We start from the raw sequence: 111,669 nt of genomic DNA on the forward strand, positions 1-111,669 counted from the left end.
ATTCGAAATCATCGCTCGAATAGGTGCCCATGAAGGGCATTTCCAGATGCGTATGCGGGTCGATCCCACCCGGCATGACGTAACATCCGGTGGCGTCGAGCGTTTCATCGCCCGTAAGGTTCTCGCCGATCTCGACGATCTTGCCGCCGTCGATCAGCACATCGGCCTTGTAGGTCAGATCGGCGGTGACGATGGTGCCGTTCTTGATGACTGTGGTCATGGTCGGTCTCCCTGTAGGACCCGAACCGGGCCCCCATCTTCTTCTTGGTGGAAATACCCCGGGGGGTCCGGGGGGCTGGCCCCCCGGCGTCTCAACTCACTCCACGATCCCCGCCGTCTCCACCACCGCGTGGAACAGCACATTCGCCCCGGCGGCGGCCCAGTCGGGGCTGATCTCCTCGGCCTCGTTATGGCTCAGCCCGTCGACGCAGGGGCACATCACCATCGCGGTGGGCGCCACGTCGTTGATCCAGCAGGCATCGTGGCCCGCGCCCGAGACGATATCCATGTGGGAATAGCCCAGCCGTTCGGCCGCATCGCGGATGGCTTTCACGCAGCCCTCGTCAAAGGCGGGCGGGTCGAACTGGCCGACGATCTCGGCCTCGAAGCTCACGCCGATGTCCTCGCACAGCTTCGGCGCCTTCTCCATCAACTCGTCGACCATGCCGTTCAGCTTGTCGAGGATATGGGTGCGCATATCGATGGTGAAGACGACCTTGCCGGGGATGATGTTGCGCGAATTGGGGTAGACGTCGATATGGCCGATGGCGCCCACGGCGTTCGGCTGGTTCTTCATCGCGATCTCATGCACCAGTTCGGTGATCAGCGCCAATCCGCGGCCGGCATTCTTGCGCATGTGCATCGGCGTGGAGCCGGTATGGCTTTCCTTGCCGGTCACCGTGCACTGGATCCAGCGCAAGCCCTGCCCGTGGGTGACGACGCCGATTTCCTTGCCCTCGGCCTCAAGGATCGGGCCCTGTTCGATGTGCAACTCGAAGAACGCGTGCATCTTGCGGGCGCCGACCTTTTCGTCGCCCTTCCAGCCGATGCGCTCCAGCTCGTCGCCAAATGTCTTGCCCTGGGCGTCCACCCGGTCATAGGCCCAGTCGAGGTCATGCCGCCCCGCAAACACGCCCGATGCCAGCATGGCCGGGGCAAAGCGCGTGCCTTCCTCATTCGTCCAGTTGGTGACGACGATGGGGTGTTTCGTCTTGATGCCAAGGTCGTTGAGGCTGCGAATGACCTCCAGCCCGCCCAGCACACCCAGGACGCCATCATATTTCCCGCCCGTCGGCTGGGTATCCAGATGGCTGCCGACATAGACCGGCAATGCGTCGGGGTCGGTGCCTTCGCGCCGGGCGAACATGGTGCCCATTTCGTCCACGCCCATGGTGCAGCCCGCATCCTCACACCATTTCTGGAACAGCGCGCGGCCCTCGGCATCGGCGTCGGTCAGGGTCTGGCGGTTGTTGCCGCCCGCGATGCCCGGGCCGATCTTCGCCATTTCCATCAGGCTGTCCCACAGCCGTTCGCCGTTGATCTTCAGGTTTTCTCCGGGGGCGGACATGGCGTTCTCCCTGTTGGTCTTGCTTGTCAGTTGCGTGCCGTTGCAAAAGTAGACGGCCTGCCGCGGAATGCGTCAATCCTCATGGCGCATGGCGTTCGACGTCGTCCGCGCGCGGGACGCTTTTCGAACCTGCCCTTGAGATTGCCCATCCCGACGCTACCGCTTTGCCTGGAGCCGACACAAAAGTTTGACCAAAAGGTCAGGAACACGCTAGCAGAGGCGAGAAAGGCGTCAACGATGTCGTCCCCCCGCGCGGCAAGGCGGCCGGAAACACCGCACCCCAACCGCCGCACGCGCGACCGAATGATGAATTCTTACGCAACTGCCGCGGGCCCTGCCCCGCCCAAAGCCCGGATCCGCCCCGCGATGACCGAAAAGCGCCCTCTGACCCGAATCCAGCGCCGCAATACCCAGACGATCCTGAACGCCGCGCTGGAGGTGTTTTCGCAATACGGATTCCGCGGTGCGACGCTGGACCAGATCGCCCGGGCGGCGGGGCTGTCCAAGCCAAACCTGCTGTATTACTTCCCATCGAAGGATGCGATCCATGTCGCGCTGCTGTCGGGGCTGATGGACACGTGGCTGGACCCGTTGCGCGCGCTGAACGCACAGGGCGACCCGCAAGGGGAAATCCTCGCCTATGTCCGCCGCAAGTTGGCGATGAGCCGGGACTTCCCCCGGGAAAGCCGCCTGTTTGCCAACGAGATCCTGCAAGGCGCCCCCCGGATCGGGCCGGCGCTGGAGGGCGAGTTGAAGGCCCTGGTCGACGAAAAGGCGGCGCTGATCGCGCACTGGGCGGCGGAGGGCCGAATTGCTCCGGTCGATCCGCATCACCTGATCTTTTCGATCTGGGCGCTGACCCAGCACTATGCAGATTTCGACGTGCAGGTACGCGCCGTGCTGGGCGACGGTCACGGCGATCCGTTCGCAGGGGCAGAGCGGTATCTGACGACGCTCTTCACCCGTTTGCTGACACCGGGGTCAGATGGACAGGATCAGCAGCAGGTTGGCGAAAGACCAGAAATACCATCGGCGGGATAGAATACCGTTCCTCGTGCGCAACGATGGATCAAGGTAAGTAGGGCCGCGCCCGACCCTGGGAGTGCGCATAGGAACGCTTGTGCCGATCGGTTTATCTCAAAAGCACGAACGACTTGCGGCATGTGGTGGGCATCTCCAATGCGCCCTCCCCGGGGTACGGTCGGGCGCGGCCCGTGCTGGTTGCCCGGGCCAGCTTCGGGGCCTCCGCGTTCGACCGTTAAGAGGCCCCGGATCATGTCCGGCGCGGGGTCTCACCCCTCCGACGCACAACTCGCCCCCGTATTGTTGGGATGGGTGGACCAGTTGCCATATTCGGCCGGCACCGTCTGGCCGGTGCGGGGGTCGACCTCTCCGGGCGCCAGGCGGCGCATGGTGATGCAGCCTTCGACCGGGCAGACATTGACGCACAGGTTGCAGGCCACGCATTCCGCATCGTCCACGTCGAAACGGCGGTCGGGGCCCATCATGATGGCCTGGTGGCTGGTATCCTCGCAGGCGGCATAGCAGCGACCGCATTTGATGCAGGTCTCCTGATCGATCTGCGCCTTGGTGATGTAGTTGAGGTTCAGGCGCTGCCAGTCGGTCACCTTGGGCACCGCGGCGCCGACGAAATCCGACAGGCTCCCGTGGCCCTTGCTGTCCATCCACTCCGACAGGCCGGAGATCATCTCCTGCACGATGTGGAAGCCATAGGTCATGACCGCGGTGCAGACCTGCACATTGCCCGCCCCCAGCGCCATGAACTCCGCGGCATCCTTCCATGTCGTCACGCCGCCGATGCCGGAAATCGGCAGGCCGGGGGTTTCGGGGTCCCGCGCGATCTCTGCAACCATGTTCAGGGCAATGGGTTTCACCGCCGGGCCGCAATAGCCGCCATGGGTCCCCTGCCCGTCGATCATCGGTTCCGGCGACATCGCGTCCAGATCGACCGAGGTGATGGAATTGATCGTGTTGATCAGGCTGACCGCATCGGCGCCCCCCTTGAACGCGGCACGGGCGGGGGGCCGGATATCGGCCACGTTCGGCGTCAGCTTCACGATCACCGGCATGCGCGTATGCGCCTTGCACCAGCGGGTGACCATCTCGACGTAGTCGGGCACCTGCCCCACGGCAGAGCCCATGCCCCGTTCGCTCATCCCGTGGGGGCAGCCGAAGTTCAGTTCAACCCCGTCGGCACCGGTCTCCTCCACCCGTTTCAGGATGCGCCGCCACGCCTCCTCCTCGCACGGCACCATGAGGGAGACGACAAGCGCCCGGTCGGGATAGTCGCGCTTGACCGTCGTGATCTCTTGCAGGTTCACCTCCAATGGGCGGTCGGTGATCAGTTCGATGTTGTTGAGGCCAAGGAGTTGCCGATCCGCCCCCCAGATCGCGCCGTAACGGGGGCCGTTGACGTTGACGATGGGCGGGCCGTCCTCGCCCAGTGTCTTCCATACGACACCGCCCCAGCCTGCCTCGAACGCGCGGCGGACATTGTATTCCTTGTCGGTCGGCGGCGCAGAGGCCAGCCAGAACGGGTTGGGCGATTTGATGCCCACGAAATCGCAGCTCAGATCCGCCATCGGTTCAGCCCTCCCCGGCCATCAGCGTTGCATGGATATCCTCGGCGGCGTCGCGCCCCTCGGCCACGGCGGTGACCGTCAGATCGTCGCCCCCGGCGGCACAGTCGCCCCCGGCCCAGACCCCGGACAGGCTGGTCCGTCCCGGCCCGGTGACGGCGATCTTGCGGCCCGAAAGCTCGATCTCGTCCGGCGTGCCGTCCAGCTTCTGCCCGATGGCCTTGAACACCTGATCGGCCTTCAGCCGGAAGGTAGTATCACTCACCTCCAGCCCCTCCGGCGTCGCGTGGGTATAGGCGAACTCCACCGCCTCCAGCGGATCGCCCAGGATACGCACGGGCGCCGCGCCGGTGATGATCCGCACGCCCTTTGACGCGGCATAATCCTGTTCCTTGTCGGAGGCCGACATCGCCTCTCTCCCGCGGCGATAGACCATGGTCACATGTTCCGCACCCAACAGCTTTGACTGCACCGCCGCATCCACGGCCGTCATGCCGCCGCCGATGACCACCACATCGCGCCCGACAGGGATCTTGGACAGGTCGTCGGCCTGCCGCAATCCGGCGATGAAATCGACCGCGTCATGGACATGGGCCTTTTCCTCGCCCTCGGCGCGCAGCGCGTTCACCCCGCCCAGCCCGATGGCAAGGAATACGGCGTCGAAGTCCTTGCGCAAGGCCGCAAGCGTCAGGTCCCGGCCCAGCGTCCTGCCGTGGCTGAAGGTCATTCCGCCGATCCCGGCCAGCCATGCGACCTCTGCCTGCGCGAAATCATCCACCGTCTTGTAGGCGGCAATACCGTATTCGTTCAGCCCCCCGGCCTTGGGGCGGGCATCGAACACCTCCACCTCATGCCCCTTCATCGCCAGCCGGTGCGCACAGGCCAGCCCCGCGGGTCCCGCGCCCACCACGGCGATCTTGCGGCCCGTGGGCGCGGCGCGGGGAAACGGATGCCCGTCCCGCGCCATCAGCGTGTCGGTCGCGTAGCGCTGCAGCCGCCCGATCTGCACCGGGGCGCCTTCGGCCGTTTCGCGCACGCAGGCGGCCTCGCACAACTGTTCGGTCGGGCAGACCCGGGCGCACATACCGCCAAGGATGTTCTGGGCGAAGATCGTCCGCGCGGCGGCGGCGGGGGTTCCGGTCGCGATCTGCCGGATGAACAGGGGGATGTCGATATCGGTCGGGCAGGCCGTGATGCAGGGCGCCTCGTGACAGAAATAGCACCGTGCGGCGGCAACCCGGGCCGCATGGGCCTCCAGCGGCGGCGCCTTGTCGGCAAAGTTGTCGCGATAATCCTCGGCCGAAAGACGCCCGGCCACGACCCCCGGCGTTGTGCGCGTATTGGCCATTCGGGGCCCTCCCTGTTGACGTGTGTTTCCGGGAAGACTGCCACAGGCACAAATTTTATCAATCGGTAAATTTTTGACAGCCCCGCGACATCGCATGGGGCGGCGCTTTCGATGCTGTCAAAGCCACCGGTTGCCCAGTTCTTGGGCGTCCTGTCGCAAGAATTGGCCGGCGGACTGCGTGTCTCCCCTGCCCCTGCGTCCCGATATTGCGGCGGCCCGCCAATCCATTTCGTCGCAGGAGGGTACGCGCAGGGCCTAGCCGCGGGGGCTGGCCCTCCCTGCCCGCGGCCTGATAGAAGACCCCGGCACTCGCTAGACCTGAACACAAAGGACGGACCAAGGCACGTTCGGCGTTCCCCCGAACAGCCGCCGCATTGCATCGGCCCCCGGACAACCGCGATGGACCGCCCCACAGGAGATAACGACATGAACCTGATCAGACGAACCTTGCTTGCCGCGGGCGCCGCGATGGCGCTTATGCCCGCAGCCGCGCTGGCGCAGGACACGATCAAGATCGGCGACATCAACCATTACAAGCGCCTCGCAGCCTTTGCCGACCCCTACCGGAAAGGCATCGAACTGGCGGTGGCGGAAATCAACGGCGCCGGTGGCGTCTTGGGCAAACCGCTGGAGTTCATCTTCCGCGACGATCAGGGCGACCCGGCCGAGGCCGTGAAGATCGCCGATGAACTGATGGCCCGCGAAGGGACGGTCATGCTGACCGGTTCGATCCTGTCCCATGTGGGGCTCGCGATTTCCTCCTTCGCCGGCGAAAAGGGCTATGTCTACCTGGCCGCTGAACCGCTGGCCGACACGCTGGTCTGGCAGTCGGGCAATCCCTACACCTTCCGGCTGCGCACCTCGACCTGGGTGCAGGCGGCGATGCTGGCCGAAAAGGCGGCCCAGACCGATGCCGTACGGTTCGCCACCATCGCGCCCAACTATGCCTACGGCAAGGATGCGGTCGCGGCCTTCAAGGCGAACCTCAAGGCACTGAAACCCGAGGTCGAGTTCGTGGCCGAGCAATGGCCCGCGCTGTTCAAGATCGACGCGGGCGCCGAGGTGCAGGCCCTGGAACGCGCCAAGCCCGACGCGATCTACAACGTCACCTTCGGCACGGATCTTGCGAAACTCGTGCGCCAGGGCACCGACCGCGGGCTGTTCGACGGGCGCGATGTCTATGGCCTGCTGACCGGGGAGCCGGAATACCTGGAGCCGCTGGGCGACGAAGCGCCGGAGGGCTGGGTCGTCACCGGTTATCCGTGGTACGCCTTCGCCGATGGCACGCCGGGCAAGGCCTTCGTCGATGCCTATACCGCCGCGACCGGGGAAACGCCCAAGAACGGCAGCCTGGTGGGATACATGACCGCGAAATCCGCCGCGGCGGCCATCGCACGCGCCGGTTCGACCGACAGCGACGCGATCCGCGCCGCCTTCGAAGGTCTGGTGGTCGAGGACACGCCCGACGGGCCGATCAGCTATCGCGCGATCGACAACCAGTCGACCATGGGCGCGTTCATCGGCACCCTGGCGGTGCAGGACGGCAAGGGCGTGATGGTGGACTGGGCCTATGCCGACCCGACCCCCTACATGCCCTCCGATGACGAGATCCGGGCCATGCGCCCGGCCGACTGAGCCAACCGGCCCGGCCCGATCCGGCCGGGCCCCTTCTTGTCATTCAGGACAGGCGGCGACGCGGGGTCTGACCCATGGCCTTTCTTCTTGCACAGGTCCTGACGGGGCTTGCCAATGCCGCGGCGCTGTTTCTGGTCGCCTCGGGCCTGTCGCTGATCTTCGGCGTCACGCGGATCGTGAATTTCGCCCATGGCTCGTTCTACATGCTGGGCGCGTTCATCGGCGTATCGCTGATGCAGGTGCTGCCGGGGGCGGTCGGCTTCTGGGGGGCGATCCTGTTGACCGGGCTGGCCGTTGGGCTGATCGGCGCCCTGGTCGAGATGATCGTGCTGCGCCCGATCTACCGCGCGCCCGAACTGTTCCAGCTTGTCGCCACCTTCGGCGTCATCCTCGTGATACAGGACCTCGCCCTGATGATCTGGGGGGCGGAGGATCGCCTTGGCCCCCGCGCGCCGGGGCTGAAAGGCGTGGTGCGGATCTTCGGCGAACCCGTACCGAAATACGACCTTGTCCTGATCGCCATCACCCCGGTGATCCTGTTTGCCCTGTGGTATCTGATCCGCCGTACCCGGTTCGGCGTCCTCGTGCGTGCCGCCACCCAAGACAGGGAGATGGTCGGCGCGCTGGGCGTCAATCAGGCGTGGCTGTTCACCGGGGTCTTCGCGCTGGGCTCCGCCCTTGCGGGCTGGGGCGGCGCGCTGCAACTGCCCATGGGCGGCGCCGATCTGCTGATGGATTTCAACATCATCGGGCCGGTCTTCATCGTCGTGGTGATCGGCGGCATGGGCAGCCTGCCGGGGGCGTTCCTTGCCGCGGTGCTGATCTCGGTCCTGAACGTCTTCGGCGTGACCTACCTGCCGCAATCGACGCTGGTGCTGATGTTCGCGGTCATGGCGGCGGTGCTGATCGCACGGCCCTATGGCATTTTGGGACGGGCAGAGGCGATGGGAGAGCACGGCCAGGTCGGGGAGCCTGAGGCCCCGATCCGACCCTATGGTCCGACGGGCCGGGTACTGGTCGCCGTGCTGGTTCTGGCCCTTGCGGCACTTCCGCTCTTCGCCGGGTCCTTCGCGCTGGTGCTGACGATCGACATCGTGGTCTTTGCGCTTTTCGCGGCATCCCTGCATTTCCTGCTGGGCACCGGGGGGCTGATCAGCTTTGGCCATGCGGCGTTTTTCGGGGGCGGTGCCTATGCCGCGGCGCTTTTGGTGCATCACCTGAACGCCCCGATGGAAATCGCCTTTCTCTTCGCGCCCCTAGCTGCGGGGCTGCTGGCGCTGGGCATCGGCTGGTTCTGCATCCGCCTGACCGGGGTCTATTTCGCGATGCTGACACTGGCCTTCAGCCAGTTCGTGTGGTCGATGGCGGTTCAGTGGCGCGGGCTGACCCGCGGCGATGACGGGCTGATCGACATCTGGCCCGCGGCGTGGTTGTCGGGCACGGTGCCGTTCTACTATTTCACCCTGATCCTCGGGACCGGCGGTATCCTGTTCCTGCGCCATGTCATCCACGCCCCCTTCGGCTATGCCCTGCGCGCGGGCCGCGACAGCCCCCGGCAGGCAGAGGCCACGGGGATCGACGTCAAGCGCGTGCAGTTCGCGGCCTTCGCCCTTGCCGGGGCCATGGCCGGGCTGGCCGGGGGGATCTTCGTTTTCTCCAAGGGCTCGGTCTTTCCAAGCGAGCTGGAAATCGCGGCCAGTTTCGACGCGCTGATCGCCGTCTTCCTCGGCGGGGTGAAAACGCTGGCCGGGGGCGTGGTCGGCGCGGCCTTCCTGACAACGGCAGAGGATTGGCTGACCCGGTTCGAGTACTGGCGGCTGGCGCTGGGTCTTCTGATCATCGCGGTAGTGATCGCGGCACCGCAAGGCATTGTCGGAACGCTTCGGCAGGCGACGCTCCGGCTGCGCGGCGCAGGGCGGGAGGATGGCTGAGGTGACCGACATCATGCGCGTCGAGAACCTGCGCAAAAGCTACGATGGCTTCGTGGCCGTCAACGGCATCGGCTTCTCGGTCCGGCCGGGGGAGTTGAAGGCGTTGATCGGCCCCAACGGCGCGGGCAAGTCGACCTGTTTCAACATGCTGACCGGGCAGGTGAAACCCAGCGGGGGCGAGGTCTGGCTTGACGGGCAGCGCATCACCGGCCGGCCGCCGCGCGCCATCTGGCGGCTGGGTGTGGGGCGCACTTTCCAGATCACCGCGGCCTATCCATCGATGACGGTGATCGAGAATGTGCAGATGGCGCTGATCAGCCATCACCGGCGCCTCTTTGCGCTGCGCCCCCGGGCGCGGACGCTTTACCGGGACGAGGCGTTCGGCCTGCTTGAAACCGTGTCGATGGCCGATCAGGCCGACCGGCCCTGTTCGGTGCTGGCCTATGGCGATCTGAAACGGCTGGATCTGGCCATCGCGCTGTGCCACCGCCCGCGGCTGTTGTTGATGGACGAACCGACCGCCGGCATGGCCCCGGCTGCGCGGATCGACCTGATGCAACTGGTCGCCGATATCGTGCGCGACCGGGGCCTGTCGGTCCTGTTCACCGAGCATGACATGGACGTGGTCTTTGCCCATGCCCACAGCATCATGGTTCTCAGCCGCGGCGACCTGATCGCAGAGGGCGACGCCGACACCGTGCGCAACGATGCCCGCGTGCAAGAGGTTTATCTGGGCGGCGGCCGCCCCGTGGGAGGGGCCGATGCTTAGCGTCGCGCATATCCACAGCTATTACGGCAAGGCCCATATCCTGAGCGATCTGAGCTTCGATGTGCCGCGCGGCGAGGTCGTGGCGCTCTTGGGCCGCAACGGGGCGGGCAAGTCGACCACGCTGAAATCGGTGATGCAGCTTGTGCCGCCGCGCCGGGGCACCGTGACGTATCAGGGCGACAATCTGGTGGGGCGCCCTGCCTTTCGTGTGGCGACGCTCGGTCTTGGCTACGTGCCCGAAGACCGGCGCATCTTCTCGGACCTGACGGTTCTTGAAAACCTTGAGGTCGGGCGCCAGCCGCCCCGCGCCGATGCACCGGAATGGACGACGGACAAGCTGTTCGTGCTGTTTCCGAACCTTGCGGAAAGACGCGGCAATCGCGGCCGGCATCTGTCGGGCGGGGAACAGCAGATGCTGACGATTGCCCGCACGCTGATGGGCAACCCCGCACTCTTGTTGCTGGACGAACCGTCGGAAGGCATCGCGCCCGTGATCGTCGAGCAGATGGCCAGAACCATTCGGACGCTGAAATCCGAAGGGCTGACCGTGCTGCTGTCGGAACAGAACCTGCATTTCGCCCGGGCCGTCTCGGACCGCGCGATCATCCTTGAGGGTGGGCAGAAGCGGTTCGAGGGCAGCTTTGCAGAGCTTGAGGCGACCCCGGCGATCCGCGACGCCTATCTTGCGGTCTGACCCCGCCGTCAAAGCGCTTCGCGTTCGTTCGCAGTCACGCGAAGCGCCCTAGCCTTTTGATTTCGCGTGTTCGCGACGCAGAAAACCGGCTCCCACTTTTCTGCAACACGCTCTAGCCAAAGACCCGGCCAAGGGCCGCATCGATGGCCCCGGTGATCTGATCGATATGGTCAGGCGTCGCGATCAGCGCAGGGCTCAGGCACAGGGTGTTGTTGAACCCCGGCACCGCGCGGTTGGTGGCCCCGATGATAACGCCCTGCGCCATGCAGTCGGCCACGACGGCCTGCACCTGCGCCTCCGCCGCCGGGTCCTTCGTTTCCCGGTCGGCCACCAGTTCCGCCCCGCAGAACAGCCCCTTGCCGCGGACATCGCCGATCACGGCATGCTTGTCCTGAAGCGCGCGCAGGTTGTCCATCAGCCGGTCGCCCATCGCGACGGTGTTGGCCAGCAGCCCCTCTTCCTCGATTATGCCCATATTCTCGATCGCCGCGGCGGGGCCCGCCGTGCAGCCCCCGAAGGTGGAGATATCCCGGAAATGATCCAAGGGGTCTGACGCGTCGGACTTGAACATCTCGAACACCGCTTCGGTCGTGACCGCGCAAGCGATGGCGGCATAGCCCGAGGCCACGCCCTTGGCCATCGTCACGAAATCGGGCTGCACGCCGTAATGCTGATAGCCGAACCATTTGCCGGTGCGCCCCACCCCGCAGACGACCTCATCCACATGCAGCAGGATCTCGTATCTCCGGCAGATTTCCTGCACCCGCTCCCAGTAGCCTTCGGGCGGGGTGATGACGCCTCCGCCCGCCGTGACCGGTTCCAGGCATAGCGCGCCGACCGTGTCGGGCCCTTCGCGCAGGATGACCTCTTCGATGGCATTGGCGGCGCGTTCGCCATAGTCCGACACCTCGCCCCACTGGCTGCGATATTCCAGGCAATGGGGCACCGCGACGAAGCCCGGGGTAAAGGGGCCGTATTGGGCGTTGCGCTCCTGCTGACCACCCGCCGACATCGTGCCGATGGTTGACCCGTGATAGTCGCGTTCGCGATAGAGGATTTTGTGCTTCTTGCCGCCATACCGCTTGTGCGCGATCTGGCGGACCATCTTGAACACCTTCTCGTTCGCCTCGGACCCGGAATTGGTGAAATAGACCCGCGCCATGCCCGGCATCTTGTCGATCAGCATCTGGGCGAACCGCGCGCCGGGCACCGAGCCCGCGGAATTCGCGAAGTAGGGCAGTTGCACGAGCTGGTCGCGCACGGCGTTGGCGATACGCTCCCGCCCGTAACCGACATTGACCGTCCACACCCCGCCAGAGACCGCATCCAGATGCTTGCGCCCCGCGGCATCCCAGACATGGATGCCCTTGCCCTCGACGATGATCTTCGGATCCGCGGTCTCGAACGGTTTGTGCTGGATCAGGTGGTGCCAAAGATGCGCCCGGTCCGCCTCGATCACCTCTGACAGGTCGTTCTGCGTGAATGTGGTGTTCATGGTACCCTCCTGACCCCTACAAGGCGCCTGCCGCACAAGACGCCGAAATAACTGGCAACCCTGCCCAAATCCCGGGCGGCCCCGGCGGACGGACCGGCAGCCGCATCGCGGGCACCGATCTGCCTTGCCCCTGTCTGCGGGCGCGTCTGAACTCCGACCGACAAATTCGACAAAGCCGGTTCTCAACGAGATAGGGCAGGCTATAGTCGGCGAACACAAGAACAATCGCCCGAAGCGGCGGCAAGCGAAAGACCAGCAGAGGAGCCCTCCATGACACTGAAACCGGCACTTATCGGCGCGCTGACGGGCGCTGCGCTTATCGGTTCGGCACACCTGGCCTCGGCCGCCGACGAGATCACGGTTGCCTACTTCCTCGAATGGCCGATGCCGTTCCAGTACGGCAAGGCGATGGGCATCTACGAACAAGAGATGGGCGTCGACATCAACTGGGTGTCCTTCGACACCGGCACCGCGATGTCGGCGGCCATGGCGTCGGGCGATGTGCAGATCGCGGTCAGCCAGGGCGTGCCGCCCTTTGTCGTCGCGGCCTCCGCCGGGCAGGATTTGCAGGTGGCCGACATTGCCGTCAGCTATTCCGACAACGACAACTGCGTCGTGGCCGAGGCGCTGGAGATCGACAAGGACAGCGCAGGGGAGCTTGAGGGCAAGAAGGTCGGCGTGCCGATCGGCACCGCGGCGCATTTCGGCTTCCTGCGCCAGATGGATCATTTCGGGGTGGACATCACCACGATGGAAATCGTCGACATGGCCCCCGCCGACGGCGCCGCGGCCTTTGCCCAGGGCAATCTGGATATGGTCTGCGGCTGGGGCGGCGCGCTGCGCCGGATGAAGGAACATGGCAACGTCCTGCTGACCGGGGCGGAGAAGGAAGAACTGGGCATTCTCGTCTTCGACGTGACCAGCGCCCCGGCAGACTTCTTTGCCGAAGAGGGCGAGTTGCTGGCCAAGTTCCTGAAGGTCACCGGCGACATGAACGCGATGTGGAATTCGGGTGAGCATACGGACGAGATGCTGCCGGTGATCGCCAAGGATGCCGGCATGGACCTTGAGGCCACGCGCGAGACCATCTCCACCTTCGTCTTCCCGTCGGTGGAGGATCAGCTTTCGGCGAAATGGCTGGGCGGCGGCGTGCAGGACTTCATGTCCGGCGTGGCGCAGGTGTTCCTCGATGCAGGCTCCATCGAATCCGCGCGCGACAGCTATGCCAGCGCGGTCGATACCGGCCCGCTGGAAGCGGCAATGGGCATGTGATGTCAGCCGGGGTGGCCCACGGGCCGCCCCACCCACAGGCCGCAGCGGGGGCGCCCTTGTCCGATCTCGTCATCAGTAACCTGTCGATGCGTTTCGATCTGCCGAACGGCACCTCGATCCAGGCCCTGAAGGATGTCTCTCTGTCGCTGAAGCAAGGCGAGTTGATGTCCGTCCTCGGGCCCTCGGGCTGCGGCAAGACCACGCTTCTGAATATCGTGGCCGGCTTTCTCGCCCCGACCGAAGGCTCCATCGAGATGAACGGCCACCGGGTCACCGGGCCCAATGCCGAACGCGGCATGGTGTTTCAGAAAGGCGCGCTCTTCGAATGGATGAACGTCCGCGAGAATGTCGATTTCGGCCCCCGCATGAAGGGCATGCCCAAGGCCGAGCGCGACAAGATCGCCGATCATCTGCTCGACACGGTGGGCCTGCGCGATTTCAAGGAAAAGGCGGTCTACGAACTCTCGGGCGGGATGCAGCAGCGCGTGGCGCTGGCCCGGTGCCTGGCCAACGATCCCGACGTCATCCTGATGGACGAACCCTTGGGGGCGCTCGACGCGCTGACGCGCGAAAAGATGCAAGGTCTGGTACTCCAGCTCTGGAAGGAGACCGGCAAGACCATCATCCTGATCACCCATTCGGTGGAAGAGGCGCTGCTCTTGGGCGAACGGCTGGTCGTCATGGCCCCGCGCCCGGGCCGCATCTACCGCGAATATGACCTGCCCTTTGCCGAGCGCGGCGTGAATGCCGATCTGCGTGAGGTCAAGAAATCCGAGGGCTTCGCCGAGACCCGCGACGAGATCCTGTCAATGATCTGGGAGATGGAGGAAGAGATCATGGGCCGGGTGGAGAGCCACGCATGAGCGTCCTTGCCTTCTACATCCTCGTCTTCGTGCTCGCCTGGCTGCTTGTCCGTACGATCCGCCGCGGCATGGCCAAGCGCCATGACTTCGTCAGCCTCAAGACCGTGACCTTCGGCGACGAAAGCGCCGTGCGCCCCGACCGCGCGGCGTCCCTCATCTCGATTCTCGCGATCTTCCTGATCTGGGGGGCCTTCACCGGATCGAAGCTGATACCGGTCCACGTCCCCGGCCCCTTCTCGGGACTGACCGAGTTCACCTATACCGCGCAGAACGCGGCCGGTGAGACGGACACCGCCACGGTGCGCGTTCTCGTCCACAAGCTGGGCGAAAAACAGGACGCCCCCGAAATCGAGCCAGGCGACGGCTTTGCCAAGAACGACAGCGACGTGATGCCCGAATGGCGCAGCGAGCTGATCCGGGCGATCCGCAATGACGAGGGCGGCAGCGACGATGGCTATGCTGTCATCGAGGTCGACGGACAGCCCATCGCACCCGGCAAGACGGTCAAGGTTGCCGACGGCAAGGTGACGATGACGCCCAAGGGCTCGCTCAACTTCACGCCCAAGAAGGGCATGCAGATGGAGCCCATCTGGCTCCCCTCGCCCGAGGCCGTGGCCGCGCGCTTTGTCGAGATCGCGAATGAGGGCTACCAGAATTTCACGCTCTGGGAACATCTGGGCTGGTCGCTCTTCCGCGTTCTCCTTGGCTTCCTGCTGGGGGCGCTGGTCGGCATTCCGCTGGGCTATGCGATGGGGCTGAGCAGTTGGTTCCGCGGCTGGTTCGACCCGATCGTGGAATTCATGCGGCCGGTGCCGCCGCTGGCGCTGATCCCGCTTGTCATCATCTGGTTCGGCATCTGGGAGACGGGCAAGATCGTGCTGCTCTTCCTCGCCGCGCTCTGGATCATGACAATTGCGGCGCGCGCGGGCGTCTCGGGCGTGAACATCACCAAGATCCACGCGGCCTATTCTCTGGGCGCCTCGAAATGGCAGATCATGCGCCATGTGATCGTGCCCAATTCGCTGCCCGAGATCTTCACCGGCGCCCGCGTGGCAATGGGGGTGTGCTGGGGCACGGTGGTCGCCGCCGAACTGGTCGCCGCGCAAAAGGGCGCGGGCATGATGATCATTGCAGCCTCGAAATTCCAGCTGACGGATATCGTGATCCTCGGGATCGTGCTGATCGGGATCATCGGCTACGGCATCGATATCCTGATGCGCCGGGCAGAGACCCTGCTGGTGCCGTGGAAGGGCCAGTCCTGAGAGGGGCGCCTTGGGCGATTTCCCCTAGCGCATGCCGCCGGGTCCGGTAACAAGGACCCAAAGCGCACCAGCGCAGGTTCAGTGACCGGGAGGACGACCGATGAAGATGACCACCGAAGAAGCCTTCGTGAAGGTGCTGCAACGCCACGGCATTTCCGACGCTTTCGGCATCATCGGGTCGGCCTTCATGCCGATCTCGGACCTGTTCCCCAAGGCCGGCATCCGGTTCTGGGACTGCGGGCATGAAGGTTCGGGCGGGATGATGGCGGACGGCTATACCCGCGCCTCGGGCAAGGTCAGCATGATGATCGCCCAGAACGGCCCCGGCATCACCAATTTCGTCACCGCCGTGAAGACCGCCTATTGGAACCACACGCCGCTGTTGCTGGTCACGCCGCAGGCGGCCAACAAGACCATGGGACAAGGCGGGTTTCAGGAAGTCGAGCAGATGAAACTGTTCGAGGACATGGTCGCCTATCAGGAAGAGCTGCGCGACCCGTCCCGCGTGGCCGAGGTGCTGAACCGGGTGATCCTGAAGGCCAAGCGCGCCTCGGCCCCTGCCCAGATCAACATGCCGCGGGATTTCTGGACGCAGGTGATCGATATCGACCTGCCCGCCATCGTGGAATTCGAACGCCCCGCGGGCGGCGCCGAGGCGATTGCAGAGGCCGCGAAACTGCTGAGCGAGGCGCGCTTCCCGGTGATCCTGAACGGCGCGGGCGTGGTGATCGGCGGCGCCATCGAGGCGTCGAAGGCGCTGGCCGAACGGCTGGACGCCCCCGTGTGCTGTGGCTACCAGCACAACGACGCCTTCCCGGGGTCGCATCCGCTGTTCGCGGGGCCGCTGGGCTATAACGGATCCAAGGCCGCGATGGAACTGATCGCGCAGGCGGACGTGGTGCTGGCGCTTGGCACCCGGTTGAACCCGTTCTCCACCCTGCCGGGCTATGGCATGGATTACTGGCCGCGGGAGGCCAGGATCATTCAGGTCGACATCAACCCCGACCGGATCGGCCTGACCAAGCCTGTCACCGTGGGGATCGTGGGCGATGCCAAGCAGGTGGCCGGGGCGTTGCTGGCGCAACTGTCCGACAGTGCTGGCGACGCCGGACGGGAAGAACGCCGCGCGACCATCGCCCAGACAAAATCAGCCTGGGCACAGCAGCTGTCCAGCATGGACCATGAAGAGGACGACCCCGGCACAACATGGAACGAACGCGCCCGTGCGGCCAAGCCCGACTGGATGAGCCCCCGCATGGCGTGGCGCGCGATCCAGTCCGCCCTGCCGCCAGAGGCGATCATCTCCTCCGACATCGGCAACAACTGCGCCATCGGCAACGCCTATCCCAGTTTCGAGGACGGGCGGAAATACCTTGCCCCGGGTCTCTTCGGCCCCTGCGGCTATGGCCTGCCCGCCATCGTCGGCGCCAAGATCGCCTGCCCCGACACGCCGGTCGTGGGCTTTGCGGGTGACGGCGCGTTCGGGATCGCGGTGACGGAACTGACGGCCATCGGGCGCCCGGAATGGCCCGCGATCACGATGGTCGTCTTCCGAAACTACCAGTGGGGGGCGGAGAAGCGGAACTCCACACTCTGGTACGACGACAACTTCGTCGGAACGGAACTGGGCGAGAATGTCAGCTATGCCGGCATCGCACAGGCCTGCGGGCTGCACGGCATCCAGGCCTTCACGATGGAGGGGCTGACCGCGGCGCTGAAAAAGGCGCTGAACGATCAGACCGAGGGGCAGACCACCCTGATCGAGGCGATGATCAATCAGGAACTGGGGGATCCGTTCCGCCGCGACGCGATGAAGAAACCCGTCGTGGTGGCCGGGATCGACCCCGCCGACATGCGCCCGCAAGAGCCCGCCTGACACCATGCCGTCAAGGGCCCGCGCCTGACGCGGGCCACCACCGGCCCGCGGTTCAGGTTTCGGCCCGGTCGGACGCGCCCGACGCCGTCGTCTTCATGTCCAGCTTCCACAGGCTTAGCGCCTTGAGCATCCGGTCGGCCCGGTCGGTGAATTCTCCCGACAACAGCGCCTTGGCATCCTCTCTGCGGCCCCCCAGGGCCAGGGTCAGAACCTCAGCCGCGCCGTGGTGAAAGGAGGTGTGGATATCCCGGATCCCCCGCCACGCCTCGGATTCCTTCAACGCCGGGTCGACGCTGGGGCCGTTGAACCACTGCGCGAAATCGCAACTCTTGTCGCACCGCGCCTTGTCTGGTGTTGTTTGACACGGATATCTGCAGGATGTCGGAAGACCTCGGGGGATGACGGACTAAGCCGGATGGGCCTTAGATATCAGGGGCATAACGGGTTGCGGCCGGGCTGGACGGGGGCGGGTGCGTTGTCCGCAGTGACAGGCGAAACGGGGCAGTCCGGGGCCTAAGGGCGACGCGGGCGCAGATGTGCGCAGGCGGGCCGCAACGTCAATGAAACAAGGGCTTTCAGCCCATTTCAGGGGCTCTTGAAGGGGCCGTGAAACCCGCGGAACATGCAAATGCGTTTGCATGGTGGCTTGGCGGGTTGCATGTTCCATGCAAAGCATTGAAACATATAGACAAAGCGTAGCGCGCAGCCCGTCTGAGACTAGCACGAACATGCAAACGATTTCGGGCAGATCGAGGCGCCGATCACTCCTGGCCGGTCAGCTCGCGTGTCGTCCATGGCTCTGTGTGGTATAGGACTTCGAGCAGGTCCAGCACCTGGTCGGTCACCTTTTCGCAGGTGCCGGTGTGCAGACGCCCGCGACGGATTTCCACGTACTGACGCTCGGAAATGACCAACATCGAGTCGCCGCCCGTCAGTTGTGCAACGCCCTTGCCGAACCAGCCGGTTTCCCCTTCCCAGGGCGCAATGTTGCCGAGGGTGCCATCCTCATGCCGGGCGAAGACGTAAGGGAATAAATAATCGTCACCCTCGATGCGGCAGAGAAACATTTCGGAAGCCGCGACGCGCGCCTGAACCGCGGCGAGCTCGGCCTGCAATTCGGGTGGCGCGGCCAGAACCGGAGGCGTGGCCATTGCGGTGGCGAGTGCGAGAACAAGGGGTCTGTACGGCATGAGGGGCCTCCCTATCTGAGCGCGCGGCCGAACCAGGCGACCTGGCCAATGATGTGCATCTCCTGCAAACAGGCGCCGGTCTTGTATTCCGGCGCGTGCGCTGCGTTGTCCGACAGGACAGCGTACAAATCTCGATCGATCCGGTCGATCCGCTTTACCCGAGCCTCGCCCTCCTCAAGGAACGCGTAGATATGCGGCTGGCGGCGTATTTCGCCACGGCCCCGGTTTCGGATTTCCGTGCGACTGGTGTCAATCAGAACCATGTCGCCGGGCTGCAACGTGGGCTGCATGCTGTCGCCCGCGACACGGGCAAGCCGCGCGGCCGTCGGCGTTACGCCGAGATCGCGCAGGAAGGTGCGCTGAAAGGCGATATGGCAAGAGACGGGTTCGCCCCCGTTTTCCGACCCTGCACCGGCTGCAACGCATGCGTCGTGCAATGGAACGAGCGCATAGTCCGGGAGGCCGGCCGGGTCTGCGGGTGCTGCCTCGGCTGGGATCAGATCGCGCGGAGGGCCGAAGTAGAATTCGAGATCGAGGACGTCCGCCAAGTCCACAAGGTTCTCAAGGATGTGACGGCGTTCCCGGTCGGGTTTTCTGTTTCGTAGGTTCTTGATGAGTGACGGATTTCCGGCCGCCATTTTTGAAGCCGCGGCAGCAGACAAGTTCTTCCGCGCAAGGGCGGCGTCTATGGCATCCAGAATATCTTTCACAGGCTCACCGTAGCCCAATAAGGCCAACTCTGGAAGTGGGGCAAACCATAGCCAGTTAAGGCTTGACTATAATGGCCAGACAAGGCCATTATCCGGCTATGAGCAGGCAAATCGAAAACATTCTGACGCTGAGCGCGCGTCTGGCCGAACATGAAGGCATCACGCATTGGGGCGTTTCCCGCCGGCTGTCGGGCAAGGGTGACCTGCTCGACCGCCTGGAAAAAGGGGGCGACCTGCGGACGCGCACCGCCGAACACATGCTGGAGCGCCTGTCGGCGCTTTGGCCTGACGATCTTGAATGGCCGGCCTCGATCCCGCGGCCGGCCCCCCGTTCCCCCAAGACATCGAAGGTGGCGTGATGACTGGATATTCCGGATTTTACGATAACGAGGCGGCGCGGGCTTTCGCGCGAGAGCGTGCGGCCGAGGTGCCAGCGGATGTGCGTCTTGAACTGGGCGGTGGGGCGCTCCTGACCATTTCCGCGCCGCCCGCCTTCGTTGAAGGCATGGTTGACAGCATCAGGGTCAACAAAGACGCCGACACGGGCACCTCCAGCGCGTCCGTGTTCTTTCGCAGGCCGAGCAAGGCGCCCGAAGCACCTGCGCCCGAAGCGCCGGCGCAGGACGCCGCCGCCGCGGAGGTTTTGGAAGGCTTCGTGCTTTTCGATGGCCGCTGGCGCCCGGTCCGGGTGGTCGATGGCGCGCTCAAATGGGTGCCCTCGCCCTTCACGGCCGAAGTGCGGGCCCGCCTTGTGGCGCTTGCGCTGGCCGATGCTATTCCGGCCGCGCGGGGCGTTTCTGCGGCGCCGGCATCGCCGTCAGATCGGTCGCCCGAACCCAGACCATGGGAAGATCTGCGCAGCCCAGAACAAGTGACAGCCTGGCTTTCGCATGCATCGGAAGAAGAACTGCGAGAGATGGCAGAATGCCTGCTGGGGGATGGGCCGCTGTGCCCGGCTCTGGCAGAGGCCCAAGCGCAAATAGTGCCTGTCTTATCCGCCAGCGAAGCGCTCTCGCGCCGAGTGCAGGCGGCACAGGCGGCAGGTCGCCGGGAATGCCGGTGGCGTCATCGGGGATGTCCTCAAGGAACAGCTCGATGACGTCCTCCCATTCCTCCTCTTCGATGTCGGGCTCGGCGCGCGGCATCGGGATGCCGGGGAAGGCCCGGTCTTCCAGCGCGGCCAGCTCGTCGAAGAGTTCGCTGCGCCAAAACAGCCGGAGCGGCGGCTCCATGCTGTCAGGGGTCCGGTTTTCGAGCTTCGTCTGCATCATGACGCCGTCCTTCCGTCAGGTGAGTCGCGCGCCCCATGATAGCGCGCGTGCCGGTTTCTGGCGGAAAGTTGTATCCGGTTTCGTCGCCTGGGCGGACCGGATGCAGGACGGCTGGGTCGGCGATGTGATCGGGGGGGTGGCGCTGGCGGTGTTTGTTGCGGGGCTGGTCTTCTGCGTCTGGGGGTTCCAGTCATGAGCAAGCTGCGCATCGAACTGGTTGGCGGGTGCTATGTCGTGTTCGACGGCGGCAAGCGCGTCGGCGGGCAGTATAGCACCCATGCCCTCGCCGCCGCGCGGATGGAGAACATCCAGCGCGCGAGAGAGAGGGCCGCGCGGGTCAGGAAACGCCCCTGCCTGTGCTGCGGGCACGTCTTCGACAGCGAGGGCGCGCATAACCGGCTGTGCCCGGAATGTCGGCGCAAAAGCGCGGGGCCAGATGTGCTGACCGTGCACGCCCCGGAGTAGCGCCATGAACGCCGCCCCGCTTTCCTCCCCCCGTTTGCAGCGCGTGCTGGCGCTGCTCAGGGACGGGCGGCCGCACACGACGCGCGACATCGTGCGGCGCGCGCGGGTGATGGCGGTGAATGCCTGCGTGGCCGAGCTGCGCGTGCACGGCGCGGTGATCCATTGCCGCGCGCGCCGGGTGAACGGTGCGCGGCGGTATTACTACACGATGCTGAAGGAGCCGAAGGATGGCTGACACGCCCGGTGTGCCGGAACTGGCGAAGATTGTTCGTGAAAAGGCCGAGGAGGCCCATGTGCGGGCCTGTGTCCTGGCCGGTTCCGCGTCGGCCCCCGGCCAGGACGGGGTTCTGCCCTTCAACCTTGCCTTGGTCGCGAGCAGCGCGAAGGCGCTTTCCTACTGGCTGGAAGAACTGAAAACGGCGCTGGCCGCGCAGGATGGGGGTGCGAAATGACCGCCCGTCTGGTGGAGCCCTATACGCTGCTTGACCCTGCCGGGATCGAGGACGGACCGCGCCTGCGCACCGTTTCTGACGCAGGGGTGGAGGCGATCCGCGCGTCTTATGCCGAACTTGGTCACATCAAGGACCCGATCGACGTGCGCCGCAAGCGGGGCGGCAAGCTGGTGTTGATGGCGGGCGGTCACCGGCTGGCCTTCGCCCGCGCCGAAGGGCTGCAGGTTCCGGCGAAGATCTGGGTCTGCAACGACGATTTCGCCCGCGTGATGGAGATTGACGACAATCTGGCCGGGTCGGAACTGACGCCGCTGCACACCGCTGTGTTCCTGGCCGAGCGCAAGCGGATCTACGAGAAGATGCACCCGGAGACCCGCGCCCAGGTGGCCGGTGGGCTCGGGCGGCAAGGGCTAGCCGCGGAACTCGGTTCCTTCGCTGACGTCACAGCGGAGAAGCTGGGGATCACGCCGCGGCAGGTGCGCAAGATCGTGGCCGCCGGGGCGGCGTTGAACCGCGACGAGGTGCGCTGGCTGGAGGCCGCGCCCAACCCGGTGCGGCTGAAAGACCTGACCGAGATTGGGAAGATCGGTGAGGATCACGAACGCGCGCAGGTCTGTATCGCGCTGTCGAATGGCGAAGCGAAGAGCGCAAGCGCCGCGCGCAAGGCGTATCGCGGCGTCGAGGTGGCCCCGAAAGACCCCGTTGAAACCCATTTTCAGAAGCTGTTGACGGACTGGGCGCGGGCGCCCAAGGCCGCGCGGCGGCGGTTCGTGCGCGAGCGGGCGGACGATCTGGCCGCGCTCATGGCCGATCTGCCGGACGCATCGGAAGGCGGTGCGGCATGAGCCGGGAGCCTGCCCAACTGTGGTGGACGGCTGCGGAGATCGCCGCGGCAGGGTTGCCCGATCTGCCGGCTTCGCGCCAGGGGGTCGAGGCATTGGCCCGTCGGGCCAACTGGCGTGCAGATCCCAAGCATTCCAGGCAGCGGCAAGGCCGTGGTGGCGGGTGGCAGTATCACTGGAGCCTGTTCCCGCTGCCCGCGCAGACGCGGCTGCTGCAGGCCTCGGCCGGGGCCGCGCCCGCGGCCAAGCCGGTGCTGGGCCGGGCGGAGGCCTGGGCGTGGTTCGAAACCGTACCCGAGGCGGTGAAAGCCGAGGCGCGGCGGCGGTTGGCGGTGCTGGACGAGGTCGACACGCTGACGGGCTTGGGCACGGCCAAGACGCTTGCCGTTGAGGAGATCGCGCGGGGCCACGATATGGGCGCGCGCACGATCTGGGACTGGTTCGGGATGATCGACGGTGTGGCGCCCAGCGACCGGCTGCCCTATCTCGCCCCGCGCCACCGGGCGGCGGCGCGGAAGGACACGAAGGTCGCCCTGGACCCCGAGTGGTTCGAGCGCCTGAAAGGTCTTTACCTGCGGCTTGGGGGGCCGAGCTTCAGCCAGAGCTGGCGCGATGCGGAGCGGCTGGCGAAGGCCAATGGCTGGGCCTGCCTGCCCGAGCGCACGGCGCGGCGGCGGTTCGACCAGGAGGTGCCCCGGGTGGTGCAAATCCATGCCCGCGAGGGTGTGGAAGGGTTGGAGCGCTGCTATCCCCCGATGATCCGCAGCAAGGCGTTGCTGCATGCGATGGAGGCGGTGAACGCCGACTGCCACCGCTTCGATGTGTTCGTGCTGTGGCCGGGGTCGGACCGGCCCGAGCGGCCGCAGATCGTGGCCTATCAGGACCTCTATTCGGGCAAGATCCTCAGCTGGCGGATCGACCATACGCCGAACGAGGTGGCCGTGATGGCAGCCTTTGGCGAGATGGTCGAAACCTATGGCATCCCGAAGCACTGCACCTTCGACAACGGGCGGGAATTCGCGGCCAAGTGGCTGTCAGGCGGGGCCAAGACGCGCTATCGCGGCAAGATCCGCGACGATGACCCGATGGGTGTTCTGCCGCTTTTGAACATCAAGATCCATTGGGCGAAGCCGGCCCATGGGCAGGCCAAGCCCATCGAGCGGGCGTTCCGCGATTTTGCCAGCGACATTTCGAAGGATATCCGGTTCCAGGGGGCCTATACCGGCAACCGGCCGGATGCCAAGCCGGAGGACTACGCGACGCGGGCCATCCCGCTGGACGATTTCGTGCGCGTGGTGGGCGAGCGCATCGCCGAACACAATGCGCGTGTCGGGCGCCAGTCGGAAACCGCGGCGGGCCGCAGCTTCGATGAGACCTTCGCCGAGAGCTATGCCGCCTCGACGGTCGTGCGCGCGACGGAGGAGCAGCGGCGCCTCTGGCTGATGGGCCAGAAGCCGGTGACGCTGAACCGCCACCATGGCCGGGTGCGGCTCTTCCGCAATTACTACTGGTCCGACTGGATGGTGGAGTATGCCGGCCAGAAGATCGTGGCGCGCTTCGATGTCGAGGATCTGCATGCCGGCATCCATGTCTACGATCTGGCCGGGGCTTACCTGGGCTTTGCGCCATGCCAGCAGGCCGAGGGGTTCTACAACCTGACCGCGGCCAAGGACGAGGCGCGCCGTCGGCAGGCCTGGAAACGGGTGCAGAAACAGGCGCTGGCCGCGGCGCGCCGCATGACGCCGGCCGAGATCGGCCGCGAGCTGGATGCCAGCGCGCCGGCCCCGGCCGCGCCGGTGGAAGCCAAGGTGGTGGCGATGACGCCCAAGGGCCCCCGGCCCGCCGCGGCGCAGGTCACCCGGCCTGCGTATCGCGACCCCACCACGCCCGAGCAGCAGGCCGAGATCGTGGCCTTCCAGGAACACCACTATGCCGACCAGGCCCGCAAGGCAGAGGCAGCGGAGGTGGAGACTGCGCTGGACCGGTTCCGCTGGGCGCTGGAGATCGAGCGCAAGGCCGCGGCGGGCGAGCCGGTGGGCGAGGCCGAGGCGCGTCGCTTCGAACGCTACCGGCAGACCGCCGAGTGGCGGGGGATGCGGCGCATGCACGAGCACAGCGGGAACGCGATGTTTCTGAGTTGAGAGGTCCGGGGCGCGCCTGGCCGCGCGACCCCGGTTTGAGGCGGGCCAAAAGGCCCACGGACGGGAGCGAAAATGACACAAGAACACAGGCTTTACAACTCTGTTGCGCCGCTGAGGAACGTCTCGGCGCTCGTGACACTGATCGAGAAGGTGCGCGACCGCGCGCCCGGTTTGCCGGGGATGGCGACATTCTCGGGCTATTCCGGCTATGGCAAGACGACGGCGGCCGTCTATGCCGCGAACTGCTTTGACGCGCTGCAGGTGCAGGTCAAGGAAAGCTGGACCGCCCGGAAGTTCTGCCAGTCGATTCTGAGCGAGATGGGCATCCTGCCCGCCAAGACCATCGCCGACATGATCGACCAGATCGCGCAGGAACTGGCGTTGTCGGACCGCGTGCTGATCGTCGATGACGCGCAATACCTGATCAAGCGGTCGATGATCGGCCATGTCCGTGACATCTACGAAAGCTCGGGCGCGACCATCATCCTGATCGGCGAGGAGCGCCTGCCGCAGCAGTTGCAGCAATGGGAAAACATCCATGGCCGGATGTTCGATTGGGTCACGGCCGAGCCCGCCTGCCTGGACGACGTGGCCCATCTGGCGCGCATCTACTGTGCCGAGGTGACCCTGTCGGAGGCGTTTCGCGCCAAGCTGTTGCATGCCTCGGTGCATTCGATCCGGCGGGTCTGCATCAATCTGGCAAAGGTGCGGGAATTCGCGCTGACCGCCGGGCTGGATGCCGTCGATCCCGATATCTGGGGCGACCGGGGCTTTTTCGCCTGCGCGGCGCCCAGGCCGCGGGGGGACATCAAGCCATGAGCCGCAAACCCGTTGACCAGCTCGCCACGTCGAGCAAGCCGCAAGGGCAGGACGGCGTCTGGGCCTGCCTGCGCATGCTGCGCACCGCCACCGTGGGCGAGATCGTGCGGGAGACCGACATCAACCGCAAGACCGTGGCCGATTACCTGCATCGCCTGCTGGCAGGCGGGTACGTCACGGTCGAGGGCACCCCGGCGCGCTACACGCTGATCCGCGATGCGGGCCATCACGCGCCGCGCCTGCGCGCGGACGGCAGCGCGGTCACGCAAGGGGCCGGAACGCGCAACATGTGGCGGTCGATGAACATGATGGGCGAGTTCTCGGCGCTCGATCTGGCGGTGCATTCGACGGCCGGCGACGTGACCGTGACCGAGGCGACGGCAAAGTCCTACTGCACGGCGCTGCTGAAGGCGGGATATCTGCGCGTTGTGCAGAAGGCCCGGCCCGGTGTCCGCCCCGCGATCTACCGCCTGGTGCGCAAGACCGGACCCCGCGCGCCGCAGATCCAGCGGGTCAAGCAGGTCTGGGATCCGAACCTCGGCGCCGTGATGTCCCCGAAGACGGAGGCGCGGTCATGAGAGGCGAAGCAAACGATCCGGTGACAAAGGCCCGCACGGCGTGGGGCGAGACGATGCCCGGTTGGGTGCTGCGCCTGGCCGAAGAATGCGCGGCCACGAGCCAGAACAGGGTGTCACGGCAGATGGGCTGGTCCGGCTCGGCCATCAGCCAGGTGCTGGGCAACAAGTATCCCGGCGATCTGGACGCCATTGAACGGGCCTTCAAGGGCGCGTTCGAGGCCGCGACGGTCGCCTGTCCGGAACTGGGCGAGATGCCGTCGCACGAATGCCAGGCATGGCGGAAGAAGGCGCGCAAGTTTTCCGGTGCCAACAGCCTGCGGGTGCGGATGTTTCGGGCCTGCTCCCGCTGTGCGCTAAACAAAAAGGGAGACGCCTGATGCCCGCTCCCCATCCCAAGCGCGCCGAGGTTCTGGCGCTGGCGCGCGCCGGCATGCGTCCGGTCGAAATCGCGCGCCAGCTGGAGATCGCGTCGCCCACCGTTAACAGCATGATCACCTGCGCCCGCGCCATGGGTCAGGACGTGCCGCATTTCCAGCGCGCCCGCCCCGGAACGGGCGTGCGTGGCCATCTGCGCGTGCCGCTGACAGATGTCGCCCGCGCTGATCTGGCCGAGGCCGCGGCGTCGCGTGGCGTCTCGCTGCCCGTGCTGGCCTCCCGTGTGCTGGAGGCCGCCGCCGAAGACGGTCTCGTCGCGGCGGTACTGGACGACGCGGACGAGACCGGGGGGCGCGCCGATGGCTGAGCCCCGCCGCTTCACCGAAGCCGAGATGCTGGCGGCCGCGGCCCGCGCCATGGGCAAGATCGACGCCCGGGGCCGGCTTGGCACGTCCCGCATCAGTTACGAGGAGATCGAGGCCATGGCGGCCACGCTCCTCGCCCTCGGGGTCGTTCCGATCCCGCCCACGGCCCCGGCGCCCGACCGGAGCCCCTATTCCCCGATCAAGGAGACCAAGCTGTGACCGCGTTCGACCCCCATCCGATCCCCGACGGGAAAGTCGTCATTCACGACGACGTCTACATGCGCGATGCCAAGGGCGCGCTGGTTCCCGTATCGGCCATCCGTCCCGAGGACCAGCTGCAGGACGAGGTCGTGCGGCGCATCATGGGCTATGCCATCTCGCTCAGCGACCAGATCGCCCGGTTCAAGGAACATACCTTCGACGACATCGGGGATTTCGATGCGCTGCTGCGGCAGGAATACGGCATCGAGCCAGGCGCGCGCCGTGGCGAGAAGTGGAAGGGCAACCGCACGCTGATGTCCTATGACGGCCTCTTCAAGGTCGAGGTGCAGGTGCAGGACCGCATCGATTTCGGCCCCGAACTGCAGGTCGCGAAGGAGCTGATCGACGACTGCCTGCTGGAATGGACGGAAGGCGCGCGCGAGGAACTGCGCGCCGTGATCACCCGCGCTTTCCAGACCGACAAGACCGGCCAGGTCAACCGGGCGAACATCTTCATGCTGTTGCGCCTGGAAATCGCCGATGAGCGGTGGCGCAGCGCGATGGAGGCAATCCGCGATGCAATGCGTGTGGTCGGCACGAAGACGTATTTCCGCGGCTACCGGCGCGCGACCCCCGACGGGGCCTGGCAGCCGGTGCCCCTGGATGTGGCGAAGCTTTGAGGGAGGCACCCATGATCATCGAACATTTCTCCGGAACCGACCTGATGTTCGGCCTTGGCCGGACCGAGGGGGCAATCGAACTCTATCTCGGCCGCCGCATCCTGCGCTTCGGCCCGCCGCTCGGCACAGAGGAGCCGGGCCCGGCCGAGGACGGTCTGCGCCCGGTCCTGTCCGGCCTCGACATGGCCGCGCTGCGCAAGGGGGGGCTTTGAGGTGTTGACGCTCGATACCCGGGTTCTGGTCACTGTGCTCGTTCTTGGTCTTCTGATCGATGGACTTGCGATCTATGGCGGGGTCTGCCTCTGGCGCCTTGTGCGCGCCCCGGCCCCTTGTGCCCAGGCGATCGTGCCATGACGAACCCCGCCCTGACCAAGCTGATCCATGTCGGCGCGCGAGAGCTTGGCCTCGACGCCGACACCCGCCACGATTTGCAGTTGCAGGCCACCGGCAAGGCCAGCCTGTCGGACATGACAGAGGCCGAGCAGCACAAGGTGCTGGAGGTTCTGCGGGGCCTCGGCTTCGTGCCGCGGCCGGGCAAGGCGGCGCGGCCGATGGCGCCGCGCTCCGATCTGCGGCTGGTGCATGTGCTGTGGAGCAAGCTTTCGCGCGCCGGAAAGACCCGCGTGAAAGGCCGGAAGGGGCTGAACGCCTTCATCCGGGCGCGCTTCGAGGACGCCTGGGGCAGCGTGCCGCTGGATGTGGACGCGCTGCGCGATGCGCAGAAGATCAACGCGGTGATCCGTGCGCTGAAGGACTGGTGCGCGCGCGAGGGCATCGTGCTGGACGGGGAGGCGCGGCCGAGATGAGCGTCTGCCTGGAAAGCATGTACACCGGGGGGCAGCTCGCCGCGGCCCTGTCCTGCGACCCGGAAGAATTCGCGTATTTCCTTGTCGGCCTGAGCGAGGATGTGGGCCCGACCTTTGTCGCAAACGTCGCCGAATATTTCCCCTTCGGGGCCGATGCGGAAGGCGTGGCCCGGCTGCTGCGCGCGTTGGCAGACGAGATAGAGCGATGAAGAAGCCGCCCTTCGAGGTCTCCGACCATGCCGTGCTGCGCTATCTCGAACGCGCCATGGGCGTGGATGTGGAGGGCACGCGGCGCAGGATCGGCCGCGCCGTCGCCGTGGCCGAGGGGCATGAGGGCATCACCGGCGTGCTGGTCGGCGGGATGCGGTTCCGGCTGCGCGGGAAGATCGTGGTGACGGTCGAGCCCACCCAATGGCCCCGCCAGCGCCACGGCCAGAAAAAGGGCTGAGGCGATGCCCGCCCCCCCCGATACCTGGATCGATGAGCTTGAGCACGATCTCGGGCAGGCCGCGGCCCTGCGGCTTCTGGCCTCGGCCGGGGGGCAGCGGCGCAACATCCCGAAACGTCCGGACCGCTCCCGGCTCGGCGATGAACTGGGGCTCGACGTGGTGCGATGGCTGTCGGCCCGGTTCGGCGGCACGGCGGTCGATATCCCCAGCGTGCACGGCCGCGAACGTCAGGACCGGTCCTCGCGGCTGCGCGCGGCCATTCTCGATGCCGGATTGACCGAACCGACCAGATCGGCAAATGATATCGCTGCGGAATTCGGCGTGACGGCGGCCTATGTGCACAAGCTGCGCAGCCAGATGCGCCGCGATGCGGCCGCCGATGCCCAGATGCCTCTGCCCCTGTTCGGCCGGGACTGACCCCCGAAACACCATCCCCCCGCCTATTCGCGTGCCGGTGTGGCACCTCTGATCCCGTCCATGGTCATCCGGAGGTTGCGACCCGTGCGTCCGATCCGCGAAATCGTCATTCACTGCTCGGCCACCCCGCCCGACTGGAAGTCCGGCGACAGCCTGTTCGAGAAGCGCGCCGAGATCCGGCGCTGGCATGTGCAGGGCAACGGCTGGTCCGATATCGGATACCACTATCTCATCGACCGCGACGGGCATTGCGCCATGGGCCGGCCGCTGGCACGGATCGGCGCGCATGTGCGCGGCCACAATACCGGCACGATCGGGCTTTGCCTGATCGGCGGTCACGGCGCGTCGGCCGACGATGCGTTCGAGGATCACTTCACCCCGGCGCAGGACCGTGCCCTGCGCGCCCTGATTGCCGAGTTGCAGGCGCGCTTCGGCCACCTGGAGGTGACCGGGCACAATCTCTACGCGCCCAAGGCCTGCCCGGGTTTCCGCGTCGGACCCTGGCTGCGGCAAGGGACGCCGTCGCGGCCGCCTTTCATCGGCCTTCTATCCAGACTTTTACGGAGCTTGAAACCATGATCGACACCCTGTTTCTGGCCGCGCGCATCGCAGCCTACGCCCTTGGCGGGGCGCTCGCCCATGCCGGCTATATCCAGTTCGACCCCGCGACCGGGGAATTCGTGGGGCAGATCGCGCCGCTCGGCCAGCTCGTGGGCGGCGCGGCCGTCACTGTCGGCACCTTCGGCGCGTCGCGCGTTGCCAAGCGCTTCGGCTGGGCGACCTGAGATGCCGCCGGAGGTTGCGGAAATCGTCGTCTGGGTGTCCGGCGGATCGTCTGCCCTCGCGCTCGGCACGACGGTCTGGAACCTGCTGATGAGCGGGTCGCGGGCCAACGGCCGCCGGATCGACGCGGTCGAGAGCGCCGCGGCCGAGCGCCACAGCCAGATCGAGGAGCGGTTCCGGCAGGGGTCCAGGCGCATGGACGACCTGACGCGCCGCACCGACGCACTGGAAGGCACCGTGCGCCAACTGCCGGGCAAGGACGACATCCACGCGGTGCAATTGGAAATGGCCAAGATCAGCGGCGCCCTGGGCGAGATGCGCGCCGTGATGGATGGATCGAACAAGATCATGGCGCGGCTTGAGGCCATCGTGTCGCGCCACGAGGATCATCTGCTCGACGGGAGCAAGCGATGAGCGATTATTCCGACACGGTACGCCGCCACCGGCGACTGGCGATCCTGCGCCACCTGGAGGCCTGTTCTGGGTATGCCTCGAACGCCTCGATCCTGGGCGATGTTCTGGCAGGCCTCGGCTTGCGGTCCACGCGCAGCCAGGTGATCACCGAACTGACCTGGCTGGCCGAGAACGGGTTCCTGACGCTCGATGGCCACCACGACGATTTCGTGATCGCCACCGCGACACAGGACGGCGTGGAAATCGCGCGCGGCGTGACCCACCACCCCGAGATCCAGCGCCCCCGGCCGCGGGGCTGACGCGCATGCCGCCGCCCCGCAAGGTCGATCTGCTGCCCGAAGAGCTGCGCCGCTGGCTGCAGGACGCCCTGCGTGCGCGCGGCTTTTCCGATTACGAGGGGCTGGCCGATGAGCTGAACGCAATGCTGGAGGCGCGCGGCGAAGAGCTGCGCATCCAGAAATCCGCCCTGCATGCCTTCGGGCAGGAATTCCGTGACTATGCCCGGATGCAGGATCAGGCGCAGGACGAAATCCGCGCCTTCCTGGAAGAGGCCAGCCTGAAGGACGAGGTCGACGTGACCTCGGCCCTGTTCCAGCAGCTGACCACGATCCAGTGGCGGCTGCAGATGGCGATGGCCACGCCCGACGCGCTGCCCGACCCGCGGGGGATGAAGGATCTGACGACCGCGCTGAACAACCTGATCCGCTCGACCGGCCTGCGCGATGCGATCCTGAAAGCCGAGCACGCCGCGCTGGCCGCAAAACTGGGCGAGGCCGTGGCCGGCGGCGAGATCGACCAGGCCGCCGCGCAGAAGGCGCGCGAAATCATGGGGTTTGCCTGATGTTCGATGCCACGTTTTTAGAACCGCCGGTCCTGCCTCCGCACACAGATGGCGACGGCGAGGAGCCGGACTGCCCGCATTGTGACGGCTATGGCCTGCGCTCCGAATGGATGACGATCAACGGTCGGATGGGTGTCGCAACCGTTCCGTGCAGCTGCCCGGCCGGCCGCGCGTACCGGGAGCGGCGCTGATGGCGTGGCGGTGGAAGAACGCCAAGGGCGAGACCGGCTATGCCCACGCGACGCAAGCGGAGGCCATCGACGACGCGCTGAAAAAGGCGCTGAAACGCGACGTGATGGACATGCAAGCCACCGAGCGCGACCGGCTGTGGGCCGGCCTTGTGCGTGGCGGATGGCGCCTGACGGAGGAGTAAAGGGATGGCTGCGAAATGGCGCTGTCGCTTGTTCTGGGGCAACCCATACACCGTGCCGCCGCACAACATGCCCCGCATCCTGAAGGCGGTCATTTGTGATCACCCGAGAACCATCCCACACGAGATCGAGCAGATGATCGCGCCAGGAACGGAGTGTGCACCCGGTAGCGGCTGGACGATAGGCTGGGAATGCATAGAGCAGCGCCCTATCAGGCGTTGGAGCGTCGAGGCCAAGGCGCGAGTGCGCCGGCTAAGACTTCGTCGGCGGCTCGAAAAGAAGTTTCCTCTGTTTGCGGAAGACTTCATTGCCGCCGAGCTTTCAAGACGACCGCAGTACTTCGCCGGGCAGGATGGGTGAGCCGATGATCCCCTCCTCGCTCCCCATTCCCGCGATCCATATCCCCGCCCGGCACGATCTGGTCGACCGGCGACTGACGGGCAGCTTCTGGATCGGCCCGCCCGATCCTGACGAGGTCGGCGCGCGTTGGATGTGGTTCGTCTGCCCCTGCGGCTGCGGCCAGATGCGCCCGATCACCATCGGGGACCGGTTCAAGCCTGCTGAAGCGCCGTCCTGGTATTGGAATGGCAGCCTGACGGAAGTCACGCTGCACCCGTCGGTGAATTGCGAGGGGCACTGGCATGGCTGGCTGCGCGGTGGTCAATGGGTGCTGGCATGAGTCCCGCCGATATCGTGCGCGCCGACCGTCTGGCCGATCTGGTGTGCCATGACGAGCAGATGACGATCTGGGTCGGCGAGGTCTTGATGGAGTTGGGTGACCATATGCGCGATCCGAGCGACTATGAAGATGTCCTCGACCGCGCGGCTGCCGTAAGAGCGGCGATCCGGCATGTCGTCGAAGGCGCGTTCGCGCATCCCGAAATCCTTGGTTTGCCGGCGCGCCATGGCTAAACCCGTCATCGCCTTCTATCCCTATCAGCGCGCCTGGATGGCGGATGCCAGCCGGTTCAAGATCGGCATGATGTCCCGCCAGATCGGCAAGACCTTTTCGACCTGCGGCGAATGCGTGGATGACTGTTTCGCCGGCTGGGCCGAGGATCGCCGCGCGCGCTGGGTGATCCTCAGCCGGGGCGAACGCCAGGCGGCCGAGGCGATGGATGAGGCGATCAAGCCCATGACGCGCGCCTATTACGAGGTTTACAACACCCTCGTAAAAGGCGGCGAACCGGTCTTTGAAGAGACCGAGTTCCGCGCGCCCCAGGCCAAGGGGCCCGATGCCGTCTACAAGGCGCTGGAGGTCCGCTTTCCCAACCGCTCCCGCATCACCGCGCTGCCGGCCAACCCCGACACGGCGCGGGGGTTCAGTGCCAATGTGATCCTCGACGAATTCGCCTTTCACGCCAAGTCGCGCGAGATCTGGGCGGCGCTCTTCCCGGTCGTGTCCAAGGGCGATCAGAAGCTGCGGGTGATCAGCACGCCCAACGGCAAGGGCAACAAGTTCTTCGAGCTGATGACGGCCGAGGACAGTGTCTGGTCGCGCCATGTGGTCGATATCTACGAGGCCGTGCGCCAGGGCTGCCCGCGCGATGTGGACATGCTGCGCGCCGGGATCGCGGACGAGGATGCCTGGGCGCAGGAATACGAGCTGAAATGGCTGGATGCCGCCAGCGCCTGGCTCGATTACGACCTGATCTCCGCCTGCGAACGCGAGGAGGCCGGCAAGCCAGAGCTTTACCAGGGCGGCCCCTGCTTCGTGGGGGTCGACATTGCGGCGCGCAACGACCTGTTCGTGATCTGGGTGGTGGAAGAGACGGGCGGCCGGCTGGTCACGCGCGAGGTGATTGCGCAAAAGCGGATCACATTCGCCGAACAGGACGCGCTGCTGGACGATGTCTTCCGCCGTTATCGCGTGGTGCGCGCGGGTATGGACCAGACCGGCATGGGCGAAAAACCGGTGGAGGACGCCAAGCGCCGCCATGGCGCGGCCCGCATCGACGGCGTGCTGTTCAGTGCGGGTTCAAAGCTCGATCTCGCCACCGCGCTGAAGGAGAAGATGGAGGATCGCGAGATGTTGATCCCCGCGGGCGACCCGGTGCTGCGCGCCGATCTGCACGCGATATCCAGCCGCACCGGGCCGACCGGCATCCGCCGGCTGGTCGCCGATGGCGAAACCGATGGCCATGCCGACAGGTTCTGGGCCGCGGCGCTGGCGGTGGGCGTCGCCGGCGGCGGGCGGCCGGACTACGACTATCAGCCCGTCAAGGGCGCGCGGTCCCGCTGGGCTGCGGCAGACGATGACGATGATGACGACGGCGCCGGCGCACGCTGGGGCCATGGGAAAGGAGCCTGGTGATGCCGATCCTCGACGCGTTCGGCCGGCCGATGACGCCGGTTGCGCCCGCAAAGCTGCTGGAGCGCCAGGCGGTGGCCTCGCTCGGTTCGGTCCGGCAGGTGTTGTCGGGCCATCCCGCCGACGGGTTGACCCCGCCGCGCGTGACGGCGCTCTTGCGCGCGGCCGAGGCGGGCGATGCGGTGGCCTATCTCGAACTCGCCGAGCAGATGGAGGAAAAGGACCTGCATTACAGCGCGGTGCTGGGCGTGCGAAAACGCGGCATCCGGGCGCTCGCGCTGCAGGTCGATCCCGGCGACGACAGCCCCGCCGCGGCCGAGGCGGCCGAGATGGTGCGCAAGACGCTGGAGGCCGCGCCGGTCAAAACGGCCCTGATCGACATGATGGATGCGCTTGGCAAGGGCTTCTCGGTCAGCGAAATCCTGTGGGAACGCCGGGGGCGCGAGATGGCCGTGGCCGGGGTCGAATGGGTCGATCCGCGCTGGTTCGAGTTCGACCAGGAGAACGGCCGGCATATCCTGTTGCGCGACAATGACGGGCCGCAGCCGCTGATGCCCGACAAGTATATCGTGCATGTGGCCAAGGCGAAGTCGGGTCTGGCGATCCGCGGCGGTCTGGCCAGGCTCGCCGCCTGGGCCTACATGTTCAAGAACTTCAACCTGAAGGACTGGGCGATCTTTGCCGAGGCCTATGGCCATCCCCTGCGGCTGGGCCGGTATGACGAAAACGCCACGGCCGAGGATCGCGCAACGCTCTTGCGCGCGGTGCGCCAGATCGGGGTCGACATGGCCGCGATCGTGCCGCGCAGCATGGAGGTGGAGATCGTCAGCGCCGCCGGCGGCGGAGTGGACAAGCTCTACGAAGGGGCTGCGCGCTGGTGGGACGAGCAGATCTCCAAGGGCGTGCTTGGCCAGGTGGCGACCACCGACGCCATCGCCGGCGGTCATGCCGTGGGCAAGATCCACGAAGAGGTGCGCAGCGATATCCGCGATGCCGATGCCGAGCAGCTGGCCGGCACGCTGCAGCGCGATCTTGCCGGCCCGCTGACCCGGCTGAATTTCGGCGCGGGCGTGGCCGTTCCGGATATCGGCTTTGTCCCGCCTGAACGGGCCGATCCGGAACTCCTCTTGCGGCTGCTGGAACATGCCCCGGCGCTGGGGCTGAAGATCGCCACGGCCGATGTGCGCCGTGCGTTTGCCCTGCGCGAACCGGAAGAGGGCGAGGACGTCCTGCAGATGCGGCAGACGCCGGCGCAGGACCCGGGCGCGCCGCAAACCCGGCAGATGGCCTCGCGCCAGGACGCCGCGGCCGCGACTGACAGCATCGATGCGCTGGTCGGCCGGCTGGCCGAGGACGGCACGCTGCAGGATCTGGCCGAGGCCGATCTTTCGTCGCTGATCGAGGCGCTGGAAGGGGCGGCGGATTTCGAGGAGGTCGGTGACATTCTGGACGCCTTCGGCGCCGCGCCCGCCGCGCCTGCGCTGCAGGAGCATCTGACCCGCGCGACCTTTGCCGCGCGCATGGCCGGTGCGCTGGGTGCGAAGGTGGCGGACTGATGGCCATCGACCTGGAGCCGCTGCCGCATCTGGAGGCCATCGACTATTTCCGTTCCAAGGGCTTCGCGGCAACGGGTCAGCGTTTCCACCATCTCGACATGTGGCGGGAAGAGCATGCCCGCAATTTCGTGGTGGCCAAGGCCATGAACGACGATGTGCTGGCCACCATCCGGGCGGAGCTGCAGCGCGCGCTGGAAGAGGGCCGCACGCTGGCAGAGTTCCAGGCCGATCTGGAGCCCGCGCTGCAAAAGGCCGGCTGGTGGGGCAAATCGCTGATGGAGGATCCGCAGACAGGCGAGATGGTCGAGGTGCAGCTCGGCTCGCCCCGCCGGCTGCGCACGATCTACGACACCAATATGCGCACCGCCCATGCCGCGGGGCACTGGGCGCGCATCCAGCGCACGAAACAGGCCTTCCCCTATCTGCACTATATCCAGGTGGAGCGGCCCTCGAAGCGCGAGGAGCACGCCCGCTTTCACGATCATATCTGGCGGGTGGATGATCCGATCTGGCGGCGCATCTACCCGCCGAACGGCTGGTATTGCGGCTGCCACGTGATCCAGCGCACCGAAGGCTGGATGCGCCGGAACGGGCGCAGCGTCTCGCCGCCCCTCGATCTGGAAGAGGAAGACTATCCCAACAAGCGCACCGGCGAGGTCGTGAAACTGCCCAAAGGGGTGCATCCGGGCTTCGACACCAATCCCGGCGCGACATGGCTCGACATCGCCGATCGCGTGGACGAGGTCTTCGGCGATCTGGACGGGGCAGACCGGGCCACCCTGCGCGGGCAGGTTCAGGCGCTGCGCCTGCGCCAGACCGCCCTGCGGCGCGAGACGCTGATCGTCAATGACGAGGACTGGACGCCCGCCGCCGCCGGCGATGCGGCCGCCGACACGCCCGACCGGGTGTCGGTCGATGCCGTGCTGGGCGGCTCGGCTGCGACGACAGGCGGGCTGCACCTGGTCCACAGCCACCTGGCCGACAGCCCGCTGTCGGTGGCCGATCTGCGCGTGCTGGCCCATCCGCGCACCGCCTCGATCGCGGCGGTCTCGCCCGGGGGGGCCGTCTGGCGGGCCGAGGCCGGCGCGGAACTCCTCGACGACCAGCTCGCAGCCTTCGCACGCGCGGCGCTGCCCGTCATCCGGGCCGAAACCGCCCATCTGTCGGAGGCCGACCGCGGCCATGTCGTGCACCATGCGCTCGCGCTCTACCTTGAGCGGCGCGGGGCGATCCGCTATCGTTTCAGTGTGACGGGGCAGTTGCGCGATCTCTTCGCGCGCCATGCCGACCTGATCGAAAGGCTGTCGTCATGAAGTTCGCCCTCTACCCCACGCCCGACTTTCTCGACCTCGACGGATGGAAGCGTCTCCTCGACGAGTTGCGCCGCGAACCCGCGGACGTGGCGGGCCACGAGGCCGCGCTGCGCCAGGCGGAAACGATGGTCGAGATCCTCTCGGAACCGGGCGCGGCAGAGCGCCCCGCTGAGGCCCGCTAGGCGGCGGGGGCCACACTCCCCGCGGAAAACCCGGCAGGGGCCTTTTTGAACGCGCTCCGCGGGTTTTAAACACCCCTTGATCCTGATCCCCCCGGCCGACCCCCGGGGGTAACCCCGCGACCCCCCGAAACTCCATCCCCGGGCCTTTCGGGGCGGGCCTGTGGCACCCCTGTCTGCATGACAGGACATGCCCGACATTTCTGCGCGCTGACGCGCCTGCCCGATACGGTGACCTCGGAAATCGAGATCATGCCGCTGGGCGAATTCCGTCTCGCCGACGGGCGCGGCAAGGTGGCGATGCGCGTCGAGGACCCGGCCGCGCTGATCGCGGCGAGCTTTGCCGCGGCGCCGGGCGAGGAAGGGGCGCGGGCGCTGCCCATCGACTTCGACCATCGCTCCTTTGCCGATCAGGGCACGGCCGACAGCCGCGCGGCGGGCTGGATCACGGCACTGCGCGCCGACGGCGACCGCATCGTCGCCGCCGTGGAGTGGACGCCGGCGGGCCGTGCGGCGCTGGAAGAGCGCAGCTACCGGTTCGTCTCGCCCGTCTTCAAGGCCACCAAGGCCGGCCGGGTCATGCTCATCGAAGGCGCCGGGCTGGTGAACACGCCGGCCCTGCCGCAGCTCAAGCAACTTGCATCCAAGGTATCGGAGGAGAACGGGATGGACCCGCTCGACGAAATTGCCAACCTGCTCGGCCTCAGCGTCGACACACCCGAAGACATCATCGCCCGGATCGGCGCGGCTCTGGAGGCCGAGACGCATCTGGCCTCGATCGCCGAGGCCGCTGGCGAGACCGGCGACGACGCCGTCACCCGCATCGCCGCGCGGCTGAAGGGCGGCGCGCCCGACCCGGCGGCGTTCGTGCCGATGGCCGCCTTCGCCGAGCTGCAGACGCAGTTTGCCTCGCTCAAGGCGGACACCGAGGCGGCGAAGGTCGAGGCCGCACTGCAGGCCGCCCGCGACGAGGGCAAGCTGATGCCGCATTCCGAAGACTGGGCGCGGCGGCTGGCCTCCAAGGACCTGGCCGAGTTCGAGGCATGGGCCGCGCAGGCGCCGGTGATGGTGGCGCCGGGCGCGCGCCAGCTGGCCGGCCGCGTGCCGCCTGCCCGGACCGAGGCGCTCGACGCCACCGAGCGCCATGTCGCCGCAATGATGGGCGTGAACGAAGACGCCTTCCTCGCCACCCGCAAGCAGGAGGTCTGAGATGGCCGCGCTTACCCGCAACACCCCCCGCACCCGCATCGGCCTTGGCCAGCGCTTTGCCGACCCCGTCGCGGCGGCGGTCACGATCTACAGCGGCGCGATGGTCGCACTCGATGCGTCGGGCAATGCGATCCCGGCGATCCCGGCAGCCCCGACGATGCGCGGCGTCGCCCTGGAAGAGGCCGACAATGCCGACGGCGCGGCCGGCGATGTCACGACGCTGATCGAGCGTGGCGCCTTCCTCGTCGCCAATGGCGGGTCGATCGACCGCACCCATATCGGCGGCGATGTCTATGTCGCCGACGACAACACCGTCGCGGCCACCGGCACGCTGGTCGCGGGCAAATGCCTTGACGTCACCAGTGCCGGCGTCGTCGTCGAAATCCTCTGAGGAGACAGGTCATGGATATCACAGCTGCTGCGCTGGCGGCCATCAACACGGGCTTCAACACCGCCTTCAACACCCGTCTGACGGGCGTTGAAACGACCTATGGCCGGGTCGCCATGACGGTCAAGTCGTCCAGCCGCACCGAGGCCTATCCGCGCCTGTCCGAGCTGGGCCCGATGCGCGAATGGGTGGGCGAACGCTATATCGAGCGCCTGTCGACCGACGGCTTCACGATCACCAACCGCAAGTTCGAGAAGACCGTCGCGGTCGCGGCGGACGATATCTCGGACGACCGCGTGGGGATCTACGCGCCCATCGTTTCCGACATGGGGCAGACCGCGGCGGAACTGCCCGACGTACTGGTCTGGGAGGGGTTGGAAACCGGTTTCGATACCGCCCATTACGATGGCCAGTTCTTTTTCGACACCGATCACCCGGTGGTGGATGCGAATGGCGTCGAGCAGTCGGTGTCGAACTTCCAGGGGGGCACCGGCGCCGCCTGGTACCTGATCGACGACACGCGCGTGATCAAGCCGATGATCTTCCAGGACCGGCAGCCGGCGACGATCACTCCGAAGACCAGCCTGACCGACGACAATGTCTTCCACCGCGACGAGTTCCTGTGGGGCGCCAAGCGCCGCTGCGCCGCGGGCTTCGGCGCCTGGCAGCTGATCTATGCCTCCCGCCAGACGCTGAACGCGGCCAACTATGCTGCCGCACGCGCCGCGATGCAGGAGATGCGCGGCCATCGCGGGCGCAAGCTGAACCTGAAGCCGAGCCTGCTGGTCGTCTCCTCGGCGAACGAGGCCGCGGCGCGGGCGCTGCTGAAAGCCGACCGCGTGGACGGGGGCGATTTCAACATCTGGCATAACTCCGCCGATCTGCTGGTCGTGAACCGGCTGACGATCTGACCTGTCGCCGGGGCGGCGCGCCCGCCCCGGTCGCAACCCGATTACGAGGAGGGCCGGCATGGCCGCGCGCAAGAAGACGACGACAGAAACGACAGAGGTCACGGCCCCCGCGGCGCGGCTGACGGTCACCTGCCTGCGCCCCGGCGGCATCCGCCGCGCCGGTCGGCGCTGGGACGAGGGCGAGACGCATCTCGCCCCGGCCGATCTCACCCCCCTCGACCGTGCGCGGCTGGAGGCCGATCCCTTCTTTCGCGTGACCGAGGCGCCGGCGCCGGCAGCGTCCGAGGGCTGAGGCCATGGCCTATGCAAGCGTCGATGACCTGAAGGCCGTGATCCCGGGGCAGGACCTGCAACTGCTGACCGATTTCGACGGCACCGACCAGCCGTCCGATACACGCCTGGCGCAGGCGCTGGACGATGCCGCGGCCGAGATCAACACATGGATCGCCAAGCGCGTGGACCTGCCGCTCGCCGATCCGCCCCATGTGTTGACCGTCATCTGCCGCGACCTGGCCATGCACCGCCTCTACGCCAATCTCGGCCATGACAGCACGGCGATGCGCCAGCTGCGTGACGGCGCGCTGGATATCCTGCGGAAAATCCACAAGGGCGAGGTGGCGCTCGGCGACGATACGGCCGGATCGGAAGAACCCGCCTCGCCCGGCGTGGCCATGACCGACGGGCCCGACCGCCTGCTCACCCGCGACAGCCTGACGGGGTTCTGAGATGGTCACGCTTACCGTCACGCTCGACGATGTCGCCGCCCGGGCCGATCTCGACCGGCTGGAGGCGGCGAGCCGCGACATGACCGAGCTGATGGACCAGGTCGGCGCGGTGCTGGTCGCCGGTGCGCAAGAGCGGATCGGCCAGACCAATGTCACCCCGGGCGGCGTGCCCTGGCCGCAAAGCCTGCGCGCACAGCTGGAGGGCGGGCTGACGCTGCATGACAGCGGTCAGCTGATGCGGTCGATCACGGAACAGCCCGGCCCGCAAAGCGTGCGCGTGGGGTCGAACATCATTTATGCCGGGATCCACCAGACCGGCGGCACGATCCGCGCGAAGACCGCCCGCGGCCTGCGCTTCACGCTCGCCAATGGCGAGACGGCCGTGGTCGGGTCGGTCACAATTCCGGCCCGCCCCTATCTGGGGATTTCCGATGACGAGCGGGCAGACATCGAGGGCCTGACCGCGGCCTGGTTCGGTGCCGTACTTGAAGAGGGCCGCGCGCGATGAACGTCCTGGACCCCGCCCTGGTGCGCGACCGTCTGCAGGCCCATGTGCCGGCGCTGCGCTTTGCGGGGCTGGCGGCCGATCTGGGCCGGGTGAATGCCCGGTCGCTGCTCTTCCCCTCGGCCTTCGTGATCCTGCTGGGCGAACAGGCCGGCGATCCGCGCTATGCCGGGCCTGACACGATCGACCAGGCCGTGACGGCCCGGATCGGCGTGATCCTTGCGGTGCGCGACATCGCCGATGCCAGCGGGGCCACGGCGGCCGGGGCGCTGACCCCGCTGCGCGCGGCGCTGCTGGGCGCGTTGACGACATATGCGCCGGAGACCGGCGGGCAGGCCTTCCGGTTCGCCCGCGGCGCGCTGCAATCGGGCATCGACGATCGCGGCGCGCTCTTCTGGCAAGACGATTTCACCCTGCGCTTCGACCGGCGCATCCAGATCACGTGAGGACCCGATGGCCACCTGGCAACAGCGCCTGATCCGCGAAAAGATCGAGACCGTACCCGGCTCCCCCGAGGTTACCGCCGCCACCGATGCCGTGCTCGGCCTCGACGTCACGATGCGCAACCTCGAAGCCGACTACCAGGACCCCGGTTTCCTGACCGGCCGGGAGGGAGCGCAGGCCGAGGACCGGCGCAACGTGCATGCCGGCATCGACTACCAGGTCGAGGCCGCGCCCTCCGGAACGGCCGGCGTGGCGCCCGCCTTCGGGCATCTGCTGCGGTCGGGCGGCTGGGTGGAGGCCGTGACCGCAGACACGGATGTCACCTATACCCCGGCGCCTGTGGACACGGCGCTGCCGTCCTGCACGTTGCAGATGCGCAATGGCGCCCTGATGCAGACGGTCGCCGGCGTGCGCGGCTCCGTCGGCTTCACCGCCGAGGCCGGGGCCAAGCCGGTCTTCAGCTTCAGCCGTCGCGGGCGCTATGCCGCCCCGGTCGCCCACGCGGCCGAGACGCACGCCTTTGCGGGCTGGCCGCGCGCGCTCGACTGCGTGCCGGAAAACGTCTTCGCCTTCACGCTGGGGGGCATCGCGCTGCCGGTGCGCAGCTTCAGCTTCACCGACGGGCGCGCGGTGCAGGTCAACAAGTACATGGGCCCGGACGAGATCACGCTGGGGCCGCGCCGCTTCACCGGGGCCATCGCCCTGAAATGGCCGGCGGTGGGAACAAAGGACCTGCTGGGCGAAATCCACGACGGCACGATCCAGCCGCTGATCTTCACGCTGGGGCAGACGGCCGGGTCGATCCTGACGGTCACCGCGCCGCGCACACAGATCAAGTTCTCGGGCGAGCAGGAGATCGACGGCGATCTCGGCATCTCGCTCGATCTCGTCTTCGAGCCGGACAGCGGCGATGACGAGATTGAAATCCGGTTCAGCTGAGGGGCGCCGCGCATGTTCGTGTTCGAGGAAGACTACTGTTTCGACTGGCCGGTGAAGGTCGCCTATCCGACCGGCGGCGGCGAGGAAATCCGGGAGTTCACCGCGCGCTTCCGCCTGCCCGCGGACGAGCTGCAGATCTTCGAGCCCGACAAGGACCCGGACGACAAGGCGGCAGAGGACAACGCGGCCCCGCCGGCCCCGACCGACATCCGGGCTCTGATCGCGCGATCGCGCGACCGGCTGGCGCAATACTGGATCGGCTGGACCGGGATCGAGACCCCGGCCGGCACGCCGCTGCCGTTTTCCGAGGACACCCGCGCCCGCCTGCTGAAGCAACGGCCGATCCGCCTGGCGATCGATGCGGCGCTCTCGGAAGCCATCCTCGGGATACGCGAAAAAAACTGAGACAGGCCGCGCGGCTGATCTATGGCCGCGCGGCCCCCTGCGAGGACCTGATCGAGGACGTGATGGCACAGACCGGTGCAGATCGTGACGCGGCCACGCGGATGGCCCGGGCCATGCAACAGGACGACGCGCCCGCACCGCTGCGCCTGCCCGCGTCGGAGCGCCCGCTGATCGAACTGGCGCTGGCCACCGTGCGGTGCTGGATCTGGGTGGCGGGCCTGGGCGGGATGCACCGCGTCGGTCTTGACCTTGTGCAGGTCGAGGTCGTCGCGCGCTGGCGGGGCATCGTGCCCGATGCGCGCCTGCTGGACGGCCTGCAGATCATCGAGCGCGCCGTGCTGCGACCGGAGGCGACATGAGCGCCGAGATGCGCGCCGCCCTCGTCGTCGAGGCCGATGCCTCGGCCATCCGCGGCGCCACCCGCGAGGTCGAGGCCGGGTTGAAGAAGATGACCGGCGCCGCCGGCACGACCGAACGCAAGGTCGCCGGCCTGAACCGCGCGGCCGTCCAGACGGCCGGGGCGCAGGCCCGCATGGGCACCGGCGCCGGCGCGGCCAGCCGGGCCATCGGCGCGCTGGGGGTCAGCGCGAGCAACGCCCAGCAAGGCCTGCGCATGCTGCCCTTTCAGCTGAACCAGATCGCACAGTCCGGCGCCGTGACCGGGCGCTGGATGACCGCGGTCACCACACAGATCCCCGATATCCTGGCGGGGTTCGGCAGCATGCCGCTGGTCCTGGCCGGTGGCGCGGCGGCGATGGGGGCGGTGCTGATCCCGGCGCTGATCGGCGGGCGCGACGCCGTGCGCGATTTCGACGAGGCGATGGATCATGTCGCGGCAACCACCGAGATGTTGCAGGCCCCGCTCGATGTGCTGGCAATGAGTGTCGACGAGTTGCGCGCGAAATACGGCGCCGCGGCCGAAACAGTGCGCGCCTTCGCGCTGGCCCAGGCGGAGATCGCCGCCGCCCAGGCCGAGCGGCGCCTGCGCGACCAGGTGGCCATCCTCGACGATGTGATTGACCGCTACACGCTTGTGGTGACGAAGGGGCGCACCAAGCAGACTGCGGTCGCGGCGATCGCGAGCGATTTCGGGCTAAGCACAATGAAGGCCCGGGAGTTCCAAGACGTCTTACAGGCCGTTTCATCCCAAATGTCCGGCAGCTTTGATGAACAGCAGGCCGCACTGTCGGCGATCCTCGCCTATCTTGAGGCGCAGGGCGTGTCCCTGAAGGACATCCCGCCTGAACTGCAGTCAGCACTGTCAGAAATGATCGAATTCGCACGGGAAACGGAGGCCGCCCGTGAGCTTGCCAAGCAGGTTGCCGACGCCTCAGCATCAATCACCTTCGATCCGGCAGCACAGTCCGCCGCGCGGCTCGCCGAACAACTCGGTATCAGCGCCGCGCTCGCGGCAAGGCTCGCGCAAAACGGTTTAGGGGGCGCGGAAGATCCGGTGGTCTTCGACCCCCGAGACCCGCGCTATGACCCGGTGAAGGCGGAATTTGCCAGGGTCCAAGCAGAGGCGCAACGTGTGAACTCCTGGGCGTCTGGCACAGGCACCCGGACAAGCATCAGCCGCGCGGGCGGTGGCGGCAGCACGGCGACGGCCGATGCCCGCGCGGCGGAGCGGCTGCTGGAGCAGGCGAAGACCGCGGCCGACCGCTATGCCGACAGCCTGGCCGAGGTGAACCGGCTGCGCGAGGCCGGCTATCTGAGCGATCTTGAGGCCGAGCAGGTCCTGGGCAGCCTGGCGGATCGGTATGCGGAGGCCGGCGCGGCGGGCGTGGACATGGCGCAGGAGATCAGCTCGGCCATCACCGGCCTGATCTTCCAGACGCAGACGCTGGACGACGTGTTGCGCAGCGTCGCGCAAACGCTGGTCCGCTCGGGCATCAACTGGGGCGTCGAGGCGTTGATCGGCCAGTTTTCCGGCGGCAGCGCGGCAAGCGCCGGCAGCGCCGGGTCGATCACCCAGCTGTTTCCGGGGCGCGCCGGCGGCGGCCCGGTGTCGGCGGGGTCGACCTATTGGGTCGGCGAGAACGGCCCCGAGCTGCTGACCATGGGCCAGTCCGGCTATGTCACGCCCAACCATGCCCTGCAATCGGCCGCCCCGCGCATGGAGGTGCATGTCAACAACTACGCCGGCGCAGAGGTGTCCGTGCGCCAGTCCGGCGGGCGGATCGATCTCGACATTCGCCAGGCGGTGACGGACGTTCTGCGGTCGGGCGGGGCCGACAAGGCGATGAGCGCCCGCTTCGGCATGCGTCCGCGGGCACAGGGGGGGTAGATGGCAGTCTGGCCTTCCATTCCCTTCTTCGTCGCACGGGACGGCTGGCAGCGCACCGGGCCGGAGAACGCCGTGCTCCGGACCGATATGGAGACCGGGCCGGCCAAGCAGCGGCGGCGCACGACGGCCGCGCCGAAACGCTGGAGCGGGGCGATCCCGTCGCTGACCGCGGCCGAGCTTGCCAGCTTCGAGACGTTCTTTGACACCACGCTGCAGACCGGCGCGCTGTCCTTCACCGCCACCGACCCTGCGGATGAGACGGTCAAGACCTTCCGCTTTGTCGGCGGCTACCGGGTGACGCAGCCCGATCCCGGCGTGTTCCGCGTCGCGGCCGAACTGGAGGTGCTGCCGTCATGAGCCGCCCCCTCTCGAACGCGGCGCTGGCCGCAATCCACGCGCAGGAGACGGGCGCGGTGCTGGTGGTGCTGGCCTCGCTGTCCCATGGCGACTGGGCCGCACCGCTTCGGCTGGCGAACAACACCGACCAAGATGTGACCCATCTCGGCCAGATCTACACGCCAGCGGCCTTTCGCGTGGCGCTGCCCGATGACGATGACGAGGCTATCCCGCAAGTGTCCTGGCAGCTCGACAATGTGCAGCGCGATGTGCTGGCGCAGCTGCGCGCGACCTCGGGCGTGATCGACGTGACCCTGACATGGGTGCTCGCCAGCCAGCCCGATACGGTCGAGGCCGAGATCGCGGCGCAGATCGGCGGCGTGCAATACGATGCGCTGACGATTTCGGGGGCGATGACGGTGGAGCCGCTGCTGGAGCGGCGCTTTGCCCGGCATGCCTTCACGCCGGGGCTGTTTCCGGGGTTGTTCTCATGATCGGGGACTGGGTGGGCCTGCCCTATGCCGAGGGTGCGCGCGGGCCGGAGGCCTATGACTGCCTGGGCCTGTTCCTCGCGCTCCAGCGCGTGCGGATGGGGCGCCTCCTGCCCGACCCCGGATGCTCCATCCCGGGCGCCGTGCGTCACGACGTGGTCGATGGCTTGCGCCCCCAGTGGCGCCGGGTCGAGGCCGCCGCGGTGGCCGAGGGCGATGCCCTGCTGTTCCGGCATCGCGGGCGGGTGCTGCATGTGGGCTACGCGCTCGACACGCGCGACATGCTCCACACCGACGGCCAATTCGGCGCCTCCACCATCGAGCGCTGGTCGTCCTCGCTCTGGCTGCCGAAGCTGGAGGGCTGCTATCGTGCCCTCTGATCTTTGCATCCTCGTGCAGCGCCACCCGCTGTCGGCGGAGATGGAGACCGTGCACCAGCCCGCCGGGCAGACCGTGGCCGCGATCGTCGCCGGGCTCGACCTGCGGCCCGAGCTGGGCCGGCCGTTCGTGACACTGGGCCGCGGGGTCGAGGTCAGCGAGGTCGTGCCCGAGATGTGGGCCCGCTGCCGCCCCGCGCCGGGTGTGATCGTCGAGGTGCGCTATCGCCTGTCCGGTCCGGCGGTGGGCCCGCTGATCGCGGCGATGAGCGGCTGGGTTGCCACCTCGGTCTTCGGGCTGGCGGCGGGCACATTCGCGGCAACGATGGTGGCCGCCGGCGTGTCGGTGCTGGCCGGGCTGGCCATCAATGCGCTGATCCCGCCGGCGAAGACACCCTCGGCCGCGTCGCGAGAGGTATCGCCGCTTTACACGATCACCGGCGCCCAGAACCGCGCGACGGTCTACGACGTGGTGCCCAAGGTGCTGGGCCGGCACCGGCTTTACCCCCCGCTCTCGGCGGCGGGCTACACCACGATGGACGGCGAACGGGAGGCGGTCTATCACGGGCGCTTCTGCCTGGGCTACGGGCCGCTGGCGATTTCCGATCTGCGGATCGGGGAAACCCCCATCACCAGTTTTGAAGACGTCGAGATCGAGCTGCTGAACGTCGACCAGACGGTCACGACGGCGCTGGATGCCGATCTGGCCGGGCAGATCGGCGCATGGCGCACCGGGACCGAGCAGATGACGCTCTACCCGCGCGACATGGTGCAGACCTACTACAACGTCGAAGTGGCCGAAGACGACAGCGTCACGCGCACGACGGCCACGGACTGCACGCGTGCGGTGGTGATGATCGGCTTCCCGCAGGGCCTGATCGCGGATGACGACGACGGCGACGTCGAGCAGCGGCAGGTCACGCTGCAGGTGGACTATCGCGCGACCGGCGACACGAACTGGACGCTGCATCGGCAATGGAACGAACTCCGCAAGACCCGGGATCCGTTCGTGCTGACCGAGGAAATCGCCTTTGCCGCGCGGGGGCAGTTCGACATCCGCCTGTCGGTGTCGAACAAGATCACGATTGGCGGCGGCTCGGATTTCCACTCCGACACGGTGACGCTGGAAAGCATCCTGTCCTGGCAGGATCGCGACGGCGAGGAACTGCCCAGCCATGACGGCATCGCCGAGATCGCCGTGCGGATCCGCGCAACGGACCAGTTGAGCGGCAATATCGACACGCTGAACTGCCTCGTCCACCAGCTGGCGCCGGTCTGGGATGGCTCGGCCTGGTCGGCGAGCTTGCAGACGGTGCGCCACCCGGCCTGGGTGTATCTGGACGCGATCCGCGGCAACCATCTCGATGTCGCGGTGCCGGACGGCAAGATCGATCTGGCCGCCTTCAAGGCGTGGGCGGATGACGAGCCGGGATGGACCTGCGACTACGTGGTCGATACCGACCTGCGGCTGGCCGACGTGCTCGACATCATTGCCGCGGCCGGGCGCGCCAAGCGGTCGCTGGCCGACCTGAAATACTCCATCATCCGGGACCGCGCCGCCGACGAGGCACGCATCGTCTTCACGCCGCGCAATTCATGGGGCTTCCAGGGCGAGATCGCCTTTCCGCAGGAGATCCACGCCTGGCGCGTGCAGGTGATGTCGGAACCGGCCGGCTGGCAGATGGACGAACTGATCGTCTATGCCCCCGGCCACAGCGCGGCGACGGCCACGCGGTTCGAGACGCTGGAACTGCCGGCTGTCGTGCTGACCGCCGAGGACACGGACGAGGGCAATCCGTGGCGGCTGGCCCGCTATCATATCGCCCAGGCGATCCTGCGGCCGGAGCGGTTCACGTGGCAGTGCGACTGGGAGTGCCTGCGGGTGCAGCGTGGCGATCCGGTGCTTTTCGTGCACGACGTGCCGCTGGTGGGCGTGGGCGCCGCGCGCATCCTGAGCGTCGACGCCGACGGGCCGGCACTGACCGGGCTGCGGCTGGACGAGGATTTCGGGGTTTCGGGCAATCACCGGATCACCGTGCGCCCCGCCAATGGCGGTGCCGTCATCGCGTTCACCGCCAGCGGCGCGGGGCAGGACTGGGCGTATGTCTCGGGTGACGTGGAGGCGAGCGCACTGGCCGTGGGCGATCTCGTTCTTGTCGAGGATACCGCGACCGAAACCATGAAACTGCTGGTCAGCAGCGTGCAGCCCGCGCCGGACGAGACCGCAAGGATCACGGCCGTGCCCGCGGCGCCGGAAGTGCTGGACGCGGATGCAGGCCCGATCCCGCTTTACAATCCGCATATCACCCTGCCGACGGCGCTGAAGCCCGATGCCGCGCAGGTGCCCGACGCGCCCGTGGTGCTGGACGTCTACTCCGATGCACGCAGCCAGGTCTACGTGACCGGAGGCGCCTATTACGCGCGCATCGCCGTGGTGGTCGAACGCCCCGCCCCGTCGGGCGTGGCGCCGGCGGCCTATCGCATGCGCTGGAAGAACGTCACCCGCGGCGACGACTGGACCACCGGTGAAGATCAGCCCGTGCCGCTGACGCGGATGGTGTCGGGCCGGGTGGAAGCGCTTGAGACCTACAGCGTCGAGGTGCAGGCCGTCTCGGCACGCGGCCGGGTCAGCGCCTGGACCTCCGCCGGCCAGGTCGTGGCCTACGCGGCGACCGCGATGGAGATTACGCCCGCCGATGTGGAGGCGGCGTTTCTGGCGACGATCCAGGCGGCCTATGACAACCACTATCTCGCGCTGACCAATGCGGTCGGCGTGGTCGGCGCCCTGCGCGACCTGGTGGCCGCGGACGACACGACGCCGGGGTCCATCGCCTATGCTGTCGGCAATGCCAAAGACGAGCTGACCGCGGCGATCGACGCGGTGCAGGCGCAGGTTGACGACCTGCTGGCGATCGAGGACTGGGACGCGGCCACCACCTACGAGATCGGCGAGCAGGTGACCTGGCAGGGCGTCCTTTACGTTGCCACGGCGCAGTCGACCAATGTCGAGCCGCCGAACGCGAGCTACTGGGACGCGCTTGGGAACTACACCTCGCTCGGCGACGCTGTGGCGGGCAACTCCGCTGACATCACCTCTCTTCAGGTTGCGAAAGCAGACAAGACAGAGGTCGTGGGTATCGTTGCGACCGAGATCGCGGCGCAATCCACCTATGCCGATATCGGCGAACTGACGGCACAGGTCGCGGCATCCGACTACGCGCTGACGGACCCGTCCGGGTCGGTTGCCACATCCCTGACCGCGCTGAAGGCGGAGATCGAAAATCCGGCCGGCACAAGCGTCGGAGCGCTCGTGGCCGACATCCAGGCGGACTATATCACGACGACCGACCTGACGAGCGCCATGGCCGCGTCGGCCCTGTCTCTCACGGCGCGGATCAATCTCGGTACAAATCTGGTGTCGACAGGAACTTTCGTGGATGACGCAGGCGCTGAGTTCATGGGCGACTGGCGCACGAACGGTCTTGGAAGCAGCATCTTCACGCCGAACGATGCGAGCGTCTACGGAAACGCGATGATCTGCAACGGTCGCCTCACCTATGACGGCGACCCGCGTTCGGGCACGAGCCTTGGTGGCCGCAAGATCAGGATCACCGGCAAGGTCTATGCTGGCCTCAGCCCTTACGAGGTGCGTGTCGGCCTCAACGTCAAGGACGAGGATGGCACGGATCAGTGGCCTCAAGGCGTGGTCGCGGAGGCGTATCAGGCTGGCTGGAACGCGTTCGATGTCGTCGTGACGATCCCGGACGGAACGATCCAGTGGCGACCAATGCTGCTGTCTCTTGGCGATACCTATGCCACCGACCACAATGTCAGGTTCGCCGAGCTTGTGTTCGAGGACATCTCCGAGGCGCAGTCGGTCGCGTCAGACATGACGGCCTCCATCGATGCGCTCAATACGGCGATCACCGGGCCTGGTGGCGCAATCGCGTCCGCAACAAGCGATCTGAAAGCGGAGATCGAGGACCCGGCCGGCACGAGTATTGGGGCCGATCTGGCACAGAACTACTACACCTCCGCCGCGGCAGATGCAGCCATCGCCTCCGCCGGCACATCGCTGAAGGCAGAGATCGAAGATCCGAACGGAAGCAGCGTCGGGGCCGAGGTGTCTGTTCTGCAAACTGCCGTGTCCGACATCGAGGGGCACGCCGCGTCGATGGTCAGTTTCCGGGCGCTGGCCGGCAATGCGGTGTCCTTGCTGGACCTCGTCGCCAGCAGCGATCCGGAGCAATCGTTCTCGGTGGTCCGGATCTCGGCCGACGACATCCTGATCGACGGCACCGTCAGCATGTCGAAGCTGGTGATCGCGGACTTCGGGAACATGATCCCCGGCAACAACCTGCTGGATGAGGGGCTGTGGTACATCTCGGGCCCGGCCCAGTTCATCGATGCCGGCAGCTATGAAACCGCCAGCCGGATGATCGACGTCTACGTGCCAACGGCCGAAATCGGCGGCACGCCGTCGGGCGAATACGCGTCGGCCTGGACAGCGCCCTTCGCGGTCGCGCCCAACACCTACTATGCCGTGGGTGGCGATGGCCGGTATTGGGCCAGCGCCGTGGGCGAGGCCCGGGTCTACGTCTATTTCTACGACAGTGCGAGCGCGGCCACGGACGCGTACCTGTCGTTCCAGACGATCCACAGCTTCACCGTCGGCGGTCTGTCGTCGGAGCAACGCTTTACCGAGATCGTGCAGACCCCGTCCGATGCCACGCATATGCGCATCCGGTGGCGCGTGGGCCGCGATGCCGGCGGCGACATCTACGGCCGGTTCGAAGCCTACAACCTGTTTGCGCGGCCCGCGACCGACGACCGGCTGATCGTGGACGGCGCCGTCACGGCCGAGAAGATCTCCGTCCTCTCTCTCGACGCGATCTCGGCCGATCTTGGCAGTATCGAGGTCGGGACCGCCAACATCGCCGACGCCGCGATCACATCCGCCAAGATCGCCAGCGCGATCCAGTCGACGAATTTCGTATCCGGCGCGACCGGCTGGCAGATCGCCCTGGACGGGACCGCCGAATTCAACCGCCTGATCGCCCGCCAGTCTCTCGAAGTCGGCGCGCTGACCGATCGGTGGGAGACGCTACTCGCGGCAGAAACCGACTTCGAGGAATCGTTTGTCGGAACCTACCTGTCGCTCAACGCTTCTGTCGCGGCGGCATCGCTTGAGGGGCGTCTGTTCTTCGCGATGGGGGCCATCGACGTGCGCCATTACGACGGGACAATCGACCCGGCCAACGCCCCGGTCCTGTCCATCCAGTCACGGGTCAAGCTCGGCGGCACCTGGGGCGACTGGGAAGGTGGGGGCGCCATGCCGTCGATGGCCGAGACCTACGCCGACGCCGCATCGGTGACCTCGGCCCCGTGGCGGACCATTGCCCGTGCGCAGGCCGTCTTCGGGGTGTGGGACGAGGTCGATTTCCGCTGGCACATCGACCGCCCGAGCGGCGAGGCAAACCTCGTCGTCCGCAATGCCTTCCTGTCCGTGATCGAGGTTGTTCCGACATGACCGTTGCATTTGCTTTCGTCGATCAAGCCGGGCTGGTGGACTATGCCGGGCATGCGCCCGCACTGCCCGCCGGCGCCATTGCCCTGGCCGAGGGCGTCCCGCTGGCGGACGCGCATCTCTACCTGTGGTCCGGCACCGACTGGTCCGCCCGGCCGCGCGCGTCCGCGCCGGCGCAGGTCGACACGACATGGACATGGACCGGCCTGCCCACCGGGGCCGAGGCGCGCGTGTTCGACGGCGAATTCGGCAACCGCCTGGCAACGATCCCCGAGACCGGCGGCACGATCGAGATCACGCTCGCCGATGCTGGCCGATACGATGTGCGGCTGACGCTGCCGTCGCCCTGGCTGTCCGAAACCATCGCGCTGGAGGTGACCTCGTGACCGTGATCCGCCGCGATACCGCCCCGGCTGATGAACGTGTCGCCGCCGCGACGGCAGCCGACGATCGCGCTTTCCGCGACGTGGTGAATGCCGAACGGACACGGCGCCTTACGCTCGGCGTGGATGTCGACATCCCCGGCTATGGCTGGGTCGCTCTGGAGGGCCGTGAGCAGGACCAACGCGGCATTCTCGGCTTGCGGATCGAGGCAGAGACCCGCGTGGGGGATGCCGACCAGACCCCGTTTCCATTCATGGATCGCGAGGATGTCGCCCACAGCCTGACGCCCGCGCAAATGGTCGCGCTGGCGCGTCTCGGGCAGGCCTGGGTGCAGCTCGTCTTTGCCGCCAGTTGGGCGATCAAGGCGGCCGACCCACGGCCCGCCGACCCGACAGACGACGCCCTTTGGCCACCCAATGCAAGGCGCCCGGTATGAGCCGCAAAACCCCCCATCAACCCCCGTTTGAAAGGACCTGAAATGCCCACCACTCTGTACACCCTGGACGCAGACTGGTCCGCCAGTGCCCGCTTCACTGCCGCGACCGACATGGACATCAACATCGGCAATCCGTCGACCTGGGCGCGGCTGAGTTGGGACCTGACCACGGACGATACACCGCCCGCGGTCGCCCCGGCGCTGGCGACCCCGATGCTCCCGGGCGCAGAAAAAGGTCTGCAGTTGCGCGCCGGCGAGCGCCTGTGGCTGGCCGGCGCAAAGGGCGAGCCTGCGGTATTGGTGCAGTCGTGAGCGGCCGGTTTTCTGCGGGCCGTTTCGCGGCGGGCGGCGGTGAGGAGCCGCTGGTGACGGGCACCGGCCCGAGTATTGACGAGGGGGAGCTGGACACCGGCGTCGCTCTGTCTGGTCCGGTCACGTGGGGCAGCTACACCGCGGCCCATGGCGGCGCCGTGACCGGACCCACGCGCGAGATGCAGATCGACGGCGGGGGTTGGTCAGCGTGGGACGGGGCCACGACGTATACTCGCGGCCAGATTATCGAGGTGCGAGAGACGCTGGGGTTCGTAGGTGCGCCTGACTATAGCCTCACGCGCCGAGCGTCGGGTGTGCGGGATGAGGCGCCCACGCTCGCGATCCCCGACCAGTCATTTGCCTATGGCCAGGCTGTATCGATCGACCTGTCCGCGCATGCCGGCGGGACCAATCTGCGCGACTGGACGTACAGCGGGCCAAGCTGGCTGACGCTCTCGGGCACGACGCTTTCCGGCACCGTGCCTTCCGCGGACCTTGCCACCTCAGCTAGTGTGACTGTCACAAACAGCGAGGGCACCGCGCAGGCCGACTTCGCGATCAATGTGAGCGATGCGCCCCCGGCGCCGCTGCTATACGCCTCGGTGCATGGGCGGATCGCGACTACAACTACGGCGAACCCAAACGATGCCACCAACACGCATTGCTACGGCAGCGGGTCGGAAGAAATGGGGTCGGGCACATGGTCAGAAATCGTCATCCGCATGGACAACGATTTCGGTGGGCTGCCTAATGTCTTGAAGGCAGCCGTGGATCGCATCCATATCCTGTACTACTACCTGATCGCAGAAAACGGCGACTACGTTCAGGTCACAGTCGATGGCGAAACCGATTGGTACATGGATGCCGGGGACTACGATCTGCATTCCGACCCGATCTACCCGGCAGATTTCGGCCTGTTCGTGTTTAGCGAGAGCGAGCGCTACGAGCGGAAATACTGCTGGCAGCCGGTCGATGGGTCAAACGTGCCGATCACTAGCGGTGCTGTGTGTCCGAGACAGTACAACCCGTACCGGTATCGCGTCATTCCGACGAACATCTTCACAGGCAAGTCGACTGCGGCCTATCCGTTGGCCGACTTCCTGACGTTCGGCGGCTTCAACGCGAGCGCTGGCGACGGCATGTCGTATGTAAATGCGCACCTGCCGCATCAGATCATGGCCCGCCCGGCGGGGGCAATCCCGCGCGTAGAGGCCCACGTTGCTGATAGCCTCGGCTGCGGTTTGCAAGACAATACGGCGGCAGGCACGCTCTACGGCTGGATGGAGGGGTCCCTGTGGAACACCGATGCAGCCCCGACAGCGTGGATCCCTGCAATAAATATGGGCGTTCCAAGCAGCTCCGCCGCGGCATGGCGTGAAGGGGACATCAACGGGGACCGCGACTTCTACCTCTCGATGCTGAAATATGCCAACGCGATGGTGGAGATGTTCGGTACGAACAACCTCGCGAACCCGACGCAGGAGATTGCGGAAAAGGAAAGCATCTGGGCGGCTTTCAAATCGATGGATGCAACCGACTATGCCGGGCTTGATCGCGAGATTTTGGCAATTCTGTGCATGCCCAGAACGACAGATAGCACGGGCCTGACGGTCACGGGCTTCAACAGTGAACTGTTGCAGATCAACGCGGCAACGCTGGCCTCGGCGACCCCCGACTACGTAATGGACTGGCCAGGTCTGAGGTTGTCTGGCGGGGACGCTACCGATGACGCGAACGCGCCTCTCGACAGTGATTACTCCCTGTGGGCGTCAAACACCCCAACCTACACGTCGGACGGCACCCACCTGTCCCAGACGGGCATCGACAGCATAGCGTCTCCGGCCTTACGGGCAAAACGTATAGAGATTGGCTGGGGGTTTGCGGGATGACCCAAACAAGCAGCGCCGCGGCCGACACGACGCTCAGCGACCTGATGACCACTCTGGGCGACACGATTGCCGCCGGAGTTGCGTCGCGGATCGAGGCCGCGCTGGCGGAACAGACATCGCAGATCGCGTCGGCGCTGGCCGACCTGAAGACCGCGACGATAGATCGACGAGGACCGCCTTGGACCGATTGGCACATCATGACCGCAGACGATCCCGTAATGCCCGACTGGCGCCCCAGCGCGATCTTAGCCGCCGGTGTGAACACCAGTCTCACCCTTGTCGGTGATAGCGGGGAGGAGCTGGATATCACATTGTCGCCGGGGATCATTTTCGGGATGTCGCCCGTCGATATCCAAGGCGTCAAGCCCGGCACGCGCGTGGTGTTGTTCAGATCGGAGGCGTGATGTTGCCGGTCGCGGGCATGGCAGATATTCCCACGGTGGCGTCTTGGTCCGACATTCCCACGGTGGCGGCGGGTCAGGGCTCCCGACCGCGGCGGACGGGCTGCACCGTGCCCCTCCCGCCGGTACGGACTATTCGGCGCGGTCTGGGTCGCAAAACAGGATATCCACATCGATGCCGCGCTCTCGCAGCGCATCCCACGCGGTCAGCGCGGCGATCCGGAACGGCCCGATGAACCCGCCCGCCGCCGCGCCCCGGCCCGGAATGTCAGGCCGCGCGGCGCGCAGGTCGGCTGTGGTGCCGTACAACCAGATCACGCCCTCGCCCTCGCTCACGTCAGCCTCGATGCTGTCGGTCAGCGCGTCTATGTCGTCCTGGATGTCGAGCAGCGCCTGCCTCACATCCGCTGGCACCGGCCGCCGCCCCGCCAGCAGGTCGCGAGCGAAGCGGTCTGAAAACCCCCCGATCTCCGACAGGTCCCGCGAGGACAGTCCCAGAGTGTGGGCCAGCGTGGCGTATAGGGCGTCACGATGCATGAGCGGCCTCGTACCGTACGTTGGAGAGCGCCGCCATCCCGAGACTGCTCGCCATGTCGCAATCAGATGGCAGTCCGTGGGCGTCGAGGTACAGGGTTTGCATGTCGGTCATCGTGTCTCTCCTGAGGGGCGCGCTTGAAATTTCCGCGGCCGGTCGTTACGGTCTCGCCATTGCCTGGAAAAGCAGACTAGTTGCGGCATCTGCGGGTGCTGTTAACAAGCTCTACCGAGCAACAAATTGAGGGGCGGGGCTACGGCCTCCCCCTCCCCCTCATTTCTCACCATAGAGTTCTTGGTTCGCCCTTTTGCGGACCTTTGTTTTGTTGGTCTTGTTCAGGCTGTCATATTCGGGGCAGTTGGCGGCCAGCCAGACCTTCAGCCGCTCGATATGGGCCGCTTCTTCTGCACGCCGCGCGGCCTTTTCCGCCTCTGCCTTGGCCTCGGCCTCTGCTCGCCTGGCGGCGCGCACTTCTTCTCGCGCCAGCGCCTCGTCGCCCAATCTGTCGAGTCTCGCTATATCGACGGTCAGGATGTCGATCAGGTCTGCTACGGTGACGTCGCTGCCGTCGATGATCGTCGGCCAGTCGTCGAGCGCCTTCCGGCGGTCGCCCACATCGTGGTCGGACAGCCGAAATCCGCGCTGCCCCTTGATGCCGCTGCTGCATATCGAGACGGTGACGTAGGCGCTGTTGCCGTAGCTCGTCGGGTGCGTGGTGATGCTGACATCATACCCCATGTCGCGCATGTGGTCGGCGGCGGCGGCGGCTTTTGCGAAGATCGGGTTTCTCGTCATCGTGTCTCTCCTGAGAGGCGCGGCCACATGCCGTCTGCCTATGCCTCGACTATAGTTCCGAAATCGGAACTTATCAACCGAAATCGGAGCACCGCGCCGCCTGACATTCCGGGCCGGGGCGGCGGCCGGCGCCGGCGGATGTGGGGCAGGCGCTGCTCGACATCCACGCGCTGGCCGACAACAGGTCACGGGCATCCGCCTCTGCTGCAACTTTTGGTGTCACACACTGCGAAAATTGCCGTCCCGCTACAACGGCCCCACCGGAACGACAGGGCCGGTGCAATTCAATACCCTGTCCTGCGTCGCCAAGGTCCGCATGTCTTCCAGACCCACTTCAGGCGGGCAGGCGTTGGCGGACAAGTGAGGTCCAGTAGGAACAGCCCCAGCCGATGACCTCATCATTGAAGTCGTAATCGGGATGGTGAAGGCCCGCGCTCGGCCCGTTGCCGATATTGATCAGCGCCCCGGGCACCTCGTTGAGCATGAAGGAGAAATCCTCGCCACCCAGCGTCGGCGGCATGTCGGTTGTGACCTTGTCGTCACCGGCAACCGCGCGGGCGGCTGCCGCGGCCTTCTCCGTTTCGGCGGAATGGTTCACCGTCACCGGATAGTGGCGGATATAGTCCACTTGGCCGACGGCCCCGCATCCGGCTGCAATGCCATCGACCATCTGCGTCAGTCGCGCCTCGATATGGTCGCGCACCTCTTCGCGCAGGGTGCGCACGGTCCCGGTAATCTCGATTTGCTGCGGGATCACGTTGAACGCGTTGCCGCCGTGGATCGTGCAAAGCGACACCGTCGCCGCATCGATCGGGTCGATGGTCCGCGCGGTCAGCGTCTGCACCGACTGGATCACGGCGGCCGCCACCGGCAGCGGATCGAGCGTGGTGTTCGGCCGCCCGGCATGGCCGCCCCGCCCGGAAATGGTGATCCGCACTTCGTCGACCGACGCCATGATCGCGCCCGGGGCGATGGTGAACTGGCCCACGGGCAGGCCGGGGCGGTTGTGCATCCCGTAGACCTCATCACAGGGCCAGCGGGTGAAAAGCCCGTCTTCGATCATCGCGCGGGCACCGGCGCCGCCCTCTTCGGCGGGCTGAAAGATGACGATGACGGTGCCATCAAACGCCCGGCTTTCGGCCAGATGCCGGGCCGCCCCCAGCAGCATCGTGGTATGTCCGTCATGCCCGCAGGCATGCATCTTGCCCGGCACGGTCGAGGCCCACGCCGCCCCCGTCGTTTCGGCAATGGGCAGCGCGTCCATATCTGCGCGCAGGCCGATTACCCGCCCCGACGCATTCGTCTGACCGCGGATCACGCCGACAACACCGGTCCGGCCGACCCCTTCATGGACCTCGTCGACCCCTGCTGCGCGCAGTGCCTCTGCCACCTTCGCGGCGGTTCGATGCACCTCGTACAGAAGTTCGGGATGCCGGTGCAGGTCATGGCGGAACTCCACCAGATCGGCGATCTCCTTCGCCACCCAATTCTCGACGGCCATCGGTCAGCCCTTCTTCATGCGGTAGCGGAAATCGCAGTGGCGCGCGCCCTTCATGATGGTCTGGGTGCGGGTCATCTCGATCTCCGGGTTGTAGCCGATGCAGAAATCGCCATCGCGGTTACAGGACAGCAGATGACCGATATCGCCCAGCCCCATCTCGCGATACATCTCGGCGTAGCGGCAGCGGGTGACGTTGAAATCCATCTTCTCCGCCGACATCTCGATGGGCTCGATCTGCAGGGCGTCCTCCCTGGTCCAGTTCGGCATGATCGCAGCGAAATCCTCCAGCGTCGGCGCATGGTCCAGATCGGCGGCCAGCGTCTTGCCCTGCTCGATGGCCGAGCGGGAGCAGGTCTCGCCGATCACCGCCTCGGCCTCCTCCCGGCCGGCGCGTTCGACAATCACGTCGAACACATGCTTGAGGATCATCGCCTCGATACGGCGGCGTTCCAGAATGGGCAGGTCTTTCATGGCGCCTCCTTCAGAGATCGGGTTCGGACATGTCCTTGCGGCGCAGAAACGCCAGATAGGCGGGCGCGATACGGGTCAGCACGCCGTGATAGGGAAAGACCTGCGGCTCGGTCACCGGCAGGGCCAGCCCGCGGGGATCTTCGCCCGCCACGGCCCGCGCCATCTCGCGCCCCAAGGCCGTGCCCAGGGCCACGCCGCGCCCGTTGCACCCGACCCAGGCCCAGCCGTCGGGGCCGAGGCTGTGGATGCGCGGGAACCTGTCCCAGTTCATCGACAGATACCCCGACCAGACATGGGTCATCTTCGGGACGCCAAGATCGGGGAAGGCTTCGGCAAGGTTCCTGGCGGCCTTCGCCTCTGCCCCGGCGGCGTCGTTCACACCCGCGATGATGGCCGCCCCGGTGACCAGCCGGTTGCGCGCGTCATAGCGGAAAAAGCGCAGATCGCCCCGGGTGTCCGACACCGCCTGCCGGCCGGGCAGGATCTTGCGGCGCAGATCGTCGGCCAGTGGCTCCGTCGCCATCTGCCAGGAATGGACCGGGATGAAGCTGTGCGCCAGACGCGGTGCCAGCCCACGGGCCAGTTTGCCCGTGTAGGCATTGGTCGCAAGGATCAGCGCGCGCGCCTTCACCTTGCCGGTCTTCGTCGCCGCGACCCACGCGGTTCCGTCATGTTCGAACCACTGGACGGGGCTTTGTTCAAAGACCTTGCCGCCATGGGTTTCCACGGCGCGCGCCATTTCCCTTGCCAGCGACAGCGGATTGATGTGACCGCCACTTGGCGCAAACATCCCGCCATACCAGAAATCGGTGCCCAGAAGATCCGCGGTTTCCTTCGCGTCCTTGTAGGACATGTCGAACCCGAAGCGGCGCCATGCCTCCACCCGCGACTGGCTCAGCCTGATGCGGCCGGGCGAATGGGCCGGCTGGAACCAGCCGGTCTGCTCTGCCTCGGCCTTCAGCCCCTCGCGCCGGACGATGTCGAACAACAGCGACGCGCTGCCCCCGATCAGTTCGGCAAAGCGCCGCCCGGTCTCTCCAAAGCGCGCGACCCAGGCGTCGGGCTCGGCCGCGGTCAGCGTGGGGATGACCTGCCCGTTGTTGCGTCCAGAGGCGCCCCAACCGACAGCCTGCCCTTCCAGCAGGACCACCTCCTTGCCTTCGCGCGCCAGATGCAGCGCGGCCGACAGCCCGGTAAAGCCGCCGCCGATCACAACTGCATCCGCCTCGATCGTTTCGACGAGCGGCGGTGCCGGGGTGCGGTCTGCGGCAGTCTCCGCCCAGATCGAGCGGGGGAAAGGGACGGGAACGGTCATACCGGGAACTCCTGTTCGATCAGCGCGCAGTGTGCCGGACGGGAATGGGACATGCAGAACGCGTTCAATGGCAAAGGCATCGGGTCCTTCCTTCAGGCGGCATCGATGTTCAGATCCGGCGGGGTCCATCCACGCCCGGGGATCGAGGCCAGAAGCTGTTGCGTGTAGGGATGGCGGGGATCGGCGAAAAGCTCTGCGGTCACGCCGCTTTCCACGATCTCGCCCTTCTGCATGACGATCACCCGGTCGCAAAGCTGTGCGGCAACCCGCAGGTCGTGGGTGACGAACAGAAGCGACAGATGCAGCCGGTCACGCAGATCGGCCAGCAATCGCAGCACCTGCGCCTGTACCGACACGTCAAGCGCCGAGACCGGCTCATCCGCCACGATCACCTTGGGCTCCATCGCGAGCGCCCGGGCAATCCCGATCCGCTGCCGCTGACCGCCCGAGAATTCGTGCGGATAGCGGGTGGCCGCGGCGGGCGAAAGCTCCACCAGTTCCAGCAGATCGCGGGCCTTTTGCCGGGCGGCCTTCGGATCGGCGCCATGCACGATGGGCCCTTGGGCGATGATGTCCTCCACCCGCTTGCGCGGGTTGAGCGAGGCCATCGGGTCCTGAAACACCATCTGGATGTCGCGCCGCATGTCGCGCAACTGGCGCGGCGTGCAGGCCAGCAGGTCCTTGCCAGCGACCTCGACCGCACCGCTGTCGGCCTCCAACAGCCGGGTGACGATGCGCGACACCGTGGTCTTGCCCGACCCGCTTTCGCCGACAACGCCCAGAGTCTCCCCCCGGCGGAGCGCAAAGGACAGGTTATCGACCGCCTTTACCGCGCGCCGTGTGACGCCGAACATGCCACCCCGGGCCGCAAAGGCCTTGGTCAGCCCGTCGGCCCTCAGAACCACCGGCGCATTACCGAAATCGCGCGGCGCGGGCGGGGTCAGCGCGGGGATCGCGGCGATCAGGGCGCGCGTATAGGGATGCTGCGGCGCGTTCAGGATGTCGTCCGCCGGCCCATGTTCCACCATTTCCCCCTGCCGGAGCACCACCACCCGGTCGGCAATCTCGGCCACCACGCCGAAATCATGGGTGATGAAGAGGATGCCCGCGCCTTCCTGTTCCTGCAATTCGCGGATCAGTTTCAGGATCTGCAACTGCGTGGTGACGTCGAGCGCGGTCGTCGGCTCGTCCGCGATCACCAGCCGGGGCGAGAGGCAGAGCGACATCGCGATCATCACCCGTTGCCGCTGCCCGCCCGAGACCTGATGCGGATAGGCGTTGTAGACCGATGGCGGGTCGGGGATGTGAACAAGGTTCAGCATTTCCAGCGCCCGGGCCTTGCGCGCCTTGCGGCCCATCTTTGTGTGCAGGCGCAACACCTCTTCAATCTGCCAGCCCACGGTCTTTTGCGGGTTGAGCGCGGTCATCGGCTCCTGAAAGATCTGGGCAATGCGGTCGCCGCGGATCGCCTTCATCTCCCGTTCGCTGAGCGCAAGCAGATCCCGCCCCTCGAACTCGATCGCGCCGCCCGCGACATGCACATGGGGTTCCGGCAAGAGCCGCATGATCGCCCCCGCGGTCAGGGACTTGCCAGACCCGCTTTCGCCCACAAGGCAGACGATTTCGCCCGGGTTCATCGTCAGGTTCAGCCCGGTCAGCGCAAAGGGCCGGTCCGCCCCCTTGGGCAGCGCGATCTTCAGGTCGCGGATATCGAGAACCGGCCCGGTCATGTCTTCTTCTGCCTTGGGTTAAGCGCGTCGTTCAGCCCCTCGCCCAACAGCGAAAAGGACAGAACCGTCAGGACGATGGCGATGCCGGGCAAGGCCGCACAGTACCAGTCGGTGCGCAGCACGGCGCGGCCCTGCCCGATCATGTTGCCCCAGCTTGCAAAGTTCGGATCGCCCAGCCCCAGAAAGGCCAGCGCGCTTTCCAGCAGGATCGACAGCGCCATGATGACCGAGGCGTAGACGATCACCGGCGGCATCGCGTTGGGCAGGATCTCGCGAAAGATCAGCGCGCCGTTCGAGACCCCGAGATTGCGCGCGGCGTCGACGAATTCTCGGTGGCGCAACGACATGAACTCCGCCCGGACCATCCGCGCGGGCGCGGTCCAGGACACGATGGCGATGGCCAGCGTGATATATTCGATGGAAGAGCCAAGGATCGCCACCAGCGACAGCAGCAGGACGAAGTTCGGGATCGTCTGGAACGCCTCGGTCACGCGCATCAGAACGTCATCGACCCAGCCGCCGAAAAAGCCGGACAGCGCCCCGACGATGACGCCGATGCCAATCGACAGAAGCGTCGCCAGCACCCCGACCAGAAGCGATATCCGGGCCCCGTGAAACAGCCCCGCAAGGATATCGCGGCCCAACTGATCGGTCCCCAGCGGCACGGCCCAGTCGGTGAAGGGCTTGGTCAGCGGATCGCCCGCGCGGCGCAACGGATCGACCGGTTCGACCAGACCGGCCGTCGCCGCCATCAGCAGGACGGCCCCGAAAAGGACAAGGCCCAACAGCGCCGCACGGTTGCGCGCAAAGCGCCGCCAAAGCGTGGCCGCACGCGGTGCCTCGGCCGGCAGATCGGTGGTCGTGGCGGTCATCGAAGCGCGATCCTTGAGTCGAGGCGGGCGTAAAGCAGGTCGGTCAGGAAGTTCACCACGACCACGATGATGGCGCAGAGAAAGATGATCCCCATCAGCATGTTCATGTCGCGCTGGATCACCGACTGATAGGCCAGCTGCCCCAGCCCCGGCAGCGCGAAGATCGTCTCGACCACGACCGAGCCGCCCAGCACGGTGGAAAATTGCAGCCCCAGCAGTGTGACCACCGGCAGCAGCGCGTTGCGCATGATGTGATGGACCATCAGCCGGCCCTCACCTGCGCCCTTGGCCCGCGCGGTGCGTACGAAATCAAGCTCGGCCACCTCCAGCACGCTGGCCCGCATCAGCCGAAGGTAAAAGGACAGGTAGATCAGCGACAGCGCCGCGGTCGGCATGATCAGGTGCAGGGCCACGTCCCAGACATGATCCCAGCCGGTATAGAAGGCCGCGATCGTCTTCAGCCCGCCAACCGGCAGCCAGCCGAGTTTGACCGAAAAAAGCAGGATCATCATCAGCGACAGGAAGAAGCTGGGCGTGGCGTAGAAGATCAGCCCCAGGGTCGAGATCACGTTGTCGGTCAGCGAATAGGCCCGCCGCGCGGCGATGGCGCCAAGGGCCACGCCGATGGAAAAGGCCAGCGACAGCGATGTGCCCATCAGCATCAGCGTTGTTCCCAGCCGTTCCCACAGAATCGCCGAAACGGGCTGCTCATAGACAAAGGACCAGCCGAAATCGAACTGCACGATCTTCGACATGTACCGCCAGAGCTGCACCCAGACCGGCTGGTCCAGCCCGTATTCGGTGCGCAGCTGTTCGATATAGGCGGCGTCGGCCCCGCCCATGTCGCCGACCAGCGCATCGACGGTGTCGCCGGGCGCAAGCTTCAGCAGCAGGAAGGTGCCCACCATGATCAGCAGCACGACCGGCACGGCCTGCAAAAGCCGCCGCACGGCATAGGAAAGAACCTGGGAAAGTTGCATCGCGCACGTCCGGTTGCGGGCCAGGCGCGTGACGCGCCCGGCCCCGATCAGCGGATCACTGGTCGAGCCAGAGATCGTACCAGCTGGAAGAATTCCACCGTGGCGTATTGTGGTGGTTCACCAGCCTTTGCGAGGTCACCGAGATAAAGGGATGTTCGATCGCGAAAATGACCGGGATCTCTGCCATCGCCTTGGCCTGGATCTCGTGATAGCGCGCGGCCCGCTTTTCGGGGTCAAGCTCCGCCTGCGCGGCATCGATCATCTGGTCCATCTCGTCGGACTGCCAGCCGAACTGGTTCGACCAGGGCGTGCCTTCGGGTGAGCCGGAGCGCAGCCAGACCATCGTCGAGACCGCCGGGTCGGACCGGAACTGGTGCCAGCCATTGGCGGTGTCGAAGTCGTGGTCGCGATAGACCCCGTTCAGGAAGCCCGGCGCATCATTCGTCAGGATCTCGACATCGATGCCGATCTCGCCCATCGCCTGCGCGAAATACTCCGCCCACAGTTGGGTGTATTCGCCCCAGGGCGCGGGGCGGTGGCGCAGCTTGAACCGGATGCCATCGTCGCCCGCCGGATAGCCCGCCTCGTCCAGCATCTGCTTGGCCAGTTCCGGATCATAGGGATAGGTCGGCACATCGTCGGTATAGTTCACGCCACCCGCAGACGGGATCGGGCCGCGGCCCGGCTTGGCAAAGCCGCGCATGATCGTGTCGATCGCATAGTCGATATCCAGCCCGTGATAGATCGCCTGCCGCACCTTCAGATCGGCGAGGATCGGGTTGCGGTGATTGAACTCGACGGTGGAGTGGGCAACGTTGTTCTCATACCCCTTGGTGCCGACATCGAAACCGTTCATCTCCGAGAACCGCTCGATATCGGCCATCGAGACACCGTTGAAGCCGGATTCGTGGATCTCGCCCGCCTCGATCGCGGCGGCGGCGGCCGACTTGTCGGGAATGAAGCGCCAGACGATCCGGTCGAGATAGGGATAGCCATCGCCCCGCCAATACGTGTCGTTCCGCTCCGCGATCACATACTGGCCGCGCTGGTATTCCACGAACTTGAACGGGCCCGTCCCGACGGGGGCGGTGTTGTGCTTGTTCTTCATGATATCCGTGCCCTCGTACAGGTGCTTGGGCACCGGATGGCCGAGATCGGGCATCGCCGCGACGAACAGGTTCAGCGGCATCGGCTGCGAATAGTTGAAGACCGCCGTGTAATCGTCTGTGCAGTCAACGGATTCCAGGTATTGTTGCAGGGTCGAGGAATAGTTGAGCTTGGTCTTCCAAAGCTCCATCGCCGAAAACGCGACGTCTTCGCAGGTGAACGCCTCTCCATCATGCCAGGTCACGCCCTCACGCAGCGTGACGGTGATATGCAGGCCATCCTCGGTCGTGGACCAGTCGGTCGCCAGCACGCCCACCGGCCCGTCATAGGTCTTGTCGATCAGGGGCTCCATGATCTTGCCGGTGATGTTGTACACACCGGTGGAGGCCCGAAGCGCGGGGTTCAGGATCCGCTGCTCGGACGGCATGTGAACGATGATGGTCCCGCCATGCTTCGGCTCCTGCGCCGTGGCCATGCCACCGGCCAGTGCCGAAATGGCCGCCCCCACCAGAAGCCATCCGCGCGTTGCGTTGCTGTGCTTGCTCATGTCGCATTCCCCGTTGTTGTTTCGTCTCGGCCTTCTCGTCCCGGATGGGCGGGGCCGTGCAGTTCCCGCCTCAAGGAAGCGTCAAGCGGTGGAGCACGTCAACACTATTGCGCGCTTGTACCGGCGAGTTCGATTGCTCATGCTTCGTTTTGCCGGGGAATGGGGCGAATGCGTTCCGACAGGATGAAGAAATCAGTGTCAGAGACCATCACCAAATGCGCCTGGATCACCGGGGCAAGCTCGGGGATCGGGGCCGCAATGGCGCATGCCTTTGCCGGCGCCGGCTATTGCGTCGCGCTCACCGCCCGGTCGGATGAGGCGCTTCGGGCCGTTGCGGCGGAACTTGACCGGTCACCGGAAGAAATCCGGCTCTTTCCCGGCGACGTGACCGACCGCGCACGCATAGCGGCCATCGCGGCCGACATCGTCGCCTGGGCGGGCCGTATCGACGTGCTGTGTAACAATGCCGGGCTGAACGTGCCGCTGCGCCGCTGGGACCAGTTGGATTGGGAAAGCTGGGACCGGGTCATCGCGACCAACCTGACCGGCGCCCTGAACGTGATTGCCGCAGCCCTTGATCCGATGCGGCGCCAGAAATCCGGCGTCATGATCCACACCTCGTCCTGGGCGGGACGGTTCCATGCCGATGTCGCGGGCGTGCCCTATGGCGCGTCCAAGCACGCGCTGACCGATCTCAGCGCCAGCCTGAACGCGCAGGAGGGCGCCAATGGCATCCGTTCCACCGCGCTCTGCCCCGGCGAGGTGGCGACGCCCCTTTTGACCAAACGGCCGGGGTTCGACGCCGCACGCGCCGCCCAGGTCATCCAGCCCGAGGACGTGGCCGGCCTCGCCCTGCACGTGGCAGAGATGAACCCAAATGTCGCCGTGCATGAAATCACCTTGGCCCCGGTCGTCCGGCCCACATCCGAAACATGAGGAAAGCCCATGGAACATCCCGTCAAAGGCGTCGATCACGTTTTCCTGCTGGTAGAGGATCTGGATCGCGCGGCTGACGCCTATCGCCGCCTCGGCTTCACCCTGTCACCGAAGGGCCTGCACAGCGCGGCCAAGGGCACCGCGAATTACACGATCATGTTTCCCGACGACTACATGGAATTGCTGGGGATCGTGGCCCCGACCGAAGGCAATGCCGCCCGGCGCGCGGCGCTGGCCCGCGACGGCGAAGGGCTGCAGGCCGTGGCCTGCCGCATCGCCGATGCCGACGCCGCCAAGACTGCACTGGAGGCCATGGGGATCGGCGTTGAAACCGTGGGGCATTTCGAACGTCCCGTACCGCTGCCCGCTGGCGGCACGGCGCCTGCGGCCTTTGCCACGCTGCCATTTTCCGCCGACGAGCTTCCCTTCGGCACGATCTTCATGTGCCAGCACAAGACGCGCGACACCGTGTGGCTGCCGGAACTGCTGACCCATCCGAACGGCGCCTGCGGATTGGCCGAGATCCTTGCCACAAGCGCAGATCCCGCCAAGGCCGCGGCGCAGATCGCGCGGCTGTTCGCCGATGGATCGGTGACGGGGGTCGAGGGCGGTTGCCGTGTCGAAACCGGCGTCAACTCCGCCCCGATCACCTGCCTGACAGCAACGGCGCTTGCCGCGCGCTTCCCCGGCCTTGACCTGACGGGCCTGCGTGTCGAGGGCTTTGCCGGGCTCTCCCTCTATTCAAGCGACCTTCAAAAGACGGCGTCCTGCTTGAAGGGGAACGGCCTGACACCCGCCGCGACCGAACAACGGATCGCCGTGCCACCGGCGTCATGCGCCGGGGCGGTGCTTGAATTCGTCGCGAAATGACAGAACCGGGCGGCCAATCACGGGCGCCGCGGCCGGGTGTCTGATCGTTCCTTCCGCGAAGATCGCCGCCCAGCCGACACCTCGGCAGATGGGCTGACCGCCAGCGTCGCCTTACCAGTTCAGTTGTTCGATGCCGGTGAACGAAACCGTTCCGCCCCCGTCGAAGACGATGGTACCCGCGGCATCCTGGCTCAGCACCGCCACGCCGTCCGAATCACTTAGGATCGAGGACCCGCCGTCGATCGTCGCGACCCAGCCATCGCCGATGATGTCCTGCCCGGACACGGTGGCGGTGCCGCCCGCGCTGCCCAGGTCGATGATATCGGTCCAGCTTACGCCGCTGCCGCCAGCGATGGTGTCGTCGCCCATCGCGGCCATCGCATAGAAGACGTCCGATCCATCGCCGCCCGACAGAACGTCGGATCCGCTGCCCCCATCGATCGTGTCGTCGCCCGAGGCACCGTTGATCGTATCGTTGCCATCCCCGCCCGAGATATCGACCCCGGTCGTATTGGCATTGCCATTGAAGACGTCGTCACCCGACCCAAGCCGGAGTGCCTCCATCCCGTAGAAGCTGGCCGAGGAAGACCCATCGGTAAGCGTGCCGTCGGTATCGTTGCTGAACGACACGGTCAGGTCGTCCGTCACCGCAGAGGCATCGATCACGTCCCAATCCGTCCCGGTCGATACGCTTTCGCCGCCCCGAATGGTGTCGAAGCCGAAGCCGTTCTCGATGATGAACGTGTCCTCGTCCTCTTCGCCGTACATGGCATCGTTGCCGGTCCCGCCGATGATCGTGTCCATGCCGTAGCCGCTGTAAACCGTGTCGTTCCCGGTGCCGGCGTCGATATAGTCGTTGCCGGAGTCGTGAACCAAGCCTTCGTCATCAAGGCTGTCGTCGCCGTCACCGCCATAGACGACATTGTCCCCTTCGAAGAAGAAGATCGTGTCGTTGCCCGCGCCGCCATAGATCGTGTCGTCTTCATCCCCGCCGAGGATCGAGTCCGCCCCGTCGCCGCCATCCAGATACAGGCCCGAGATGTCGGCGGTGGCATCGATGGTGTCGTTCGCCGTACCGCCGATGATGCCCTCGATATTCTCGAAGGTGACGCTGTTGGCGCCCGACGTTGCGGTGCCGTCTTCCGAGAAGGTGAAGGCGACATTGACCGACGAGGTGATCGCACTGAAGTCGAGGACATCGTTGTCGCCGGTGCCGGTCCCGTCCCATTCATCGCCAAAGACGGTATCGACGCCCCACGCCCCCGAGAATTCGAACCGATCGTCGCCTGCACCACCGGCGATGGAGTCGTTGCCGGTGCCGCCGTCGATCGTGTCATCGCCGTCGCCGCCCTCGATGGTGTCGTTCCCCGATCCCCCGACAAGCGTGTCGACCCCGGCGCCGCCGATGATGCTGTCGGCCCCCGCGCCGCCGTCGATGTCGCCGCCATCCGCGTGGGCCGTGATGGTGTCGTTGCCCGTGCCGCCGGTGATCGAGGTCTCCGCCACCCCGGTGTCGGTGAAATTCACCCCGCCATCGGCCAGCGTGATATCCTCGGCGACATCGTCGATCCCGATCGTCACCGTCGTGACCGGTGTATAGGAAATCCCGTCGGTGCCGCGGAAGTAATAGGTCTGGCTGCTCGCCGTCTCGTAATCGAGGGTCGCGCCCGCCTTGACCCAGATCTCGGCGCCCACGAACTCGAAATCATCCACCGTGATCGCGGTGCCGCCCGCATCGGTGAAGAAATAGCTCGTCGCCTCGCCATTTTCGCCGGTGGTCGACACGGTGACGGCGATGGTCCCCGCAACGGCGTCTTCGTACACCGACCCTGTTCCCGCCTCGGCATCGATCGGGTTGGCCGCGGCAAGCGCCGCCGCCTCGGCACTGATATCGGCCAAAACGTAAGATGTGCCGTTGAAGACGAAGGTTTCGACATCATAGACCATGTCCGTCCCTTCGTTGTCGCCGCCAATGGCGCGAAGGTCGGTGATCTGCATCGCGCCACCGCCCAGATCGACAAGGTCGTAATCGCTCAGATCGCCGCTATAGACAGCCGTATCAAGGCCCGCGCCACCATAGATCACGTCGTTGCCGACGCCCCCGGTCAGCGTATCGTTGTCGTCGCCCCCTTCCAGCGTATCGGCCCCGCCATTGGTGACCGAGATCATTTCGACCGGGGCCGAAAACTCATCGGTCTCGAAGGCATAGCCGGTGCCGCCGCCCCGGCTGGTCACCGTCATCGCCATCGAGGTCAGGCCGTCGAAGCTGACCGTCGCCCAGTATTCCTCGTCCACGCCCAGACCGCCGGTCGCCCCGGGGCTGCTGATCTGGAAATCATCGCCCAGATCGGTCACCGAGATTTCCGTCGCCGGCGATTTCGAAACGGAAACCGTCGTGGCGGCCTCCTTCGAGATGGTGACCGACTCTTCCGGATCGTCGATATCCTTGAAGGTGAACGCACTGTCGAGCTTGACCACCTCGCCCGTGTCCTGGTCGAAAAACTCGATCAGGATCTCGGCCGTTTCCCCGGCATCGCTCTGGTTGTTCCGGTTCAGATAGACCTGGAACCCGCTGGCATTGCCAAGGTCGACCTTCATGTCCGGATCCGAGATCGACACCAGCGTGATCTTGGCCTGTACCGTGATGCCGTCATCGGTCACGCCGACATTGTCATAGACCACGTAGTCCCCGACAGCGACGTTCTGCCCGCCACCCGCCGAGATCTCGGAATAGTCGAAGGTAAAGCCGTCAAGCGCATGGGCCCCGGCCGCGCGGCCCGGATCGGCGCCGTCCAGCACGTCGTCCCCCGTGCCCCCGACAAGGGAGTCGTCGCCCGACGCCCCGTACAGGTTGTCATCGCCGTCACTGCCGACAATCGTGTCATCCCCGGTGTCGCCGGTGATCGACAATTCCGTCACGCCCGCATCGGTGAAGGCGGTTGCGCTGGCATCGACGGTCAAGACCTCCGCCGCGTCCTCCAGGGTGATGGTGAAGGATTCGTCATAGGTCGCACCCTCCCCATCCGTGGCGGTGACCGTGACCGTCACGGTGCCGGGATCGGTCTCGTAATCGAAGCTTTCGGTATCCTTCAGCTTCAGCGTGTCGCCGACGACCTCGAAGCGGGCATCGTCGACCGACCAGGCGACGCTGTCCCAGCTGTCGGGATCGGTGACGGTCAGGGTGCCGACCGTCGCGCCCGCGTCGTTCTCGGTGACGCTGCTGGCCGACAGCGCGATGTCGGTCGGCGCGTGGTTGAGCGCGTCCGCCAGCGCGTGGCTGCCATCGTCGAAGACCAGCGTTTCGATGCCCGAGACCAGATCGGTCCCGTCCGGCCCGTCGACGGTGTAGGTCCCGTCGCCGTTGTCGGTGATCGTGTACTGGTCCCGGTTGCCCGAGAAGATCGCGGTGTCACTGCCGCCCGCGCCGATCAGCGTGTCGTCCCCGGCCCCGCCGGTCAGGGTGTCGTCGCCCGCGGCGCCCACAAGGCTGTCCGCCCCGGCCCCGCCGTCGATGTCCCCGCCATCCGCATGGGCGGTGATCGTGTCGTCGCCGGTGCCCCCGGTGATGGAGGTCTCCGCCACGCCCGCATCGGTGAAGACCACGCCCCCATCGGCGAGTGCCAGGTCTTCGGCCACGTCGCCCACGGTGATCGTGAAGGCCTCGTCATAGGTTGCGCCTTCGCCATCGGTCGCGGTGACCGTGACGGTGACATTGCCGGCCTCGTAGTCCAGGCTGTCGCCGGCCTTCAGCTTCAGCGTGTCGCCCACGACCTCGAACCGGGCATCGTCGACCGACCAGGCAACGCTGTCCCAACTGTCGGGATCGGTGACGGTCAGGGTGCCGACAGTGGCGCCCGCGTCATTTTCCGTCACCGAACTGGCCGAGAGCGCGATGTCCGTCGGGGCGTGGTTGAGCGCATCGGCGAGCGCATGGCTGCCGTCGTCGAAGACCAGCGTTTCGATGCCCGAGATCAGGTCGGTCCCGTCCGGGCCGTCGACGGTGTAGGTCCCGTCGCCATTGTCGGTGATCGTGTAGGCGTCGCGATTGCCCGAGAAGATCGCGGTGTCCGTCCCATCCCCCCCCGCGATGGTATCATCACCCGCGCCGCCGGTGAGTGTATCGTCGCCCGCCGCGCCGACCAGGCTGTCGGCGCCAGCGCCGCCGTCGATGTCCCCGCCATCGGCATGGGCGGTGATCGTGTCGTCGCCGGTGCCGCCGGTGATGCTCGTCTCCGCCACGCCCGCGTCGGTGAAGACCACGCCCCCATCGGCGAGTGCCAGGTCTTCGGCCACGTCGCCCACGGTGATCGTGAAGGCCTCGTCGTATGTCGCGCCCTCGCCATCGGTCGCGGTGACCGTGACGGTGACATTGCCGGCCTCGTAATCCAGGCTGTCCCCGGCCTTCAGCTTCAGCGTGTCGCCCACGACCTCGAAGCGCGCATCGTCGACCGACCAGCTCACGCTGTCCCAGCTGTCGGGGTCGGTCACGGTCAGGGCGCCGACCGGGGCGCCGGCGTCGTTCTCGGTCACGGAACTGGCCGAGAGCGCGATGTCGGTCGGGGCATGGTTGAGCGCGTCCGCCAGCGCGTGGCTGCCATCGTCGAAGACCAGCGTCTCGATGCCGGAGACCAGGTCGGTCCCGTCCGGACCGTCGACGGTGTAGGTGCCGTCGCCATTGTCGGTGATGGTGTAGGCGTCCCGGTCGCCCGAGAAGATCGCACTGTCACTGCCGCCCGCGCCGATCAGGGTGTCATCGCCCGCGCCACCCGTCAGCGTGTCGTCGCCCGCCGCGCCGATCAGGCTGTCCGCCCCGGCGCCGCCGTCGATGTCCCCGCCATCGGCATGGGCCGTGATCGTGTCATCCCCGGTGCCGCCCGTGATGCTCGTCTCTGCGACCCCGATGTCGGTGAAGGCCACGCCCCCATCGGCGAGCGTCAGGTCTTCGGCCACGTCCCCCACGGTGATCGTGAACGCCTCGTCATAGGTCGCGCCCTCGCCATCGGTCGCGGTGACCGTCACGGTGACATTGCCGGCCTCGTAGTCCAGGCTGTCCCCGGCCTTCAGCTTCAGCGTGTCGCCGACGACCTCGAACCGGGCATCGTCCACCGACCAGGCGACGCTGTCCCAACTGTCGGGATCGGTGACGGTCAGGGTGCCGATGCTGGCTCCGGCATCGTTCTCGGTCACGCTGCTGGCCGACAGCGCGATGTCGGTCGGGGCGTGGTTGAGCGCGTCCGCCAAGGCATGGCTGCCATCGTCGAAGACCAGCGTCTCGATGCCGGAGATGAGATCCGTGCCGTCCGGCCCGTCGACCGTGTAGGTCCCGTCGCCGTTGTCGGTGATCGTGTAGGCGTCGCGATTGCCCGAGAAGATCGCGGTGTCGGACCCGCCCGCGCCCTCAAGCGTGTCGTCCCCGGCGCCGCCGGTGAGCGTATCGTCGCCCGCGGCGCCCACAAGGCTGTCGGCCCCGGCGCCGCCCGAAAGGTCCCCGCCATCCGCATGGGCGGTGATCGTGTCATCCCCGGTGCCCCCGGTGATCGAGGTCTCCGCCACGCCCGCATCGGTGAAGCTGACGCCCCCATCGGCGAGCGTGATATCCTCGGCCACGTCGCCCACGGTGATCGTGAAGGCCTCGTCATAGGTCGCGCCTTCGCTGTCCGTCGCGGTGACCGTGACGGTGACGTTGCCGGCCTCGTAATCCAGGCTGTCGCCGGCCTTCAGCTTCAGCGTATTGCCGACGACCTCGAAGCGCGCGTCGTCCACCGACCAGCTGACGCTGTCCCAGCTGTCGGGATCGGTGACGGTCAGGGTGCCGACCGTCGCGCCCGCGTCGTTCTCCGTCACGCTGCTGGCCGAGAGCGCGATATCCGTCGGGGCGTGGTTGATCGCATCGGCCAGCGCGTGGCTGCCATCGTCGAAGACCAGCGTTTCGATGCCGGAGATGAGATCCGTGCCGTCCGGCCCGTCCACCGTGTAGGTCCCGTCGCCATTGTCGGTGATCGTGTAGGCGTCGCGATTGCCCGAGAAGATCGCGGTGTCACTGCCGCCCGCGCCGATCAGGGTGTCATCGCCCGCGCCGCCGGTGAGCGTATCGTCGCCCGCCGCGCCCACAAGGCTGTCCGCGCCCGCCCCGCCGTCGATGTCCCCGCCATCCGCATGGGCGGTGATCGTGTCATCGCCCGTGCCGCCGGTGATCGAGGTCTCCGCCACGCCCGCATCGGTGAAGACCACGCCCCCATCGGCGAGCGCCAGGTCTTCGGCCACGTCGCCCACGGTGATCGTGAAGGCCTCGTCATAGGTTACGCCTTCGCCGTCGGTCGCGGTGACCGTGACGGTGACGTTCCCGGCCTCGTAGTCCAGGCTGTCCCCGGCCTTCAGCTTCAGCGTGTCGCCCACGACCTCGAACCGGGCATCGTCGACCGACCAGGCGACGCTGTCCCAACTGTCGGGATCGGTGACGGTCAGGGTGCCGACCGTCGCGCCGGCGTCGTTCTCCGTCACGCTGCTGGCCGAGAGCGCGATGTCGGTCGGGGCGTGGTTGAGCGCGTCGGCGAGCGCGTGGCTGCCATCGTCGAAGACGAGCGTCTCGATGCCCGAGACCAGGTCGGTCCCGTCCGGGCCGTCGACGGTATAGGTCCCGTCGCCATTGTCGGTGATCGTGTAGGCGTCGCGATTGCCCGAGAAGATCGCCGTGTCGCTGCCGCCCGCGCCGATCAGGGTGTCATCCCCGGCCCCGCCGGTCAGCGTGTCGTCGCCCGCGGCGCCGATCAGACTGTCCGCCCCGGCCCCGCCCGCGATGTCCCCGCCATCGTCATGGGCGGTGATCGTGTCGGCGCCGGTGCCGCCGGTGATGGAGGTCTCCGCCACGCCCGCATCGGTGAAGGCGACACCCCCATCGGCGAGCGTCAGGTCTTCGGCGACGTCGCCCACGGTGATCGTGAAGGCCTCGTCATATGTCGCGCCTTCGCCATCGGTCGCGGTGACCGTGACGGTGACGTTGCCAGCCTCGTAATCGAGGCTGTCCCCGGCCTTCAGCTTCAGCGTGTCGCCCACGACCTCGAAGCGGGCATCGTCGACCGACCAGGTCACACTGTCCCAGCTGTCGGGATCGGTGACGGTGAGCGTGCCGACCGTGGCGCCCGCGTCGTTCTCGGTCACGCTGCTGGCCGACAGAGCGATATCCGTCGGGGCGTGGTTGAGCGCGTCCGCCAAGGCGTGGCTGCCATCGTCGAAGACCAGCGTCTCAATGCCGGAGATCAGGTCGGTGCCGTCCGGCCCGTCGACGGTGTAGGTCCCGTCGCCATTGTCGGTGATGGTGTACTGGTCCCGGTCGCCCGAGAAGATCGCCGTGTCACTGCCGCCCGCGCCGATCAGCGTATCATCGCCCGACCCGCCGGTCAGCGTATCGTCGCCCGCCGCGCCGATCAGGCTGTCCACGCCCGCGCCGCCCGAAAGGTCCCCACCATCGCCATGGGCGGTGATCGTGTCGTCGCCGGTGCCGCCGGTGATGCTCGTCTCCGCCACGCCCGCGTCGGTGAAGCTGACGCCCCCATCGGCGAGCGTCAGGTCTTCGGCCACATCGCCCACGGTGATCGTGAAGGCCTCGTCATAGGTCGCGCCCTCGCCGTCCGTCGCGGTGACCGTGACGGTGACATTGCCGGCCTCGTAATCCAGGCTGTCCCCGGCCTTCAGCTTCAGCGTGTCGCCGACGACCTCGAACCGCGCGTCGTCGACCGACCAGGCGACGCTGTCCCAGCTGTCGGGATCGGTGACGGTCAGGGTGCCGACCGTGGCGCCGGCGTCGTTCTCCGTCACGCTGCTGGCCGAGAGCGCGATATCCGTCGGGGCGTGGTTGAGCGCATCGGCGAGCGCATGGCTGCCATCGTCGAAGACCAGCGTTTCGATGCCGGAGATGAGATCCGTGCCGTCCGGCCCGTCCACCGTGTAGGTGCCGTCGCCGTTGTCGGTGATGGTGTAGGCGTCCCGGTTGCCCGAGAAGATCGCGGTGTCCGTCCCGCCCGCGCCGATCAGCGTATCATCGCCCGACCCGCCCGTCAGCGTGTCGTCGCCCGCGGCGCCGACCAGGCTGTCCGCCCCGTCGCCGCCCGAAAGGTCCCCGCCATCGCCATGGGCGGTGATCGTGTCGGCGCCGGTGCCCCCGGTGATGGAGGTCTCCGCCACGCCAGCGTCGGAGAAAGCCACGCCCCCATCGGCGAGCGCGATATCCTCGGCAACATCGCCCACGGTGATCGTGAATGCCTCGTCATAACTGGCGCCCTCACCATCGGTCGCGGTCACCGTGACGGTGACGTTCCCGGCCTCGTAGTCCAGGCTGTCCCCGGCCTTCAGCTTCAGCGTGTCGCCCACGACCTCGAAGCGCGCGTCGTCGACCGACCAGCTGACGCTGTCCCAACTGTCGGGATCGGTGACGGTCAGGGTGCCGACCGTGGCACCCGCGTCGTTCTCGGTCACCGAACTGGCCGAGAGCGCGATATCGGTCGGCGCGTGGTTGAGCGCGTCGGCCAAGGCGTGGCTGCCATCGTCGAAGACCAGCGTCTCGATGCCGGAGATGAGATCCGTGCCGTCCGGCCCGTCGACGGTGTAGGTCCCGTCGCCATTGTCGGTGATGGTGTAGGCGTCCCGGTCGCCCGAGAAGATCGCGGTGTCACTGCCGCCCGCGCCGATCAGCGTGTCGTCCCCGGCCCCGCCGGTGAGGGTGTCGTCGCCCGCGGCCCCCACAAGGCTGTCGGCCCCGGCCCGCCCGAAAGGTCCCCGCCATCCGCATGGGCCGTGATCGTGTCATCGCCGGTGCCGCCGGTGATGGAGGTCTCCGCCACGCCCGCATCGGTGAAGCTCACCCCGCCATCGGCCAGCGCGATATCCTCCGCCACGTCGCCCACGGTGATCGTGAAGGCCTCGTCGTACGTTGCCCCCTCGCCGTCCGTCGCGGTGACCGTGACGGTGACGTTCCCGGCCTCGTAATCGAGGCTGTCCCCGGCCTTCAGCTTCAGCGTGTCGCCCACGACCTCGAACCGGGCATCGTCGACCGACCAGCTGACGCTGTCCCAACTGTCGGGATCGGTGACGGTCAGGGTGCCGACCGTCGCGCCCGCGTCGTTCTCGGTGACGCTGCTGGCCGAGAGCGCGATATCCGTCGGCGCGTGGTTGAGCGCGTCGGCGAGCGCGTGGCTGCCATCGTCGAAGACGAGCGTCTCGATGCCGGAGATGAGATCCGTGCCGTCGGGGCCGTCGACCGTGTAGGTCCCGTCACCGTTGTCGGTGATGGTGTACTGGTCCCGGTCGCCCGAGAAGATCGCGCTGTCGCTGCCGCCGGCGCCGATCAGCGTGTCATCGCCCGCGCCGCCGGTCAGGGTATCGTCGCCACCCGCGCCGGTCAGACTGTCCGCCCCGGCCCGCCGTCAAGATCGCCGCCATCGTCATGGGCCGTGATCGTGTCATCGCCGGTGCCGCCGGTGATGGAGGTCTCCGCCACGCCCGCATCGGTGAAGCTGACGCCCCCATCGGCGAGCGCGATATCCTCGGCGACGTCCCCCACGGTGATGGTGAAGGCCTCGTCATAGGTCGCGCCCTCGCCGTCCGTGGCGGTGACCGTGACGGTGACATTGCCAGCCTCGTAATCCAGGCTGTCCCCGGCCTTCAGCTTCAGCGTGTCGCCGACGACCTCGAAGCGCGCATCGTCGACCGACCAGGCGACGCTGTCCCAACTGTCGGGATCGGTGACGGTGAGCGTGCCGACCGTCGCGCCGGCGTCGTTCTCGGTCACACTGCTGGCCGAGAGCGCGATATCGGTCGGCGCGTGGTTGAGCGCATCCGCCAAGGCATGGCTGCCATCGTCGAAGACCAGCGTCTCGATGCCGGAGATGAGATCCGTGCCGTCCGGCCCGTCGACGGTATAGGTCCCGTCGCCGTTGTCCGTGATGGTGTACTGGTCCCGGTCGCCCGAGAAGATCGCCGTGTCACTGCCGCCCGCGCCGATCAGGGTGTCGTCCCCGGCCCCGCCGGTCAGCGTGTCATCGCCCGCCGCGCCGATCAGGCTGTCCACGCCCGCGCCGCCCGAAAGGTCCCCACCATCGCCATGGGCGGTGATCGTGTCGTCGCCGGTGCCGCCGGTGATCGAGGTCTCCGCCACGCCCGCGTCGGTGAAGCTGACCCCGCCATCGGCCAGCGCGATATCCTCCGCCACGTCCCCCACGGTGATCGTGAAGGCCTCGTCGTACGTTGCGCCCTCGCCATCGGTCGCGGTGACCGTGACGGTGACATTGCCGGCCTCGTAATCCAGGCTGTCCCCGGCCTTCAGCTTCAGCGTGTCGCCGACGACCTCGAACCGCGCGTCGTCGACCGACCAGGCGACGCTGTCCCAGCTGTCGGGATCGGTGACGGTCAGGGTGCCGACCGTGGCGCCGGCGTCGTTCTCCGTCACGCTGCTGGCCGAGAGCGCGATGTCGGTCGGGGCGTGGTTGAGCGCGTCGGCCAAGGCATGGCTGCCATCGTCGAAGACCAGCGTTTCGATCCCGGAGATGAGATCCGTGCCGTCCGGGCCGTCCACCGTATAGGTCCCGTCGCCGTTGTCGGTGATCGTGTAGGCGTCCCGGTCGCCCGAGAAGATCGCGCTGTCGCTGCCGCCCGCGCCGATCAGGGTGTCATCCCCGGCCCCGCCGGTCAGCGTGTCGTCGCCCGCCGCCCCGGTCAGGCTGTCCGCCCCGGCGCCGCCCGAAAGGTCCCCGCCATCCGCATGGGCGGTGATCGTGTCGTCGCCCGTGCCGCCGGTGATCGAGGTCTCCGCCACCCCCGCATCGGTGAAGCTGACGCCCCCATCGGCGAGCGCGATATCCTCGGCGACGTCCCCCACGGTGATGGTGAAGGCCTCGTCATAGGTCGCGCCCTCGCCGTCCGTGGCGGTGACCGTGACGGTGACATTGCCAGCCTCGTAATCCAGGCTGTCCCCGGCCTTCAGCTTCAGCGTGTCGCCGACGACCTCGAAGCGCGCATCGTCGACCGACCAGGCGACGCTGTCCCAACTGTCGGGATCGGTGACGGTGAGCGTGCCGACCGTCGCGCCGGCGTCGTTCTCGGTCACACTGCTGGCCGAGAGCGCGATATCGGTCGGCGCGTGGTTGAGCGCATCCGCCAAGGCATGGCTGCCATCGTCGAAGACCAGCGTCTCGATGCCGGAGATGAGATCCGTGCCGTCCGGCCCGTCGACGGTATAGGTCCCGTCGCCATTGTCGGTGATCGTGTAGGCGTCCCTGTTGCCCGAGAAGATCGCACTGTCGGACCCGCCCGCGCCGATCAGCGTGTCGTCCCCGGCCCCGCCGGTCAGGGTATCGTCGCCCGCCGCGCCGATCAGGCTGTCCACGCCCGCGCCGCCCGAAAGGTCCCCACCATCGCCATGGGCGGTGATCGTGTCGTCGCCGGTGCCGCCGGTGATCGAGGTCTCCGCCACGCCCGCGTCGGTGAAGCTGACCCCGCCATCGGCCAGCGCGATATCCTCCGCCACGTCCCCCACGGTGATCGTGAAGGCCTCGTCGTACGTTGCGCCCTCGCCATCGGTCGCGGTGACCGTGACGGTGACATTGCCGGCCTCGTAATCCAGGCTGTCCCCGGCCTTCAGCTTCAGCGTGTCGCCGACGACCTCGAACCGCGCGTCGTCGACCGACCAGGCGACGCTGTCCCAGCTGTCGGGATCGGTGACGGTCAGGGTGCCGATGCTGGCTCCGGCATCGTTCTCGGTCACGCTGCTGGCCGACAGCGCGATGTCGGTCGGGGCGTGGTTGAGCGCGTCCGCCAAGGCATGGCTGCCATCGTCGAAGACCAGCGTCTCGATGCCGGAGATGAGATCCGTGCCGTCCGGCCCGTCGACCGTGTAGGTCCCGTCGCCGTTGTCGGTGATCGTGTAGGCGTCGCGATTGCCCGAGAAGATCGCGGTGTCGGACCCGCCCGCGCCGATCAGCGTGTCGTCCCCGGCCCCGCCGGTCAGGGTATCGTCGCCCGCCGCGCCGATCAGGCTGTCCACGCCCGCGCCGCCCGAAAGGTCCCCACCATCGCCATGGGCGGTGATCGTGTCGTCGCCGGTGCCGCCGGTGATCGAGGTCTCCGCCACGCCCGCGTCGGTGAAGCTGACCCCGCCATCGGCCAGCGTGATATCCTCGGCCACGTCGCCCACGGTGATCGTGAAGGCCTCGTCATAGGTCGCGCCTTCGCTGTCCGTCGCGGTGACCGTGACGGTGACATTGCCGGCCTCGTAATCCAGGCTGTCCCCGGCCTTCAGCTTCAGCGTGTCGCCCACGACCTCGAACCGGGCATCGTCGACCGACCAGGCGACGCTGTCCCAGCTGTCGGGGTCGGTGACGGTCAGGGTGCCGACCGTGGCGCCGGCGTCGTTCTCGGTGACGTTGCTGGCCGAGAGCGCGATGTCGGTCGGGGCGTGGTTGAGCGCGTCGGCCAAGGCATGGCTGCCATCGTCGAAGACCAGCGTTTCGATGCCGGAGATCAGATCCGTGCCATCCGGCCCGTCGACCGTATAGGTGCCGTCACCATTGTCGGTGATCGTGTAGGCGTCGCGATTGCCCGAGAAGATCGCGCTGTCGCTGCCGCCCGCGCCGATCAGGGTGTCATCCCCGGCCCCGCCGGTCAGCGTGTCGTCGCCCGCCGCCCCGGTCAGGCTGTCCGCCCCGTCGCCGCCCGAAAGGTCCCCGCCATCGCCATGGGCGGTGATCGTGTCGGCGCCGGTGCCGCCGGTGATGCTTGTCTCCGCCACGCCCGCATCGGTGAAGCTGACCCCGCCATCGGCGAGCGTCAGGTCTTCGGCGACATCCCCCACGGTGATCGTGAAGGCCTCGTCATAGGTCGCGCCCTCGCCGTCCGTGGCGGTGACCGTGACGGTGACGTTCCCGGCCTCGTAATCGAGGCTGTCCCCGGCCTTCAGCTTCAGCGTGTCGCCCACGACCTCGAACCGGGCATCGTCGACCGACCAGCTGACGCTGTCCCAACTGTCGGGATCGGTGACGGTCAGGGTACCCACCGTGGCGCCCGCGTCGTTCTCGGTCACCGAACTGGCCGAGAGCGCGATGTCGGTCGGCGCGTGGTTGAGCGCGTCATCGAGGGCGCGTGTCCCGTCACCGAAGTCGAGCCATTCCACATCCGTGATGATGTCGGTCCCGTCGGGTCCGTCCACCGTATAGGTCCCGTCACCGTTGTCGGTGATGGTGTACTGGTCCCGGTCGCCGGAGAAGATCGCGGTGTCGCTGCCGCCGGCGCCGATCAGCGTATCATCGCCTGCCCCGCCGGTCAGCGTATCGTCGCCCGCCCCGCCCACGAGGCTGTCGGCCCCGGCGCCGCCATCCAGGTCGCCGCCGTCGTCATGGGCGATGATCGTGTCATCCCCGCTGCCCCCGGTGATCGAGTTCTCCGCCACGCCGGTGTCCCGGAAGACCGTGCCGGTGTCGGACAGGCGCAGATCCTCGGCCATGTCCTCCACCGTGATGGTGAAGGCCTCGTCGTAACTCTCCCCCGCGGCGTCGGTAGCGGTGATCGTCACGGTCACGGCGCCGGCCTCGTAGTCGAGGCTTTCGCCGGGTTTCAGCTTCAGGGCATCGCCGACGACCTCGAACCGCGGATCGTCCACCGCCCAGGTGACACTGTCGAACCTGTCGGGATCGGTGACGGTCAGGGTGCCGACCGTGGCGCCCGCGTCATTCTCGGCCACCGAACTGGCCGACAGCGCGATATCGGTGGGGGCGTGGTTCAGCGCCTCCTCGGACGGGCGCGCCGTGCCGCCGGGCCCCGCGACCCCGTCGACATCCTGCAGCGGCACCCGATAGGCGAGGCTGCCACCACCGCTGGTCGATCCGCCCCCGTCGCCGTGGAAAAGCGTCGACAGCAGGCTGTCGCCCGACTCCGCCAGGACGGTCACGGTGTCGGGGAGCGCCGTGCCGCCCGTGACGGAAAAGCTTGCCACATCGGTCCAGTCGACCTCGATGACCCGGTCGGGGGCGCCCGCGTCGCCCCCCGCGGCGGGCATCGAGACCAGCTCGAGCGTGGCGTTGCCGATATCGGGCGCGGCCACCCGCAACGGGCCCGTCGCGTCATCCTCTGCCAGCAGATCGCCCAGCGGCGCAAAGTCGTACCGCACCGTGCCCGACAGCGCCGCAAAGGTCGCCGCCTTGCCCGCGGCGATGTCATGCTCGCCGCTGCTGCGCAGATCGACCTTGTGCGACAGCCCCGGAACCGGCTCGCCATCGGCCTCCATATCCCGCAACAGCGCCCGCCAGCCGGATCGATCGACGATTTCCAGGGGACGCTCGGACTCGTTCTTCATGCTCGTTGACCCGCGAAACCGACCTCCGCGCACAAGGGGATCGAGCCCTCGACAGACGGCGACGTGATGGATTGAGTTGACACAGCCTATCGCCGCTTCCCGGCCGAAATTTGGAAAAACAAGGGCAATTCAGCCACTTTCCAATCGCCAAACCCCGGGGAAAACCCGGACCAAGGACAGAAGAAAGACCCGGTTTGGAAAAGGGGCGGAAGGCAGGGCCGAGGGTTCAGAACGTGCATGGCCGCATCTTTTCTGCCATATTTGGCGCCATCCATCGCGATGACGGCCGCCCCGAACCGATGTCGGACCCACATTATGGCGTCGAAGACCGTCTTGCCCTACGACTGAAGCCAGACGGCCCGATCGGTGAGCGCGGGCAGGAAGACCGAAGCGATGCGCCGCTTGCAACCATCACAGCGGTGGTCGCATTTCCGACCCGGGCTTTCACCGAAATCCGCGGTCACGGTTGACAGAAAGGTCCGCCAGGATGCCAAACGACCCCATCAGCGACGCCAAGACAACGGTCGAACGCTACCTTGAATTGTCGATGGTCCCCGATCCGGAGGGCGCGGCCCGCCATGTCGCCCCGGATTTCCGCATGATCTTTACCGGGGGGCGGCGGTTTTCTTCGCCGGCGGACTCCGCCGCGTTCAACGCCAGGCGCTACAAGTGGGTGAAAAAGCGGTTCCTGCGCACCGATGCGGCCATCGACGATGAAACGGGCGAGGTGCGCGTCTACAATACCGGGTATCTTTACGGCGAATGGCCCGATGGCACGCCGTTCGAGACCAATCGCTATATCGACATCTTCGTGCTGAAAGACGGGCTGATCCGCGAAACCCAGGTCTGGAACGACAGTGCCGAGATCCTGCTGCACCGCGCCGGTCTGGCAGAGGCGCCCCTATGACCCTGCCGGGGCACGGGCGCTACGATTATGTGCCGATCACCCGGCGCCCCGATATCGTCTGGCCCGGCGGCAAAAGGCTTGCGGTCTATGTCGGGCTGAACCTCGAACATTTCGCATTCGGTGAGGGGCTTGGCGCCGAACTCGCCCCGGGCGGGCCGCCCCCCGATGTTCTGAACTATGCCTGGCGCGACTATGGAAACCGGGTCGGGGCCTGGCGCATGCTTGAGATGTTCGACGCGCTTTCGTTCCCGGTGACGGTGCTGGCCAACAGCGCGATGTATGGCTACGCGCCCGAGTTGATGGCCGCATTCCGGGCCCGGGGGGACGAGGTCGCGGGCCACGGGCGCACCAACTCCGAACGGCAAAGCACGATGTCCGAGGCCGAGGAGCGCGCCATGATCGCCGAGGCCACGGACACCATCCGCACCGCGGAAGGTATGGCACCCAAGGGGTGGCTTAGCCCGTGGATCGCCGAAAGCGCCGTTACCCCCGATCTGCTGGCCGAGGCGGGGTACCGCTATACGCTCAACTGGTGCATGGACGATCAGCCGGTCTGGATGACGACGCGGGCCGGGCCGCTTCTCAGCCTGCCATACCCGCAGGAAGTGAACGACATCCCCGCCATCGTCGCGCGAAAGGACAGCGCGTCAGACTTCGCCGACATGATCGTCGATACCTTCGACGAGATGCTGGAACAGTCCGCGCAGCAAAGCCTTGTTATGGGGATCGCGCTTCATCCCTACATCGTCGGGCAACCGTTCCGGCTGCGCCACCTGCGGCGCGCCCTGACCCGGATCGCAAGCGCAAGGGACGGCATCTGGCTTGCCCGTGCCGGGGATATCGCCGGCCATTGGATCGAGACGATGCCGGCGGATCGGGGCCAGTCGTCCTGACCTTTCGCCGGACGCGGACTGAACATCTAGGCCGATGGCGCTACCGCTCGGGCGCGCTGCCCCGGCCCAGACCGCGGCGCATGCGGATCGCCGCCAGAACGGCGCCGAGGATCAGCAGGATGGCAACCGGGTGGTCGAGAAGCGCGACGGGGTCGCCGTTCAGGATCGTCAGCGACTGCGACAGGGCGCGCTCGAACCGCTCGCCCAGGAAGAACGCGATGACGAAGACGATGACCGGAAAACCCGTTGCCGTCATGGCCAGGGACAGCCCGGCCGCCATCAGCATCATCCAGACGCCGAACATGCCGCCCGTGGACAGGTAGACACCGGTCACGCAGGCCAGAAAGGCCGATGGCAGGATCAGGCTTTCGGGCGCGCCCACCACGCGGGACCAGAGCCGCAGGCTCAGTTGGCCGATGACCAGATTGCACAGATTGGCCATCAGCATCGCGCCGAACAGCCCGTAGATCAGCCGCGCCTGGGTTTCGAACAACAGCGGCCCGGGCTGGATGCCGTGAATCATGAAGGCCGAGATCAGCAACGCGGCAGAAATCGACCCGGGGATGCCGATGCCCAGCAGCGGGATAAGGTTGGCGCCCATCACGGCGCTGTTCGCGGCCTCGGTCGCCGCGATCCCGCGCAGATTGCCCTGACCCCACGGCACGTCGCCCGGCGCGGTCTTGCGGGCGGCAGCATAGCTCATGAAAGCGGCCGCGGTGGAGCCCAACCCCGGCAGCGCGCCGAGCCCGGTACCGATGGCCGCCCCCCGCAGCAGTTCCCGCCAGCAGGAGAGATATTCGCGCAGGCTGACCTTCCGGTCCGCGGCGCCGCCGGTCTGGGGTGCCGCGGCGGGCTCTGGCGGGCGGCCGAGGCTCACGGCCTCGGCGATCCGGCGCAAGATCTCGGCGACCGCCAGCATGCCGACCGCGACGGCCACCAGCGACACACCGTCATACAGCTCGAAATGGCCGAAATCGAAGCGCGGACTGCCCTGTTCGGGGTCAAGCCCCACCGTCGCAAGCAGCAATCCCGCCGCGGTCGCGATCAGCCCCTTGACCAGCGAGTCGCCGACCAGCCCGGACATCACCGCGAAGGCGAAGACGAGGACCGCCAGAACCTCGACCGGGCCGGCCTTCAGGGCAAGCGCGGCCAGCGGTGCGGCGGCAAGGATCAGGACGATATCGCTGATCGTGTCACCCGTGACGCTGGAAAACAGAGCCATCTTCATCGCCTTGAGCGGCCGGCCGGCGCGGGCCAGCGGATGCCCGTCCAGCGCCGTGGCCGCGGCGTCGGGCGTGCCCGGCGTGTTCATCAGGATCGCCGGGATCGCCCCGCCGAACAGCCCGCCCTTGTTGATGCCGACCAGAAACGAAATCGCCACCAGCGGGTCGAGCGTGAAGGTGAAGGGTATCGCGATCGCCATCGCCATCACCGGACCGATGCCGGGGATCGCGCCCACCACCTGACCGATAACCACCCCAAGGGCGACGAAGAACAGGTCGGTCAGGGTGAACGCGTCGGTCAGGCCGGCAAGGACGATATCGATGGGAGGCAAGGCAGGGTCCTCAGGGCAGCGGACGGTGAAGGAGTACGGACACGGTCAGCCAGATCGCCGCCGGAACGGCAACCGAGACGCCGACGAGCCACGCCCAGCGCCGTTCCCCCAGCAACAGGGACAGGCCAAGTGCGACGCCCCAGGCCGATGCGACAAAACCGAACGTCCCGATCGCCCAGGCACCGGCTGCCGCCAGCACCAGAACGCCGCCCAGCCGCAGCGCCGGTCCCGCACTGGCGGTGACAGGTCGCGCGGTCGGAAACGCCACCAGCAGCGCCCCGCCTATCGCCAGCGCGGCGGCAAGGATCAATGGCAGGGTCCGGGGCCGCATCCAGCCATAGTCGGCGGTATCCACCTGATCGGGGATCACCACGCGCCACAGCAGCAGCGCGAAAACCACGACGACCGCCCCAATCAGGCGGTCGCTGGTCCGGCTTTCGCCGGGATTACTGCGCGAAGAGCGTGCCGACATTCTTCAGACCGTCCCCGAGCATGGCGCGGGTGGCGTCGGGCCCCTTGTCGGACGGCTCGGTATGCATGGTCGCGCCGATGGCCTGTTTCAGCGCGTCCGAGGCCAGGGCGTCCCGCATCGCGCCGGCAAGCGCCGCCAGCGCGTCCTCGGGCAATCCCTTCGGCGCGGCGACGTAGAACCACGGGTCGACGAAGATGTCATAGCCCTGTTCCTGCGCGGTGGCGACATCGGGGGCATAGCTGTGCCGCTGGGCATTGGCCGAGGCCAGCATCTTGACATCGCCCTGTTCCAGCGAGGGGATGTGGGCGCCCGCGTTGAACGCCGCGTCGACATGGCCGCCCAGCACGTTCTGCAATTCCTCGGCCGAGCTTTGCATCGGCACCAGCCGCATCTCGGACCCGGACTGCGCATTCACGAAACGGATCAGCAGGGCCTGCGGCTTGGCGTCGAAGCCGACCGTGGCGCCGCCATTCTGGTTGGACCACTCGACCAGTTCGGCCAGCGTGTCATAGGGTGCGTCGGCCCGGGCGATCAGCCCCACCTGCGCCAGCGCGACCGTGCCGATATAGTCGAAACTGTCGAGGTCGAAGGGCACCTCGTCCGGGCGCAAGGTGAGGTTCACCAGAACCGGCATCGTCACACCCATGCCCAGCGTCTGGCCGTCCGGTTCGGCCACGGCAAGCTGGGTGAACATCGCCATGCCACCGCCGCCGGGCTTGTTCTCGACCACGATATCCCAGCCCGAAGTCTGGGACATTTCCTGCGCCAGCAACCGGCCGAGCGTGTCGGTCTCGCCGCCCGCGCCGAAACCGACCCAGAGCGTGATCGGCCCGTCCGGGGCCCAGTCGGCCAGCGCCGGGGCGGCTGCGAGCATCAGCGCCGCAGTCCACGCGGCGAGTTTTCGGGTCAGCATGACGTCGTCTCCCTGTTGGTCATTGTGCTTATGCGCCCTGTCCGAACCGCGATGGCGCCAGCGCGTTGGGCGCGATCCGCGGGATCGGGGTGCAATCGGTGCGGCGCAGCAGCGCGTCTGCCGCGATCCGGGCAAGCGCGGGTGCGGTCTGGACGCCATAGCCCCCCTGCCCTGCCAGCCAGAAGGCGCCGCTCACGTCCGGATCCCAGCCGCAGACGGGATGGCCGTCGGGCGCAAAGGTTCGCAGCCCCGACCAAGTCGCGCGCGGCCGGGGGGACGGAATGTCGAACGCGGTTTCGATCCGGTCTAGGCAAATCGCGATATCCAGCTCCTCGGGGCGGGAGTCGGCCGGCGCGGCGGGGGTGGCGTCGCAGGGCGAGGCCATCAGGCGCCCCCCTCGGGCTTGAGATAGAACTGCTCATCCGCATCCACGATCATCGGAAGCGCGCGCAAATCGGTTCCGGGCGGCGCATCGAACGTCACGGCGCTGCGCCGTTTCGGCACCAGACCCAAGGGCCGCATGTCGAAGATGGCGGCGACCTGATCCGCCCAGGCACCCGCGGCATTCACGACGATGGCGGCCGCGACCTCGGCGCCCTTTTCGCTGGTGACACGCCAGACGCCGTCGGCCCGCCGGGCGCTTGCCACCCGAAAGCCCGTGCCGAGCGTACCGCCGGCGGCCCGAATCCCGCGCGCATAGTCGGCCACGATCTGGCCCACATCCATGTCGGCCGCGGACGGGTTTCGAAACGCGCAATCGGCATGGCCTTGCCGCAGCAGGGGCACCGCCGCGGCGACCGCATCGGCCTCCAGCCAATCGAGGGGGGTGTCGTGCCGCATATCTTCGTAAAGCGCGCGCAAACGGTCCCGCTGCGCCGCGGTCGCGACCCGTATCAGGCCGCGCGTGCTCAGCACCTCGCTTGCGAACTGCCCTTCGGACCAGGCGGACAGCGCCCGGATCATCCCGTCGCCGTAGTTATGGGCAAAGATCGCCGCGGAACGGCCCGTCGCGTGGTACCCGGGCTGGTCCTCGGTCTCAAGCACGGTGACGCGGGCATGCGGGGCAAGTTCGGCCGCGACCGACAGCCCGGCGATCCCGCCTCCGATCACTGCAATGTCGACCGTGTCTACCATCGCGCGGACCGTAGCCCGATTGCGCGCGGAAAAGAAAGGGCGGACCGCACCGTCAAAGGCAGAGCGTCAGACCGTCGCGCCCGATCGTCAGCGGCCCGTCCCATGTCGTGCGCGCGGCGGCCTGCCAGCGTTCTTCGCCAAAGCCCGGCAGCCCATCCGGCACGAAATGGTTCAGCACAAGGTGCCCGACCCCGGCCTCGGCAGCGACGCGGCCGGCGTCTTCGGCGGTGGTGTGGCTGCGGATGATGTGATGGCGCAGACGCTCCCCCCCGTTCGGCACGGCTGCGACGAGTGCATCCACCCCCTCCAGCAGCATCGCTTCGTGGACGAGGATATCGGCCCCTTGGGCAAACGGAATCATCGCGGGCAGGAACGCGGTGTCGCCCGACAGCACAACGCACTTGCCCCCGGCCTGAAACTTCAACGCATAGCTCTCTTTGATCGGCGGGTGGTCGTTCAAGAGCGCGGTCACGGCAAGCCCGTCCCAAGGACCCTCCAGCTCCCCCTCCGCCAGCGGTCGAAGCGCGATCAGGCCCGCGAGGTCGGGCCGGCCCTCATCCTCGATCCGCAATTCGATATCGAAGGCCATCGAGTCGAGGAACGCGCGCCAATAGGCCCCAAGGCCCGCGGGCCCGTAGACCGGGACCGGACGGTTGAGCCCCGCCGTCCACGCGGTGTGCAGGAGCGGACCAAGTTCCAGGTAATGGTCCGAATGCAGATGGGTGATCAGGATCATGTCGATCTCGGTCAGCTTGACACCCTGATCGCAGACCGCGCGGGTTGCGCCCAGCCCCGCATCCACAAGGATTGTCCGCCCCCCAAGGCGAAGCAGGATCGATGTCGGCATGTTGGAGCCCGGCCGGATCGCCGGACCGCCCTTCACGCCCAGAAGCGTCAGGCTGTCGGTCATGTGGTTCGGCCCTCCTGTGCCGCGCCTCTGGGTATCGCGCAGAACCGGCAGACTGTCGAGGGAACCGGCCGCGCCCGACCCGCTTTTCAGATGGCACGCCGCGGGTCAAGAAGACGGCCCTTTGCGGGATCGCAGGCGGTGACGGGCGTGTCACCCCGTCATGGGCGCCCGTGTCCCGCGACATATCCGCGATTCATTTTCTTCAGGATTCCGTAACACCGCTGAGCGCGGGCCGTTACGTCACCGGCTTAAGGAGCCCTAGCCGTCGCGCCAAACAGGAGGGATCAGAATGACCCGTGCGTCCATCGCCATCACTGCCATCTCGGCGACCCTGGGCCTTGCCACCGCCGCCCAGGCCGACAAGATCAAGTTCGAATACTGGTACGGTCTCAGCGGGTATCTGGGCACCGTCGTGCAGGAAACCTGCGACCGGTTCAACGCCAGCCAGGACACCTATGAAATCGTCTGCGTCGGCCAGGATGGCTATGCGCAGGCCGTGCAGAACACCATCGCCGCCTTCCGCGCGGGCAAGCACCCGACCATCGTGCAGTCTTACGATGCCGGCACCGCCGACCTGATGCTGTCGGGCGAGTTCTACCCGGTGCAGCAGATGATGGCCGATTTCGGGATCGACATCGACTGGTCGAACTACTTCCCCGGCATCTCGAACTACTACGCCTCGTCCGAGGGCGAACTCTACTCGATGCCGTTCAATTCCTCCACCGCGGTGATGTATTACAACATCGACGACCTGAACGCCGCCGGCATCGACCACCCGCCCGCCACCTGGGAAGAGTTCGAGGCCGACCTGCGCGCCCTGAAGGCCGCAAACCCCGACAAATGCGCCTATGCCTATGCCCCGTCGACCTGGGTCGATCTGGAGCAGTTCTCGATGGCCCACAACATCCCCGTGGCCACCAGGAACAACGGCTATGACGGGCTGGACGCGGAATATGTCTACAACACCACGCTGCATGCCAAGCACATGCAGAACCTGCTGGATTGGTACAAAGAGGGCCTGTCGGAAATTCGGACCACGCAGGGCGGCCTGAACGCGCGCGACAGCTTTGCCAAGGGGCAGTGCAGCTTCTATTTCGGCTCCATCGCCGGGCACCAGACGATCCACAACACCGCCGACGACGCGATGAACTGGACCGTCGCCATGCTGCCGCTTTACGAAGGGCATGAGCGCACCAACACCGTGGTGGGCGGTGCCTCGCTCTGGGTTCTGTCGCGCAAGTCCGAGGATGAGTATCGCGGTGCAGCCGAATACCTGAAATTCCTTGCCACGCCGGAGTCGGAAGAATTCTGGTCGACCAAGACCGGCTATATCCCGGTGACCAAGGCCGGCTATGACGCGCTGGTGGCCAAGGGCTTCTACGACAACGCCCCCTACAAGGGCCGTGAGGTCGCGATCCAGTCGCTGACCTTCACCGAACCGACCGAACTGACCCGAGGTCTGCGCCTTGGCGGTTTCATCCAGGCCCGCAAGGAATGGACGAACGAGGTGCAAGCCGCCTTTGCCGGCCAGAAGACCATGCAAGAGGCGCTGGATACTGCCGTTCGCCGCTCCAACAAGGTGCTGCGCAACTTCGAACGCACCTATCAGGGCAAGGATTACTGATCCTGACCTGATGCGGGCCGGTCCCTGCGGGGCCGGCCCTTGTCTTTCCGAAAGCACCGATCCGATGCGACGCGCCTATTTCAAGAACAACTGGATTGCGGCCCTGATGGTGGCGCCGCAGCTTCTGATCATCTTCGTCTTCTTCTACTGGCCGACCACGCAGGCGCTGTTCTGGGCGTTCACCTTCGAACAGCCCTGGGGCGGCGGCAACGAATGGGCGGGCTTCTACCATTTCAACAACATCTTCTCCGATGAGCTGTATTGGCAGTCGATCCGCGTGTCGGTCGTCTATGCGCTGGGGACAACGGCGCTGGCCATCGGGATGGCGCTGATCCTGGCCCTGTTCGTGGACCGGCAGTTGAAAGGGCACAAGCAGATGCGCGTGGGCATGATCTGGCCCTATGCGATCGCGGCGCCCGCGGTCGGTCTGGCCTTCCGCTATATCTTCAACCCCTCGGCCGGGGTGATGTCCTACCTGAACGCGGCCTTTCCCGGTTTCTGGGATCCGATCCTGACCGGCAGCCATGCCATGACGATGATCGTCATCGCGGGCGCGTGGAAGCAGGTCGCCTACAACTTCATCTTCTTCCTTGCCGGGCTGCAATCCATCCCCCGCGCGTTGACCGAGGCCGCGGCGATGGACGGCGCGGGCGTCACCCGGCGGATGCGCGACATCCAGTTGCCGTTGCTGGCGCCGACCTTCTTTTTCGTGCTGGTCATCAACATCACCGACAGCTTCACCGACAGTTTCGGCATCGTCGACACGATGACCGCGGGCGGCCCGGCGCGGGCCACGAACCTGATGGTCTACAAGATCTTTTCCGACGGGTTCGAGGGGCAGGACTATTCCGGCGCGGCCGCGCAATCGATCATCCTGATGCTGATGGTGATGGCGCTGACCTTCGTGCAGTTCCGCTACGTGGAACGCCGGATTCATTATCGCTGAGGGGCGCGGGCCATGATCGAACGCACACCGGCACTAAACATCGCGACCCATGCGATCCTGTTTCTCGGGCTCGCGCTGCTGCTGTTCCCGATGTATCTGGTCTTTGTCGCGGCCAGCCAGACGTTGCAGGATGTCAACTCCATCCCCGCGAAACTGTGGTTCGGCGACCAGTTCTGGGTGAACCTGCAAGAGGCCTGGATCAGCCGCGATTTCCGGACCAAGTTCGTCAACTCGCTGATCGTGGCCACCGGGGTCGTGGTCGGCAAGATCGTGATCGCTGCGATGACGGCCTTTGGCATCGTGTTCTTCAACCACCGTCTGCGGATGCCGATCTTCTGGGCGGTGTTCATCACGCTCATGCTACCGCTGGAGGTGCGGATCGTACCGACCTATGCGGTTGCGGCCAACGCGCTGACGCCCTTTCAGACCATCCTTGATGCAAGCGGCCTGTCCTGGCTGCTGGAAAAGGCATCGGGGATCGAGGTCGCGCTGGAATGGAACCTGCTGAATTCCTACACCGGGCTGATCCTGCCGCTGGTGGCCACGGCCACGGGGACGTTCCTCTATCGCCAGTTCTTTCTGACCATCCCCGATGAACTGGTGGAGGCTGCCAAGATGGACGGCGCGGGGCCGCTGCGGTTCCTGCGCGATATCCTGATCCCGCTGTCGGTGACGAATATGGCCGCACTTGCCACGATCATGTTCGTCGTCGGCTGGAACCAGTATCTCTGGCCGCTCCTGATCACGACCGACCCGAATTACGGCGTCGTCGCGGTGGAACTCGGCCGCCTTGTGCCGGACGAGAACACCACCGGCGGCGACATCCCCCAATGGCATGTGGCGATGGCCGGCACGCTGATCGTGATGATCCCGCCGATCCTTGTCGTGATCCTGATGCAGCGCTGGTTCGTCCGCGGCCTGATCAGCACAGAGAAATAGGAAATACCGATGGCCGACATCTCGATCCGAAACGTCCGCAAGAGCTATGGCAAGGAAGAGGTCATCTTCGGGGTCGACCTCGACATCGCCGATGGCGAATTCGTCGTCATCCTGGGCCCCTCGGGCTGCGGCAAGTCCACGCTTCTGCGTATGATCGCGGGGCTGGAGGAAGTCACCTCGGGTGAGATCGCCATCGCCGGGCAGGTCGTCAACGATCTGGAACCGCGTCAGCGGGGCTGCGCGATGGTGTTTCAGAACTACGCGCTTTACCCGCACATGACGGTGGCGGGCAATATCGGCTATGCGCTGAAGGTCGCGGGCCTGCGGACGAAGGAACGCCGCGCCAGGGTAGAGGCCACCGCCGCCAGCGTCGGGCTGACGGAATTCTTGGACCGCAAGCCGGGGGAACTCTCGGGCGGTCAGCGCCAGCGCGTCGCGATGGCCCGCGCGATCATCCGCGAACCGCGGGTGTTCCTGTTCGACGAACCGCTCTCCAACCTCGATGCCAAGCTGCGCGTCCAGATGCGGCACGAAATCCGGTCGATCCACAACCGGATCGGCGCGACCTCGGTCTTCGTTACCCATGACCAGCATGAGGGCATGACGCTGGCCGACCGGCTGGTGATCATGAACAAGGGCACCGTCGATCAGGTCGGCACCCCGGAAGAGGTCTACGACACGCCCGCAACCACCTATGTCGCGGGCTTCATCGGCTCACCCGCCATGACCATCCTGCCCGGTCAGATCGCGAAAGACGCGCCTGCCGTCGTGCTGGGCAATGGCACGCGGATCTCCATCGGGCCCGAGGCCGCGCGGGGCCGCGCCGGGCAGCTTGTCCAGCTTGGCTTGCGCCCCGAAACCCTGCGCCTGACCGCACCGCGGGCGGGCAGTTTCGATGCCGCGTTCGAATTCTACGAAGAACTGGGCGCGGGCCGCGTCTATCACCTGCGGTTTGAGGAAATGCCGGTCAGCGTGGTCGCCCAGGACAAGCGCCGCCTGCGCGAAGGCGAACCGGTGGGCATCGCGATCAACCCCGCGGCCCTGCATCTTTTCGACGGCGAAACCGGCCAGCGTATTCGTGGCGCCCGCATCGGATCGCGCACACCCGAAATGGCGGTGATGAAATGACCCTGCGTCTGGCGAGCTACAATATTCAGTACGGCACCGGCAAGGACGGCCGCGTGGACCTTGACCGCATCGTCGCGGATCTGGACGAGGGACAAGGCCCCGCCGACCTGATCGCCTTGCAGGAGGTCGAACGCCACAACCTTGCCCGGAATTCCGGTGACCAGGTGGCCGAGATCGCGGCGCGCCTGCCCCATATGCACTGGGTCTACGGCCCGGGCATCGACGTGGATGCGTCCGAGATCGTAGATGGCAAGCCGCTCCACCGCCGCCAGCAATTCGGCAACATGGTGCTGTCGCGCTGGCCGATCCTGTCCTCGATCAACCACACGCTGCCGAAGATCGCGCTGCTGAACCAGTTCCACCTGCAACGGACGCTGGTCGAAACCGTGATCGACACGCCGACCCATGGCCCGTTGCGCTTCTGCTCGGTTCATCTCGATCATATCTCGACCGATACGCGCCGCGGCCAGATCGCGTATATGCGCGACCTGATGCTGCGTGGCCATGAACGCGGCGCAAGCTGGGGCGGCACCCTGAAATCGGCCGAATGGATGCGCCATCCCGAACCGCCGCAACCGATGCGCGCCATCGTCATGGGTGACATGAACTTCGCGCCGGACAACCCTGATTACACCGCACTTCTGGGCGATGTGTCGGCCATGCACGGCCGCACGATCCGGGCCCACGGGCTGGCCGATGCCTGGGTTCTGGCCGGCCATGACGAGACCGCCGGCGACACCCTGCCGCGGGAGGGCCGCGCGCCACGCCGGATCGACCATTGCTTCGTGACGGCGAACCTTGCGCCCTGTATCACGGCCATGCGGATCGGAGAGACGGCGCAAGGATCGGACCATCAGCCGATCTTCGTCGATCTCGCCCCGCTTTGACGGCTTTCCCGGTGCGGGCGGGCACCGGGACCGTGTTCCCGACCCGCCCGAGCAATAACGCCCATGCGCGCCCCGATCCTCACCTCTGCCCGCGCCCGTGCGGGCGACCTGTCGCAGGTTTTCGCGATCCGCCCGTTCGCCACCTATCAGGCGGGCAATATCGTCATGACCACCGGCTTCTGGATGCAGCGCATCGCGATCGGCTGGCTGACCTGGGAAATCACCGGGTCAGAGGCGTGGCTGGGCCTGATCGCCTTTGCCGAACTGTTCCCCTCGATCCTGACCGCGCTTTGGGGCGGGGCGCTGGCCGACCGTCACCCGGCCACGCGGGTGATGTTCTGGGGGCAGGTCCTGATCGCGGGGCTGTCCGCCGCGCTGACCGTGGGCGCGGCCACCGGATGGCTTGACCGGTGGAGCCTTCTGGCGGCGATGACGCTGCTTGGGGCGATTTCCGGCACGATCCTGCCCGCCCGGCTGGCGATGGCCTCGTGGCTGGTACCGCGGGCGTTGCTGCCCACGGCACTGGCCGTCAATTCCACCGGGTTCAACCTGTCGCGTTTCGTGGGCCCTGCGCTCGCCGCCGGTCTGCTGGTCGTCGCGCATGAGGCGGTGGTTTTCGGCCTGTCCGCGCTCGGATTTGCCGCGCTGGCGGTGCAGCTTTACCGGATCCGCCATGTCCCGCGGCAGGGGCCGGTCCACCAGCCGGGCCCGCCCGTCTCGACCGCCGCGGTCTATCGCGCGGTCATGGCCACGCCCGCCGTTCTTGGGGTGATCCTGCTGCAATTCGCCCAGGGCGCGCTGATCCGCCCCACGTCAGAGCTTTTCCCCGCGTTCTCGGAACTCGCCTTCGGCATGGGGGAGGCCGGGCTGGGCGCGCTGAACGCCGCACTGGGGCTGGGCGCCATCATCGGGGCGCTGGCGCTGTCGAAAGCGCGGGAGCCGCAGGCGGCCCTGCGCCAGATCCTCATCATGTCGGCGCTGTTCGCGCTCAGCCTGCCGGTCTTCGTGCTGACCGGCCCGTTCGCGCTGGCGCTGCTGGTGCTGGTGGTGCACGGGCTTGCGATGTCGTCCTCCAACATCGCCGCGCTGGCCTTCGTGCAGATCCAGACGCCGCCGGAACGGCTGGGCCGGGTGCTGAGCCTTTACACCATCGTGTTCCGCGTGGGCCCGGCGCTCGGCGCCTTCCTGTTCGGGCTGGCGGCGGAACATACTTCGCTGCGCGCCACCGGCCTGATCTTCGGGGCCGCGGGGCTGGCCGCGACCGCCGCGCTGGCGATCATGATCCTGCGGCCCAAAACCCAATGGAGGCTTCGCCGATGACCAATGCGCCCGACATGGCCCTGGGCCGCGACGCTGCCCTGACCTACCTGACCGGCGGCATGGCCGAGGGGGCCGTCCGCCCGCGCCATCTGGGTGAGAAGTTCACCCCCGACGGCGCGCCCCTGCCCTTTCCCGGCAACACGACGCTCTGCCACCTCGACCCGCAGAGCGCCGCCCATGCCGCCGTTACGCATGCACAGGCGCAACTGCGGTCCGGGCCGCTGGCGGACAGCTTTGCCTTCCTGCCACCAGCCAGCTTTCACATGACGGTTTTCGAGGGCGTGAATGACGCCCACCGGGTGCCGGAACGCTGGCCCGCGGACCTGTCACTCGGCACCCCGCTTGGGGATGTGACGCAGCACTTTGAAACCGCCCTTGCCGCCTGCGACCTGCCGCAGCGCTTCACGATCAGCCCGTTGGAGCTTTTCGCGGGCTTCGCCATCAGCGTGACCGGTGCGACCGCGCCGGACCTGCGGACCATGCGCGCGGCCCGCGACCGGATGAGCGCCGCGCTGCATCTGCGCCGCCCGGATCACGACCGGTACCGCTTTCACATTACACTCGCCTATCCCCTGCGCTGGTTCAATGCCGACGAGGCCAGCGCCATCGTGGATCTATGCGAGGAGATCTTCGCGGGCCTCGCCCCCGCGATGGGCACCGTCCCCCTTGGCCCCATCGCGTTCTGCCAGTTCGAAACCATGCACCGGTTCGACCCGCTCCGGCTGCTAACCTGACACCGGCGCAAGCTTTTCGGCAGCCTTCGGCGCCACGACCGAGATCACGCCGTGCCCGTCGATGTAGTTGTCGAAATGAACCAGCGTCTGGTCGGCATCGGACAGCACAACGGCCATCTGCGCGGGCCCGTCCAGACGATGCACCGCCACGCCCGGCGCCAGCGGAATGGTGACATTGTAGTGGCTGCCTGCCAGCGTCGTGAACGGCACCCCGTGCCAAAGCGCGGTGGAGGTATAGTGCACATGGCCCGCGATGACCTGCCGGATATCCGGGTGGGTCTTCAGCACGTCGACAAGGGCCTTGGCGTTTTCAAGGATGATCCGATCCACCGCGGTCGACAGCGGGTTGGCATGGTGATGCAGGATCACGATCACCGGCCGGTCCGCGGCCTCTGCCAGACGGTCGCGCAGCCAGTTCAGTTGGATCGGCTCCAGCCGCCCTGCACCGTCCTTGCCACCCTCGCTGTCCAGCACGATCAGCCGTTGACCCCTGATGTCCCGAACCGCATCGACGAACCCGGTCGCTGCCGCCGCGTCCTGGCCGAACACCTCCAGAAAAGCCGCGCGGTCGTCATGGTTGCCGATGGTCACGACAGAGGGCACGGTCAGATCGGCCAGCAGATCGCGCAAGCGCTCATAGGCCGCCCGCTCCCCCAGGTCGGCCAGATCGCCGGCCAGAACCACGCAATCGGCATCACCGTGGCGGGCGTTGATCGCGGCGATCCCGGCGCGCAAACGGTCGGCGGTGTCGAGCCCGTGGGAAAGCTGCCCCTCGGGCACCAGATGCAGATCGCTGAGGACGATCAGCTTCAGCCGGTCGCTCATTGGCCCAGACCTTCCGCCGCCAGATAGGCCATGGCCGCGGGGATGCGAGCCTTGTCGCGCAACTCCAGTACCAGCCGCGGATTGCTGGACAGCGTGCCCAGCGCGCGGAACACCGATGTCCACAGGATGGTGCCCTCGCCCGGTGCCCAGTGCCGGTCGGCATGGCCGTCCGCATCCTGCAAATGGACATGGTGCAGGCGGTCGCCGGCGGAGGTCACGTAGTAATCCACCGGCGGGGCACCGTTGGTGACGTGGGAATAATGCGCATGCCCCGTGTCGATCGACAGCGCGATCGCGTCAGAGCCGAAGCTTTCGACCAGCGTCTTGCGGTGCTCTGGATCGATATCCTCGATATTCTCCACCACCAGAACCACGCCCTGATCGGCGGCGCGGGCCACGGCGGCGCCCAGCGTCTGGTGGGTACGCTCCACCATGTCGTCAAACGCATCTGGCTTGTCGCCGAAATTCTGGTTGTCCCATGCCCGGATCGGGGAGTGGACGACCATCTGCGTCGCGCCCACCGCCGCGCAGATATCCAGCCCCTGATCCATCCGCCTGGCGACGACCGCGCGAATCTCGGGGTCGGGGCTGGAGACGACGAAGCCCCAGAACGGCCCGTGGATGCCCCGCCGCCCGGCATGGCCGTCCAGAAGGCGCACGGCCTCTTCGGCCAGGGGCTGCCAGTCGCCCGACAAAACCTCCGGCTTGTGGAAGGTCTGCAATTCCAGATCGCGGTCCTTCTCCTTCAGCCAGTTCAGATAGGGGGGCAGGTCCGGCACGCCGAGGCAGGCACCGATCACGGGCAGGGTCATCGCAGGGCTCCTTCAGACATCAGGCGTTCCGGTTAGCGGCGGGCCGCAACAGCGCTGCGACGTCTGCGTGACATTCCGGCAAAGACGACATGCGCGGCCACGTCGGGCGAACATGGGCCAATCCGACAACCAGCGGCAGATCCGAAACGCCGCCCCCCATGGCGACGGCCTGCAAGTGCCTGAAAAGCCCGGAACCGTCCCCGCGGCTGTCACCAAGCAGTCAAGAAACGTCAATGAAAGCGTCATGCCGCCGCCATACCCGCGTTGCCATCAGCGCGCAGGACAGGTGGACAGGAAGACCCTGTCATGACCCGGAGAGTGACCGATGCTGAAACGCATTCTTGCCGCTCTTGCCCTGCTCGCCCTGGCCCTGTCGGCCACGGCCCCCGCGCAGGCGCAGGACCGCCGCCCCGACCTTGTCGTCGCCGTGAACAACCTGCCCGACAGCCTCGAAGGGATCGAGGAAATGGGCAATGTCGCCGTCCGCATCACCTATTCGATGTTCGACAGCCTGATCCGCCGGGATTTCCTGGCCGATGGATCGGGCACGGCGTCCAAGCTGGTACCCAGCCTTGCCGAAAGTTGGACCCGCATCGACGACCGCACGCTGGAGCTGAAACTGCGCGAAGGCGTGAAGTTCCACGACGGGTCGGAACTGACCTCTGACGACGTGGTGTTTTCGTTCAACGCGGGGCGCGGCCACGGCTATGACCCTCTGATCGGTGCCGCCCGCCGCTTCATGCTGACGATCAGCCATATCGAACCGGTGGACAAATACACCGTCCGCGTGGTGTCGAAAGAACCCGATGTTCTGCTGGAACAGCGTCTTGCCGGCTATGCCTTCTGGGTGGTCGAGAACAAGAACTACATGACCGTCGGCAAGGACGCGTTCGCGCGCAACCCGGTCGGCACCGGCCCCTACAAGATGGATAAATGGGTGGACGGCGAATTCATCCGCCTTGTTTCCCATGACAACTATTTCGGCGGCAGGCCCACCGCGAAATCGGTGACCTTCGTCGAGGTGCCGGAAGTGTCGGCCCGGATCGCGGGTCTTGTCTCGGGCGAATACGACATCGCCGTGAACATCCCGCCCGACCAGATCCCGGTGATCGAGGGGTATGACGACCTGAAGGTCGAGCAGATCGTTCTGGACAACACCCATATGCTGGTCTTCTTCAATGTCGGTCCGACCGCTAAGAAAGAGGTTCGCCAGGCCCTGTCGCTGGCCATCGACCGCGACCTGCTGCGCAAGGCGCTGTGGGCCGACAAGAACTATACCCCGAACGGGCACCAGCTTCCGTCCTACGTGATGTGGATCGAAGATTTCCCCGGTTTCGAATACAACCCCGACAAGGCGCGCGCGCTGCTGAAAGAGGCGGGCTATAACGGCGAGGAGATCGTCTACAAGCTGCCGCTGAACTATTACCTGCTGAGCCTTGAGGCCGCGCAGGCGATGCAGCAGATGTGGAAAGAGGTCGGCCTGAACGTCAAGCTGCAACCGGTCGAGAACTGGAGCCAGGTGAACGACCCCAACCAGACCGTGCATATCCGGCCCTGGTCCAACACCCACCGCATGCCCGACCCGCTGGGCAGCTTCGTGCCGCAATGGGGCGTCGACAGCTGGGTGCAGAAGAACAAGGAAGATGCCGCGCGGTCCTGGAAGGCCCCGGCAGAGTTCAACAAGCTGCACGAGGTGATCGTGGCCTCGACCGACTGGGACGAGCGTCAGCAGGCCTATCGCGACGCGCTGACCATCTTCATGGACGAGGCGCCGGGCACGATGCTGTACAACCCGCTGGAAACCTACGCGATGCGCAAGGACATCGAGTGGAAGCCCTACGGCCTCTACTACATGGACCTGCGCCCCTACAACCTGCAGATCGGCGGCAGCAACTGATCCGCCCAACGCGCCGGCCCACACGGCCGGCGCCCCTGCCCGAGGCCCCCATGCTTTTGTCCGTCGACACCATTTCCGTTCGGATCGACCGGCCCGGCCTTCAGCCGGTGTTTCCCGTGCGCGGCGTATCGCTGGCGGTGGAGGCGGGGCGCACGCTCGCACTCGTCGGTGAATCCGGCTGCGGAAAATCGATGACCTGTCTGGCCATCGCGGGACTGCTTCCCAAACGCGGCCATGTGGCCGAAGGCGCGATCCGGCTGGATGGCCGCAACCTGTGCGAGATGTCGGTGCCAGAGGCCCGCGCCCTGCGCCGCCGCGCCATGGCCAGCGTATTTCAGGATGCCACCGGCGGTCTCAACCCGGTGCGCACCATCGGCTGGCAGGTGGCCGAGGCCGTGCGCCTGCGCAAGGGTGCCACCCGGGCCGACGCGCGGAAAGAGGCGATCCGCCTGCTGGGCCGCGTGGGTCTGCCCGATCCCGAACGCCGCGCCCGCGAATACCCCCACCAGTTTTCCGGCGGCATGAACCAGCGCGCGATGATCGCGCTTGCCATCGCGGGCAGCCCGCGAGTTCTGATCGCCGATGAGGCAACGACAGCACTGGACGTGACGCTTCAGGCCCAGATCCTCGACCTGATCGCCGATCTGCGCGATAGCCTCGGGATGGGCGTCTTGTTCGTGACCCATGATCTGGGCCTTGTCGCCCAACGCGCCGACCATGTCGCGGTGATGTATGCTGGCCGGCTGGTGGAGGCCGCCGATGTAACCACGCTGTTCGCCCGACCACGCCATCCCTATACCGCGGGGCTCTTGGCGGCCCTGCCCGATGCGCAGGGCGCGCGCTCGCGGCTCGCCTCGATCGAGGGGACGGTACCGCCGATCGACACCCTGCCGCCCGGCTGCGCCTTTGCCCCCCGTTGCCCCCGCGCGTCGGCTTTCTGCACGCAATACGACCCCGACCCGGTTGCCGGGCTCGCCTGTCACCACCCCGCTCTGCAGGGCAGTCCCCAGCCCCATCGTGAAACGGTGCCATCATGACCGCGCAACTACAGGCGCATGGGCTGACCAAGTCCTATGCCATCGGGCGGCCGGGGCTGTTTCGCCCGGCCCGCCGCTTTCAGGCGGTGAACGGGGTCGACGTGACGCTTGCCCGGGGCGAAACCCTTGGCATCGTCGGCGAAAGCGGCTGCGGCAAGTCCACGCTGGCGCGCCTGCTGGTCGGGCTCAGCCCCGCCGATACCGGATCGGTGCAGATCGGCGATACCGACGTGCTGCACATGGACGATGCCCACTGGCGCGCGATGCGCCGGCGGATCCAGATCGTCTATCAGGATGCCGCGGGTGCGCTGGACCCCCGGATGACCGTCCGCGCGCAGGTGGAGGAGCCCTTGCGCATTCATAAGCTGCCGCTGAAGGCCGCCGACGAAGCGCTGGCTGCGGTGGGCCTTGTTCCGGCGATGGGCGCGCGCTATCCGCACGAACTGTCCGGCGGGCAGTTGCAGCGCGTGGTGATCGCGCGGGCCCTGACCCTTGACCCCGAGATCCTGGTGCTGGACGAACCGGTCTCGGCGCTCGACGTCTCGATCCAGGCGCAGATCGTGAACCTGTTGCAGGATCTTCAGCGCGACCGGCGCCTGTCCTATCTCTTCGTCAGCCACGATCTGGGCATCGTGCGCCATATCTCGGACCGGATCGCGGTGATGTATCTGGGCCGGATCGTGGAAGAGGCGGAGAAGACCGCCTTTTATGCCCATGCCCTGCACCCCTATTCCCGCGCGCTGCTGGCCGCGGTGCCGGTGGCCGACCCCACCCGCCGCGATGCCGCGCCCCGGATCGGCGACCCGCCCAACCCGGCCAATCCGCCGTCGGGCTGCGGCTTTCATCCGCGCTGCCCCTTTGCCGTGCCACGCTGCGCGGCCGAGGTGCCGCCCCTGCGCGATATCGGCGGACGCCGCGCCGCCTGTCACCGGATCGAGGAGATCGCCTGATGCGCTGGGCCGCGATCAAGTCCTTGCGCGCACTTGTCACGATGTGGCTGGTCGTGACGTTCGTCTTCTTCGTGCTGCGGATTTCGGGCGACCCGACGACGGTCTTGCTGCCCGATGACGTGGACGAGACGACACGCGCCTTCTATCGCGCGAAATGGGGGCTCGATGCACCGCTCTGGTCGCAATATGTCGACTATTTCCGCGCGCTTTTGCAGGGCGATTTCGGGATCTCCTTCCGCAACAATCAGGACGCGTTCCAACTGGTCTGGGACCGGGTGCCGAAAACGGCATTGCTGGGGGGCACGGCACTGACGCTTGCGCTGGTGATCGGCACGCCGCTGGGCGTTCTGGCCGCCCTTTACCGCGACAGCTGGCTGGACCGCGCGATCATGAGCGTCGCGGTCTTCGGCTTCTCCATGCCGAACTTCTTTCTGGGGATCCTGCTGATCCTGATCTTCTCGCTGCACCTGAGGCTCTTGCCATCTTCCGGGTCGGGCACGGTCTGGCATCTGGTGATGCCCGCCCTGACGCTGGGCACCGGCTTTGCCGCGCAGATCGCGCGCTATACCCGGTCCTCGATGATCGACGTGTTGTCGAAGCCCTATATGCGCACCGCAAGGTCCAAGGGCGCTGGCCCTGCCCGGCGGGTGACATGGCACGCCGTTCCCAATGCCGCGGTGCCGGTGGTCACGATCCTCGGCTTCAAGGTGGGTGAATTGCTGGGCTGGGCCGTGGTCACCGAAACGGTGTTCGCCTGGCCGGGGATCGGGCGGCTTTTGACCAATGCGGTGGCCGCGCGCGATCTGGCCGTGGTGCAATGCATCATGATCCTGCTGGCCTTCACCATGGTGTCGGCCAACATGCTGGTCGATCTGGTCTATGGCTGGCTGGACCCGCGGGTCCGCGTGGGCGCGGGGACACGGCAGAGATGAGCACGATCGACACCTCTGCCGTCACCGGGCGCCGCTGGGCGGTGCTGCGCTTTCTCTCGAGCCTGCCGGTCGCGGTGATGCTGGCCGCGGGCGTGATCGCGGCGATGCTGTTCATCATGGTCTTTGCCAAGCTGTTGCAGCCCTATGCCTTCGACCATGTCGACCTGTTGAACCGCATGACTCCGCCGGTACCGATGGCCGGCGCGACATGGGCGCATCCGCTGGGCACCGACACGCTGGGGCGCGATCTGCTGTCGCGGCTTCTGGTCGCCGCGCAGACCTCGATGCTGTTGTCGCTGCTTGGCACCTGCCTTGGTGCGGTTCTGGGGATCACGCTGGGGTTTTTCGCGGCCCACAAGGGCGGGTTCTGGGACGAGGTCATCATGGCGCTGGTGGATTTCCAGGCCGCCATGCCGTGGTTCATCGTGGCCCTCGCCATCCTCGCCTTCATGGGCAACTCCATGGTCGTTTTCGTCATGATCATGGCCCTTTACGGGTGGGAGACCTATGCCCGGATCACCCGTGGGCTGGTCCTGTCGGCGCGCGAACAGGGCTATGCGCTGGCGGTTCGGGGTCTCGGCGCGCGGCCGCGCTGGATCTACACCCGGCATATCCTGCCCAACATCGCGGGGCCGCTGATCGTGCAACTGACGATCAACTTCCCCAACACGATCCTCTTTGAGACCTCTCTCAGCTTTCTCGGGCTTGGCATCCGCCCGCCGCTGACCTCTCTCGGCCAGATGCTGGGCGATGGGCGCGATTACCTGATCAGCGCGTGGTGGTTGGCCGTCATCCCGGGTCTGACGATCTTCCTGACCACCCTTTCCATGTCGATCCTTGGCGACTGGCTGCGCGCCCGGCTCGACCCCTCGCTGGAGCAATGACCATGACCGACCGCATCATCGCCACCGGGTTCAACACCGGCTATGCCGAGGGCGACCTCGACCGATTGGCCGCGCGCCTGTCCCATATGGCCGCAATCGGCTGCACCGGGGCCGAGATCACGGCGGTTGGCCTTGACGCGGTGGTGTCCTGCAGGCTGGTTCCCGACCGGGTGCAGGCCCTGCGGCAGATCATGGCGGCCCATCCGCTGAGCTATTCGATGCACGCCCCCATCGCCATCAACCTGATGGACGAAACCCATGCCGACCCGATGCAGCGGGCGGCCATCGTGTCGATGGAGCTTGCCGCAGAGATCGGCGCGCGGGTCGTCGTGCTGCATCCCGGCCGCTGCCACCCGAAGGACTGGGTCGACCGGCAGGCAGGGCTTCTGCAGTTCGAGCTGGACATGCTGGGCCCCGTGGCAGACCGCGCCGCGGCGCTGGGTGTGCAGATCGCCTATGAGAACATCTCGCCCAATGCGCGGGTGGTCGCGGGGGAAGAGACGTCCTATTCCCTCGACCCCCGGCAACTTGCCATGCAACTGGAGCGGCTGCACCACGACGCGGTCATGGCCTGTCTCGACATCAGTCACGCGCAGCAGGGGGCGGTTCTGTGGTCCTTCGACATGGTCGAGGCATGTGCGGCTCTCGCACCCTGGATCGGGCATATCCATTTTTCCGACAGCGCCGGGGTGCCCGCTACCTTCCCCCACACCCATCAGGGGGAGCGGCATTTCTTCGGCGTGGGCGACATGCATGCGCCGAAGGGCTGGGGCGCGGTCGATTTCGACGCACTGGCCGCCCGGCTGCCCGTGCGGCAGGGAACCCGCGTGGTGATCGAGATCAAGCGCAATTTCCTTGCCCATGCGGAACGCGCGACATTGCAGGCCGCCAAGGACTTCGGCGCGGCCGTCAACGCGGCGGGGGGCTGAGGCCAAGGGCGGTCGACGTCAGCCGTTTCCGGCAAGCGTGAGCGCCGAATACCGACGCTCACGCCCCCTAGTCGCCCTGACGCGCCCGCCAGGCTGCGGCGCTATCGAAGAATGCCGCGATCAGGTCGCTGCCCTCACCGACCAGCGCAAAAGCGAACTCCTCGCTGGCCGCCGTCATCTCGGCGATCCGAAGCCGCCGCACCCCGTCCACCCGTCCGGTGCCGTGGCGCCAGATGAAACCGACACCCAGCCCATTGGCCACGGCCTCGTAGACGCCATCGCGGGAATCGAGCGTCAGGAAGGGCTCCGGCACAAGGCCCAGCCGGGCGAACAGCCGATCCGCCGCGCGCTGGGTGGATGACCCCCGGGCGCGGAAAATCAGCCGCTCCCCGATCAGATCGGCGGCGGCGACCTCTGCGCGATCCGCCCAGCGATGGGTCAGGGGCACGATGGCCATCACCTCGTTCCGGATCAGGACCTTGCGGCGAAAGCGGCTGTCGGGCGGCACGTCGGGGAGGATGCCGACATCGACCTCCCGGTTCAGCACAAGACGGGTGATCCGTTCATGGGAGCCGGATTCGACCCGCAGGCGGACCGAGGGATAGGCCTTGCTGAAATGGGAAATGATCGCCATGCCCGGCATCATGTTCCCCAGCCCGATGGAGATCTCGCCGGACTCGATCAGGGTATGGCGGGTCAGCAACCGTTCCGCCGCGGTCCGCTCTCGCGCGACGCGTTCGGCAGAGTCGCACAGGCTGGTGCAGACAGGGGTTGGCACCAGACGCCCGTGGCGGCGCAGGAACAGCTTCACGCCAAAGCGCGTCTCGATCCGCTTGATCTGCTGGGCCACGGCGGGTTGCGACACGCCCGCGCGCCGGGCGGCCTCGGCATAGGATCCGGCGGCGGCCACATGGCGCACATAATCGAGACCGGCAAGGCTAAGGGTCACGGCACTTCATCCGATGAAAGCGATTCTACCACCAGATGAAAGACTAGCTTTCCCCTGTTACAGGCGTGTCACGGCCAACCGCGACTGTCCCCTCAACACGATGCACCACGCGAACCGACCTCCGTGACCCACCGCGGTCACGGGAAAGGGAGATGTTGCCGATGATGACGGCCGATGCAGACCTGCTGGACCGCAGGCGGAGCGCCACGCTCGACCCCGCCGCCGTGGCCGGGTTCGATTGCGTGCTGTGCGATCTCGACGGCTGCCTGATCGCGCAGGGGCAGGCCTTTGCCGATGCCGCGCGGTTCGTTGCCGCCTGCGGTGAGCGGCTTTGGATCGTATCGAACAATTCCGCCGACACGGGTGAGACGCTGAGCGCCCGTCTCTGCGCCCTTGGCCTCGACATTCCGCCCGCGCGGATCGTTCTGGCCGGGGAGGAGACAATCCGCCATCTGGCGACCGAAAGCTCGCGCATCGCCGTTCAGGGCTCCGCGCCGCTGCAGGCGCTGGCCCGCGCGCTGGGTGTCCTGGCAGAGGATGCGCCCGACAGCATCGTCTTGTGCCGCGATCCGCGGTTGACGGTAGACATGCTGGGGCCGCTGGCCGACCGGATCGCCGGGGCCGACGAGTTCTGGGTCGCCAATACCGATATCAGCCATCCCGGCCGCGACGGCTCGCCCGTGGCGGAAACCGGCGTGCTGCTGGCCGCGCTGACCGCCCTGTTGCCCAGCCTGCGCCATCGCAGCCTTGGCAAGCCCGATGCCTATCTGGTTGAAACGGCGCTCGACCGGGCGGGCACACCGCCCGAGGCGGCGATCTTCGTCGGCGACAATCCTTCGACGGACGGACTGGCCGCCGCCCGCGCCGGCGTGTCTTTCCTGCATCTCGACCGGGACGGGGCGCGGCCATGATCGACTATGTCGCCCGGGCGCTTCTCCGCATGATCGTGACGCTCTTCGTGATCGTCACGCTGGTGTTCTTCGCCACGCGGCTGTCGGGCAGCCCGCTGGATACCTTTCTGGGCGAGGGGCTGACCGCCGAAGACCGCGAAATGCTGATCACCTATTTCGGCCTCGACGGTTCGATCTGGGAACAGTACCTGCGCTACTTGCGCGGCCTGACCGAGGGAAATTTCGGGATCTCCTTCCTGGAACGCCGCCCGGTGGCAGAGATCGTGGCCGAACGCATCGGTCCTTCGCTGCAACTGCTTGGCGCGTCGCTGGGCCTGACGCTGGCGGTGTCGATGCCGCTGGGCATCCTTGCCGCGATCTACCGCACCCACTGGATCGGGTCGGCGATCATGGTGCTGGCCTTCACCGGCTACGCCGTGCCCAATTTCGTCATTGCCATCGTGATGGTGCTGGTCTTTGCCTTCACGTTGAACTGGCTGCCCGTGGTGGGCAATGGCAGCGCGGCGCATTTCATCATGCCCACGATCGCGATGTCCGGCGCACTGATCGCGGCTTTGACCCGGTTCACCCGCAACGCGATGCTGGATGTGCTGGGGCAGGACTTCATGCGCACCGCACGGGCCAAGGGGTTGCCCGAACCCGTGGTGATCCTGAAACACGGACTTAGAAATGCCTCTGTCACCATCATCTCGGTCGTCGGGTTGCAGATCGCGGGGCTGGCCGCGGCGGGCAGCGTGGTGATCGAGGCGATCTTTTCCTGGCCGGGGGTCGGGGACCTGCTCGTCGCCTCGGCGCTGGAGCGGGACTATCCGGTGCTGCAATTCGGGGTGATCTCGGTCTCCGTCGCCGTGGTTCTGATCAACACCACGGCCGACATCGCCTATGCGGTGGCCGATCCGCGAATCCGGCTGGCGCGGGGCTGAGATGAGCGTGACCGATCATATCGCCCCCGTTCGACCCTCTGGCCTGCGCGCGCTCTGGCAGGGGGGCAACATCTTTCAGAAGGTCGCGCTGATCTCTGCCGTGGTGCTGCTGACGCTGGCCGCCGCCGCGCCGCTGATCGCGCCGTTCGACCCGGTGGATCAAAGCCTGATCTCGCGCCTGCGCCCGCCCATCGGGTTCGACCGCTACAAGGCGGGCCATTACCTCGGCACGGATGAGCTTGGCCGCGACGTGTTTTCCCGCACGCTGTTCGGGCTGCGGCTGACGCTCTCCCTTGCGTTGATGGGGGCCTGTATCGGGCTGGTGATCGGCGGTGGGCTGGGGCTGATCGCGGGGCTGCGCCGCGGCGCGACCGAAGACCTGATCATGGGCGCGGTGGATGCGCAGATCGCCATCCCCTTCACGCTGATCGCGCTGCTCTTGCTGTCGGTCTTCGGGTCGTCCCTGACGATCATGGTGATGATCCTCGGCATCTACGGGTGGGAGCAATACGCCCGCATCGTCCGTGCCGAGGTGCGCAAGATCACCACCCTGCCCTTTATCGAGGCCGCCCGCGCCGCAGGGGCCCCGCCCCTCTACACCGCGCGGCGGCACATCCTGCCCAACATCGTCTCGCCGCTGGTCGTGCAGTTCACGCTGGCCGTGTCGAACATCGTGATCCTTGAATCGACGCTCTCATTCCTCGGCCTCGGCGTGCAGCCGCCCACGGCAACGCTGGGCTCCATGGTGGGCGTCGGGCGCGACTACATGCCGAACGCCCCCTGGACGGTCATCGCCCCGGCCATGATGATCGTCGTTCTCACCTTTACCGTTCAGATCCTCGGCGACTGGCTGCGCGACCGCGCCGATGTCCGCCTGCGGGAGAGATAACAACCAGAGGCCCAAGGCCCGGATTGCCCCCATCCAAAAGGAAGTGACCATGAAGAAACTGCTTCTGACCACCGCGCTGGCCCTGACCGCGACCGCCGGCCTTGCGCAGGAAATCGTCGTCGGCGCCGCCAATGTGTCGTCCTATCTCGACCCCGGCCGTGACCATTCCAATGTCGGCTCGCAATTCTACTACAACACCTTCGACACGCTGATCGACCGCGACCACGACACGCTGGAAACCGTCTGGGTCCCGGCGCTGGCCACCGAATGGAAGCTGGTGGACCCCAAGACGATGGAACTGAAACTGCGCGAGGGCGTAAAGTTCCACAATGGCGATGACATGACCGCCGATGACGTGGTCTTTTCGCTTAACCGCATGTACCAGGCGACCTTCCCGCCCTACAAGGTCCGCTCCAAGGACCGGCTTTCCAACTTCACCGGCGCCGAGAAGGTGGACGACTACACCGTCCGCATCCATGTCGAAAAGGAAGAGCCGCTGTGGGAAACGCTGGTCTCCCTTCAGCAGGTCATGATCATCCCCGAGGACTATACCAAGGCGCTGTCGGGTGACCCCGACGTCGCCGAGGACGGCGATTTCGAGGCCTTCAGCCTCGCCCCCGTCGGCACCGGCCCCTACAGCGTCGCAGAGTTCGTGCCGGGTGAACGCGTGGTCTATGAACGCTTCGACGATTTCTGGGGCGAAAAGGCCCCGCTGGAACGCGCCATCGTGCGCCGGATGCCGGAAACCGCCAGCCGCATCACCGCGCTGAAGACCGGTGAGGCCGACATCGTGACCAATATCGCGCCTGACCAACTGGCGCTGGTCAACAGCGACCCCAAGCTGAAGACCGAAGGCAGCGCCACCGCGCTTTTCCACGTCATGATCATGAACGTGAACCACCCCAAGCTGACCGACCCGCGCATCCGCCAGGCGATGAGCCTTGCGGTGGATCGCGACACGCTGAACGAGGCGCTGTGGCTGGGCAAGGCGATCGTGCCCTCGACCCACACCATGGCCGAGATGGGCGCGCTGCATCAGCCCGATCTGGTCACCTTCGAATACGATCCCGAACGGGCCAAGGAGCTGCTGAAAGAGGCCGGTTATGACGGGTTCGAGATCACCTTCGACACCGACCCGGTCTACTACACCAACGGTCTGCTCGCCGCGCAGGCCATCGTCGAGATGTGGTCGGAGGTCGGCATCAACGGCCGCGTGAACGTCACCACCACGTGGAGCGGCGGGTCGCCCAACCTGATGGTGCGCAACTGGTCGAACCCGATGTATTTCGCCGACCCGTTCGGCAGCTTCGGCGTGATGTGGGCGCCCAACGGCCCGTCCGAGGGCGAAGGCCGCTTCAACACCGATGCGGACTACGCGGCGATCTGGGAACGGTTCCGCTTCTCCAAGGATGTCGAGGCGCGCAAGACCGCCTATGCCGAGCTGATGGACCGCATCAAGCAGGACCCGCCGGTTCTGCCGCTTTATCGCCCCTATGAAAGCTGGGCGATGAGCAAGTCGGTCAACTGGGCGCCGAAGCCGGGGCACATCCCCTATGTGCTCGACTTCCGCGCAGGCTCGATCAGCTTCAACGAAAGCTGAGGCACAAGGGGCGCGCCCCACCCCCACCACTCACGGACCTGTCTTATGCGTATTGCCATCGTTGCCGATATTCACCACGGGGCGCCCTCTCTCACCAAGCGGGGCGATCAGGCGCTGCCGCTGCTCGACGGTTTCGCGGATTTCGTGGCCGCAGAGGCGCCCGACCTCGTTCTCGATCTGGGCGACCGGATCTCGGACATGGACCGGGACACCGACCTGCGTCTGGCGCGCGAGGTTGCCGACGCGCTGAAGGCGGTGAAGGCCCCGATCCACCATGTCTGCGGCAATCACGACCGGGACAACATGACCGTCGCCGAAAATGCCGAGATCCTCGGGCAGGATCTGGTGTCAAAGGTCATCGACGCGGGCGGCTGGCGCATCGCGCTCTGGCGGGCGGAGGCGAAGATCACCCGGACAGAGGCCTATCGCGGCTTCGACCTGCCAGAGGCCGATCTGCTGTGGCTGGCCCATGTCGCGGCCAGCACCGACCGGCCGTTGCTGGTGGTCAGCCATGTGCCCGTGTCGGGCCATGCCCAGACCGGCAACTACTATTTCCAGCGCAGCCCGCAATATGCGACCTATCCGCAGGCAGAGCGCGCCCGGGCGGCCCTTGCCACCGCGCGGCACCCGGTTGTGTGCCTTGCCGGCCATGTCCACTGGAACACCATCACACAAGTGGACGGGGTGATCCACCTGACCCAGCAGTCGCTGACCGAAAGCTTCACCACCCAGGGGGAGCCCGCCGCGGCCTGGGGGATGCTGGAGCTCGGCGCCGATATTCACTGGCAGGTTCACGGCCGCGACCCGTTCGAGTTGCGGATGACCCCGCGCCCCGCGCGCTGGACCCCGCCGCTCGCCCCGTTCTGAGGATCCTCCGATGCCGCAAGCGCCCGTTCTCTCGATTCGCGACCTTGGCATCGCCTTCGGCCATTTTCAGGCGGTGGAACGCATCAGCCTGGATATCCGCGCGGGCGAAACCCTGGCGCTGGTGGGCGAAAGCGGCTCGGGCAAATCGGCCACCGCGCTGGCCATCCTGCGCCTGATCGAACGCGAGGGCGGGCGGATCACCGGGGGCAGCATCCGGTTGGGCACCGACACCCCGGTCGAGGTCACGACGCTTGGCGCCGCCGACCTCACGCGGCTGAGGGGTAACCGCATCTCGATGGTGTTTCAGGAACCGATGACGTCCCTGAACCCGGTGATGCGGATCGGCGAACAACTGGTCGAGGTGCTGATGCGCCATCAGGGCCTTGGCCGCACCGCCGCGTTGAAAGCGGCAAAGGCCGATCTGGACCGGGTGCGCATCCCCGACCCCGCGCTGCGGCTGACCCAGTACCCCCACGAACTTTCCGGCGGGTTGCGGCAGCGGGTGATGATCGCCATGGCGCTGGCCTGCCGGCCAGAGGTTCTGATTGCCGACGAACCGACCACCGCGCTGGATGTGACCACGCAGGCCGAGATCCTCGCCCTGATCCGATCGCTTCAGGCAGAGCTTGGCATGGCCGTCCTGTTCATCACCCATGACATGGGCGTGGTGGCAGAGATGGCCGACCGCGTGCTGGTGCTGCGCAACGGCCAGATGATCGAGGAGGCGCCGGTCACGCAGCTTTTCGCCGCCCCGCGCACCGCCTATGCCCGGGAACTGATGGCCGCGACCAACCGGCTTGGCTCGGCCGCCCCGAAAGCCCCCATCAAGGCCGATCCGGTGCTGGAGGTCGAGAGGCTGTCGACCTCGTTCACCGCGGCCGGTGGGATGTTCCGGCGCCCCGCGTCCAGGACCGTGGTCAAGGATGTCAGCCTGTCGCTGGCCCGCGGCGAAACCCTGGGCCTTGTGGGCGAGTCCGGCTGCGGCAAGTCCACCCTCGCCCGGTCGATCCTGCGCCTTGTCGAACCGCAGACCGGCCGGGTCCGGATCGACGGTGAAGACATGACGGCACTTTCGCCCGGCGCCTTGCGCGCGGCCCGGCACAGGGCCCAGATCGTGTTTCAGGATCCCTTCGCCAGCCTCAACCCACGGCTGCCCGTGCGCGACCTCGTCACCGAACCGGCCTTTCTGCACACGGGAGTCACGGGACGGGACCGCCGCGACCTGGCCGTGTCGCTCCTGGATCGCGTGGGGCTGGAGCCGCAGGCGGCGGACCGCTTTCCCCACCAGTTCTCCGGCGGGCAGCGGCAGCGGATCTGCATCGCCCGCGCGCTGTCGGTGTCGCCGCGGGTGATCGTTGCGGACGAGGCTGTGTCGGCGCTCGACGTCTCTATCGCGCGGCGGATCACCGACCTGATGCACGACATCCAGACGCGGGAGGGGATCGCCTTCCTGTTCATCTCGCACGACATCGCCGTGGTGGAGCGGGTCAGCCATCGGATCGCGGTGATGTATGCCGGCCATATCGTCGAGATCGGCCCCACCGGCGCGCTGCTGGGCGCGCCGCGACACCCCTATACCCGCCGCCTGCTGGCCGCGGTTCCGATCCCCGACCCCGTCTATCGCAGGGGCAACCGCCCGGCCCTGCAAGCGGGCCCCGGGCCGTCGGACTGGACCGACCTGCCCCTGCGCGAGGTCGGACCGCAGCATTTCGCCCGGGTGTCCTTTCCCCATGAAAACGCCCCGGGGGCACAGACACCCGGCCCGGCCCATGCACGCCGACAGACGATGGCCGACGCCTGAGCATGCGGCCCTCATCACGTCTTGCCTTTCATCCCGGTCGGGCGGAGGTCTTGTCGTCGGAGCTTTCCGTTTCCAGTCGATTGGCCAGTGCACGCCGGTCGCCCGGCGATGACAAGAGGATCGCGACAGCCACGCCGATGGCCGCGCCGCCCCGCACGTACATGGGTCTCCTGTTTCCACAAAGCATGCGCCGCCATATCGGCACCGAGTTTCGCTGGTGCAGCGAGAACAAGCGCTGACAGATAGCGCAGTAGCGTCTTGTCTGGTGGTTCGATGACCGCACCTGGCCAGCCGCGC

Annotated in this window: 117 protein-coding genes and 1 pseudogene (1 of these 118 cut by a window edge); 87 read left to right on the plus strand and 31 right to left on the minus strand. The window is 66.8% G+C overall.

The window, feature by feature from the left end:
* Positions 1–220, minus strand: partial view of a dihydropyrimidinase gene (gene hydA, locus RGUI_RS03305; RefSeq protein ID WP_081531746.1) — the 5' end (the start) only. The gene continues 1,235 nt to the left of window position 1, outside the view; 220 of the gene's 1,455 nt are visible here — the first part of the coding sequence; the start codon lies at positions 218–220; its stop codon lies beyond the left edge, outside the window.
* Positions 221–316: 96 nt separating this feature from the next.
* Positions 317–1,567 carry a Zn-dependent hydrolase gene (locus tag RGUI_RS03310; protein ID WP_081531747.1) on the minus strand — a complete coding sequence of 417 codons (1,251 nt, stop codon included), beginning with the start codon at positions 1,565–1,567 and terminating at the stop codon, positions 317–319.
* Between the two features lie 366 nt (positions 1,568–1,933).
* Between RGUI_RS03310 and RGUI_RS03315 the strand changes: the two genes are divergently transcribed.
* Entirely contained in the window at positions 1,934–2,608 is a 675-nt protein-coding gene (locus RGUI_RS03315) for a TetR family transcriptional regulator C-terminal domain-containing protein (RefSeq protein WP_081535950.1), read from the plus strand.
* A 251-nt stretch (positions 2,609–2,859) separates the two neighbouring features.
* Here the strand turns inward: RGUI_RS03315 and preA are convergent, their stop codons facing one another.
* Both preA and RGUI_RS03325 read right to left on the minus strand, forming a co-directional pair.
* Entirely contained in the window at positions 2,860–4,170 is a 1,311-nt protein-coding gene (gene preA / locus RGUI_RS03320; RefSeq protein WP_081531748.1) for an NAD-dependent dihydropyrimidine dehydrogenase subunit PreA, read from the minus strand.
* 4 nt (positions 4,171–4,174) lie between these two features.
* Complete coding sequence (locus RGUI_RS03325; protein WP_081531749.1) at positions 4,175–5,515, minus strand: NAD(P)-dependent oxidoreductase; 1,341 nt, start codon at positions 5,513–5,515, stop codon at positions 4,175–4,177.
* Positions 5,516–5,941: 426 nt separating this feature from the next.
* Between RGUI_RS03325 and RGUI_RS03330 the strand changes: the two genes are divergently transcribed.
* The 4 genes from RGUI_RS03330 (at position 5,942) to RGUI_RS03345 (ending at position 10,544) form a co-directional block, all read left to right on the plus strand.
* Positions 5,942–7,150: an ABC transporter substrate-binding protein gene (locus tag RGUI_RS03330; RefSeq protein WP_156882850.1), complete on the plus strand. Its 1,209-nt coding sequence runs from the start codon at positions 5,942–5,944 to the stop codon at positions 7,148–7,150.
* A 74-nt stretch (positions 7,151–7,224) separates the two neighbouring features.
* Complete coding sequence (locus tag RGUI_RS03335) at positions 7,225–9,081, plus strand: ABC transporter permease (RefSeq protein ID WP_081531750.1); 1,857 nt, start codon at positions 7,225–7,227, stop codon at positions 9,079–9,081.
* A 1-nt stretch (position 9,082) separates the two neighbouring features.
* Positions 9,083–9,850 (plus strand): ABC transporter ATP-binding protein, encoded by a 768-nt coding sequence (locus RGUI_RS03340; RefSeq protein ID WP_081535952.1) that lies wholly within the window; start codon positions 9,083–9,085, stop codon positions 9,848–9,850.
* Positions 9,843–10,544, plus strand: coding sequence for an ABC transporter ATP-binding protein (locus RGUI_RS03345; RefSeq protein ID WP_081531751.1), 702 nt, complete (start codon positions 9,843–9,845; stop codon positions 10,542–10,544). Before RGUI_RS03340 ends, RGUI_RS03345 begins: the two co-directional genes overlap by 8 nt.
* Positions 10,545–10,656: 112 nt before the next feature.
* Here the strand turns inward: RGUI_RS03345 and RGUI_RS03350 are convergent, their stop codons facing one another.
* Positions 10,657–12,039 (minus strand): aspartate aminotransferase family protein, encoded by a 1,383-nt coding sequence (locus RGUI_RS03350; protein WP_081531752.1) that lies wholly within the window; start codon positions 12,037–12,039, stop codon positions 10,657–10,659.
* A gap of 270 nt (positions 12,040–12,309) precedes the next feature.
* On the opposite strand from RGUI_RS03350, the gene RGUI_RS03355 reads away from it, so the two are divergent.
* The 4 genes from RGUI_RS03355 (at position 12,310) to xsc (ending at position 17,312) form a co-directional block, all read left to right on the plus strand.
* Entirely contained in the window at positions 12,310–13,311 is a 1,002-nt protein-coding gene (locus tag RGUI_RS03355) for an ABC transporter substrate-binding protein (RefSeq protein WP_081531753.1), read from the plus strand.
* An 86-nt stretch (positions 13,312–13,397) separates the two neighbouring features.
* Positions 13,398–14,174: a taurine ABC transporter ATP-binding protein gene (locus RGUI_RS03360; RefSeq protein WP_371587448.1), complete on the plus strand. Its 777-nt coding sequence runs from the start codon at positions 13,398–13,400 to the stop codon at positions 14,172–14,174.
* Positions 14,171–15,436 (plus strand): ABC transporter permease, encoded by a 1,266-nt coding sequence (locus RGUI_RS03365; protein ID WP_081531754.1) that lies wholly within the window; start codon positions 14,171–14,173, stop codon positions 15,434–15,436. Before RGUI_RS03360 ends, RGUI_RS03365 begins: the two co-directional genes overlap by 4 nt.
* Before the next feature lie 100 nt (positions 15,437–15,536).
* A complete protein-coding gene (gene xsc, locus RGUI_RS03370; RefSeq protein WP_081531755.1) occupies positions 15,537–17,312 on the plus strand; it encodes a sulfoacetaldehyde acetyltransferase in 1,776 nt (591 codons plus the stop codon).
* Positions 17,313–17,364: 52 nt separating this feature from the next.
* Here xsc and RGUI_RS03375 read toward each other — a convergent pair whose 3' ends face one another.
* The 3 genes from RGUI_RS03375 to RGUI_RS03385 all read right to left on the minus strand — a co-directional run bounded on the left by RGUI_RS03375 (position 17,365) and on the right by RGUI_RS03385 (position 19,212).
* Positions 17,365–17,592: a hypothetical protein gene (locus RGUI_RS03375; RefSeq protein ID WP_081531756.1), complete on the minus strand. Its 228-nt coding sequence runs from the start codon at positions 17,590–17,592 to the stop codon at positions 17,365–17,367.
* A gap of 481 nt (positions 17,593–18,073) precedes the next feature.
* Entirely contained in the window at positions 18,074–18,463 is a 390-nt protein-coding gene (locus tag RGUI_RS03380; RefSeq protein WP_081531182.1) for a hypothetical protein, read from the minus strand.
* Positions 18,464–18,513: 50 nt separating this feature from the next.
* Positions 18,514–19,212, minus strand: coding sequence for a S24 family peptidase (locus RGUI_RS03385; RefSeq protein ID WP_156882820.1), 699 nt, complete (start codon positions 19,210–19,212; stop codon positions 18,514–18,516).
* 98 nt (positions 19,213–19,310) lie between these two features.
* On the opposite strand from RGUI_RS03385, the gene RGUI_RS03390 reads away from it, so the two are divergent.
* On the plus strand, positions 19,311–19,571 hold the full coding sequence (locus tag RGUI_RS03390; RefSeq protein ID WP_081531757.1) for a hypothetical protein: 261 nt from the start codon (positions 19,311–19,313) through the stop codon (positions 19,569–19,571).
* A gap of 414 nt (positions 19,572–19,985) precedes the next feature.
* Here RGUI_RS03390 and RGUI_RS03395 read toward each other — a convergent pair whose 3' ends face one another.
* Entirely contained in the window at positions 19,986–20,483 is a 498-nt protein-coding gene (locus RGUI_RS03395; RefSeq protein ID WP_081531179.1) for a hypothetical protein, read from the minus strand.
* Between RGUI_RS03395 and RGUI_RS03400 the strand changes: the two genes are divergently transcribed.
* The 52 genes from RGUI_RS03400 to RGUI_RS03650 all read left to right on the plus strand — a co-directional run bounded on the left by RGUI_RS03400 (position 20,482) and on the right by RGUI_RS03650 (position 54,810).
* Positions 20,482–20,679 (plus strand): hypothetical protein, encoded by a 198-nt coding sequence (locus RGUI_RS03400; RefSeq protein WP_081531178.1) that lies wholly within the window; start codon positions 20,482–20,484, stop codon positions 20,677–20,679. The genes RGUI_RS03395 and RGUI_RS03400 overlap by 2 nt on opposite strands.
* Positions 20,676–20,948 carry a hypothetical protein gene (locus RGUI_RS03405; protein ID WP_081531177.1) on the plus strand — a complete coding sequence of 91 codons (273 nt, stop codon included), beginning with the start codon at positions 20,676–20,678 and terminating at the stop codon, positions 20,946–20,948. Before RGUI_RS03400 ends, RGUI_RS03405 begins: the two co-directional genes overlap by 4 nt.
* A 4-nt stretch (positions 20,949–20,952) precedes the next feature.
* Positions 20,953–21,183 carry a hypothetical protein gene (locus RGUI_RS03410; RefSeq protein ID WP_081531176.1) on the plus strand — a complete coding sequence of 77 codons (231 nt, stop codon included), beginning with the start codon at positions 20,953–20,955 and terminating at the stop codon, positions 21,181–21,183.
* On the plus strand, positions 21,176–21,400 hold the full coding sequence (locus RGUI_RS03415; RefSeq protein WP_081531175.1) for a hypothetical protein: 225 nt from the start codon (positions 21,176–21,178) through the stop codon (positions 21,398–21,400). Before RGUI_RS03410 ends, RGUI_RS03415 begins: the two co-directional genes overlap by 8 nt.
* Positions 21,397–22,245 (plus strand): ParB/RepB/Spo0J family partition protein, encoded by an 849-nt coding sequence (locus RGUI_RS03420; RefSeq protein ID WP_081531758.1) that lies wholly within the window; start codon positions 21,397–21,399, stop codon positions 22,243–22,245. Before RGUI_RS03415 ends, RGUI_RS03420 begins: the two co-directional genes overlap by 4 nt.
* Positions 22,242–24,383, plus strand: coding sequence for a transposase domain-containing protein (locus RGUI_RS03425; protein WP_081531759.1), 2,142 nt, complete (start codon positions 22,242–22,244; stop codon positions 24,381–24,383). The genes RGUI_RS03420 and RGUI_RS03425 overlap by 4 nt, the downstream gene beginning before the upstream one ends.
* Positions 24,384–24,455: 72 nt before the next feature.
* Positions 24,456–25,202 carry an AAA family ATPase gene (locus tag RGUI_RS03430; protein WP_081531760.1) on the plus strand — a complete coding sequence of 249 codons (747 nt, stop codon included), beginning with the start codon at positions 24,456–24,458 and terminating at the stop codon, positions 25,200–25,202.
* The gene (locus RGUI_RS03435) at positions 25,199–25,780 is read left to right on the plus strand and encodes a hypothetical protein (RefSeq protein WP_081531761.1); all 582 of its coding nucleotides are present in this window, start codon (positions 25,199–25,201) and stop codon (positions 25,778–25,780) included. Before RGUI_RS03430 ends, RGUI_RS03435 begins: the two co-directional genes overlap by 4 nt.
* Positions 25,777–26,157 (plus strand): hypothetical protein, encoded by a 381-nt coding sequence (locus RGUI_RS03440; protein WP_081531762.1) that lies wholly within the window; start codon positions 25,777–25,779, stop codon positions 26,155–26,157. Before RGUI_RS03435 ends, RGUI_RS03440 begins: the two co-directional genes overlap by 4 nt.
* Positions 26,157–26,522: a hypothetical protein gene (locus tag RGUI_RS03445; protein ID WP_081531763.1), complete on the plus strand. Its 366-nt coding sequence runs from the start codon at positions 26,157–26,159 to the stop codon at positions 26,520–26,522. Before RGUI_RS03440 ends, RGUI_RS03445 begins: the two co-directional genes overlap by 1 nt.
* Positions 26,515–26,739 carry a hypothetical protein gene (locus RGUI_RS03450; RefSeq protein ID WP_081531764.1) on the plus strand — a complete coding sequence of 75 codons (225 nt, stop codon included), beginning with the start codon at positions 26,515–26,517 and terminating at the stop codon, positions 26,737–26,739. The genes RGUI_RS03445 and RGUI_RS03450 overlap by 8 nt, the downstream gene beginning before the upstream one ends.
* Positions 26,736–27,401, plus strand: coding sequence for a DUF3164 family protein (locus tag RGUI_RS03455; RefSeq protein WP_253798830.1), 666 nt, complete (start codon positions 26,736–26,738; stop codon positions 27,399–27,401). The genes RGUI_RS03450 and RGUI_RS03455 overlap by 4 nt, the downstream gene beginning before the upstream one ends.
* A gap of 11 nt (positions 27,402–27,412) precedes the next feature.
* Positions 27,413–27,613 (plus strand): hypothetical protein, encoded by a 201-nt coding sequence (locus RGUI_RS03460; RefSeq protein WP_081531765.1) that lies wholly within the window; start codon positions 27,413–27,415, stop codon positions 27,611–27,613.
* Between the two features lies 1 nt (position 27,614).
* On the plus strand, positions 27,615–27,755 hold the full coding sequence (locus tag RGUI_RS21075) for a hypothetical protein (protein WP_156882852.1): 141 nt from the start codon (positions 27,615–27,617) through the stop codon (positions 27,753–27,755).
* Complete coding sequence (locus RGUI_RS03465) at positions 27,752–28,207, plus strand: gp16 family protein (RefSeq protein WP_081531766.1); 456 nt, start codon at positions 27,752–27,754, stop codon at positions 28,205–28,207. Before RGUI_RS21075 ends, RGUI_RS03465 begins: the two co-directional genes overlap by 4 nt.
* On the plus strand, positions 28,204–28,416 hold the full coding sequence (locus RGUI_RS03470) for a hypothetical protein (protein WP_081531767.1): 213 nt from the start codon (positions 28,204–28,206) through the stop codon (positions 28,414–28,416). Before RGUI_RS03465 ends, RGUI_RS03470 begins: the two co-directional genes overlap by 4 nt.
* Positions 28,413–28,655 carry a hypothetical protein gene (locus tag RGUI_RS03475; RefSeq protein WP_081531768.1) on the plus strand — a complete coding sequence of 81 codons (243 nt, stop codon included), beginning with the start codon at positions 28,413–28,415 and terminating at the stop codon, positions 28,653–28,655. Before RGUI_RS03470 ends, RGUI_RS03475 begins: the two co-directional genes overlap by 4 nt.
* A 4-nt stretch (positions 28,656–28,659) precedes the next feature.
* On the plus strand, positions 28,660–29,073 hold the full coding sequence (locus RGUI_RS03480; RefSeq protein ID WP_081531769.1) for a hypothetical protein: 414 nt from the start codon (positions 28,660–28,662) through the stop codon (positions 29,071–29,073).
* Positions 29,074–29,157: 84 nt separating this feature from the next.
* Positions 29,158–29,652 (plus strand): N-acetylmuramoyl-L-alanine amidase, encoded by a 495-nt coding sequence (locus tag RGUI_RS03485; protein WP_156882853.1) that lies wholly within the window; start codon positions 29,158–29,160, stop codon positions 29,650–29,652.
* Positions 29,649–29,858: a hypothetical protein gene (locus tag RGUI_RS21665; protein ID WP_081531771.1), complete on the plus strand. Its 210-nt coding sequence runs from the start codon at positions 29,649–29,651 to the stop codon at positions 29,856–29,858. The genes RGUI_RS03485 and RGUI_RS21665 overlap by 4 nt, the downstream gene beginning before the upstream one ends.
* A gap of 1 nt (position 29,859) precedes the next feature.
* Positions 29,860–30,270, plus strand: coding sequence for a DUF2730 family protein (locus RGUI_RS03495; RefSeq protein ID WP_081531772.1), 411 nt, complete (start codon positions 29,860–29,862; stop codon positions 30,268–30,270).
* Positions 30,267–30,569: a hypothetical protein gene (locus RGUI_RS03500; protein ID WP_081531773.1), complete on the plus strand. Its 303-nt coding sequence runs from the start codon at positions 30,267–30,269 to the stop codon at positions 30,567–30,569. The genes RGUI_RS03495 and RGUI_RS03500 overlap by 4 nt, the downstream gene beginning before the upstream one ends.
* A 5-nt stretch (positions 30,570–30,574) precedes the next feature.
* Positions 30,575–31,111: a phage protein Gp27 family protein gene (locus tag RGUI_RS03505; RefSeq protein WP_081531774.1), complete on the plus strand. Its 537-nt coding sequence runs from the start codon at positions 30,575–30,577 to the stop codon at positions 31,109–31,111.
* Positions 31,111–31,302 carry a hypothetical protein gene (locus RGUI_RS03510; protein WP_081531775.1) on the plus strand — a complete coding sequence of 64 codons (192 nt, stop codon included), beginning with the start codon at positions 31,111–31,113 and terminating at the stop codon, positions 31,300–31,302. Before RGUI_RS03505 ends, RGUI_RS03510 begins: the two co-directional genes overlap by 1 nt.
* Complete coding sequence (locus RGUI_RS03515) at positions 31,302–31,484, plus strand: hypothetical protein (RefSeq protein WP_081531776.1); 183 nt, start codon at positions 31,302–31,304, stop codon at positions 31,482–31,484. The genes RGUI_RS03510 and RGUI_RS03515 overlap by 1 nt, the downstream gene beginning before the upstream one ends.
* Positions 31,485–31,488: 4 nt before the next feature.
* Positions 31,489–31,842, plus strand: a complete 354-nt coding sequence (locus RGUI_RS03520; RefSeq protein WP_081531777.1) for a hypothetical protein — start codon at positions 31,489–31,491, stop codon at positions 31,840–31,842.
* Entirely contained in the window at positions 31,835–32,161 is a 327-nt protein-coding gene (locus RGUI_RS03525; protein WP_081531778.1) for a DUF6527 family protein, read from the plus strand. Before RGUI_RS03520 ends, RGUI_RS03525 begins: the two co-directional genes overlap by 8 nt.
* Positions 32,158–32,394 carry a hypothetical protein gene (locus RGUI_RS03530; RefSeq protein ID WP_081531779.1) on the plus strand — a complete coding sequence of 79 codons (237 nt, stop codon included), beginning with the start codon at positions 32,158–32,160 and terminating at the stop codon, positions 32,392–32,394. Before RGUI_RS03525 ends, RGUI_RS03530 begins: the two co-directional genes overlap by 4 nt.
* A complete protein-coding gene (locus RGUI_RS03535; RefSeq protein WP_081531780.1) occupies positions 32,387–33,796 on the plus strand; it encodes a terminase large subunit domain-containing protein in 1,410 nt (469 codons plus the stop codon). Before RGUI_RS03530 ends, RGUI_RS03535 begins: the two co-directional genes overlap by 8 nt.
* Positions 33,796–35,349, plus strand: coding sequence for a DUF935 domain-containing protein (locus RGUI_RS03540; protein ID WP_081531781.1), 1,554 nt, complete (start codon positions 33,796–33,798; stop codon positions 35,347–35,349). The genes RGUI_RS03535 and RGUI_RS03540 overlap by 1 nt, the downstream gene beginning before the upstream one ends.
* Positions 35,349–36,662: a phage minor head protein gene (locus RGUI_RS03545; RefSeq protein ID WP_081531782.1), complete on the plus strand. Its 1,314-nt coding sequence runs from the start codon at positions 35,349–35,351 to the stop codon at positions 36,660–36,662. Before RGUI_RS03540 ends, RGUI_RS03545 begins: the two co-directional genes overlap by 1 nt.
* Positions 36,659–36,844, plus strand: coding sequence for a hypothetical protein (locus RGUI_RS03550; protein WP_081531783.1), 186 nt, complete (start codon positions 36,659–36,661; stop codon positions 36,842–36,844). The genes RGUI_RS03545 and RGUI_RS03550 overlap by 4 nt, the downstream gene beginning before the upstream one ends.
* 177 nt (positions 36,845–37,021) lie before the next feature.
* Complete coding sequence (locus RGUI_RS03555) at positions 37,022–38,050, plus strand: phage protease (protein WP_081531784.1); 1,029 nt, start codon at positions 37,022–37,024, stop codon at positions 38,048–38,050.
* A gap of 1 nt (position 38,051) precedes the next feature.
* Positions 38,052–38,441: a hypothetical protein gene (locus RGUI_RS03560; protein WP_081531785.1), complete on the plus strand. Its 390-nt coding sequence runs from the start codon at positions 38,052–38,054 to the stop codon at positions 38,439–38,441.
* An 11-nt stretch (positions 38,442–38,452) separates the two neighbouring features.
* On the plus strand, positions 38,453–39,349 hold the full coding sequence (locus RGUI_RS03565) for a Mu-like prophage major head subunit gpT family protein (protein WP_081531786.1): 897 nt from the start codon (positions 38,453–38,455) through the stop codon (positions 39,347–39,349).
* Positions 39,350–39,407: 58 nt separating this feature from the next.
* The gene (locus RGUI_RS03570) at positions 39,408–39,641 is read left to right on the plus strand and encodes a hypothetical protein (protein WP_081531787.1); all 234 of its coding nucleotides are present in this window, start codon (positions 39,408–39,410) and stop codon (positions 39,639–39,641) included.
* A gap of 4 nt (positions 39,642–39,645) precedes the next feature.
* Entirely contained in the window at positions 39,646–40,074 is a 429-nt protein-coding gene (locus RGUI_RS03575) for a gp436 family protein (protein ID WP_081531788.1), read from the plus strand.
* A 1-nt stretch (position 40,075) separates the two neighbouring features.
* Positions 40,076–40,582: a phage virion morphogenesis protein gene (locus tag RGUI_RS03580; protein WP_081531789.1), complete on the plus strand. Its 507-nt coding sequence runs from the start codon at positions 40,076–40,078 to the stop codon at positions 40,580–40,582.
* Positions 40,579–41,025: a hypothetical protein gene (locus RGUI_RS03585; protein WP_081531790.1), complete on the plus strand. Its 447-nt coding sequence runs from the start codon at positions 40,579–40,581 to the stop codon at positions 41,023–41,025. Before RGUI_RS03580 ends, RGUI_RS03585 begins: the two co-directional genes overlap by 4 nt.
* A 7-nt stretch (positions 41,026–41,032) precedes the next feature.
* A complete protein-coding gene (locus tag RGUI_RS03590; protein ID WP_081531791.1) occupies positions 41,033–41,962 on the plus strand; it encodes a phage tail tube protein in 930 nt (309 codons plus the stop codon).
* A 12-nt stretch (positions 41,963–41,974) separates the two neighbouring features.
* On the plus strand, positions 41,975–42,367 hold the full coding sequence (locus tag RGUI_RS03595) for a hypothetical protein (RefSeq protein WP_081531792.1): 393 nt from the start codon (positions 41,975–41,977) through the stop codon (positions 42,365–42,367).
* A 62-nt stretch (positions 42,368–42,429) separates the two neighbouring features.
* Entirely contained in the window at positions 42,430–42,726 is a 297-nt protein-coding gene (locus tag RGUI_RS03600; RefSeq protein ID WP_081531793.1) for a hypothetical protein, read from the plus strand.
* Positions 42,723–44,654: a hypothetical protein gene (locus RGUI_RS03605; protein WP_081531794.1), complete on the plus strand. Its 1,932-nt coding sequence runs from the start codon at positions 42,723–42,725 to the stop codon at positions 44,652–44,654. The genes RGUI_RS03600 and RGUI_RS03605 overlap by 4 nt, the downstream gene beginning before the upstream one ends.
* On the plus strand, positions 44,655–45,011 hold the full coding sequence (locus RGUI_RS03610; RefSeq protein ID WP_081531795.1) for a hypothetical protein: 357 nt from the start codon (positions 44,655–44,657) through the stop codon (positions 45,009–45,011).
* Positions 45,008–45,484, plus strand: a complete 477-nt coding sequence (locus RGUI_RS03615; protein ID WP_081531796.1) for a DUF1833 family protein — start codon at positions 45,008–45,010, stop codon at positions 45,482–45,484. The genes RGUI_RS03610 and RGUI_RS03615 overlap by 4 nt, the downstream gene beginning before the upstream one ends.
* A complete protein-coding gene (locus RGUI_RS03620) occupies positions 45,481–45,861 on the plus strand; it encodes an NlpC/P60 family protein (RefSeq protein ID WP_081531797.1) in 381 nt (126 codons plus the stop codon). Before RGUI_RS03615 ends, RGUI_RS03620 begins: the two co-directional genes overlap by 4 nt.
* Positions 45,851–51,388 (plus strand): hypothetical protein, encoded by a 5,538-nt coding sequence (locus RGUI_RS03625; protein WP_081531798.1) that lies wholly within the window; start codon positions 45,851–45,853, stop codon positions 51,386–51,388. Before RGUI_RS03620 ends, RGUI_RS03625 begins: the two co-directional genes overlap by 11 nt.
* Positions 51,385–51,771 carry a hypothetical protein gene (locus tag RGUI_RS03630; protein WP_081531799.1) on the plus strand — a complete coding sequence of 129 codons (387 nt, stop codon included), beginning with the start codon at positions 51,385–51,387 and terminating at the stop codon, positions 51,769–51,771. The genes RGUI_RS03625 and RGUI_RS03630 overlap by 4 nt, the downstream gene beginning before the upstream one ends.
* Complete coding sequence (locus tag RGUI_RS03635) at positions 51,768–52,205, plus strand: hypothetical protein (protein ID WP_081531800.1); 438 nt, start codon at positions 51,768–51,770, stop codon at positions 52,203–52,205. The genes RGUI_RS03630 and RGUI_RS03635 overlap by 4 nt, the downstream gene beginning before the upstream one ends.
* A gap of 42 nt (positions 52,206–52,247) precedes the next feature.
* Positions 52,248–52,517, plus strand: coding sequence for a hypothetical protein (locus RGUI_RS03640; protein ID WP_081531801.1), 270 nt, complete (start codon positions 52,248–52,250; stop codon positions 52,515–52,517).
* Positions 52,514–54,406, plus strand: coding sequence for an Ig domain-containing protein (locus RGUI_RS03645; RefSeq protein ID WP_081531802.1), 1,893 nt, complete (start codon positions 52,514–52,516; stop codon positions 54,404–54,406). Before RGUI_RS03640 ends, RGUI_RS03645 begins: the two co-directional genes overlap by 4 nt.
* Complete coding sequence (locus RGUI_RS03650; protein ID WP_081531803.1) at positions 54,403–54,810, plus strand: hypothetical protein; 408 nt, start codon at positions 54,403–54,405, stop codon at positions 54,808–54,810. Before RGUI_RS03645 ends, RGUI_RS03650 begins: the two co-directional genes overlap by 4 nt.
* Positions 54,811–54,939: 129 nt before the next feature.
* Here the strand turns inward: RGUI_RS03650 and RGUI_RS03655 are convergent, their stop codons facing one another.
* From RGUI_RS03655 to RGUI_RS03695, 10 genes are all read right to left on the minus strand, one after another.
* Positions 54,940–55,344, minus strand: a complete 405-nt coding sequence (locus tag RGUI_RS03655; RefSeq protein WP_081531804.1) for a hypothetical protein — start codon at positions 55,342–55,344, stop codon at positions 54,940–54,942.
* Entirely contained in the window at positions 55,334–55,456 is a 123-nt protein-coding gene (locus RGUI_RS22325) for a hypothetical protein (RefSeq protein ID WP_256387860.1), read from the minus strand. The genes RGUI_RS03655 and RGUI_RS22325 overlap by 11 nt, the downstream gene beginning before the upstream one ends.
* 159 nt (positions 55,457–55,615) lie before the next feature.
* On the minus strand, positions 55,616–56,137 hold the full coding sequence (locus RGUI_RS03660) for a hypothetical protein (protein ID WP_081531805.1): 522 nt from the start codon (positions 56,135–56,137) through the stop codon (positions 55,616–55,618).
* A gap of 334 nt (positions 56,138–56,471) precedes the next feature.
* Positions 56,472–57,638 carry a M20 aminoacylase family protein gene (locus RGUI_RS03665; RefSeq protein ID WP_081531806.1) on the minus strand — a complete coding sequence of 389 codons (1,167 nt, stop codon included), beginning with the start codon at positions 57,636–57,638 and terminating at the stop codon, positions 56,472–56,474.
* 3 nt (positions 57,639–57,641) lie between these two features.
* A complete protein-coding gene (locus RGUI_RS03670) occupies positions 57,642–58,109 on the minus strand; it encodes an L-2-amino-thiazoline-4-carboxylic acid hydrolase (RefSeq protein WP_081531807.1) in 468 nt (155 codons plus the stop codon).
* Positions 58,110–58,119: 10 nt separating this feature from the next.
* Complete coding sequence (locus RGUI_RS03675) at positions 58,120–59,424, minus strand: FAD-binding oxidoreductase (RefSeq protein ID WP_081531808.1); 1,305 nt, start codon at positions 59,422–59,424, stop codon at positions 58,120–58,122.
* Positions 59,425–59,516: 92 nt separating this feature from the next.
* Entirely contained in the window at positions 59,517–61,154 is a 1,638-nt protein-coding gene (locus RGUI_RS03680; RefSeq protein WP_081531809.1) for an ABC transporter ATP-binding protein, read from the minus strand.
* Entirely contained in the window at positions 61,151–62,026 is an 876-nt protein-coding gene (locus RGUI_RS03685; protein ID WP_081531810.1) for an ABC transporter permease, read from the minus strand. The genes RGUI_RS03680 and RGUI_RS03685 overlap by 4 nt, the downstream gene beginning before the upstream one ends.
* A complete protein-coding gene (locus tag RGUI_RS03690; protein ID WP_081531811.1) occupies positions 62,023–63,006 on the minus strand; it encodes an ABC transporter permease in 984 nt (327 codons plus the stop codon). Before RGUI_RS03690 ends, RGUI_RS03685 begins: the two co-directional genes overlap by 4 nt.
* Before the next feature lie 55 nt (positions 63,007–63,061).
* Positions 63,062–64,660, minus strand: coding sequence for an ABC transporter substrate-binding protein (locus RGUI_RS03695; RefSeq protein WP_081531812.1), 1,599 nt, complete (start codon positions 64,658–64,660; stop codon positions 63,062–63,064).
* 168 nt (positions 64,661–64,828) lie between these two features.
* Between RGUI_RS03695 and RGUI_RS03700 the strand changes: the two genes are divergently transcribed.
* Positions 64,829–65,596 (plus strand): SDR family oxidoreductase, encoded by a 768-nt coding sequence (locus tag RGUI_RS03700; RefSeq protein ID WP_081531813.1) that lies wholly within the window; start codon positions 64,829–64,831, stop codon positions 65,594–65,596.
* Between the two features lie 9 nt (positions 65,597–65,605).
* Positions 65,606–66,466 carry a VOC family protein gene (locus RGUI_RS03705; RefSeq protein ID WP_081531814.1) on the plus strand — a complete coding sequence of 287 codons (861 nt, stop codon included), beginning with the start codon at positions 65,606–65,608 and terminating at the stop codon, positions 66,464–66,466.
* Between the two features lie 111 nt (positions 66,467–66,577).
* Here the strand turns inward: RGUI_RS03705 and RGUI_RS22425 are convergent, their stop codons facing one another.
* Positions 66,578–75,205 carry a calcium-binding protein gene (locus tag RGUI_RS22425; RefSeq protein WP_081531815.1) on the minus strand — a complete coding sequence of 2,876 codons (8,628 nt, stop codon included), beginning with the start codon at positions 75,203–75,205 and terminating at the stop codon, positions 66,578–66,580.
* Entirely contained in the window at positions 75,151–75,489 is a 339-nt protein-coding gene (locus RGUI_RS22035; protein WP_081531816.1) for a hypothetical protein, read from the minus strand. The genes RGUI_RS22425 and RGUI_RS22035 overlap by 55 nt, the downstream gene beginning before the upstream one ends.
* Here RGUI_RS22035 and RGUI_RS22040 point away from each other — a divergent pair.
* Positions 75,479–75,727 (plus strand): hypothetical protein, encoded by a 249-nt coding sequence (locus RGUI_RS22040; protein ID WP_081531817.1) that lies wholly within the window; start codon positions 75,479–75,481, stop codon positions 75,725–75,727. The two genes, RGUI_RS22035 and RGUI_RS22040, sit on opposite strands and share 11 nt — an antisense overlap.
* 133 nt (positions 75,728–75,860) lie before the next feature.
* Here RGUI_RS22040 and RGUI_RS03725 read toward each other — a convergent pair whose 3' ends face one another.
* Entirely contained in the window at positions 75,861–80,804 is a 4,944-nt protein-coding gene (locus tag RGUI_RS03725; RefSeq protein WP_081531818.1) for an S-layer family protein, read from the minus strand.
* Between the two features lie 233 nt (positions 80,805–81,037).
* Between RGUI_RS03725 and RGUI_RS21825 the strand changes: the two genes are divergently transcribed.
* The 3 genes from RGUI_RS21825 to RGUI_RS03740 are packed head-to-tail and all read left to right on the plus strand — an operon-like array spanning position 81,038 to position 82,604.
* Positions 81,038–81,274: a hypothetical protein gene (locus RGUI_RS21825; protein WP_216640096.1), complete on the plus strand. Its 237-nt coding sequence runs from the start codon at positions 81,038–81,040 to the stop codon at positions 81,272–81,274.
* Between the two features lie 17 nt (positions 81,275–81,291).
* A complete protein-coding gene (locus tag RGUI_RS03735; RefSeq protein WP_081531820.1) occupies positions 81,292–81,711 on the plus strand; it encodes a nuclear transport factor 2 family protein in 420 nt (139 codons plus the stop codon).
* Positions 81,708–82,604, plus strand: a complete 897-nt coding sequence (locus RGUI_RS03740; RefSeq protein ID WP_081531821.1) for a polysaccharide deacetylase family protein — start codon at positions 81,708–81,710, stop codon at positions 82,602–82,604. The genes RGUI_RS03735 and RGUI_RS03740 overlap by 4 nt, the downstream gene beginning before the upstream one ends.
* Positions 82,605–82,644: 40 nt before the next feature.
* Here the strand turns inward: RGUI_RS03740 and RGUI_RS03745 are convergent, their stop codons facing one another.
* From RGUI_RS03745 to RGUI_RS03765, 5 genes and pseudogenes are all read right to left on the minus strand, one after another.
* The gene (locus RGUI_RS03745) at positions 82,645–84,159 is read right to left on the minus strand and encodes a tripartite tricarboxylate transporter permease (RefSeq protein ID WP_081531822.1); all 1,515 of its coding nucleotides are present in this window, start codon (positions 84,157–84,159) and stop codon (positions 82,645–82,647) included.
* A gap of 10 nt (positions 84,160–84,169) precedes the next feature.
* Positions 84,170–84,631 carry a tripartite tricarboxylate transporter TctB family protein gene (locus RGUI_RS03750; RefSeq protein ID WP_081531823.1) on the minus strand — a complete coding sequence of 154 codons (462 nt, stop codon included), beginning with the start codon at positions 84,629–84,631 and terminating at the stop codon, positions 84,170–84,172.
* Positions 84,606–85,544, minus strand: coding sequence for a tripartite tricarboxylate transporter substrate binding protein (locus RGUI_RS03755; protein WP_172841072.1), 939 nt, complete (start codon positions 85,542–85,544; stop codon positions 84,606–84,608). The genes RGUI_RS03750 and RGUI_RS03755 overlap by 26 nt, the downstream gene beginning before the upstream one ends.
* A 28-nt stretch (positions 85,545–85,572) precedes the next feature.
* Positions 85,573–86,678 (minus strand): annotated as a pseudogene (locus RGUI_RS03760) (NAD(P)/FAD-dependent oxidoreductase).
* A gap of 52 nt (positions 86,679–86,730) precedes the next feature.
* Positions 86,731–87,588 (minus strand): MBL fold metallo-hydrolase, encoded by an 858-nt coding sequence (locus RGUI_RS03765; protein WP_081531826.1) that lies wholly within the window; start codon positions 87,586–87,588, stop codon positions 86,731–86,733.
* Positions 87,589–87,877: 289 nt separating this feature from the next.
* On the opposite strand from RGUI_RS03765, the gene RGUI_RS03770 reads away from it, so the two are divergent.
* The 7 genes from RGUI_RS03770 to RGUI_RS03800 all read left to right on the plus strand — a co-directional run bounded on the left by RGUI_RS03770 (position 87,878) and on the right by RGUI_RS03800 (position 95,166).
* Entirely contained in the window at positions 87,878–89,212 is a 1,335-nt protein-coding gene (locus tag RGUI_RS03770) for an extracellular solute-binding protein (protein WP_081531827.1), read from the plus strand.
* Positions 89,213–89,276: 64 nt separating this feature from the next.
* Positions 89,277–90,158 (plus strand): carbohydrate ABC transporter permease, encoded by an 882-nt coding sequence (locus RGUI_RS03775; protein WP_081535955.1) that lies wholly within the window; start codon positions 89,277–89,279, stop codon positions 90,156–90,158.
* Positions 90,159–90,170: 12 nt separating this feature from the next.
* Positions 90,171–91,097: an ABC transporter permease subunit gene (locus RGUI_RS03780; RefSeq protein WP_081531828.1), complete on the plus strand. Its 927-nt coding sequence runs from the start codon at positions 90,171–90,173 to the stop codon at positions 91,095–91,097.
* A gap of 9 nt (positions 91,098–91,106) precedes the next feature.
* Positions 91,107–92,225 carry an ABC transporter ATP-binding protein gene (locus RGUI_RS03785; protein ID WP_081531829.1) on the plus strand — a complete coding sequence of 373 codons (1,119 nt, stop codon included), beginning with the start codon at positions 91,107–91,109 and terminating at the stop codon, positions 92,223–92,225.
* Entirely contained in the window at positions 92,222–93,112 is an 891-nt protein-coding gene (locus tag RGUI_RS03790; RefSeq protein ID WP_081531830.1) for an endonuclease/exonuclease/phosphatase family protein, read from the plus strand. Before RGUI_RS03785 ends, RGUI_RS03790 begins: the two co-directional genes overlap by 4 nt.
* A 63-nt stretch (positions 93,113–93,175) precedes the next feature.
* Positions 93,176–94,432, plus strand: coding sequence for an MFS transporter (locus RGUI_RS03795; protein ID WP_081531831.1), 1,257 nt, complete (start codon positions 93,176–93,178; stop codon positions 94,430–94,432).
* Positions 94,429–95,166 carry a DUF1868 domain-containing protein gene (locus RGUI_RS03800; protein ID WP_172841073.1) on the plus strand — a complete coding sequence of 246 codons (738 nt, stop codon included), beginning with the start codon at positions 94,429–94,431 and terminating at the stop codon, positions 95,164–95,166. The genes RGUI_RS03795 and RGUI_RS03800 overlap by 4 nt, the downstream gene beginning before the upstream one ends.
* On the opposite strand, the gene RGUI_RS03805 is transcribed toward RGUI_RS03800, so the two are convergent.
* Entirely contained in the window at positions 95,158–95,991 is an 834-nt protein-coding gene (locus RGUI_RS03805; protein WP_081531833.1) for a phosphodiesterase, read from the minus strand. The genes RGUI_RS03800 and RGUI_RS03805 overlap by 9 nt on opposite strands.
* The gene (locus tag RGUI_RS03810) at positions 95,988–96,803 is read right to left on the minus strand and encodes a sugar phosphate isomerase/epimerase (protein WP_081531834.1); all 816 of its coding nucleotides are present in this window, start codon (positions 96,801–96,803) and stop codon (positions 95,988–95,990) included. Before RGUI_RS03810 ends, RGUI_RS03805 begins: the two co-directional genes overlap by 4 nt.
* Before the next feature lie 325 nt (positions 96,804–97,128).
* Here RGUI_RS03810 and RGUI_RS03815 point away from each other — a divergent pair, with 325 nt between their 5' ends.
* The 6 genes from RGUI_RS03815 to RGUI_RS03840 are packed head-to-tail and all read left to right on the plus strand — an operon-like array spanning position 97,129 to position 103,432.
* Positions 97,129–98,700 (plus strand): ABC transporter substrate-binding protein, encoded by a 1,572-nt coding sequence (locus RGUI_RS03815; RefSeq protein WP_081531835.1) that lies wholly within the window; start codon positions 97,129–97,131, stop codon positions 98,698–98,700.
* A 50-nt stretch (positions 98,701–98,750) separates the two neighbouring features.
* Entirely contained in the window at positions 98,751–99,737 is a 987-nt protein-coding gene (locus tag RGUI_RS03820; protein WP_081531836.1) for an ABC transporter ATP-binding protein, read from the plus strand.
* The gene (locus tag RGUI_RS03825; protein ID WP_081531837.1) at positions 99,734–100,687 is read left to right on the plus strand and encodes an ABC transporter ATP-binding protein; all 954 of its coding nucleotides are present in this window, start codon (positions 99,734–99,736) and stop codon (positions 100,685–100,687) included. Before RGUI_RS03820 ends, RGUI_RS03825 begins: the two co-directional genes overlap by 4 nt.
* Positions 100,687–101,619, plus strand: coding sequence for an ABC transporter permease (locus tag RGUI_RS03830; protein WP_081531838.1), 933 nt, complete (start codon positions 100,687–100,689; stop codon positions 101,617–101,619). Before RGUI_RS03825 ends, RGUI_RS03830 begins: the two co-directional genes overlap by 1 nt.
* Complete coding sequence (locus tag RGUI_RS03835) at positions 101,616–102,503, plus strand: ABC transporter permease (RefSeq protein WP_081531839.1); 888 nt, start codon at positions 101,616–101,618, stop codon at positions 102,501–102,503. Before RGUI_RS03830 ends, RGUI_RS03835 begins: the two co-directional genes overlap by 4 nt.
* A 2-nt stretch (positions 102,504–102,505) precedes the next feature.
* On the plus strand, positions 102,506–103,432 hold the full coding sequence (locus tag RGUI_RS03840; RefSeq protein WP_081531840.1) for a sugar phosphate isomerase/epimerase: 927 nt from the start codon (positions 102,506–102,508) through the stop codon (positions 103,430–103,432).
* A 67-nt stretch (positions 103,433–103,499) separates the two neighbouring features.
* Here RGUI_RS03840 and RGUI_RS03845 read toward each other — a convergent pair whose 3' ends face one another.
* Entirely contained in the window at positions 103,500–104,381 is an 882-nt protein-coding gene (locus RGUI_RS03845) for a LysR family transcriptional regulator (RefSeq protein ID WP_081531841.1), read from the minus strand.
* 161 nt (positions 104,382–104,542) lie between these two features.
* Here RGUI_RS03845 and RGUI_RS03850 point away from each other — a divergent pair, with 161 nt between their 5' ends.
* The 6 genes from RGUI_RS03850 to RGUI_RS03875 are packed head-to-tail and all read left to right on the plus strand — an operon-like array spanning position 104,543 to position 111,372.
* Positions 104,543–105,292, plus strand: a complete 750-nt coding sequence (locus tag RGUI_RS03850) for an HAD family hydrolase (RefSeq protein ID WP_216640097.1) — start codon at positions 104,543–104,545, stop codon at positions 105,290–105,292.
* On the plus strand, positions 105,289–106,215 hold the full coding sequence (locus tag RGUI_RS03855; protein ID WP_081531842.1) for an ABC transporter permease: 927 nt from the start codon (positions 105,289–105,291) through the stop codon (positions 106,213–106,215). Before RGUI_RS03850 ends, RGUI_RS03855 begins: the two co-directional genes overlap by 4 nt.
* 1 nt (position 106,216) lies before the next feature.
* A complete protein-coding gene (locus RGUI_RS03860) occupies positions 106,217–107,104 on the plus strand; it encodes an ABC transporter permease (protein ID WP_081535957.1) in 888 nt (295 codons plus the stop codon).
* A 49-nt stretch (positions 107,105–107,153) separates the two neighbouring features.
* Positions 107,154–108,704 (plus strand): ABC transporter substrate-binding protein, encoded by a 1,551-nt coding sequence (locus RGUI_RS03865; RefSeq protein WP_081531843.1) that lies wholly within the window; start codon positions 107,154–107,156, stop codon positions 108,702–108,704.
* 45 nt (positions 108,705–108,749) lie between these two features.
* Positions 108,750–109,571 (plus strand): metallophosphoesterase, encoded by an 822-nt coding sequence (locus RGUI_RS03870; RefSeq protein ID WP_081531844.1) that lies wholly within the window; start codon positions 108,750–108,752, stop codon positions 109,569–109,571.
* Positions 109,572–109,581: 10 nt separating this feature from the next.
* The gene (locus tag RGUI_RS03875; RefSeq protein WP_081531845.1) at positions 109,582–111,372 is read left to right on the plus strand and encodes an ABC transporter ATP-binding protein; all 1,791 of its coding nucleotides are present in this window, start codon (positions 109,582–109,584) and stop codon (positions 111,370–111,372) included.
* Positions 111,373–111,400: 28 nt separating this feature from the next.
* Here RGUI_RS03875 and RGUI_RS22335 read toward each other — a convergent pair whose 3' ends face one another.
* Positions 111,401–111,535 (minus strand): hypothetical protein, encoded by a 135-nt coding sequence (locus RGUI_RS22335; protein ID WP_256387873.1) that lies wholly within the window; start codon positions 111,533–111,535, stop codon positions 111,401–111,403.
* Between the last annotated feature and the right edge of the window lie 134 nt (positions 111,536–111,669).

Origin of the sequence: Rhodovulum sp. P5 (assembly GCF_002079305.1) — a bacterium.
GTDB lineage: Bacteria > Pseudomonadota > Alphaproteobacteria > Rhodobacterales > Rhodobacteraceae > Rhodovulum.

Bases quoted from the DNA above. Each gene is read 5' to 3' on its own strand.
- RGUI_RS03310 (WP_081531747.1), bottom strand. From the start codon at position 1,567: ATGTCCGCCCCCGGAGAAAACCTGAAGATCAACGGCGAACGGCTGTGG.
- RGUI_RS03315 (WP_081535950.1), top strand. From the start codon at position 1,934: ATGACCGAAAAGCGCCCTCTGACCCGAATCCAGCGCCGCAATACCCAG.
- preA (WP_081531748.1), bottom strand. From the start codon at position 4,170: ATGGCGGATCTGAGCTGCGATTTCGTGGGCATCAAATCGCCCAACCCG.
- RGUI_RS03325 (WP_081531749.1), bottom strand. From the start codon at position 5,515: ATGGCCAATACGCGCACAACGCCGGGGGTCGTGGCCGGGCGTCTTTCG.
- RGUI_RS03330 (WP_156882850.1), top strand. From the start codon at position 5,942: ATGAACCTGATCAGACGAACCTTGCTTGCCGCGGGCGCCGCGATGGCG.
- RGUI_RS03335 (WP_081531750.1), top strand. From the start codon at position 7,225: ATGGCCTTTCTTCTTGCACAGGTCCTGACGGGGCTTGCCAATGCCGCG.
- RGUI_RS03345 (WP_081531751.1), top strand. From the start codon at position 9,843: ATGCTTAGCGTCGCGCATATCCACAGCTATTACGGCAAGGCCCATATC.
- RGUI_RS03350 (WP_081531752.1), bottom strand. From the start codon at position 12,039: ATGAACACCACATTCACGCAGAACGACCTGTCAGAGGTGATCGAGGCG.
- RGUI_RS03355 (WP_081531753.1), top strand. From the start codon at position 12,310: ATGACACTGAAACCGGCACTTATCGGCGCGCTGACGGGCGCTGCGCTT.
- RGUI_RS03360 (WP_371587448.1), top strand. From the start codon at position 13,398: ATGCGTTTCGATCTGCCGAACGGCACCTCGATCCAGGCCCTGAAGGAT.
- RGUI_RS03365 (WP_081531754.1), top strand. From the start codon at position 14,171: ATGAGCGTCCTTGCCTTCTACATCCTCGTCTTCGTGCTCGCCTGGCTG.
- xsc (WP_081531755.1), top strand. From the start codon at position 15,537: ATGAAGATGACCACCGAAGAAGCCTTCGTGAAGGTGCTGCAACGCCAC.
- RGUI_RS03380 (WP_081531182.1), bottom strand. From the start codon at position 18,463: ATGGCCACGCCTCCGGTTCTGGCCGCGCCACCCGAATTGCAGGCCGAG.
- RGUI_RS03390 (WP_081531757.1), top strand. From the start codon at position 19,311: ATGAGCAGGCAAATCGAAAACATTCTGACGCTGAGCGCGCGTCTGGCC.
- RGUI_RS03400 (WP_081531178.1), top strand. From the start codon at position 20,482: ATGACGCCGTCCTTCCGTCAGGTGAGTCGCGCGCCCCATGATAGCGCG.
- RGUI_RS03395 (WP_081531179.1), bottom strand. From the start codon at position 20,483: ATGATGCAGACGAAGCTCGAAAACCGGACCCCTGACAGCATGGAGCCG.
- RGUI_RS03405 (WP_081531177.1), top strand. From the start codon at position 20,676: ATGAGCAAGCTGCGCATCGAACTGGTTGGCGGGTGCTATGTCGTGTTC.
- RGUI_RS03410 (WP_081531176.1), top strand. From the start codon at position 20,953: ATGAACGCCGCCCCGCTTTCCTCCCCCCGTTTGCAGCGCGTGCTGGCG.
- RGUI_RS03415 (WP_081531175.1), top strand. From the start codon at position 21,176: ATGGCTGACACGCCCGGTGTGCCGGAACTGGCGAAGATTGTTCGTGAA.
- RGUI_RS03420 (WP_081531758.1), top strand. From the start codon at position 21,397: ATGACCGCCCGTCTGGTGGAGCCCTATACGCTGCTTGACCCTGCCGGG.
- RGUI_RS03425 (WP_081531759.1), top strand. From the start codon at position 22,242: ATGAGCCGGGAGCCTGCCCAACTGTGGTGGACGGCTGCGGAGATCGCC.
- RGUI_RS03430 (WP_081531760.1), top strand. From the start codon at position 24,456: ATGACACAAGAACACAGGCTTTACAACTCTGTTGCGCCGCTGAGGAAC.
- RGUI_RS03435 (WP_081531761.1), top strand. From the start codon at position 25,199: ATGAGCCGCAAACCCGTTGACCAGCTCGCCACGTCGAGCAAGCCGCAA.
- RGUI_RS03440 (WP_081531762.1), top strand. From the start codon at position 25,777: ATGAGAGGCGAAGCAAACGATCCGGTGACAAAGGCCCGCACGGCGTGG.
- RGUI_RS03445 (WP_081531763.1), top strand. From the start codon at position 26,157: ATGCCCGCTCCCCATCCCAAGCGCGCCGAGGTTCTGGCGCTGGCGCGC.
- RGUI_RS03450 (WP_081531764.1), top strand. From the start codon at position 26,515: ATGGCTGAGCCCCGCCGCTTCACCGAAGCCGAGATGCTGGCGGCCGCG.
- RGUI_RS03460 (WP_081531765.1), top strand. From the start codon at position 27,413: ATGATCATCGAACATTTCTCCGGAACCGACCTGATGTTCGGCCTTGGC.
- RGUI_RS03465 (WP_081531766.1), top strand. From the start codon at position 27,752: ATGACGAACCCCGCCCTGACCAAGCTGATCCATGTCGGCGCGCGAGAG.
- RGUI_RS03470 (WP_081531767.1), top strand. From the start codon at position 28,204: ATGAGCGTCTGCCTGGAAAGCATGTACACCGGGGGGCAGCTCGCCGCG.
- RGUI_RS03475 (WP_081531768.1), top strand. From the start codon at position 28,413: ATGAAGAAGCCGCCCTTCGAGGTCTCCGACCATGCCGTGCTGCGCTAT.
- RGUI_RS03480 (WP_081531769.1), top strand. From the start codon at position 28,660: ATGCCCGCCCCCCCCGATACCTGGATCGATGAGCTTGAGCACGATCTC.
- RGUI_RS21665 (WP_081531771.1), top strand. From the start codon at position 29,649: ATGATCGACACCCTGTTTCTGGCCGCGCGCATCGCAGCCTACGCCCTT.
- RGUI_RS03495 (WP_081531772.1), top strand. From the start codon at position 29,860: ATGCCGCCGGAGGTTGCGGAAATCGTCGTCTGGGTGTCCGGCGGATCG.
- RGUI_RS03500 (WP_081531773.1), top strand. From the start codon at position 30,267: ATGAGCGATTATTCCGACACGGTACGCCGCCACCGGCGACTGGCGATC.
- RGUI_RS03505 (WP_081531774.1), top strand. From the start codon at position 30,575: ATGCCGCCGCCCCGCAAGGTCGATCTGCTGCCCGAAGAGCTGCGCCGC.
- RGUI_RS03510 (WP_081531775.1), top strand. From the start codon at position 31,111: ATGTTCGATGCCACGTTTTTAGAACCGCCGGTCCTGCCTCCGCACACA.
- RGUI_RS03515 (WP_081531776.1), top strand. From the start codon at position 31,302: ATGGCGTGGCGGTGGAAGAACGCCAAGGGCGAGACCGGCTATGCCCAC.
- RGUI_RS03520 (WP_081531777.1), top strand. From the start codon at position 31,489: ATGGCTGCGAAATGGCGCTGTCGCTTGTTCTGGGGCAACCCATACACC.
- RGUI_RS03525 (WP_081531778.1), top strand. From the start codon at position 31,835: ATGGGTGAGCCGATGATCCCCTCCTCGCTCCCCATTCCCGCGATCCAT.
- RGUI_RS03530 (WP_081531779.1), top strand. From the start codon at position 32,158: ATGAGTCCCGCCGATATCGTGCGCGCCGACCGTCTGGCCGATCTGGTG.
- RGUI_RS03535 (WP_081531780.1), top strand. From the start codon at position 32,387: ATGGCTAAACCCGTCATCGCCTTCTATCCCTATCAGCGCGCCTGGATG.
- RGUI_RS03540 (WP_081531781.1), top strand. From the start codon at position 33,796: ATGCCGATCCTCGACGCGTTCGGCCGGCCGATGACGCCGGTTGCGCCC.
- RGUI_RS03545 (WP_081531782.1), top strand. From the start codon at position 35,349: ATGGCCATCGACCTGGAGCCGCTGCCGCATCTGGAGGCCATCGACTAT.
- RGUI_RS03550 (WP_081531783.1), top strand. From the start codon at position 36,659: ATGAAGTTCGCCCTCTACCCCACGCCCGACTTTCTCGACCTCGACGGA.
- RGUI_RS03555 (WP_081531784.1), top strand. From the start codon at position 37,022: ATGACAGGACATGCCCGACATTTCTGCGCGCTGACGCGCCTGCCCGAT.
- RGUI_RS03560 (WP_081531785.1), top strand. From the start codon at position 38,052: ATGGCCGCGCTTACCCGCAACACCCCCCGCACCCGCATCGGCCTTGGC.
- RGUI_RS03565 (WP_081531786.1), top strand. From the start codon at position 38,453: ATGGATATCACAGCTGCTGCGCTGGCGGCCATCAACACGGGCTTCAAC.
- RGUI_RS03570 (WP_081531787.1), top strand. From the start codon at position 39,408: ATGGCCGCGCGCAAGAAGACGACGACAGAAACGACAGAGGTCACGGCC.
- RGUI_RS03575 (WP_081531788.1), top strand. From the start codon at position 39,646: ATGGCCTATGCAAGCGTCGATGACCTGAAGGCCGTGATCCCGGGGCAG.
- RGUI_RS03580 (WP_081531789.1), top strand. From the start codon at position 40,076: ATGGTCACGCTTACCGTCACGCTCGACGATGTCGCCGCCCGGGCCGAT.
- RGUI_RS03585 (WP_081531790.1), top strand. From the start codon at position 40,579: ATGAACGTCCTGGACCCCGCCCTGGTGCGCGACCGTCTGCAGGCCCAT.
- RGUI_RS03590 (WP_081531791.1), top strand. From the start codon at position 41,033: ATGGCCACCTGGCAACAGCGCCTGATCCGCGAAAAGATCGAGACCGTA.
- RGUI_RS03595 (WP_081531792.1), top strand. From the start codon at position 41,975: ATGTTCGTGTTCGAGGAAGACTACTGTTTCGACTGGCCGGTGAAGGTC.
- RGUI_RS03600 (WP_081531793.1), top strand. From the start codon at position 42,430: ATGGCACAGACCGGTGCAGATCGTGACGCGGCCACGCGGATGGCCCGG.
- RGUI_RS03605 (WP_081531794.1), top strand. From the start codon at position 42,723: ATGAGCGCCGAGATGCGCGCCGCCCTCGTCGTCGAGGCCGATGCCTCG.
- RGUI_RS03610 (WP_081531795.1), top strand. From the start codon at position 44,655: ATGGCAGTCTGGCCTTCCATTCCCTTCTTCGTCGCACGGGACGGCTGG.
- RGUI_RS03615 (WP_081531796.1), top strand. From the start codon at position 45,008: ATGAGCCGCCCCCTCTCGAACGCGGCGCTGGCCGCAATCCACGCGCAG.
- RGUI_RS03620 (WP_081531797.1), top strand. From the start codon at position 45,481: ATGATCGGGGACTGGGTGGGCCTGCCCTATGCCGAGGGTGCGCGCGGG.
- RGUI_RS03630 (WP_081531799.1), top strand. From the start codon at position 51,385: ATGACCGTTGCATTTGCTTTCGTCGATCAAGCCGGGCTGGTGGACTAT.
- RGUI_RS03640 (WP_081531801.1), top strand. From the start codon at position 52,248: ATGCCCACCACTCTGTACACCCTGGACGCAGACTGGTCCGCCAGTGCC.
- RGUI_RS03650 (WP_081531803.1), top strand. From the start codon at position 54,403: ATGACCCAAACAAGCAGCGCCGCGGCCGACACGACGCTCAGCGACCTG.
- RGUI_RS03655 (WP_081531804.1), bottom strand. From the start codon at position 55,344: ATGCATCGTGACGCCCTATACGCCACGCTGGCCCACACTCTGGGACTG.
- RGUI_RS22325 (WP_256387860.1), bottom strand. From the start codon at position 55,456: ATGACCGACATGCAAACCCTGTACCTCGACGCCCACGGACTGCCATCT.
- RGUI_RS03660 (WP_081531805.1), bottom strand. From the start codon at position 56,137: ATGACGAGAAACCCGATCTTCGCAAAAGCCGCCGCCGCCGCCGACCAC.
- RGUI_RS03665 (WP_081531806.1), bottom strand. From the start codon at position 57,638: ATGGCCGTCGAGAATTGGGTGGCGAAGGAGATCGCCGATCTGGTGGAG.
- RGUI_RS03670 (WP_081531807.1), bottom strand. From the start codon at position 58,109: ATGAAAGACCTGCCCATTCTGGAACGCCGCCGTATCGAGGCGATGATC.
- RGUI_RS03675 (WP_081531808.1), bottom strand. From the start codon at position 59,424: ATGACCGTTCCCGTCCCTTTCCCCCGCTCGATCTGGGCGGAGACTGCC.
- RGUI_RS03680 (WP_081531809.1), bottom strand. From the start codon at position 61,154: ATGACCGGGCCGGTTCTCGATATCCGCGACCTGAAGATCGCGCTGCCC.
- RGUI_RS03685 (WP_081531810.1), bottom strand. From the start codon at position 62,026: ATGACCGCCACGACCACCGATCTGCCGGCCGAGGCACCGCGTGCGGCC.
- RGUI_RS03690 (WP_081531811.1), bottom strand. From the start codon at position 63,006: ATGCAACTTTCCCAGGTTCTTTCCTATGCCGTGCGGCGGCTTTTGCAG.
- RGUI_RS03695 (WP_081531812.1), bottom strand. From the start codon at position 64,660: ATGAGCAAGCACAGCAACGCAACGCGCGGATGGCTTCTGGTGGGGGCG.
- RGUI_RS03700 (WP_081531813.1), top strand. From the start codon at position 64,829: ATGCGTTCCGACAGGATGAAGAAATCAGTGTCAGAGACCATCACCAAA.
- RGUI_RS03705 (WP_081531814.1), top strand. From the start codon at position 65,606: ATGGAACATCCCGTCAAAGGCGTCGATCACGTTTTCCTGCTGGTAGAG.
- RGUI_RS03725 (WP_081531818.1), bottom strand. From the start codon at position 80,804: ATGAAGAACGAGTCCGAGCGTCCCCTGGAAATCGTCGATCGATCCGGC.
- RGUI_RS03735 (WP_081531820.1), top strand. From the start codon at position 81,292: ATGCCAAACGACCCCATCAGCGACGCCAAGACAACGGTCGAACGCTAC.
- RGUI_RS03740 (WP_081531821.1), top strand. From the start codon at position 81,708: ATGACCCTGCCGGGGCACGGGCGCTACGATTATGTGCCGATCACCCGG.
- RGUI_RS03750 (WP_081531823.1), bottom strand. From the start codon at position 84,631: ATGTCGGCACGCTCTTCGCGCAGTAATCCCGGCGAAAGCCGGACCAGC.
- RGUI_RS03755 (WP_172841072.1), bottom strand. From the start codon at position 85,544: ATGCTGACCCGAAAACTCGCCGCGTGGACTGCGGCGCTGATGCTCGCA.
- RGUI_RS03765 (WP_081531826.1), bottom strand. From the start codon at position 87,588: ATGACCGACAGCCTGACGCTTCTGGGCGTGAAGGGCGGTCCGGCGATC.
- RGUI_RS03770 (WP_081531827.1), top strand. From the start codon at position 87,878: ATGACCCGTGCGTCCATCGCCATCACTGCCATCTCGGCGACCCTGGGC.
- RGUI_RS03775 (WP_081535955.1), top strand. From the start codon at position 89,277: ATGCGACGCGCCTATTTCAAGAACAACTGGATTGCGGCCCTGATGGTG.
- RGUI_RS03780 (WP_081531828.1), top strand. From the start codon at position 90,171: ATGATCGAACGCACACCGGCACTAAACATCGCGACCCATGCGATCCTG.
- RGUI_RS03785 (WP_081531829.1), top strand. From the start codon at position 91,107: ATGGCCGACATCTCGATCCGAAACGTCCGCAAGAGCTATGGCAAGGAA.
- RGUI_RS03790 (WP_081531830.1), top strand. From the start codon at position 92,222: ATGACCCTGCGTCTGGCGAGCTACAATATTCAGTACGGCACCGGCAAG.
- RGUI_RS03795 (WP_081531831.1), top strand. From the start codon at position 93,176: ATGCGCGCCCCGATCCTCACCTCTGCCCGCGCCCGTGCGGGCGACCTG.
- RGUI_RS03800 (WP_172841073.1), top strand. From the start codon at position 94,429: ATGACCAATGCGCCCGACATGGCCCTGGGCCGCGACGCTGCCCTGACC.
- RGUI_RS03805 (WP_081531833.1), bottom strand. From the start codon at position 95,991: ATGAGCGACCGGCTGAAGCTGATCGTCCTCAGCGATCTGCATCTGGTG.
- RGUI_RS03810 (WP_081531834.1), bottom strand. From the start codon at position 96,803: ATGACCCTGCCCGTGATCGGTGCCTGCCTCGGCGTGCCGGACCTGCCC.
- RGUI_RS03815 (WP_081531835.1), top strand. From the start codon at position 97,129: ATGCTGAAACGCATTCTTGCCGCTCTTGCCCTGCTCGCCCTGGCCCTG.
- RGUI_RS03820 (WP_081531836.1), top strand. From the start codon at position 98,751: ATGCTTTTGTCCGTCGACACCATTTCCGTTCGGATCGACCGGCCCGGC.
- RGUI_RS03825 (WP_081531837.1), top strand. From the start codon at position 99,734: ATGACCGCGCAACTACAGGCGCATGGGCTGACCAAGTCCTATGCCATC.
- RGUI_RS03830 (WP_081531838.1), top strand. From the start codon at position 100,687: ATGCGCTGGGCCGCGATCAAGTCCTTGCGCGCACTTGTCACGATGTGG.
- RGUI_RS03835 (WP_081531839.1), top strand. From the start codon at position 101,616: ATGAGCACGATCGACACCTCTGCCGTCACCGGGCGCCGCTGGGCGGTG.
- RGUI_RS03840 (WP_081531840.1), top strand. From the start codon at position 102,506: ATGACCGACCGCATCATCGCCACCGGGTTCAACACCGGCTATGCCGAG.
- RGUI_RS03850 (WP_216640097.1), top strand. From the start codon at position 104,543: ATGATGACGGCCGATGCAGACCTGCTGGACCGCAGGCGGAGCGCCACG.
- RGUI_RS03855 (WP_081531842.1), top strand. From the start codon at position 105,289: ATGATCGACTATGTCGCCCGGGCGCTTCTCCGCATGATCGTGACGCTC.
- RGUI_RS03860 (WP_081535957.1), top strand. From the start codon at position 106,217: ATGAGCGTGACCGATCATATCGCCCCCGTTCGACCCTCTGGCCTGCGC.
- RGUI_RS03865 (WP_081531843.1), top strand. From the start codon at position 107,154: ATGAAGAAACTGCTTCTGACCACCGCGCTGGCCCTGACCGCGACCGCC.
- RGUI_RS03870 (WP_081531844.1), top strand. From the start codon at position 108,750: ATGCGTATTGCCATCGTTGCCGATATTCACCACGGGGCGCCCTCTCTC.
- RGUI_RS03875 (WP_081531845.1), top strand. From the start codon at position 109,582: ATGCCGCAAGCGCCCGTTCTCTCGATTCGCGACCTTGGCATCGCCTTC.
- RGUI_RS22335 (WP_256387873.1), bottom strand. From the start codon at position 111,535: ATGTACGTGCGGGGCGGCGCGGCCATCGGCGTGGCTGTCGCGATCCTC.